This window comes from Falsihalocynthiibacter sp. S25ZX9, assembly GCF_041205405.1.
GTDB lineage: Bacteria > Pseudomonadota > Alphaproteobacteria > Rhodobacterales > Rhodobacteraceae > Falsihalocynthiibacter > Falsihalocynthiibacter arcticus.
In genome coordinates this window covers 1-115343 of record NZ_JBGFCD010000002.1, presented here as the reverse complement: position 1 = coordinate 115343, position 115343 = coordinate 1, and the positions used below count along the sequence as shown (strand labels likewise).

The following is a 115343-nucleotide window of genomic DNA, read 5'->3' as shown; positions in this document are numbered from 1 at the left end:
GGATTTTTTCGGGACGCAAGTGCAGGTTCGCGGGCAGGCAGCGCAGTGCGAGATGATCCCAACCATTCAGCCGTTTGAGCGCCAAAATTTCATGCGCCAATGCCCCGCAAGCAATCAGGAGCACACGACCCGTGGCCAAGACGTGTTCCCCCTCAGAGAGGGCTTCGTCGGTAAGGTTTGGGCTCCGCAATGTCATGGTGCGAGACGGACAGCGGTGCCGTAAAACACAACTTCGGACGCGCCATTTTGGATTGCGGAGGTTTGCATCCGAACGCCGACGATGGCGTCCGCTCCAAGGGCTTGCGCATCATCGATCATGCGGTCTTTTGCCTGTTCGCGCGCTCCCGCCAACAGTTGCGCGTATTCCTTAACTTCTCCGCCCACAATATTGCGCAAGGCCGCCGTTATGTCCGCTCCGACGTGTTTGGCCCGCACGGTTGAGCCCTTAACGAGGCCCAATATGCCTATAATCTCGCGGCCAGGAACAGTTTCGATGGTCAGAATAAGGGGGCTATTTTTCGATAGAGTCATAGTGGTCATCCTCCTTGTTCTTAACGCGATCTGAAATGACACGGTAAAGGACATAGATAACAAGCACGGTTGGAATGAGGAGCAACATCCCACCCGGCACCTGAAGGCTCACCAGCATCAAGCTTGCCACGTAAACGGTCGCCGCGGCGGCGGAAATTACAATGACGAGAAGAAGGATCAATTTATCTAAAGGCATAGGGTCTCCAATCCCATTTAATATGGGGTCGAATGTTCAAAAAAGAAAGCCCCGCGCGTGAAGTCACCGGCGGGGCTTTGGAAATTGGGCAGGGGGACGAAACCTTTAGCCAGCCGAAGCCCGATTGTGTTTGCGTGCGATGAAGGTCTTTGCGGTTTCCACGGCGACAGCAGCGTCACGGCAATAGGCGTCGGCGCCAATGGCTTTGCCGAATTCTTCATTCAGAGGCGCGCCGCCGACAAGAACAATGTAATCGTCGCGAATACCGCGTTCGATCATCGTGTCGATCACGACTTTCATATAGGGCATGGTCGTGGTCAAAAGTGCGGACATGCCAAGGATATCAGCGTCTTCGCGTTTGAGCGCGTCAAGATAATCTTCGACGGGATTGTTGATGCCCAGATCGACAACTTCAAAGCCTGCACCTTCCATCATCATGCCGACGAGGTTTTTGCCGATGTCGTGGATATCGCCTTTGACGGTTCCGATGACCATTTTGCCCATTTTTGGCGCACCAGTTTCGACGAGGAGGGGTTTAAGGATGGACATGCCACCCTTCATCGCGCCCGCCGCAAGGAGCACCTCTGGAACGAACAAAATACCGTCGCGGAAATCATGGCCCACAACTGTCATGCCCGCCACCAAAGCTTTAGTCAGAATATCGTAGGGCGTCCATTTTCGTTCCAGCAGGATGTGCACCGCTTCTTCGATTTCTTCCTTCATGCCGTCGTAAAGGTCGTCATGCATTTGAAGGACGAGTTCGTCGTCTGGAAGTTCGCTTAGGATGATGTCTGCGTCGTCAGCCATGGGTCTACCCTATTCATAGGGCGCGAAATCGCGCGGTGTCTGCCCATTGATGGGCCTGCTTTACGGTCGGAACTTGGCATTTTGCGACATGCTTGGCGCTTGTTCCGACGCATCAGATTGGTTTTACGGAAGTTTAGGTCCGTGAACGGCGTCGAATACGCTCGGGTTTCTCGGAATCGTCGCCTGTGCCGTCTTTTGGCGAAGAAAAACCACCGAGGCTTTTGGTGATGAATTCCAGCGAGGGGCGGGGGCCACGTTCGCGGGTTTCAAGGGCTTCGCGCATGGCACGCAAGTGATCCGGCGTCGTGCCACAGCAGCCGCCAATGATCGTCGCGCCCGAGTCTCGTGCGAGGCAGGCGTAGTCGCCCATCAATTCAGGCGTGCCGTCATAGTGAATGTGGCCATCGTGGAATTTTGGAATGCCTGCGTTGCCTTTGGATATGATTGGAGTGACGGGACCACGGGCGGAGAACCCTTGTACCGTGCGCAGAAGGTCCGACGCGCCGACACCACAGTTCGCACCGAAGGCCAGTGGCTGGTTTTCGATTTTCGCCACGATGTCCACCATATCAGACGAGGTCACCCCCATCATGGTGCGGCCTGCCGTGTCAAAACTCATGGTGCCGCACCATGGCATATCGGCCAGCTTAAAGGCTTCGGCCGCCGCGCGGTATTCTTCGGGGGCCGAGATGGTTTCAAGCCACAAAACATCTACGCCGCCTTCTTTGAGGGCTGCGGCTTGCTCGTGGAACATTTCCACCGCAAGCGCGTGGGTGAGGCTTCCCAGTGGCACCATGATCTCGCCCGTTGGCCCGACAGAACCCGCTACGATCACGGGGCGCCCCGCGGTATCGGCCACGTCACGCGCAAGATGGGCTGCTGCGATGTTGAGTTCGGCGACACGGTGTTGTGCGTTGTGCAATTTCAAACGGCTGGCGTTGCCGCCAAACGTATTGGTGAGAAACAGATCAGACCCTGCATCCACGGCCCCGCGATAAAGCGCTTTGATTTTCTCGGGTTCTTCCACGTTCCACATTTCGGGCGCATCCCCAGAAGTGAGTCCCATGTTAAACAGGTTGGTGCCCGTGGCCCCATCGGCCAAAATCCAGTCGCGCTCCGAGAGCATGCGTTGCAGTGCGTTGGTCATGGGATCTGCCTTTCAAAAACACGTATAGCCCCACATTAAGTGGGGGGCTTGCGGTCAAATGCCAGTTTTTACGCCAAGGTGCAAATTCATTATCGTCATAATGTTTGTGAAAGGGTTTCAAGTTGTCGTTTTTCGCCGTTGCTTGAAGTGGTGGTGAGCGAGGTCGCCAAATTGGCGGCAGGTTGTTGCGCGAGAATAGCGCGTGTCACGTCAAATGCACCAAGGGCGAGACCGAGGCGATTGGGGCCCGCCATGTAAAGCGTCTCCCAATGCGGAGCAAAACTGGACTTGAATTGCGTGAGGCCCGCGCCGCCGGACAGGGCTCCCAACTTCCCCCAAAACCAATGCGCCAACCGTGAGGCCAAAGGCGCGGGTTGCCATGGCACGGAGGCGAGGGAAAGGCGGGGGATATTCTCAATCGCAGCGGTCTTGATCGCCTCAGCTACCAACGCATGCATGGTTCCGTCGGGGATGCTGCTGGCATGGCGCATAAGGTCGAGCGTCCATTCTGCAGCCACCGTTGAAAAGCTCACAAACCCCACAAGACTGTCGTTTTTGTAGGCGAGAAAACAGCGCTGGGTCTGCACGTAGGCAGGATCATATATTCCCATGGTAAACCCACGTTCGCCGCCGTGGGTGTCGGACCATTCGCGCGCAACGCGCGTCATTTCGCCCAAAGTGAGATGAAGGTCTGCGTGATTAAACAGCGGCTTAAGGGAAATGCCTGCCTTTTGCGCTTTGCGTAATTTGCGGCGTAACTGGCTGTATTCTGGGGTCTGGAGGCAGAATTCGGAGGGCGTAAGCCATGCTTCACGGCTGACGGGGGTGACAGCCATGCCAAATTTGCGCGCCTCAAGCGCCATGCGGCCGCTGATTTTATACAAAAAGGGCAAGTGATTGTCAGCTTCGGCCATGTTCTTGAAGGACGCCAATAGGCTTTGCGGATGCGTCGCCACAAGAGGGTCGCCCAATGCGATGAGCGCCTGTCCCCGAGATGCCGTGAGAAAACACCCTGCCGAATTCGGCGCATGCAGCAATGCTTTGTCGCCTTGGCGTAAAAGATTGGCTTCGGCGCGCGGGGCACTATGGATCAAAGCCTCGAGGCGCGAGGGAAACCATGCGATTCCGCCAGTTTGAGGCAGCATCCTTTTGTTTGGCTTGTTGCGCTGAAGGAATGGGCCGCGTGCGAGGGTTATCGCCCCCAAAAGCGCAGGTAAAGCATAGTACAGCGTGCGATAGGCAAGGATCGCCCCAAGGAGGGGCTCTGCTGGTACAAAGGGCAGGAGCATGAGGAGCGTGACCTCAAAAGGGCCGACGCCCCCTGGTGTGCCCGACACCAATGCCACCCCAAAGGCAATAAGAAAGGCGGGATAGAGCTGACTGAAACCAAGCTCAAGCGCGGGCGGAAGCAGCGCGAAAAGCGCACCGGACGCTGCCAAAGTATCGGCCGCTGCAAGGCCTGTTATTGCGAAAATTGCAGAGACACTTGGCCAGTTTAGCCTATGCCCTCTAAAGGAAATATGAGGTTGTAAAAGGGAAGCGGTAACGAGCGCAATGAGCCCGAGGGGCGGGAGCAAAAGGAGCGGGACAAGATACCCAAAACTAAGGTCTGCAATTCCAACGGGCAGAGGGAAAAGGAGCGCGGCGAAGGACATAACAACCGCCAGTCCTGCCAAAAACGAGACAGCGACAGCCGCAGAAATCTGGGTCGCTTGAAGGAAACTGATTTCAGGGAGAAGGCGCCAGCGTGTCAAGGCACCGGTGAAAAGTCCAAACCCTGTGGTTTGCGAGACAGCGATCGCAGCGATTCCCGCACGTGAGGCGGTTTTATTGCCCACTTGTGTGCGTAAATGACGGTGAATGACCGCGTCATAACGCCCAACCGCCCAGAAGCTCGCTGCGGTAGCAACGGTTGCCATTCCCCACTGGACGCCTGAGACAGTTTGTACGGCCACCCAAATTTGCGAGACATCCAAGGCGACCATATTGTCGAGGAAAAGGGCAACGAAGCCAATCGCCAACGCAATGGGGGCGGCTTGTCTCGCAATTTGGTGTCGCATAAAGAGAGTGGCTAGATTTTTGCGGGCCATCTTAGGAGGTGGCTCAAACGACATGGAATCTATCTTTGCCGTAGTTCCATTCGACCCTCGATCAATCGAAGTGTTCACATTGTTCCCCATCGCCGCACCTTTTATCCACCGCTATTAGGTGTAAGGGAACTCTCTTAGGGGGGAGTTAACATATAGAATTGTAACAAAAAAAACGCGCCACCTAGGGATAGGGGCGCGTTTAATTTTACTCGATTAGAAAGCCTATTTGACTTCTTTCAACACTTGGGTTTGCGCCTCAACCAAGCAACTCGCCATTTTTTCGCGTACAGCGGCTTCGGTCGCAAGGTCGCCCAAATCACCAGTCACTTTGCGCACAACATCGTCATGGCCAGCTTCTTCGAAATCGGCTTTCACAACTTCGAGCGCATAAGTCGTTGCGTCATTGCCCGTTTTTCCAAGCAAGGCTGCGGCCCAAAGGCCAACGAGTTTGTTACGACGGGCGATGGCTTTGAACTGCATATCGGCGTCGTGAGCGAATTTGGCTTCAAAAGCGTTTTCGCGATCGTCAAATGTTGTCATGTTCTTTCCTCGGGCTTGTGTGCAAGGGTGTTAATTCGTTCCCCTAACATATGCCAACTCACGCGCAAAGCCGCAAGGGCGATGCGCAACCTTGCGGCAAAGCATCCCATGGCGTATAGGGCGCGAAGGGGCACAAGACTCACCTCACGTGCCAAACCGCAGCATCCGAAGATCGGAACCCGAATGGCACGTCGCACCAAGATTTACGAAGGCAAAGCAAAAACTCTGTATGAAGGCCCTGAGCCTGACACTTTAGTGCAGTATTTCAAGGATGATGCCACCGCTTTTAACGCCGAGAAGAAGGCTGTGATTGACGGAAAAGGTGTTCTGAATAACCGCCTGAGCGAATATTTTATGGTCGGTCTTGAGCAAATCGGCGTGCCGACTCACTTCCTCAAACGCCTCAATATGCGCGAGCAATTGATCCGTCGGGTCGAAATTATACCGCTCGAAGTTATTGTGCGCAATTTTGCTGCGGGCTCGTTTTCCAAGCGCATGGGAATCGAAGAGGGCACACCAATGCCGCGTCCGATTGTCGAGTTTTCCTACAAAGACGACTCACTTGGCGATCCATTGGTTCCCGAAGAATATGTCATCGCTTTCGGCTGGGCCTCCCAGCAGGAGCTTGATGACATTGTCGCGCTTGCATTGCGGGTAAACGACTTCCTATCGGGCGTTATGTACGGCGTTGGCATCAAGCTGGTTGATTTCAAAATCGAACTGGGCCGCGTTTATGACGGCGATTTCATGCGCCTTGTTGTGGCCGATGAAATTAGCCCTGATAGCTGTCGTTTGTGGGACATCGAGACAGGCCGTAAGCTCGACAAAGACGTCTTCCGCCAAGATCTCGGCGATTTGGCCGATGCCTATACCGAAGTGGCGACACGTTTGGGCGTTATGCCCTCCAATGTGACGCACCCTTCTGGTAAACCGACGTTGATTAATTAAGCCTCTTCGAAAAATAAGGAAAGTTCTGCCATGAAAGCCCGTGTACATGTGATGCTGAAAAACGGTGTTCTTGACCCCCAAGGCGCCGCCGTGCGTCATGCGCTTGGCACCCTCGGATTTGAGGGTGTGAATGATGTGCGTCAAGGCAAAGTGATTGAACTTGACCTTGCCGATGGCACGTCTGAGGCGACGATCACCGAGATGTGCGACAAGCTGCTCGCAAATACTGTGATCGAAAGCTACACGATCGAGATCGCCTAATGCGCGCCGCGGTCCTTCGGGAATACAACGCGGATCTGTCTTTGGAAGAGGTCGCCGATCCGGCCTGTCCCGAAGACGGCGTTGTGCTCGAAGTGATGGCCTGTGGCGTCTGCCGTTCGGATTGGCACGGGTGGGTCGGGGAGCATCCTCGCGTTAAACCGGGTCAAATTATGGGGCATGAATATTGCGGAACCGTTGTCGAAGCGGGGGCGCGTGCAAAATATGCCGTTGGGGACCGCCTCGTTGCGCCCTTTATTCTGGCCTGTGGTGCCTGTCCGTCTTGCCAGTCGGGACATCAAAATACCTGCCCAAATCAACGGCTTCCGGGGTTTATCGAACCCGGAGCCTTCGCACAATATATCGCCGTTCCTTTCGACCACAACTTAGCTATTTTGCCCGACACACTCTCTCCCACCGTCGCTGCGGGACTTGGGTGTCGCGTCACGACTGCGTGGCACGCGCTCACGGGGCGCGCCGCGGTACAGGCGGGCGAATGGGTTGCTGTGCATGGAACGGGGGGCGTTGGCCTCTCGGCGTTTCTGTTGGCTAAGGCCCTTGGTGCGCGGGTTGTTGTTGTTGATATCGTTGAGGAAAAACTCACCCACGCGCTCAGCCTCGGAGCGGACGCGGCCGTGAATGCCTCGGCGGGTGATACTGCCCTTGCTATCCGCGAGATTACAGGCGGCGGCGCGCATGTGAGCATCGAAGCCCTCGGCATCGAAGCGACCACAAACGCCAGTATCGAGTGTTTGCGGCCCTTGGGGCGGCACGTTCAAGTTGGAATGCCCGTGGGCCATACCGCCAAAATGCAGATCAATATGAACGCCGTTTATATGGGCAATCTCGCCCTATTCGGCACGCGTGGCATGCCATCGTGGCGCTATCCTAGCTTGTTGTCGCTTATCGAGAGTGGTGCCGTGGATATGACGCCTTTGGTTGCCCGTGAAATACCTCTATCCTCCGCGAGTGACGAGCTGCGCGCCTTTAACGGGCCAACCGCGCCCGGTGTGGCCGTCATTACTGATTTTACTGCCTAAAAAGGACCATCTGCCATGAAAGCTGCTGTCATTGTCTTCCCCGGTTCCAACTGTGATCGCGACCTTGCGGTGGCTTTACGCGAAAGCGGAGCCGATGTGGAAATGGTCTGGCACAAAGACACAACCCTGCCTTCTGGCCTCGATTTTGTCGGTGTTCCGGGCGGGTTTAGTTTTGGTGATTACCTGCGTTGTGGTGCGATTGCCGCGCAAAGCCCAATTTGCCGCTCTGTGGTGGATTTTGCCAATAAGGGCGGCCATGTTTTTGGCGTGTGTAACGGCTTTCAAATCCTTGCGGAAACCGGCCTGCTTCCGGGGGCACTGCTGCGTAACGCTGGCTTGAAATACATCTGCAAAACCGTGCCGCTTGTCGTTGAAAACGCCGACACGCTATTTACGCGCGGCTATGAGGCTGGCCAAGTGATCGACATCCCGATTGCCCACCATGACGGCAATTATACAGCTGACGCCCAGACCATTGAACGTCTTCAAGGTGAGGGGCGCGTGGCCTTTACCTATGGCAACAACCCCAATGGCTCCACAGCCGATATTGCGGGTGTGCTAAGTGAAAATAAACGGGTTTTGGGCATGATGCCGCACCCCGAGCGTGCTTTTGACACCAGCCATGTTGGTACCGACGGACAAGCGTTCTTTCGCTCAATTGTGAGCGAATTGGTTAGCGCATAGACGCAACGTCTTGAGCCTTCACGGCGCAGGGGGTATCGTTGGCCATGGCTAAAGATGCGCCCCATTCACCCGATCCTTTAAGTGCTGTCCCGTCGATGGGGGGGGACGTTGGGCTGAGCCGTAGCACAAGAAGCGGTGCAAGTTCTGGACTAAGATCTTCAGAAATCCCATTGAGGCGCGTTGCAAAAACGGGCTGGATGGCCCGTGGTTTGCTGATCCTTGCCATTGCCATCGGGGCGGGCATAATCTGGTCTACCAATACACTTTTGACCGAACGATATACCGAAACGACCCGCAGTCGTGCACAGGTGCGGCTCGCGCTTTATTCGGGCAATATTGTGGGCGAAATCAGACGCAGCGCCATTGTTCCGCGCCTGTTGGCACGTGACCCTGTCCTGACGGGCGCGTTGAATTCATCCGACTTTACGCAGTCAAGTCAGCAGCTTATCACATATGCCGAAGAGATCGGCATCGCGGGTTTGCAATTGTTGGATGAAAGCGGACGTGTGGTTGCAGCCACCGACCGCAATCTCCTTGGGGGAAATGCGCGCAACTCTGAAGCCTTTGTCGCAGCCGTTCGCACGGATGGCGCGATTTTTGGCGTGTCCCAAAATGAGACGGGCGCGTCAAAATTCACTTATTCCCAGAAGTTAGTCTCCAACGGCACCCTTATCGGGGTCATCGTTGTGGATGTGGATTTACGCCAGTTTGAGGCCTCCTGGAAAGGGACAACAGATGCGGTGATCGTAGCCAATTCCGAAGGAAATATCATCCTTTCAACCGAACCCCTTTGGCGTGGTTTGACCGAAAAAGAAGCCCTTAAAACCAAAAGTGCGCCGTCCGCGATCACCCGCGCTTTGAATGCAACTCGCGATTGGGCTGAGGTTGGTTGGGGCGATTTGCCCGTGGAAGCCTATCTTCAAGGTGAGGCCTTAATGCGCCAAGAAGTGCGGGTGCCGTTCCAAGGATGGAAACTCACCAGTTTCACCACATTTGCCTCGGTGCGTGACAAGGTGAACGGTGTTTTAGCCCTCGAAATTATGGGCGGGGCGATATTGATCGCGCTTGGCTTTTACTTCACCTCGCGGCGCGCGCGCCTAAGTTCCGTGTTTTTCCAGAACGAGTCGGCGGAACTTCGCCAGCTAAACCAGCGCCTTCAGCGCGAAATCGCCGAGCGTGAGAAGGTTGAAAAACATCTCGACATGGCCGAACAAACCCTAGCCCAAAGCTCTAAACTTGCCGCATTGGGCGAGATGTCGGCGGCGGTTTCGCATGAGTTAAATCAGCCCCTTGCCGCGATGAAAACCTACCTCGCGGGGGCCAAGCTTTTGCTCCTCAGAAAACGTCCAGAGGAGGCCCAAGCCAGCTTCCAGCGGATCGACGATTTGATCGAGCGTATGGGGGCGATTACCAAGCAACTCAAGAGCTATGCGCGCAAGGGCGGGGACACATTTCAGCCCTTTGATATAAGATCCGCGCTCTCTTCTGCCTTGTCGATGATGGAGCCACAACTCAAGCAACGGCACGTTCAAATTACCCGTACAATTCCACGCGATCCTGTGATTATTTTGGCCGACCAGATGCGTCTAGAGCAAGTCATTATTAACCTGTTTAGAAACGCCTTGGACGCGACGAAAACCGCCAAGAACCCACATATCGAAATCCTGTTAACCGTCGGCGAAACCGCCGTTTTATCGCTGCGGGATAATGGGCCAGGGATTGACGATCTTGACGCGTTGTTTGAGCCATTTTACACTACAAAAGCGCCGGGCGACGGTGTGGGCTTGGGGCTTGCTATCTCCAGCGGGATCGTAAACGATTTCGGGGGGCGGTTGACCGCTCGAAATGCCGCCAAAGGGGGGGCTGTATTTGAAGTGACGCTCCCCATATTAAATGATGAATACAAATCAGCCGAGTGAGGACTAAATGGCCAAAGCCATGAAGATTGCCATCGTTGACGATGAAAAAGACATGCGTCAATCGATTAGCCAGTGGTTGGCTCTGTCGGGTTTCGACACTGAAACGCATGCTAGTGCGACAGAGGCTCTTAAATCTGTTGGTGCCGATTATCCTGGAATTGTTGTTTCTGACATTCGGATGCCTGGGATGGATGGAATGGCGTTGTTGCGCAAGTTGATGAGTATCGACTCGGGCTTGCCGGTGATCCTGATTACGGGGCATGGCGATGTGCCTATGGCAGTGGAAGCGATGCGGATCGGGGCGTATGATTTCTTAGAGAAGCCTTTCAACCCTGATGTCATGACCGAAATGGCGAAAAAAGCGACACAGGCGCGTCGATTGACGCTTGATAGCCGTGCGCTGCGCCGCGAATTGGGCGACGGCGGAGCGGTGATGAAGAAACTCATCGGTGCTAGCCCCGAAATGGAGCGGCTGCGCGAAGATATCCTCGATCTTGGGCAAGCCGACGGCCACGTACTTATCGAGGGCGAAACGGGTACGGGTAAAACACTGGTGGCCCACGCGCTGCATGCTGTCGGATCCCGTGCTGGCAAGAAGTTTAAGTTAGTGTCCTGCGCCGCTTTTGAGGAAGAGGAACTGGCGCGGCGGTTGTTTGGCCCTATTGATGACGGCGGCAACCAACCGCTGGTCGAAGACGCGCGCGGCGGTACGTTGGTACTCGAAGATATCGAGGCTCTCAGCCAAGGGCTTCAGGCGCGTTTGCTGACGTTTATGAATGAACAGGGAACTCCCGCAGAAACGCGGATTATCGCGATTTGCAACTTGCAAGAGCAGGGGAAAACCTGTGAAGACGCCCTGCGGCCCGATCTGTTTTACCGCCTGTCTGCGTTGAAAATCACGTTGCCGCCATTGCGCCAGCGAGGTGAAGATATCTTGCTCCTATTCACCCGCCTGTCCGAACAATTCGCCGAAGAATATGGCTGTGACGCCCCGCAAGTGAGCGCACAAGAGGCCGCACAATTATTGCAATCGCCCTGGCCCGGAAATGTGCGCCAGTTGATTAACGTCGCTGAACGGGCGGTCCTGCAAAACCGTCGTGGTTCGGGCACCATTGCAAGCCTGTTGATGGCGGATAATGACGATGTGGCTCCGACGATGACCACCGATGGCAAGCCCCTCAAGGAATATGTGGAAGCGTTTGAGCGGATGCTGATCGACAATACAATGCGCCGCCACAAGGGTAGCATCGTGAACGTTATGGAAGAGCTTTGCCTTCCCCGTCGGACGCTAAATGAGAAAATGGCCAAATACACTTTGACCAGATCGGACTATATTTAAAACACGTCCCAAATGCGGCAGAATAAGCTTTGATGTCACGTCATTTACCGCCTTTGGGAAGGGGAATGAAGGGCGTGCACGCACAGGTTGTGTTGTGCGCATTTTCCCCATTGTCTTTTATCCCCAATACCAACTAGTATCGTTTTACGGCGGGCCGTCCAATGGGGACTGTACCGTACGGAGAGTTTCGCTGCGACCGGCGGGACGGGGCCATGGCTCTGACGACGGCGCAGACCGATTAGGCCGCAAGGCTGCAAATTTGCCCGTGAGGCCGCGAGCCGGCCCGGGCGCATGAACGGATGTTTATATCATTACTGATACAGAACATCGGAGCAGAAACGCGAATGAGATGCGACGGAAGACAGAGGCAAAGAGTTGAGGTTGGCATTGCCAGCCCCATAACTTTGCCATTTTCCCGTGACGCATCCTTCGCCCAAATCAGACACCCGGCACGACGCACCGCCCTTATCGGGGGGCGTGTTTTGCACGCGTGCAAAGAGTTCAAATGGCTAAGAAAATGCTTATCGACGCCACCCACGCAGAGGAAACTCGCGTTGTGGTGGTTGACGGAACCAAAGTTGAGGAATTTGACTTTGAGGCCGAAAATAGACGCCAGCTAGCTGGCAATATATATCTTGCAAAAGTAACGCGGGTTGAACCGTCGCTTCAGGCGGCGTTTATTGATTATGGCGGAAACCGCCATGGTTTCCTCGCTTTCTCCGAGATTCATCCGGATTACTATCAAATCCCCATAGCCGATCGCGAAGCGCTTTTGGCCGAGGAAGCTGCCTATGCTAAGTCGCTTCAGGAAGATGACGAGCAACCCGACCCAAAACGTCGCCGTCGTCGCCGGAGCGGAAAAGCCGCCGAAGCCAAATCGGGCGACGCAGTTGAGACTAAAGAAATCACAGAAGACACGCCGAAAAAAGAATCCGACGGGCCATCGAGCATGGACGTCGTCGATTTTGGCGAAGACGATGACAGCCACAACGCCGATGCGTTTGAAGGCAGCTCTCCGATGGAATTGGTGGCCGAAACACCGGTCGATACACCCGCGGCAGACGAACCCGAAGATGAAGATACTTCGCCAGCTGTGAAAACAGACGCCTCGGACGAGGATGACTCGGATGATGGTGACGACGACGACGCGCCTTTGCAAGCGACCGACAAAGACGACAGTATCGAGTCTGTTGCAGATGAAGATGTGCAAGACGAAGTGCGCGCTCCGCGTAAATTCCGTCCACGGAAATACAAAATTCAAGAAGTGATTAAAGTTCGCCAAATTCTTTTGGTTCAAGTCGTGAAAGAAGAACGTGGCAATAAAGGCGCTGCGCTTACAACATACTTGTCTTTAGCTGGTCGCTACTGCGTCTTGATGCCGAACACCGCACGCGGTGGTGGCATTTCTCGCAAAATCACAAATATCGCTGATCGCAAAAAACTCAAACAAATCGCGCAAGAGATCGACGTTCCAGAAGGGGCAGGGCTTATTGTCCGTACGGCTGGGGCCGAACGGACCAAGCCAGAAATCAAGCGTGACTATGAATACCTTCAACGTTTGTGGGAGCAAATTCGCTCTCTAACGCTTAAATCCATCGCCCCTGCCAAGATCTATGAAGAGGGTGATCTCGTCAAACGGACGATCCGCGACCTTTATAACAGCGAAATCGATGAGGTTTTGGTCGAAGGCGAAGCGGGCTATCGCGTGGCCAAGGACTTCATGAAAATGATCATGCCGTCCCATGCGAAAAACGTAAAACGCTACACCGATCCGTTGCCCTTGTTCGCGCGTTTCCAAGTCGAGACCTATCTCGCGGGAATGTTTAATCCGACAGTGCAGCTGAAATCGGGTGGGTACATCGTTATCGATGTGACCGAAGCACTTGTTGCTGTGGACGTGAACTCGGGTCGAGCTACAAAAGAAGGCTCAATCGAGGATACTGCCACCAAGACCAACCTTGAAGCCGCAGAAGAAGTGGCGCGTCAAGTACGTTTGCGCGATCTAGCCGGCTTGATCGTCATCGACTTCATTGACATGGAAGATCGCCGCAACAATGCAGCCGTTGAAAAACGGATGAAAGACAAATTGAAAACCGATCGCGCTCGTATTCAAGTCGGTCGGATTTCTGGTTTCGGCCTTATGGAAATGTCGCGCCAGCGCTTGCGTCCGGGGATGCTCGAAGCAACCACACAACCTTGTCACCATTGTCACGGCACGGGCCTGATCCGCTCCGATGACAACCTCGCGCTCGCGATTCTACGTCAGCTCGAGGAAGAGGGTGTCCGCCGTCGGGCGCGCGAAGTACTGCTCAAAGCGCCAGTGGGTATCATGAATTTCCTCGTGAATAATAAGCGCGAGCATATCGCGCAGATTGAAGCCCGGTATGGTTTGTCTGTGCGCATCGAAGCTGATCCTTTCCTTGTCAGCCCAGATTTCAGCATCGAACGTTTTAAAACTGCTACGCGCAATTTGCGTCCGGTTGAAACCGCTGTTGTCTCTGCAGATGCTTCGTTGATGGATGATTTAGACGAAGAGATTGAAGCGCTTGAAGTCGAAGATGAAGTCGTTGTGGCACCGGTCGTCGCGGAAGCTCCGAATGACGGACCAACGCTAAACGAAGACGGAACCCCCAAGAAACGCCGCCGCCGTCGTCGTCGTCGGAGAGGTGGAAATGGTAGCGATGCCTCCAATTCCGAAAGCAACAATCAAGCCCCGCAAGACGCAAGTTCGGAGGGCGAAAATGTAGCGCCGACTGTGGATGCAACCTCTGGCGCGGATTCGGTAACACCGTCGGTCAACTCTCAGGAGCAGGTGGCCGAGGTTAGCGAAGAGGCTTCAGGAAAGCGTCGCCGTGCCCCGCGTCGGAAGAAATCTGATGCGGTGGCTGAGGGAACGAATGAAACGGCTGTAGGCGACGTCGCAGCTTCGGAAACATCTCCAGAAGTTGAACCAGGCGGTTCACAAAGTGACTCAATTGATACGACCGTCAAAAAACCCGTGCGAAAACGTGCTCCGCGTAAAAAACCTGCGGTCGAAGCACTTGCCGATGCCAATCATACCGAAGAAGGCAGTGACAATGTTGCACCTGTGACCGAACCTCCTTCGGAAACAGTGCAAGAGGTTGAAAAACCCAAAACACCTCGCAAACGCGCGCCGCGAAAACCAAAAGTTGCGGCTGGCGAGGAGAGTGCTGCGGAAGTGGCGGAGGTGACTGACGTGCCTAAACCGCCGCGCAAGCGCGCGAAAGCGGTTCCGAAAGCTAAGAAAGATACGATTGTTGAAATCGTGTCCGAACCGGTAGTCGATGCAACAAGCGAGAGTGCTGTTCTTGCAGAAAACGTTCCAGCCAAACCTAAGAAATTGGGTTGGTGGTCAGCCGGTAAATAGTGGTGGCTTGAGACACGAAATGACGAAAAAGGCCCCTAGTGATCTAGGGGCCTTTTTCGTCTACGTTGTCGCCCGCTAGGAGTTGGTTTGCGTTACCAAGTGTCATTTTCGTATTTCAAGTTGATATTTATTAGAACAGCGTCAAGTTACCTTCACCGTTGTTCTCTGTGGACTCAAACGTATCCGCATCGTTCCCCTCAAGACGGCCAGTAAGGCTTGTGAGGCGAAGCGTTTCCCTCAATTGAATAGACGTAACATATTGTTCCGAGGTCCCATTGGTTGCATCTGATAGGAGGATCGACAGTTTGCTAAGGTCTTCAAGTTTCTGCTGCATCCGGTCCAAAGCCTGAAATTCTATGATTGGCACATCACACAAATCCGAAACCTGATCCATTGTTCTACCTAGCGCATGTTGAACTGAACTTGCGGATTCTGCGATTCCGGAAAGTTCAATAGCAACACGCCCCAGTAAGACACTCACATCGATATTTGCGTGTTCAAGGTCTTCGTTTGGTGTTTGGATCGTTGTGGTTTTCAAAGCTACAGTCGCCCTACAACGGCTTCTATGCATGCCCTCAGTTGGACTGGATCAAAAGGCTTTTTTAGGAAATTATTCATTCCCAATTGTTTACCTTTTTCAATGATTTCACGATCTGCACGTCCAGTAATCAGAATAAATCCGACACCTTTTGTTTTTGGTCCCTGACGTAATGCGTGTAAAAGGTGCAAACCATCCATGCCAGGCATATTATAATCAGAAATGACAAGATGAACTGGCGAACGTTCTAAGGCAACAAGGGCAGCTTGCCCGTCTGCAACACTACCAACATTTCTAACGCCAAACCCATCCAAAGCCTGAGTGAGAAGCCCTCGACTTGTGGACATGTCATCCACAACCATGACGCGTAATTGATCTCTTAAAGACATGGCTTTTTCCTTTACCAATATTGCTCGTTTGCGACAGTTTGTCGTTTTAAGTAGTTGGACGAGGGCTTCGTCTGTATATTGTCATGCCACGATTCTCGAAATCGGTGTTCGATGTTTCCGGAACGCGTTCAGAGTGCCCGACGAATAACCATCCCTCTGGCGCAAGCGCGTTTTGAAATCGTGGCCAAAGTTTGTTTTGAGTTTTGTCATCGAAGTAAATCACCGTATTTCGGCAAAAGATAATGTCAAAACTTCCGGATATTGGCCATTTTTCCAATAAATTCAGTTCCCGAAACGTGGTTAGAGATAGCAGATCTGGGTGTGCTTGGAATTTTCCCAGCTCTGTCGAACTCGGGTTGTCGAAGTACTTTTTTCGGAGTTCTTGTGGAATTGCACTCAACTGCCGTTCATCGAATGTGCCATTTTTTCCAACAATCAAAACTTTCGGATCGATATCTGAAGCCAAAATTTTAACATCAAGGCTTGAAGCTTGCGGAAGGATTTCGAGTAGCGTCATTCCAATGGAATAGGCCTCCATTCCCACAGAGCAGCCTGCAGACCAGATACGAATTCTGTTCCCAGCTTTGGCACGACGCGCTAGATCGGGAAAAACGTCGGTTTTCAAGTATTCAAAGTGATGATTTTCCCTAAAAAAACTCGAGATATTTGTTGTCAGCGCAGAAATCATGAGCCGCAACTCATTCTTTCCATCCGGAGATGAAACGAACTGGCAGTAGTCGTCAAAGTTTACGATATTGGTTTCGCGAAGACGTTTGACCAGCCGTGAAGATACAAGCGCGGATTTCGAAACTGGAAACACCAGCCCAGCTTCTTTGTGGGCCAGGGACGAAATAATCGCAAATTGGTCGGGAGTCATCCCGCCAACGTCGTCTGCAGCGCTGGGGTTAAGTGCGTTCATACGACCTCCAGCGGAGCTGAAAGTAATGCCGCACGCAAGTCTAGAACGCGTAGCATACGGTCGTCTACAATCGTCAACGCGCTTACGAAGTTTTGGTTTGCGTCAGCTGCCATGTCAGGAGGCGCTTGAAGTTCATCCGTCGTAACTGTGAGGATATCGGAAACCGCATCGACAAGGAGTCCAACGACTTCGTCCTCAGATTGTACGACGATAAACACATTTCGGGCCGAAGTTTCAGTCATGTTTTGACCAAGTCTCGCAGCTAAATCTATTATCGGAAGAACGGTTCCGCGCAGATTGATCACCCCGCGCACGAAGTGAGGCGAGTGTGGCAAAGGTGTTGCCCGTGTCCATCCTCTAATTTCTCGCACCGACATGATATCGACCGCATACTCCTGTTCACCAACTCGAAACGATAATAGTTCAAGTTCTGAAATAGTTTTTTCTGTTGCTGTATTTGTCATCTGATCTAACCTGCTAATTCGATTGGGGTTTCAGAGGGAACTGTACATCCTGATGCGCCCGAAACGATGTCAACGGGATCTAGAATGAGTGCAATTTGGCCATCGCCAAGAATGGTCGCCGCGGCAATTCCTGGGACGCGACCATATCCTTCTTGGAGGCCTTTGATCACGACTTGCCTTTGGTCCCTAATCTCATCGACGACTAAAGCCGCGCGGCTTCCATCTTCGTGGGCAATGAGGAGAACGATTGAACCCACGTAGTCAGCTTGCGGTTTGCGGTAGCCAAGTTCAGACCCCAAGTCGAGAAGGGGGACGAACCCATTTCGAACCCTAACGACCGAAGTGTGTGGCCCAAATGAGCTGATATCGCCTTCGCCAAGTGTGAGCGTTTCGTCAATTGTATTTAGAGGAATGACTAGCGTTTGACCGGCAACCTGAATGACCATTCCGTCCAAAACCGCCAACGTAAGGGGCAGGCTGATTGAAAAAGTGGTTCCAACGCCAGCAGTCGAAGTAATCGTAACGCGCCCACCCAGCGATTGTATGGCACTGCGCACAACGTCCATGCCAACTCCGCGACCGGAAAGGTTGGAAATCTGATCTGCCGTCGAGAAACCTGGGAGAAAGAGAATATTATCGATTTCACTATCGGTGAGTTGCGCGTCGTCGGCGACAAGCCCTTTGGCAATCGCCTTCTCGAGGACTTTGGGGCGATTTATGCCTCCTCCGTCGTCGCTGACATCGATGACCACGCGCCCAGAGCGATGGCGCGCCGAGAGTGAAATGACACCAACGCGGGGCTTCCCAGCGGCCAATCGATCTTGGGTGTTTTCAAGCCCGTGATCAACCGCATTTCGTATCATATGTGTTAAGGGGTCAGCCAGTCGTTCTATGACCGTTTTATCCACTTCGGTGCCTTCGCCAACAGTGTCTAAATGGACCTCTTTTTCTACGGCTGCCGAAGATTCGCGCACAATTCGTGCCATGCGCTGGAAAAGCGTTTTTACTGGCTGCGCGCGGATCATCATAACGCTGTCTTGAATATCCCGCGTGAGCTGTTGTAACTCGTCCAAACCTGTAAAAACGGGGGCATTCGAGGGAAGGCCAGCTTCGGCAACACTTTGCGATAGCATTGCTTGATTTATGACCAACTCACCAACTAGATTTACAAGACGATCCACACGTTCTAGGTCCACGCGCACGGTGGCACGGGGCTTGGTTGCAATTGCCGCGGTCTCCTCTTCTGGGCGGCGGGGCCCTTCTTGTGGCACAGGTTTGACATCTAGATTTGAAGGTGTGGAATCTACTACATCATCGGGGCTTTCAGCACTGGCAGGGGCTATTGGGCTCACCTGGACTGTGCTTGGAATCGGATCTTCAGCCTTAGAGGGTAACAGTTTGTCGACCTTGGTCTGTGAAGCATCTGTCGACTGGGAAACAATTTCAAGTTCAACGGGTAGGAGTTTTGTCGCTTCAATCGTGAGCTCGCAAATGTCTGCAACAAAATCAAAAGCTTCCAATATTTGCGCTTTGCTCTCATCAGTGACGAGAATAATGTTCCACGTTAGGTAATTTTCTTCCGCAGCAAGGTCTTCGAGGTCCGGGAGGTTGCTTTGATCCACGTTGATGGACATTTTCCCCATATTTCGAAGCGTTCGGAAAATGAAAATGGGCTCGTTACCAGTGGCGTAAAGCTCACTTGTTGGTGTGAACGAAATTTTATACGCGTTCAACGGGTCTTCGTCGGGTTGAGAAACAGTCTTTTCGTTGACGGTACCGTTGCAGTCTTCCGGAACCACGTCGACAGGCAAATCGGAGATGTCGGGAAAGGCAACATCCGGCTCGTCAAACGCGGGAAGATCCATGTCCAGTCCCGGCAAGTCCAGTGAGAATCCAACACCAGTTGCGACAAAATCTGCGGGATCCATTTCCTCTTCTTCTTCCTCTTCGCCACCAATAAGGTCTAGAAGAAGTTCGAGAACCTCGTTTATGGGCGTTTTGTCCGTCTCTGTCGCATCCCGCGAGGCGCGAACGATGTCACTTAGGAGGTCTGCGGCGCGAAAGAATACCTTTAGCGCATCACCCTCCGGGGCAAGTGTGCCTGATCTAACATGATCTAGAGTGGTTTCGTATCGGTGGGCAAATCGAACCAACTCATCCAAGCCAAAAGCGCCAGCGCCGCCTTTGATTGAATGGACCGCTCGGAAAACGACATTGATCGTTTCGCCGTCGCTAGAGCCGTCCTCCATGGACATAAGCCCGTCCTGCAGCGCTTCAAGGAGTTCTTCACACTCTTGAAAAAACGCGGTGCGGATTTCCGCCATTGGATCAATTTGTTCACTCATAAGAAAATCCTTATCCGGTGACCATTTGTAAGGCGCGTACCAGCTTTGACGGGTCAAAAGGTTTTACAATCCACCCCGTCGCACCCGATGCGCGAGCGCGCGCTTTTAATTCCGGTGCGCTCTCAGTTGTGAGAACCAATATCGGGATTGATCGGCGCTCTGGTATTTTGCGGACCGCATCGATAAAGCCAAAGCCATCCAAGCGGGGCATATTGATATCAGTGATAATAGCGTCAGGGGTGAAATCCTCGAGAACTTCAAGCCCATGTTGTCCATCCTCGGCTAGAGTCGGTTCAAAACCGGCTTGGCGCAGGGCCAAACTGATCATGTCGCGCATGGTTCGGCTGTCGTCTACGGCTAGGATATTTAGGCTCACTTGCTGTTCTCCTCAAAAGATTCGGGCGTAAGGCCGCAAAGGGCCAATTGATCCACACAGGCGTCGGTTGAATTCACGAGTTTTAATTCGTGCCCTGCACCGTGCCATTCGGAAGCTGCTGAAAGTAGAACTTGTTGGCAAAGGGTGCCAAGGTGGGTCACTTGAGAGGCATCGACATCAATGTCAGCGCCGCGAAGGGACCGCAATCGATTGGCCAATGGCTCAGCATCGCTGAGACCTAGGCGGCCTTGCAATTGAATGCGGGCGGTCATAGCGCCGCACCATGTGAATGAAGTTTCGAGTTCGCCACGTGAATCCCCTGTTGTTCCGGTCGATGAAAACAGGTGTAGGGGATGGGTTGTTAAAAATAGCTTACTTCAAGGGGAGTTTCATTTGCTCAAATTTGAGAGATGTTGCGCACAGCCAATTAATGCTGCGTAATCGTCTTCAATCGCGGTGATGGAAAAATTGTCGACAAATGTAGAGAACCGCCCCTTGTCTCGGAATGCGGTCGAAAAACCATAGTCCGCGAGATAGGGCACCATGGCGCGCGACACGCCGCCCACTAAATAGATACCGCCAAATGGCAAATGGATGAGGGCAAGATCGCCAACAACCGCACCCAAAATGCGACAGAATGTGGTAAGGGTCCGGACGGCCAGAGGGTCATCCTTTGCTACAATTGAAGCCATAATTTCGGCAGCGGATTTTATGGTTTTCTGAGCAATTTCAGCGCTATACCATGCATATATCCTCTCAAGTCCGCGCCCGGAAATAACTTCCTCCACGCCGGGAAATCCGTGGGAGCTTTGCACGTAACGACTGAGGCTCAAGTCCGCTTCGTCGCGCGCAGGCATGGTAATATGCCCACATTCGGATGGGGTTACGAGACGGCCACCGGCGGTGTCGTATACGGCGGCTGCGTTAAATCCGGTCCCGACTCCAATCACCAATTTGGCGGCATTCGGTCCGGCTTCTTTGCCTGTTGAAATCGGCGTAAGTTCGGAGGATTTGAGATGACCTAAGGCGTGACCCTGCGCTTGAAGGTCATTCAAAATTGAAACAATTTCCGCGCCCGTCGCTGCCGCCAATGAGTCTGGTTCTATCGTCCAGTTCAAATTCGTCATGGTGGCGACGCGATCTCGAACCGGACCCGCCACGGCAACACACACGCCCGAACAGTCCACATTGCCCTGTTCGGACACATATTGTTTTAGGATCGTGACAAGGTCAGGGTATTTGGCATTGCTAAAACGCTGGATTGAGGCCTCAAGAACCCGTGTCCCTTCACTTAGGGCGACGCGCGTATTTGTGCCGCCGATATCGGCCAACAAAGAATAGCGGTTCGAAGCTGTCGTATGTGTCATCGTATGGCCTTTTATCCTGCGAGTGGGGTTTATCAACCGCGCACGAATTTTCAGGGATATCTAAGTCATTTGGTGAAAAGAAAATACCCCTGTTATTCGCTCCCGGCTTTGCCTCATCCGCTTAACGCTGTGGGGCAGGGCCCGTTGAGCTCCCAACCATAAGTTCTGCCTCCCAAAGCTCTTGCACAGGTTGGGTACTGCCTGATGTAATCGATTGCAAGAGAATTTTGGCGCATTGGCTGCCCGCGTCCCTGACAGAGGACCGTGTGGCGGTAAAGGTTGGGATGCTGTCGCCATTGCGCAAATAGGACAAATCATCGTCATGGGTCACCACCGATACATCGCGTCCTATCAAAAGACCCGCACGCCCAATCGCCCGCCGAATTCCAATCGCCATCAGATAGGAGGACGCGATGATAGCGGTCGGAGGATTATCGTCTGCGAGGAGTTTCCTGCTGATATCATAGCCGAATTGTTCCGTCATCTCCGTGCTAAACATCAGGGAGGGGTCGGGTGCGATACCACGCTCCGAAATAGCCTCGACAAAGCCCGCGCGGCGGCGGGACGCAAAATCCATGGTTTCCAGCCCATTCAGTAAGGCGATGCGGCGGTGCCCTAAATCAAGCAGCAAATCGGTTGCCCGTTTAAAAGAGCGTGTATTGTTGATGTCGAGCCACGAATACCCCTTATCATTGCCCATCATGCGCCCATGCACCACAAATGGCAGGCCGATCTCCTGTAACAATGCAACGCGCGGATCGTCTTTTCTGGGGCCGTGTACGATGATCCCATCCACAGACCCACGCGCCGCCATCCGCCGATAGGCTTGCTCCTCATCATCGTCCTGAACAACAGATAACAGCATGTCATAGCCAGCATTTGAATAGGCGACCCCGGCCCCCGCGATGAAATCGCCAAAAATCGGGTTAACCATCTCGTGATTGTTGGACATGGGAATAACGTGTCCAATGGCCATTGCGCGCCCCGTTGCCAGACTTTGGGCGCGGGTATTAGGGCTGTAATGATGCTTGCGCGCCGCTGCCAGAACCTTAAGGCGCGTTTTCTCGCTCACCTCGGGATAGCCGTTTAGGGCGCGGCTCACCGTGGTTTGGCTGAGGCCAAGGATGTCAGAAAGAGATTTAAGGTTCATGGGTTTCTCAAAGCGCTTAGATTTAAGTTGGAAACGATAGACCTAAATTATTCCAAGGTCAAAGAAAACAAAAATCTTATAAAAATAGGGATATTTACCTGCATTGAAGTGGGATTTGTTCCCCGTTGACTTTTTGGAGAATCTGCGCAATTGTATTTTTTCCAAAGCGCTTTGGTTTTTACGATTCGACTTTTCATCCACTGTGGTCGTACCCTTCAAAAGCGCTTTGGAAAAAAAACAAAGCGCTCAGCGCTACTTGGGAGGAAGAAAATGAAACACAAATTGTTGACTGGTGCGGCCGTGATCGCACTCACCGCAGGGACGGCGCAGGCCGACCTTCTGTTTACACCGGGCGAGGGGGATTTTAACTGGGAGAGTTACGAAGCCCTTAAGTCCATGGATTTATCCGGTGAGACAGTGACCGTATTCGGCCCGTGGCTCGGCGAAGAAAAAGACCGTTTTGAATCCGCAGCAGCCTACTTTGAAGAGGCCACCGGCATCGACGTACAGTATTCTGGTTCCGACAGTTTTGAGCAACAAATTCTGATCGATACCGAAGCAGGTTCCCCGCCAAATATCGCAATTTTCCCACAGCCTGGCCTTGCGGCAAACCTCGCGGCCAAAGGCTTGCTTTCGCCACTTGAAAGCACAGATGCTGACTGGGTGCGCGAAAACTACGCGGCGGGGCAGTCTTGGGTTGATTTGGCAACCTATGCCGACAAAGACGGCAACGATCAGTTCTACGGCCTGTTTTATCGTGCCGACCTGAAATCGCTGGTTTGGTATGTGCCCGAGAATTTTGAGGATGCAGGTTACGAAATTCCGCAATCGATGGAAGAGTTGAAAGCGCTTTCCGAACAAATCGTTGCGGATGGCGGCACACCATGGTGTATCGGTCTGGGATCAGGGTCCGCGACCGGCTGGCCTGCAACCGACTGGGTTGAAGATATGCTTTTGCGCACATCGCCACCTTCCGTCTATGACCAATGGGTTGCCAACGAAATCCCGTTCAATGACCCCGCGATTATTGCCGCGATCGAAGAATTCGGCGCTTTCGCCCGCAACGACGCCTATGTTGCCGGTGGCGCAGGGACCGTGGCTTCCACGGACTTCCGCGATAGCCCCAAAGGTCTCTTTGAATCCCCCCCGCAATGCTATTTGCACCGTCAAGCCAGCTTCATTCCCGCGTTCTTCCCTGAAGGCACGGTTATGGGTGAAGATGCTGACTTCTTCTACTTCCCAGCCTATGCCAGCAAAGACCTCGGCAAGCCAGTTTTGGGAGCCGGAACCGTTGCGACAATCACGCAGGATTCCAAAGGGGCGCGCGCCTTTATGGACTACATTAAATCGCCCCTCGCTCACGAGATTTGGATGGCACAAGGTGGCTTCCTTACCCCGCACAATGGCGTGAATCCCGCTGTATACGAAAGCGATGCACAACGCAAAATGGGGGAAATCCTCTTGGGCGCAGATACCTTCCGCTTTGATGGGTCCGACCTGATGCCCGGTGCGATCGGCGCAGGTGTTTTCTGGACCGGCATGGTGGATTACACTGGTGGGAAATCCGCCGAAGATGTGGCCGCTGACATCCAAAACACTTGGGACGGCATTAAGTAAGCCTAACGCCCTCTTAGAAGGTCCCGCGTGAATGCGGGGCCTTCGCACCCCTGAATTCCCCCACTTTCTTTTATTGGCGAGGTCGCGATGGAACAGCTTTTCTGGGCCCTTTTTACCGTTGTAGCAGGCGTCTTTGGCTGTGTGGCCTATTACTTCTTCTCCAACTTTTTACTCGACTGGAAGTACCCCGCACGCGGTGTGAACGCGGGCCGCAATATCAACCGTGCTTCCGCCATTCGCCCTTGGCTCTTCCTGTTTCCCGCCATCGCTTTGTTGGCAACGTATCTGGTCTATCCGGTTGTGATGTCGATCTGGCTTTCGCTGCATGATGCCAACGGCGAGGAATTTACTGGCGCTGATAATTACAAATGGCTACTGGTCGATACAAAATTCGCGGAATCCATGCAAAACAACATGTTATGGTTGGTTGTCGTGCCCGCTGCAGCCACGTTCTTTGGCCTTATTGCCGCCGCCCTTACAGACCGCATCCGTTGGGGGAATTTCGCTAAATCCCTTATTTTTATGCCCATGGCGATCTCATTTGTCGGGGCCTCGGTGATCTGGAAATTCGTCTATGATTACCGTGGCGAAGGCCAAGAACAAATCGGCCTGCTCAACGCAATCGTAACCTATTTTGGTGGCGCGCCACAGGCTTGGATCACCCTGCCGTTTTGGAACTCTTTCTTCTTGATGGCCATTTTGGTGTGGATCCAAACGGGCTTCGCCATGGTCATCCTTTCGGCCGCCCTGCGCGGGATTTCCGAAGAAACCATCGAGGCAGCAATTCTGGATGGTGCCAGCCCGTTGCAGATATTTTGGAAGATCAAAGTCCCTCAAATCTGGGGCACAATCGCCGTGGTCTGGACCACAATCACCATACTTGTACTCAAGGTTTTCGACATCGTTCTCGCCATGACAAACGGCCAATGGGGCACACAAGTCCTAGCGAATTTGATGTTCGATTGGATGTTTAGGGGCCTCGATAATGGCCGCGCCAGTACGGTGGCACTCGTGATCATGATCTTGGTAACCCCGATTATGATTTGGAATATACGCAATGCACGTCGGGAGATTTCATAGTGGATAATATTGCTGGTGTGAAATCGCGACTGACGTGGGTCGTGAATCTTTCGGTTTTGGTGCTCGTCGTTCTCTGGACAATTCCGACTTTTGGTTTGCTGGTAAGCTCCTTTCGGGACCGTGATCAAATCTCGACATCCGGTTGGTGGACGTCGCTATCGGCGGGAGAGCGCAATCTAACGCTGCGCGGTGCTGACCCAGATACGGCCGTTGAGGACGGCGACGGATGGCTTATCTCGGGCAGTCTTTTTCCAGAACCCGCCGTCGTCACCGCCTTCGGGATCAACGCAAATCGCCCGACTGAATTCGCTCCCGGCGACGTCGCGGAACGGCAAGGGGCCTTCATTCGGGTTGACGCCGGCGGGGCCTATCAAATCACGTCGCTTGAAAAACCAACAGGCTCGCGGGGAACCCGCATTTTTGTAACCTCTCTTGAGCAACCCAAGTTTACTTTAGACAATTATCGTAACGTTTTGTTTTCAGAGGGAATAGGCCGTAGCTTTATCAACACGTTTACCGTGACAATCCCCGCAACGATCATCCCAATCCTCATTGCGGCATTTGCGGCTTATGCCCTTGCATGGATGGAGTTTCCGGGGCGATCGCTCTTGATTGCAACGGTCGTTGGACTGCTGGTGGTACCGCTTCAAATGGCTCTGATCCCGCTGCTCAAGCTGCACAATGAGATCGGAATTGGCAAAGATTATCTCGGTATTTGGCTGGCTCATACGGGCTTTGGCCTCCCCATGGCGATCTATCTTTTACGTAATTATATCGCGGGGTTACCGCGAGAAATCATCGAAAGTGCCCGCGTTGATGGCGCCACGGACTTCGATATTTTTCGAAAAATCGTCTTGCCTCTGTCCTTTCCAGCCCTCGCAAGTTTCGCGATTTTCCAATTCCTATGGGTGTGGAACGATTTGCTTGTGGCGACGGTTTTTCTTGGCAACAACGAAGATCAATTGGTGATGACGGGACGTCTGCGCGAACTTTTGGGCAGTCGAGGGGGGGATTGGGAAATCCTTGCCGCCTCGGCCTTTGTCTCCATTGCGGTACCGCTCGGCGTCTTTTTCGGGCTTCAAAAATACCTCGTCCGTGGGTTGCTCTCGGGCTCGGTCAAAGGTGGATAACATGAGCAAAGTTGAGAATATGATTCCGTCAGAAACAAATCCAGACTGGTGGCGCGGAGCCGTCATCTATCAAATATACCCGCGTAGTTTTCAAGACAGTACCGGCGACGGCATCGGAGATTTGCCCGGCATTGCCAATAGGTTAGACTATATTTCTAACCTCGGGGTCGATGCTATCTGGATTTCGCCGTTTTTCACCTCACCGATGAAGGATTTCGGATATGATGTGAGCGATTATTGCGATGTCGATGCGATGTTTGGCACGTTGAGCGATTTTGATACACTGGTTTCCAAGGCGCATTCTCTTGGTTTGAAAGTCATGATTGACCTTGTCCTTTCGCATACATCAGACCAGCACGATTGGTTCAAGGAAAGTCGGCAATCTACTGATAACCAAAAAGAAAACTGGTACGTTTGGGCCGACCCTAAGCCGGATGGAACACCTCCAAACAACTGGTTGTCAATCTTCGGTGGACCCGCTTGGACGTGGGACGCGCGGCGTTGCCAGTATTATTTGCACAACTTTTTAACCAGCCAGCCTGACCTCAATTTCCATGAACCTGCGGTTCAGGAAGCCTTGTTGGATGTGGCGCGGTTTTGGCTTAAGCGCGGGGTAGACGGGTTTCGCCTTGATACCATCAATTTCTACTTTGCAGACAAAGAGTTACGTGACAATCCTGCGTTGCCAAAGGAAGCGCGGAACGATTCAATTGCGCCTTCGGTGAACCCTTATAATCATCAGGAGCATATCTACTCCAAAAATCAGCCGGAAAACATTGATTTCCTTCGTAAATTTCGCGCAGTGATGGTGCCATACGGGGCCGCCGCAGTTGGCGAAGTGGGCGATGCGCAGCGTGGTCTTGAAATCATGGGGCAATATACGGCTGGCGACGACTTGATGCAGATGTGCTATGCCTTTGAATTCCTTTCACAAACGCCGCTGACTGCGACACGGGTTGCCGAGGTTTTGAATGAGGTCGAACGGGTCGCTTCGGATGGATGGGCATGCTGGGCCTTTTCCAATCATGATGTCGCACGCCATGCCAGTCGCTGGAATTTGTCGGAAGGGGCGAAACGCCTGTTTCCCATCCTTATCAGTAGTTTGCGGGGATCAGTTTGCCTGTATCAAGGCGAAGAACTGGGTTTGGAAGAGGCGGACGTTGCCTTTGAAGACTTGCAAGATCCCTATGGAATCCAATTTTGGCCAGAATTTAAAGGGCGCGATGGATGTCGTACCCCCATGGTTTGGGAGCCATCGAATGCAAATGCGGGATTTAGTACGCATAAGCCGTGGCTACCGGTTCCTGCGGAGCATCTTCATTTGAACGCCTCCGCCCAAGCGCTTGATCCAGCATCACTTTTCCATCACTACAAGTCCGTTTTGGCCTTCCGCTCTAAGCTTTCCGCTTTGAAAGTTGGAACGCTTACCGATCTCGAAGCGAACGGCGACATTTTGACATTCAAAAGGTCTAGCAACGATATGGAACTCTTGTGTTATTTCAATATGGGCCAGGGTGCACACAAGATCGTTGCCCCCTCAACGGGCTGGCAATTTATCGGGCAGGAAATCGGCCTCGCGCAGGATGTAAATCTCGCGCCATGGCAAGGTGCAATCTTGCGCCGCACGCACACATAGGAGGGGATAATGGCAGATCTCAAATTAACGAACATTGTCAAATCCTACGGCAATACGAATGTCCTTAAGGATATCAACCTGACCATTAAAACCGGTGAATTAATTGTATTTGTTGGCCCGTCGGGATGCGGAAAATCAACGCTTTTACGCATGGTTGCGGGGCTTGAGCGCATCACATCGGGGTCACTCGAAATCGACGGAACTGTCGTGAATGATGTGCCGCCAGCGGAACGTGGGATTGCCATGGTGTTTCAATCCTATGCGCTTTATCCGCATATGACGGTACGCGATAACATGGCTTTTGCCCTCGGCATTGCCAAGATGCCAAAGGCGGAAATTAACATCGCCGTAAATAGGGCCGCCGAGAAGCTCCAGCTGACCGACTATTTGGATCGGTTGCCAAAAGCACTCTCTGGCGGGCAGCGGCAACGGGTGGCGATTGGACGGGCGATTGTGCGCGATCCAAAGGTATATTTGTTTGACGAGCCGCTCTCAAACCTTGATGCGGCCCTGCGGGTGGCGACACGGATTGAGATTGCCCAACTCAAAGAGGCGATGCCCGATAGCACGATGATTTATGTGACCCATGATCAGGTGGAAGCTATGACATTGGCGACGCGGATTGTGGTTTTGGCCAACAAGGGCATTTCGCAAGTTGGTACGCCACTTGAGTTGTATGAGCGGCCCGAGAACGAATTCGTGGCGCAGTTTATCGGCTCGCCCGCGATGAATTTGATTGCGGGCGAAATCGTCGGGACGGGGGCGCAGACCACGATTGCCTTGAGTGATGACACACGGGCGGTGTCCAATGTGCCAACACGCCCTGAAGATATGGGCAAGAAGGTTAATGTCGGGGTGCGTCCGGAGGACCTTGTGCCGGCCGAGGACATTCCAGTTTATAAGGGGTCGGTTGCCATCACTGAAGCGCTTGGCGAGGTCACATTGCTGTATTTCCATAAGGATGGCCGTGACGAAACCTTCGTCGCTAAATTGCCCGGAATTCAGCAGGTTTCAAAGGGAGCAGTCGTCGCATTAACCGCACCGCCCGAGAAAATTCATGTCTTCCACGAGGGACGTTCATTGCTTTATCGGGACTAGGGCATCTTGTGTTACCGTAGTCGCTGTGGAAACCTCGGTTTTTTCCCGTGGAGATTCCCAATGACCACCCCCAAAAACGAATTGATTGCCGCTCTGCGCGGTGACGAAACTTGCCTTGGATTGTGGGTCGGTTCCGCGAGTGCAACCGTGGCCGAAGTCGCGGCGCAGGCTGGGTTTGATTGGGTGGTTCTGGACGGGGAACACGGCCCAAATGACATAACATCCTTGCGAGACCAATTGCGGGTTCTTCAAGGGCATGTCCCCGTCGCCGTGCGAGTTGTCACTGGCGCGGATTGGATGATTAAACAGGTATTGGATCTGGGGTTTCAGACGGTTTTGGTGCCAATGGTGGAAACCGGTGCCCAAGCGCAGGAGTTGGCGCAAGCTATGCGCTATGCGCCGCAGGGGCGGAGGGGCGTTGGCGCCATGGTGGCCCGTGTGAGTGGCTATGGCGCGGATACGACCTATATGGCGAATGCGAACCAGGAGGTTGCGTTGATGGTGCAGGTTGAATCCGCCCGCGCGATTGAGAATATCGATGCGATTGCGAATACTGAAGGCGTTGATGCCGTATTTATTGGCCCCGCTGATTTGGCGACGGATATGGGACATGTCGGGGGATATGGCCCTGAGGCGATGCACCCAGACGTTATGGCGGCAATGACCCACGCCGCCGCGCGCATTCGGGCCGCGGGCAAGCCCGTTGGAATTTTCGCAGGGAACACGGACCAAATTGCCCCTTTCGCCGCTCTTGGTGCGCGCTTTATCGCGGTCGGAAGCGACGTGATTTTGATGCGCGAGGCCTTTGCAAGTCGGGCGACGCTGGCCCGCGCGTCCCTTGGGAAATAGACCATCGACACGAAACCGCGCTTTAGGGGTTTCTAAATGTCCGGTTCCATGCGATATGGCCTCGTCAAACGAAGCATCCAAGGAGAATCCCCATGGAAATTCGCGAGGCTCTTACCTTCGACGATGTCCTACTAGTTCCGGCCGCCTCATCGGTGTTGCCGTCCACCGCTGATACCTCAACGTTTGTGACGAAATCTATTCGTCTTAACATCCCGTTGCTGAGCTCTGCGATGGATACGGTCACCGAGGATCGCATGGCGATTGCGATGGCCCAGGCCGGCGGGATGGGTGTTATCCACCGCAATCTTGATGTTGAGGAGCAAGCGCGCCAAGTGCGCCGTGTAAAACGCTTCGAGAGCGGCATTGTTTTCAATCCCATCACCCTGCGCGCCGAGCAAACGCTGGCCGATGCCAAGGCGCTCATGGAACGCTACAGGATTTCTGGATTTCCGGTTGTGGACGGTTCCGGACGGGTTGTTGGCATTGTGACCAATCGCGATATGCGGTTTGCAACTGACGATAAAACGCCTGTTTCGGCAATGATGACGGGTACGGATCTAGCCATCTTGCGTGAACCTGCTGACCTCGCAGAGGCGCGTTCCTTGATGCAGGCCCGCCGGATCGAAAAACTCCTTGTGACGGATAGCGACGGTAAATTGACCGGTTTGCTGACCCTCAAAGACTCCGAGCAAGCCGTTTTGAACCCAGACGCCACCAAAGACGATCTTGGACGGCTGCGGGTTGCTGCGGCGACAACAACGGGCGACGCAGGATTTGAACGCACGATGGCGCTGATTGATGCTGGAGTGGATATTGTGGTGATCGACACGGCCCACGGCCACTCTGAGGGTGTTGCGCGCGCTGTTGAGCGTGCGCGGGCCGTTTCAAACGACATTCAGATCATTGCGGGCAACGTGGCCACAGCCGAGGCAACGAGGGCCTTGATCGGAGCAGGGGCGAATGCCGTCAAGGTTGGGATTGGACCCGGTTCGATTTGCACAACGCGCATGGTTGCCGGTGTGGGCGTTCCACAACTTACTGCCGTGATGGATTGTGCGCGCGGCGCGGCCGAAAGTGGCGTGCCTGTGATTGCAGACGGTGGCATCAAATTTTCGGGCGATTTCGCCAAAGCGATCGCCGCAGGCGCAAGCTGTGCCATGGTCGGCAGCATGATCGCAGGAACCGATGAAAGCCCCGGCGAAGTCATTCTCTACCAAGGCCGTAGCTTTAAATCCTACCGTGGTATGGGCAGCCTTGGCGCCATGGCGCGTGGTTCTGCGGATCGGTACTTCCAAAAAGACGCAGCCAGCGACAAACTCGTGCCCGAAGGCATTGAGGGACAGGTGCCGTATAAGGGCACGGCCAGCAATGTCATCCACCAATTGGTCGGCGGGCTTCGCGCGGCAATGGGGTATACTGGCAATGCAACGGTCGAAGAAATGCGGCGCAATTGTACGTTTGTGAAAATCACAGGGGCGGGCCTCAAAGAGAGCCACGTCCACGATGTACAAATCACCCGCGAAAGTCCGAATTACCGCATCGGATAAAGGGGAGGGTGCCTGTGCGCCCTTCAAAACATACGCCCAAAAGGGGCCGCCTAAAAGGATACCAAAATGACACCTGGTGCACGCGTCGCTTCTGCGATTGAGATTTTGGATGCCGTTTTGGCGGGGGACCCTGCGGAAAAACAACTGACGACTTGGGCGCGCTCAAATCGCTATGCGGGGTCTAAGGATCGCGTGGCAGTGCGCGATCTTGTGTTTGAAGCCTTGCGTTGCAAACAGTCATTTTCCGTCTGGGGCGGGGAGCAAACTGGCCGCGCAATTCTAACGGGGCTATTTCGTGCGCAAGGCCTTGATCCGCAGGATGTATTTACCGGCGAAGGTTACGCGCCCAAACCCCTCTCCGAGGAGGAATTGGCCGAAGGTCACGCGCCACAGGATCACGATGCACTCGACGTTCCCGAATGGCTCGCGCCTCAATTGCAAGCGGATTTAGGCGAAGACTTCGCACCTGTCCTGACGCTGCTTCAATCCCGCGCCCCTGTGTTTTTGCGGGTGAATTTGCAAGCGACCACACGCGACGCAGCGATTGCGGCTTTGGCCGCTGAAGAGATCGTGGCAAAGGCGCACGACTTGTCCCCCTCTGCCTTGCTGGTGACGAAAAATCCACGTCGTGTACAGAATTCCAAGGTTTTCGCAGAGGGCTATGTTGAACTTCAAGACGCGGCTTCGCAATTCGTCACAGACCAAATTCCCCTCAAAAACGGCGCACGTATATTGGACTATTGTGCTGGGGGCGGTGGAAAATCCCTCGCCCTTGCGGCGCGGATGCCCAAGGGCGCGGTCTCCCTCTTTGCCCATGATATCTCCCATCTTCGTATGCGCGATATCCCCGTTCGGGCTGAGCGCGCAGGGGTTGAGGTCACGGTTCTGGAAACTGTCGAGGTTGCGCAAAACGCCCCCTACGACGTTGTCGTGTGCGACGTGCCCTGCTCGGGGTCTGGCGCGTGGCGGCGTGCGCCAGAGGGCAAATGGGCACTCACGCAGGAACGCCTTGATGAATTGACGAGTATTCAAGCGGAAATCCTTGCTAAAACAAAAGAGTACGTTGCTAAAGGCGGTGTCCTCGCGTTTTTGACATGCTCTCTGTTACGCGCCGAGAATGAGGCCCAGGTCGAGGCGTTTTTGGTGGCGAATTCCGATTGGAGATGTATGTCCCAAGAGCGGTTGACCCCCTTGGCTGGCGGAGATGGGTTCTTTGTTGCTATCTTGAAAAGGGCCTGAACGGGGGCGCAATTTCGCAATAACGCAATTTTTTTGTGGTGATTGTTCACAAATTTGTATGGGGCAGCCATTTATTAATGCAAGCTTAACCAATCGTGCTTGATGCTGCATCAAGTCGAATCGAATTTGGGAGTTCCTTGTGTCAGAGAATGCGCTGTCGCCCGCCACAGCACAAAAATCGGCGTCCCTTCTGTCGATGCGAATGGTTCCGATTCTTATTGGATCTGGTGTGCTCGTGGTGTTGGGGTTTGTTGTTCCTGCACCTAAACTCGGGATCGCCTTTCTTGCTGCGGGTTTGACTTTGGCATTTATGGCGTTGCTGCTGCATGCGAATACAATGCGCTCCGCACGCCGGCGTGCCAGAAGCGTAAAAGCCGTGGCGAAAGTTGTCCGCAACGAACCCTCGCCAAGCTTTCTTACTGGCCCAGACGGGGAGATTGAGTATCAAAATATAGCGGCGAATGAACGGTTTAGCTTCTGTACAGGCAGATCCCTCGCAAGCTGTTTTGGCGATCTGTTTGCAAACCCATCGTCGGTCGTCTTTCGCCTGCAAAATAAAGCGCTCGCCCTTGGCTCAGCGCGCGATGATATCGTGACGCGACGGGGGCATGTCCGTATTTCCGTACATCTATCTGGGCCGGATTTCTATGTGTGGCGCTTGGACGAACTCGCTGACCAATCTGGCTCGAGAGGCGGCGCCGAAGGTATGAGTTTACCTATGCTAACGGCGAGCAGGTCAGGAACCGTATTATTTATGAACGAATCCTTTCGTCGACTGGTGGGGGAGCGTGTAAAAACTTTGGATCGAATTTTCAATTCTTTGCCAGTTCGAAGCGGTATGGAAAACGAAATTACCACCCGAGAGGGCCCAATGCGGGCTGTTGTTGCGGAGCTTGAAAGCACCGGAGGTCGTAGAGAGATTTATATCTTGCCGCGTAACCAATCGAATGACCTCGTGACAGGAGATTGGCCGTTTTTCGACGATATCCCTGTTCCCTTGATGAAAATTACGTCGGATGGCTTGGTTGTGGCGGCGAATAAAAAGTCGCGAGATTTATTGGCAAGTGACATTCCTGAGCGCACCCCTCTTTCTGATCTTATGGAGGGTTTGGGGCGCTCAATCGTCGATTGGTTGTCGGAAGCCGCACAGGGGCGGGGAATGAACAATACGGAGTTTCTAAAAGCCAGAAATCCCGACAAAGAGGTTTTCCTTCAAGTGACATTAAGTCGTGTGATTCAAGACGGTGTTCCCCTTCTTGTGGCAGTTCTCAATGATGCGACGGAACTCAAAACACTTGAGGCACAGTTTGTGCAAAGCCAAAAGATGCAGGCGATTGGACAGCTCGCAGGCGGAGTAGCACATGATTTCAACAATCTCCTCACCGCGATTTCAGGACACTGCGACCTGTTGCTGCTGCGACATGACCAAGGAGATTCCGATTTCGCTGATCTGGTTCAAATCAACCAGAATGCCAATCGAGCAGCATCGTTGGTTGGGCAGCTTTTGGCATTTTCGCGCAAACAAAATCTAAGTCCAGAGACGATCGATCTGAGTGACACGCTTTCTGACCTTGCGCATCTTTTAAACCGCCTTGTAGGAGAGAAGGTCGTTTTATCTGTAACACATGATCCAGATCTTCAAACAATTCGTGCGGACAAAAGACAGCTTGAGCAGGTGCTTATGAACCTTGTTGTAAACGCGCGAGACGCGATGCCTGATGGTGGTGAAATTCGTGTTGAGACGCAAAGTCGCACGCTACGCGTCCCCCTTGAGAGAGATCGGGCCGTTGTTCCACCAGGAGATTATGTCATCGTTCGTGTTAGCGATGAAGGGGTCGGAATACCCGCCGATAGGTTGCCTAAAATTTTTGAACCCTTCTTCACAACGAAACGAACGGGAGAAGGGACGGGGCTTGGGCTTTCCACAGCCTACGGGATTGTGAAACAGTCGGGTGGGTTTATTTTTGTAGATAGCGTGGTTGGAAGCGGAACCTCGTTCACACTCTACTTCCCAGCATTTGACGGTCCCGTCGAGCAGCCAGTTGCCCCAATAATAAGGGATCAAAGCTATGTATCCAAAACGGGTGAAGGCGTTGTGCTCCTTGTTGAGGACGAAGCCCCCGTTCGAGCGTTTGCCTCAAGGGCGTTGCGTCTTCGAGGCTACACTGTGCTCGAAGCTGAAGATGCGGAATCGGCTCTGAAAACCTTGGAGGACAAAGAATTAACTGTTGATATCTTTGTGACCGATGTGATTATGCCTGGTATGGACGGTCCGAGTTGGGTGAAAATTGCGCTAAAAGACCGCCCAGGTGTTAAAGTCGTTTTTGTTTCAGGGTATTCTGAGGAGGATTTTTCCGACAATCAACGGCAAATACCCAATTCAGTGTTCCTTCCCAAACCTTTTTCGCTAAACGATTTGACGTCGACGGTTCAAAATCAACTCATTTAACGCCTTGCAACCTCCCAAACAGCAAACTCTTCTGCTCGCTTTCTTCGTAGCCTCTCCTCCATTTCGGAGGAGAGTACCGCACTGCCTTCTGGAGATTGATTCGTACGCGCGAGCGAGATACTGATGTTTAGACGGGCTTCAAGGAATTCAATTAGTTTGTCCAATTGCTCATATTGGAATAGATGCGTCACACCAATCGGCCCGTTATGGCGGGAAACAAAAATGGCCTGCGATCCAACGTTCGAATGGGCTGGTTTTCTATTTTTCAAGTAGCCTTCGACAAAGGTGTCAAAACTAATTCCGGCGGAACTATTGGGGCTACCGGCTAAATCTGGGCGGCTACGGTACCGATACCAACTCCCAAGCCAGTCAATCGGATTGCGAACAACCGCGACGGTTTCAATCTCTACATCAAAATTTTCAAGTATAAACGGCTTGATATACGTATTAAATCGGACGAGTGGCATGTGTTTGAACATCGGCGGGTTGGTGATTCTCATATCCGCAATTGGCCCTAACGCCACTTCTATCGCAGAAGTTCCCGTCTTGGGGACTGCCAAGAAAACAAGTTTTTGTTTCCAGAAAACAAGCATTTAGACCCATCCTTTTCTCTCATTCTTTCTCGTAAACTACTCCTTAAGAAATTAAATAAATAGTGGTTCCAGTAAATTTGTATTGAAATGTTCTCACTTTGATCTCATAAGAGAACAAGAGGCGAACATTGTTGATGATTGCTGCCCGTGACGGGGTGTGAAATAAGGGACTGGAAAACATGGCAACGGCAGAGCTTTCAAAAATGAGCGATAAAAAATCTCAAGACAAGCAAAAGGCGCTGGATGCAGCGCTCGCGCAAATCGAGCGTCAATTTGGCAAGGGCGCAATTATGAAATTAGGCGCTGGGGCAATTGCAGAAATCGAGGCGTCTTCTACAGGATCCCTTGGTCTGGATATTGCCCTTGGCATTGGCGGTTTGCCAATGGGGCGGATCATTGAAATTTACGGTCCAGAGAGTTCCGGGAAGACGACACTGACATTGCATTGCGTGGCGGAACGGCAAAAAACCGGAGGGGTCTGTGCTTTTGTCGATGCAGAGCATGCACTTGATCCAGTCTATGCAAAGCGTTTGGGGGTCGATATTGATGAGTTGCTGATATCTCAACCTGATACCGGTGAACAAGCCCTTGAAATTGTTGACACTCTGGTGCGTTCTGGCGCGGTTAGTATGGTCGTAGTAGATTCCGTTGCCGCGTTAACACCCAAATCCGAGCTTGAAGGCGACATGGGGGATAGTTCGGTTGGTGTTCAAGCCCGCCTCATGAGTCAAGCGATGCGAAAATTAACGGGATCGATTTCGCGCAGCAATTGCATGGTCATTTTCATTAATCAGATACGTATGAAAATTGGCGTTATGTTTGGCAGCCCTGAGACGACTTCTGGCGGTAACGCGCTCAAATTCTATAGCTCAGTGCGTTTGGATATTCGCCGGACTGGATCCGTGAAAGACCGCGATGAAATTGTTGGCAATTCGACCCGCGTGAAAGTCGTGAAGAACAAGGTGGCACCGCCCTTTAAGCAAGTTGAGTTTGATATCATGTTTGGTGAGGGGATTTCCAAGACAGGTGAGTTGCTAGATCTTGGTGTCGCAGCGGGTGTCGTCGACAAGTCTGGCTCATGGTTTAGCTACGGCGACGAGCGTGTCGGTCAAGGCCGCGAAAACGCCAAGGCATTCCTTGCCGATAATCCTGTGATTGCCCTTGAAATCGAAGATAAAATTCGAGCGGCTCACGGTTTGGATTTCGGTGAAAAGAAGACCAATGACAGTGAAGATATTCTCGAAGCCTAAATCGTCTAAAAATTGAAGTAAAAGGCCCGCTGAACGTTCAGTGGGCCTTTCTTCGTATGGACAGGGCGCGGGTGCACAGTTAAACCAAGGAAACCATGAAAAATCTGTCTGAAAGAGCGTGCCATGCCGAGCTTAAATGATATCCGATCCACTTATCTCGATTATTTCAAGGGCAACGGTCACGCGGTTGTTGACAGCTCGTCCTTGGTTCCGCGCAATGATCCCACGCTTATGTTTACAAATGCGGGTATGGTTCAATTTAAGAATGTGTTCACAGGCGTTGAAAAACGCGACTACTCCCGCGCCACCTCGAGCCAAAAATGTGTGCGCGCTGGCGGCAAACATAATGACCTCGACAATGTTGGTTATACTGCGCGCCATCACACGTTTTTTGAAATGCTCGGGAACTTTAGTTTCGGCGATTATTTCAAGGAAGAAGCCATTCCCTTCGCGTGGGATTTGCTGACCAAAGAGTTCGGGATCGACAAGGATAAACTCCTCGTTACGGTTTATCACACGGATGATGAGGCCGCGAATATTTGGAAGAAATATGCGGGCCTGTTGGATGATCGCATTATCCGCATCCCGACGGACGATAACTTTTGGTCGATGGGCGCCACAGGCCCTTGTGGACCGTGTACGGAAATTTTCTACGATCACGGCGATCACATTTGGGGTGGCCCTCCCGGTTCACCAGAAGAAGACGGCGATCGTTTTATTGAAATTTGGAACATCGTTTTCATGCAGTTCGAGCAGCAGGAAAACGGCGACCGTTTGAACTTGCCCAAACCTTCGATTGATACGGGTATGGGGCTTGAACGGATTGCAGCCTTGCTTCAGGGCAGCCACGATAATTACGATACAGATTTGTTCAAAACGCTTATCGAAGCTTCGGCAAGTGTGACGGGGCAGGCGCCCTATGGTGATAAGAACGTGCACCACCGCGTCATTGCTGACCACCTTCGCTCAACGTCCTTTTTGATTGCTGAGGGTGTTATGCCGAGCAACGAAGGGCGCGGGTATGTGTTGCGACGCATCATGCGTCGGGCGATGCGCCACGCGCATCTTCTGGGGGCTAAAGATCCGGTTATGCACCAGCTCGTTCCGGCTTTGGTGAGCCAAATGGGCGGCGCGTACCCTGAATTGTCGCAAGGCCAAGCGATGATCGAAGAGACCTTGAAGCTTGAGGAACAACGGTTCCGGCAAACGCTTGATCGCGGACTAAAGCTCTTGGACAATGAGATTTCAGGGCTTGCAGAAGGGGAAGACCTTTCCGGTGAATCCGCCTTTAAATTGTATGATACCTATGGATTTCCGCTCGATCTGACTCAGGATGCTTTGCGGGAAAAAGGCCGCTCGGTTGCCATCGAGGGCTTTGAAAAGGCCATGGAAAACCAGAAAACAATGGCCCGCGCCGCTTGGTCGGGGTCGGGCGAAACCGCAGACGCTGCGATTTGGTTCGAACTTGCGGATGCCCATGGCAGCACCGAGTTCTTGGGCTATGACACCGAGGTCGCTGAGGGGCAAATCCTCGCGATCGTTTCTGAAGGAGCCGCACAAAATGCGGCATCCAAAGGGGGCAAAGTTCAGGTTGTGGTGAACCAAACACCGTTTTACGCGGAAAGTGGTGGCCAAATTGGCGATACGGGGCTTTTGAAAACGGGCACTGGCGCGGCCAAGATCACCGACACGCGTAAAATTGGCAGCTTGTTTGTTCATTCCGCAACCGTTTCTGAGGGCGAGATTTCCACAGGGCAAGGGGCGGAACTTCAGGTTGACCACGCGCGCCGTGCGTCCATTCGGGCCAATCACTCTGCGACACACCTGCTGCACGAAGCCCTTCGCGCGCGTCTTGGTGACCACGTGGCGCAGCGTGGATCGTTAAATGCAGATGATCGTTTGCGGTTTGATTTCAGCCACGGCAAAGCGCTTGAGGCCGAAGATCTTGAACAGGTGAGTGCCGAGGTAAATGCCTATATCCGTCAAAACACGCCTGTGGACACACGGATTATGACGCCAGATGATGCGCGCGCCCTTGGCGCTCAGGCGCTGTTTGGCGAGAAATATGGCGATGAAGTCCGCGTTGTTTCGATGGGCGTTGCCGCAGGATCCAAAAAGGGACTTTCGGGAAATACCTATTCTCTTGAGCTTTGTGGCGGGACACATGTGAAGCGTACGGGCGATATCGGTGCGTTTATCTTGCTGTCTGACGGGGCGTCTTCGTCGGGTGTGCGTCGGATTGAAGCTCTTACGGGCGAGGGTGCGTTGGCCCACATTCGCGAGCAAACTCAGCATCTTGGCGCTCTGACGGGGATGCTCAAGGCGCAACCAGCACAGGTCCCTGACCGTGTGAAAGCTTTGATGGACGAGCGCAAATCCTTGCAAAACGAAGTGGCGCAATTGCGTCGCGAGTTGGCGATGGCAGGTGCGGGCGAGGCCGCAGAAGCGCGGGACGTTAACGGCGTTGCTTTCCTTGCGCAGGTTCTGTCAGGCGTCAGCGGCAAAGACCTGCCCGATTTGGTTGCGCAGTACAAAGCGCAGATTGGATCGGGTGTGGTTTTGTTGATCGCGGATGTGGATGGCAAAGCGGCGGTCGCCGCGGGCGTTACCGATGATTTGACAGACAAGATTTCCGCCGTGAATTTGGTACAGGCTGCCGTGGCGCATCTCGGCGGTAAGGGGGGCGGTGGGCGCCCCGCGATGGCACAGGGCGGCGGCAGCGATGTTTCGCAGTCGGACGCAGCAATTAAAGCGGCAGAAGCCGTAATTGGAGGATAAAATGGGTGCTCTTTGGATCGCACATGTGAAGGTAACGGATGACGTTGCTTACGGTAAATATGCGGCTCTTGCAGGGCCTGCGATTGCGGACCACGGCGGGCATTTTATTGCGCGCGGCGGGGCTTATGAACAGCTTGAGGGCAATGATCGCTCGCGCAATGTAGTGGCGAAATTTCCAAGCCTGCAAGCCGCGCATGATTGCTATCATTCCGCAGCCTATCAAGAAGCGCTGAGCCATGCACGCAATGCAAGCGAGCGCGATTTGGTGATCGTAGAAACCACCGAGTAACCTAAAAACGCAAAAGCCGCGCATTAAGCGCGGCTCATGTGAAATTATCACGCGCGCAAACAGATGTTTGCGCGCGTTTTTGTTTGGCTTAATTCGTGCGCGCGTGACGCTTGCGCTCGTGGGGGTCAAGGTGGCGTTTGCGCATACGGACGGAGCTAGGTGTAACTTCAACCAGTTCGTCGTTGTCGATATAGGCAATCGCTTCTTCCAAAGACATGCGCACAGGCGTGGTCAAACGCACCGCTTCGTCGGTTCCGCTGGCACGAACGTTTGAAAGTTTTTTCCCTTTGAGCGGGTTCACTTCCAGATCGTTTTCACGGGTGTGCTCGCCGATAATCATACCGACATAGACTTCTTCCTGAGAGCCGATGAAGAATTTTCCGCGATCTTCGAGGTTGTAAAGCGCGTAGGGAACAGACGATCCGTTTTCCATCGAAATCAACACACCAGCACGACGACCTGGGATGGCGCCTTTGTGCGGTGCCCAGCTGTGGAACACGCGGTTCATAACGCCAGTACCACGAGTATCCGTGAGGAATTCGCCGTGGTAACCGATCAGGCCACGCGCAGGAACAAGCGCAATAATGCGTGTTTTCCCGTTTGTTTGGCGCATGTCGGTCATTTCACCCTTACGCACGCCCGTGATTTTTTCAATCACAGCACCGGAGTATTCGTCGTCCACGTCGATTGTGACTTCTTCGATGGGCTCATTACGAACGCCGTCGATGTCATTGAACAAAACCTGTGGGCGCGAGATTGAAAGCTCAAAGCCTTCGCGACGCATGTTCTCGATGAGGACACCCATTTGCAATTCGCCACGACCGGCGACTTCGAAAGCGTCGCCGCCTGGAGTGTCGGTTACTTTAATCGCAACATTGCTTTCGGCTTCTTTCATCAGACGGTCGCGAATGACGCGGGACTGAACTTTTTTACCATCGCGACCAGCAAGCGGGCTGTCGTTGATGCCAAAGGTTACAGTGATCGTTGGGGGATCAATCGGCTGGGCAGGGATCGCAACCGTAACGGACGCATCACACAATGTATCGGCCACGGTGGCTTTGCTCATGCCTGCGATGGAAACGATGTCGCCTGCGACAGCTTCGTCGATGGGCTGTTGGCCAAGGCCACGGAACGCAAGGATCTTGGTTGCGCGGAATTGTTCGATTTTTGTGCCATCGCCGGAAAGCGCAACAATTGCGTCGCCGGTTTTAAGCGTACCTGTTTCCACGCGGCCCGTAAGAATACGGCCAAGGAAAGGGTCGGCACCCAATGTTGTTGCCAGCATCGAGAAGGCGAGGCCTGCATTGGCTTGTTGTGCGGGAGCTTCGACATGCTCAACGATTTTGTCGAACAGAGCGGAAAGGTCTTTGCGCGGACCGTCGAGGGATTTGTCACACCAGCCGGCACGGCCAGAGGCATACAAATGCGGGAAATCGAGTTGCGCGTCGGTCGCATCAAGCGAGCCAAACAGGTCGAAAACTTCGTCAAGGGCGCGGTCAGGTTCGCCATCGGGCTTGTCGACTTTGTTCACAACAACGATTGGCTTAAGGCCAAGAGCGAGCGCTTTGGAGAGAACGAATTTCGTTTGTGGCATAGGGCCTTCAGCCGCATCCACAAGCAAAACAACGCCGTCAACCATTGACAGAATGCGCTCAACTTCGCCGCCGAAATCGGCGTGGCCAGGGGTGTCAACGATGTTGATCCGTGTGCCGCGCCATTCAACAGAGGTTGCTTTGGCAAGGATGGTGATCCCGCGTTCGCGCTCAAGGTCGTTGGAATCCATCGCGCGTTCAGACGTCGCTTGGTTTTCGCGGTAAGTACCGGATTGTTTTAGAAGCTCGTCCACCAAAGTGGTCTTGCCGTGGTCAACGTGTGCGATAATCGCGATATTGCGAAGTTCCATTGGAGCCTGCCTTTAAAGATGAGTTGCGCGCGACGTAACCCGCCTTGCGTCAAAAGGCCACCCCTAAAGCGAAAGGTGGCAAAATACGCGGCGGATTATTGCGAAATAATGATGTGGAACGAGTACCCCCGCGCAAGCGGGGGCGCAAGTGCAATAAAGCTGGAAGCCTAAAGGGCGGCTTGCAGGTTCGCGTCAACTTTCTCAAGGAAGCCCATTGTTGTGAGCCAGCTTTGGTTTGGTCCGACAAGCAGGGCGAGATCTTTGGTCATGTGGCCGCTTTCAACGGTGTCTATGACCACTTTCTCAAGCGTTTCCGCGAAGGCCATCAGCTGTGCATTGTCATCGAGCTTGGCGCGGTGTTTCAAACCACCCGTCCATGCGTAGATCGACGCGATGGAATTGGTTGATGTTGCTTCGCCCTTTTCGTGCTGACGGAAGTGACGTGTCACTGTGCCGTGGGCCGCTTCTGCTTCGACGATTTTGCCATCAGGCGTCATTAACTTGCTAGCCATTAGGCCGAGCGAGCCAAAGCCTTGCGCCACGGTGTCGGACTGCACGTCGCCGTCATAGTTCTTACAAGCCCAAACAAAACCGCCGTTCCATTTCATCGCACAGGCGACCATGTCGTCGATCAAACGGTGCTCGTAGTAAATGCCTGCTTTTTTGAAATCCGCTTCGAATTCTTCCTCATAGACCTGTTGGAATAGGTCGAGGAAGCGCCCGTCATAGGCCTTGAGGATGGTGTTTTTCGTCGAGAGATACACGGGCCAACCCAGTTGCAGACCATAGTTGAGCGATGCGCGGGCGAAATCTATGATTGAGGAGTCAAGATTGTACATGCCCATGGCCACACCCGCGGCAGGCGCGTCATAAACGTCGCGTTCAATAACAGTGCCGTCGTCGCCGACGAATTTCATCGTCAGTTTACCTTTGCCCGGAAAGCGGAAATCGGTGGCTTTGTACTGATCGCCAAATGCGTGACGGCCAATGACGATGGGCTTTGTCCAGCCGGGAACAAGGCGCGGCACGTTTTTGCAAATGATCGGTTGGCGAAACACAACGCCACCCAGAATGTTGCGGATCGTGCCGTTGGGGGAGCGCCACATTTCCTTCAGGCCAAATTCCTCAACCCGCGCTTCGTCGGGGGTGATGGTCGCGCATTTGACGCCAACGCCATATTTCTTGATCGCTTCGGCAGAGTCGATCGTGATTTGGTCATTGGTGTCGTCCCGCGACATGATGCCCAAATCATAGTATTTGAGATCAATATCGAGGTAGGGCAGGATCAACTTGTCTTTGATGAATTGCCAAATTATGCGGGTCATTTCGTCGCCGTCGAGTTCGACAACGGGGTTTTCCACCTTGATTTTGGTCATGGGAGGCCTCTTGGTTAGGTGAGTCGGATTTGTGCCGCTTGTAGCTCAAATTTGGGGAAAGTCAAAGTGTGTATACTATTGTATACATATTTCAAAAACAAACGGCGACCCTAGCTTTGAAAACCATTAAGTCGCTATCCTAGTCTTGAGTGACGAAGAAGTGTTCAACGCGGGCGCGGATATAAGTCCAAACCGTCGGCGCGCCGCGCGCGACTTTTGTGCCAACGCGTGTGTCGATTTGATCCAAAGTGACGTTATATTCGCGCCATGAACCGCCACCGGATGCCATATTCAGCGCCAGCGGTTGCACACGGTCGATGGATTTCCCAAAGATTGCGTCGGGTGTTTCGGCGGCTTCAAATTCATCCCACAACGCGCGGAATTCAAGCGCCTGAGCGGGGGGTAAGAGGCCGAAAATTCGATCTGCGGCCAACTTCTCCTTGGCCTCTTGCTCGGCGGCATCAAAATCCCCGTGAATGGGGGTGTCGCCCGCATCAATTTCGACCAGATCATGCAGAAGTAGCATTTTGATGACGCGATCGATGCGCACTTCTGGGGCTGCGTGACCCGCAAGGACCATAGCATAAAGGGCGACGTGCCAACTGTGTTCACCAGAATTCTCAGGTCGGGAATCGTCGTGGATCGGTGTCGCCCGCAGGATATTTTTCAGGCGATCGGCTTCTTCGAGAAAAGCGAACTGTTGGGCAAGAGACGAGGAGTGCTTCATCAGGAACTAGGCCTTTCTTGCCCCTTTGGCAAAATCCGAAAGGGATTCGGTCAAAAACGCTCGCCCACGCCGTTCCGCAAGGCGGATGCGGATCGACGTTAGGAAGGTTTCTTCAAGCGTCGCTGAGCTTTCACTCAGAACTTTCGCCACTTCCCTATAGTATTCGTTTTGACCCATCCTGTCGCCCGCATCAAGTGCGTCACGGGCGAGTTCGTCTGCGAGATCATCAAGAACACCCATGATTAACGGGTGTTCTCAGTTAAACGACGGCGCACATATGTATCCACGTGGCCGATCATCGTGTCCATATGCGGCTCTTCAAAGAAGTGGCCAGACCCTTCAAGTTCGGTATGTGTAATTGTGATGCCTTTTTGCTCGTGCAACTTGTCCACAAGCGCGCGTGTATCCGCAGGCGGTGCGACGCGGTCGGCGGTGCCGTTGATAATTAGGCCAGACGCGGGGCAGGGTGCAAGAAAGCTGAAGTCATACATATTCGCGGGGGGCGACGCGGAAATAAAGCCTGTAATCTCGGGGCGACGCATCAAAAGCTGCATACCAATCCACGCACCAAAGCTAAAGCCAGCAACCCAGCAATGTTTGGCGTTCGGGTTCATTGATTGTAAATAATCCAACGCACTTGCGGCATCTGACAACTCGCCGATCCCTTGATCATACTCGCCTTGGCTGCGGCCCACGCCGCGAAAATTGAACCGCAACACGGTAAAGCCCATTTTATAAAAGGCGTAGTGCATGTTGTAGACAACTTTGTTGTTCATCGTGCCGCCAAACTGCGGATGCGGATGCAAAATGATTGCAATCGGCGCATCCTTTGGTCTTTGCGGGTGGTAACGGCCTTCGAGGCGGCCTTCGGGGCCGGGAAAAATTACTTCGGGCATGAGGGGTCCCTGTCTCTTTCTATTGCGTTTGATCTAAATTGCTCTGGCAATCTTGACGGAAAGCCTCAGGTAATTTAGAACAATTCTAACTATGGGGTCGATAGCGACCAAACGATCTTGTCTGACCTAAGGTGCGTACTGCCTTTCGTCAATGAAATACCGATTTTTGAGGCCAATCCGAGGCGAAGATATCGGAAATTGTTTGAAAAAGGGCGCTGTAACCCGAATTACGGCTAGGAGAGACCAATGAAATTGAGCACAAAAGGGCGTTACGCCATGGTTGCCCTCACGGACTTGGCGTTGCAACCTGAAGGGAAGCCGACGTCACTGGGCGAGATTTCGCGTCGCCAAGACATTTCCCTCCCTTATTTGGAGCAGCTTTTCGTGCGTTTGCGCCGCGCGGAGCTTGTGGTTTCGGTGCGCGGTCCTGGGGGCGGGTATCGTTTGGCGCGCAGTGCTGACGCCATTCGCGTGTCCGAGATTTTTGGTGCGGTGGATGAAACGGTATCTGCGATGCATAAAGGGGCGGGAGCCAGTGGTGGCGCGTCTGGTAGTCGTGCGCAAAGCCTGACCAACCGGCTGTGGGAAGGTTTGAGCGCCAACGTCTATGTGTTTTTACACCAAACACGTCTTTCTGATGTGATTGAGAATGGGGTGATCCCCTGTCCGGCGGTTCCGAACCTTCTTGAAGTCGTTGACGACGAGTAGGCGAGAAAATGCGGCACCTCAGAGTATATTTGGATTGGAATGCAACCGCGCCCCTCAGGCAAGAGGCGCGTGACGCGATGATTGCGGCGATGGATGTGGTCGGAAATCCGTCGAGCGTGCACTCAGAAGGGCGCGTGGCCAAGGCATTGGTCGAGCGCGCCCGCGCACAGGTGGCGGACCTCGCAGGCTGTGATCCGCAGGATATTGCCTTCACAAGTTCGGCGACCGAAGCCGCTCAAATGTGGTTTGCGGGAAAATCAGACCTAACGGGCGCAGAAATTGAACACGATGCGGTGATTGCACAAATTGAAGCCTGCGCGGGTTCTGAAATTATTCCTGTGGACCCCGATGGTCAGATTATTTGGGACAAAAACGCGCCGCTGAGCACCTTGCAAGTCGCCAATTCCGAGACGGGTGTTTTGCAATCTGTGGTCAAGCGGCGCCCCATCGGGATGGTCGATGCAACACAGGTGATCGGTAAGGTTCCGTTTGACTTTTCAGAGGCTTATGCGCAGGCGGCCATTTGTTCTGGGCATAAGTTCGGGGGGCCGAAGGGGGCCGCGGCTTTGATTTTGGGCAAGGGTGTCGAGATCGAAAACGCGCTTGGCGGAGGTCAAGAAATGGGCCGCCGTTCGGGTACCGAGAATGTGATCGGACTCGCCGGATTTGGGGCGGCTGCACAGGCCGCAAAACGGGATTTGGACGCTGGAATTTGGGCGGAAATTGACAAACTTAGAAACATTCTAGAAAAAGCACTGGCAGAATCTGTGAAAGAGACTATTTTTGTCGGGAATAGGAGCGCGCGGCTTCCGAATACAAGTTGTTTCCTCACACCCGGTTGGAAGGGGGAAACGCAAGTGATGCAGATGGATCTTGCTGGGTTTGCCGTTTCGGCTGGCTCGGCGTGTTCGTCGGGAAAAGTCCGTGCGAGCCGAGTTCTTCGTGCGATGGGATTTAGCGATCAAGAGGCCTCGTGTGCTTTGCGCGTTTCCATCGGACCGAGCACAACCGAGGATCAAGTGCTGCGTTTTGCAGAAGCTTGGACCGCAGCATACAAACGCCACGCGGCGCGCAGATAAGGCCCTTTTGGGTGGAAATTCGCCTTCGGGCATAAGAAGTTAGGAGGTCCATTTTGGATCAGGTTAAAGTCAAAGACGGTGTAGAAGTTGAGACCGTTGACGCGGTAAATTCGTTAGCGGGCACATATAAACACGGCTGGAACACTGAAATTGAGATGGAATACGCGCCTAAAGGCGTGAACCCTGATATTGTGAAGTTGATTTCCAGCAAGAACGATGAACCAGAATGGATGACCGAGTGGCGCCTTAACGCGTTTGCGCGTTGGGAAAATCTGACAGAGCCGAAATGGGCGATGGTCAACTATCACGACATCGATTTCCAAGATATCTACTATTACGCGCGTCCAAAAAGCATGGAAGAAAAGCCAAAGTCATTGGATGATGTTGATCCTAAGCTTCTGGAAACATACAAGAAGCTGGGTATACCCCTGAAAGAGCAAGCGCTTCTTGCCGGTGTTGAAGCGCCTGAAGGCGAGCGTAAAGTTGCCGTTGATGCGGTGTTTGACTCGGTGTCCTTGGGCACAACTTTTCAGAAAGACCTTGAAAAAGTCGGTGTAATTTTCTGCTCGATTTCCGAAGCGATCAAAAAATATCCTGATTTGGTAAAGAAGTATTTGGGATCGGTTGTGCCGGTTTCGGACAACTTCTATGCGACGCTTAATAGCGCCGTTTTCTCGGACGGTTCGTTCGTTTACGTGCCTCCCGGCGTGCGCTGCCCGATGGAATTGTCCACATATTTCCGGATTAATGCCGAGAATACCGGCCAGTTTGAGCGCACATTGATTATTGCCGACAAAGGCAGCTATGTGAGCTATTTGGAAGGTTGCACCGCCCCCAAACGCGATGTCGCACAGCTTCACGCGGCCGTCGTTGAAATCATCATCGAAGAAGACGCCGAAGTTAAGTATTCCACGGTCCAAAACTGGTATCCAGGCGATGAAAACGGCGTTGGCGGTATTTACAACTTCGTAACGAAACGTGCGGATTGCCGCGGCGATCGTGCGAAAATTATGTGGACACAGGTTGAAACTGGTTCTGCGGTAACGTGGAAATACCCATCCTGCATTCTGCGCGGCAACGAGAGCCAAGGCGAGTTTTACTCCATCGCGATTGCCAACAACTATCAGCAAGCTGATACGGGCACGAAAATGGTGCACCTCGGACGCGATACGAAATCACGGATCGTTTCTAAGGGCATTTCGGCAGGTAGGGCGCAAAATACCTATCGCGGTCTTGTGTCGATGCATCCTAAGGCGAAAAACAGCCGGAATTTCACCCAATGTGACAGCCTGTTGATTGGCGACAAATGCGGGGCGCACACGGTTCCGTATATTGAAGTCAAAAACAACTCGAGCCGCGTTGAACACGAGGCGACCACCAGCAAAGTTGACGACGATCAACTCTTTTATTGTCGCCAACGGGGCATCGGCGAAGAAGACGCGGTTGCGCTTGTGGTCAACGGGTTCTGTAAAGATGTGCTTCAGGCCCTCCCGATGGAATTTGCGATGGAAGCACAGGCTTTGGTTGCGATCTCGCTTGAAGGCTCGGTTGGATGACCCTCGTATTTCGGCGCCATTCTTTTGGCGCCGTCGCTCCTAATTTAAACACTGCAATTTTGGCAGATTGAAGACTGATCCTTCGGTTTTCCGCCATCTCCTGCAATACTTGAAATGAGAATAAAATGTTAGAAATCAAAAACCTGCACGTCAAGCTTGAAGAAGAAGATAAGCAAATCCTTAAGGGTGTGAATCTCTCGATTGGCAAAGGTGAAGTCCACGCGATTATGGGGCCCAACGGCTCGGGGAAATCGACCACTTCCTATGTTTTGGCGGGTCGCGACGGCTATGTTGTGACTGAAGGCTCGATTGAAGTTGAAGGCAAGGATATGCTCGAACTTGATCCCGAAGAACGCGCCGCAGCGGGTGTTTTCCTTGCGTTTCAATATCCAGTGGAAATTCCGGGCGTAGGGAACATGACCTTCCTGCGCACAGCCGTGAACTCACAACGCAAAGCGCGCGGCGAAGAAGAACTGACCGCTGGGGAGTTCCTAAAAGAAGTTCGCATTCAAGCAAAAGCCCTCAAGATCGACGCAGAGATGCTGAAACGTCCCGTCAACGTTGGCTTCTCTGGTGGCGAGAAAAAGCGTAACGAAATTCTGCAAATGGCGATGTTGGCGCCTAAGCTTTGCGTCCTCGACGAGACAGATTCTGGCCTTGATGTTGATGCGATGAAACTTGTGGCCGAGGGTGTAAACGCCCTTCGCGACGGCGAGCGCAGCTTCCTTGTGATCACGCACTATCAACGCCTTCTGGACCACATTATCCCTGACGTGGTTCACATCATGTCCAATGGTCGTATCATCAAATCTGGCGGGCCCGAATTGGCGCTTGAAGTTGAAAACAACGGTTACGCCGATCTTCTTGAGGAGGCCGAATAATGGCATTGGCCGCAGTAGAAGAAAACGCCTTGGAGGCTCATCTGTCCGGCTTGTCGGACGTGCTTCATGGCTTTAGCAAAAGCGCGCGTGAAGCGGCTGTGGCGCGAGTGCGTTCCACAGGACTTCCTGTACGTCGGGACGAATATTGGAAATACACTCGGCCCGATGCGTTTGTGAGCGCTGAAGTCGCGCCTACAGGTCGCTTGAACCGCGATCCAAGCCCGTTTGCTTCGTTAACCCCCCTCACACTTGTGTTCACGGACGGTATTTTTGATGCCGAGGCTAGCGACGATTTGGCGGGCGAAAACCTGACCATCGATCTTCTCTCCGCAAATACTGATATCCATTGGGCAGACGGGATTTACGGCGCGCTTGAGACTGCAGGCCAGACGCCGGTTGCGCGTCCTTTGGCGGCGCTTAATACGGCGATTGCAACCCAAGGCGCGCTTATTCGTGCCACTGGAATTGTCACGCGTCCCGTACAAATCAGCTATACTGCGAATGATGCAGAGGCCGTTTTGCACCATGTTATCAAGGTCGACGCTGGCGCAAGCCTGACGCTTTTGGAGACAGGAACAGCAGGGACGCGCAGCAATATCGTCACTGAAGTTGAAATTGGCGAAGACGCAGCATTCGATCATATCCGTCTTCAAGGGCGTGACCATGAGCGCACCTTGTTGAGCCATATCTTCGTGCGGATGGCTGCAAAATCCAGCCTCAAAAGCTTCACCCTGTCTGCCAACGGTACGATGACGCGCAATGAATGCATCATCGAAATCATCGGCGACGAAGCCTCCGCACATGTGGGCGGAGCGGCAATGGGCGACGGCGCTGATTTCCACCAAGATGACACGATTTTCATTACCCATGATGCAGTAAATTGCGAGAGCCGTCAGGTTTTCAAAAAGGTGCTGCGCAACGGTGCGACGGGTGTTTTTCAAGGCAAGATCCTTGTGAAGGCCGGGGCACAGAAAACGGACGGCTATCAGATCAGCAAAGCGCTTTTGTTGGATGATGACGCACAGTTCTATGCCAAGCCAGAGCTTGAAATCTACGCGGATGATGTGGCCTGTTCGCACGGCTCCACAACGGGTGCGATTGACGACGAAGCTCTGTTTTACTTGCGGTCGCGTGGTATTCCATCCCGTCAGGCGCAGGAACTTCTGGTCTTGGCATTCTTGGCCGAAGCCTTGGAAGAAATCGCGCATGTTGGCGCGCGTGAAGTCGTGCAAGAGCAGCTAGAGCTCTGGCTGCGCAATCTGGAAGGCTAGCTGTGTCGCTGACCCGCGATATGATCGGCAGCTATCGTGCGCCGTCGCGCGCCTTTGCGCGGCAGTTGCGCGAAGGCGTCAGTGAATCGCGGGTTTTGGCGTATTTGATGATTGCTGTTGTGGTGATTTTCATTGCGCAACTGCCGCGATTGGCGCGCGAAACCTATCTTGATCCGTCGATTGAATTTGATGCGCGCGTTGGCGCGGCGATCCTTGGCTGGTTGTTTTTCATGCCGCTAGCTCTTTATGCTATCAGTTTTGTCGTCGTAATTTTGCAAAAGCTCATCCGCATGCAGGCCCATGGTTTCACCACCCGCATGGCGCTTTTTTGGGCGTTGCTAGTGTCGACTCCCGTGTGGCTGTTGCAAGGCTTGGTGGCTGGCCTTATTGGTAACGGTCCTGCGTTAACATCGGTTAATATAGTGTTAGCGGTTGTTTTTTTCGGAATGTTTGGTTTTTGTCTGCGGGCTGCAGCAACCTATTTAGGAGCGCTGGAAACGTGACCCGCATAGATATTCAAAACCTGCTCCTCCTGTTAGCGACCAAGCCTCGCGTGGGAATGCGGGTCGTCCTTGATCTCGGAATTCAGGGCAGGGTGCTTGTCCAACTGGCGGCACTCGTGTCTGTTTTGACTGGCATTATGGGCTTTGTTGTCACCCTTATTGCACCCGTTGCAGAAGGCGTGGTCGCGCCCACTCCCATTGGGTATGTCATTGTTGCGGCTTCCAATATCGTGCTGTCCACGATCCTGTTTTATTGGGCGGGACGAACCGTGGAGGGGACAGGCACGTTGCAAGATATAGCAATGGCAATGATCGCCCATCAAGGTTTTATGATGCTGCTGCCGCTCATTATTGCCCTCGCCTCGACCATCAGCCCAACTCTAAGCGGCATGACGCTTCTCATTGGTCTTCCATATCTCCTTTATCTTATGGCGGGCTTCCTCGCAGAAGCCCATAAATTGCGCAGCACTGGTATGGCGTTCCTATTGATTGTCGGTGTCCTTTTTGTTTTGTCGCTTGTTCTCATTTTCTTCGTTTCCCTGTTTGGGATCGTGCCGGCTTAAGGTTTGGACTTCACTATGTATGATATCGAAAAAATTCGTTCCGACTTCCCAATTCTTTCGCGGGAGGTGAATGGTAAACCGTTGGTTTACCTCGACAACGGCGCTTCGGCCCAAAAGCCGCAAGTGGTTATCGACACAATTGCAAACGCCTATTCGCATGAATATTCCAATGTTCACCGTGGTTTACACTATCTTTCTAATCTCGCGACCGACAAATATGAAGCCGTGCGTGGCAAAGTCGCACAGTTTTTGAATGCGCCGTCTGAGGACCACATCGTGTTCACCTCAGGCACGACCGAGGCCATCAATATGGTCTCTTATGCCTGGGCCGCGCCGCGTATGGAGGCGGGTGACGAGATCATTTTGTCGATCATGGAGCACCACGCCAACATCGTCCCGTGGCATTTTCTGCGCGAGCGGTTGGGGGTCAAACTCGTTTGGGTGGAAACCGATGAGACGGGTGACCTAGACCCTCAGGCTGTCCTTGATGCCATTACACCCCGCACAAAACTTATCGCAGTCACGCAGGTTTCCAATGTTTTGGGGACAGTTGTGGACGTCAAAGCGATCACCAAAGGTGCCCATGAAAAAGGCGTTCCTGTGCTCGTCGATGGCTCGCAAGGGGCCGTGCATGCGCCAGTTGATGTCCAAGATATCGGCTGTGATTTCTATGCAATTACTGGCCACAAGCTATATGGCCCGTCGGGTTGTGGAGCGATTTATATTCGCCCCGAACGTATGGCTGAAATGCGCCCCTTCCTTGGCGGCGGCGATATGATCCGCGAGGTTTCGCGCGACTGTGTGAGTTACAACGATCCACCTATGAAGTTCGAGGCTGGGACCCCTGCGATTGTGTCAATCATTGGGTTTGGCGCGGCTCTGGACTATCTCATGGACATTGGCATGGACAATATTGCCGCGCACGAAGCCAAACTTCGCGATTATGCGAATCTAAAGTTTGACGGGCTTAACTGGCTGACAATCCAAGGAAATTCCGCGTCCAAGGCGGCAATTTTCTCGATGACACTCGCGGGCGCGGCACATGCACATGACGTCTCGACGGTTCTTGATAAAAAAGGCGTTGCTGTGCGCGCTGGCCACCATTGTGCCCAACCACTTATGGCCTTTCTCGGCGTGACTGCCACCGCGCGCGCAAGTTTTGGTATGTACAACACCGTCGAAGAAGTTGACGCCCTTATCGATGCGCTCGAACTTTGCCACGACCTTTTGGGCTAAAAGATTGACGGTTCAGAGAGCTGGTTTTCCGAAATTCACTCAATCGAAAAAGCCGGAGATTTTCGATTGCAGGGCGCGCATCAATGGCCTATGTAAACGCAAGGCGCACCCGTAGCTCAGCTGGATAGAGCGCTGCCCTCCGAAGGCAGAGGCCACTGGTTCGAATCCAGTCGGGTGCACCATATAAATAAGGGGTTTATTGCTCTTTTCGCAACCCCAAAAACTGATAGTTACGTTTAAGCTTTAACGTTTCGTTATTTCTTATTCTCCACAGCACCCAATGCAGACACCATAAAATCGCTCGAATGGTGGCCGTAAACCTTCCGTATCGTCTCGGCGCTGGTGGCAAAGTATCCGGCGCAGTCCCAAACGGTCGCGCCATTGTGTAGCGCCTAGGTTATCGACGTATGTTTCAACATGTGAGGCATCACGTGATAGACCAACCCAGATTGGCTAGGCGAAGTATGGAGCCAGATCGAGGGCGTACAGCATTGAGGGCGGTACAATTAGGCAGATTGTTGAAGTCATGGCCGATGAAAGCTTTGGTGGTGTGGTTTTTTTGTGGTCCATACATAAGATCATCGTGCTGTTAACTTGTTCGGCGTCGAATGCCCTACACTAAATCTGATGGAACTTGAGGCGTGGTTGCGATGCACACTGCATCACGCCGAAACGCGTCTGTGTCCCGTCGCCATTCATAGGCAAGCATTGTTCGAACGGGTCCGGAAATAAACTGGGGCAAGTGCAGGTTGTTGGGCGTGGGTTGCCCTTCGGTGGACGCGATCAAAAAAACTACAGAGCTTCCAACGCAAGCAAAGGCCACACCGATTTTATTGCGGATATCGATTTGGAGTTCCGCAATGTTTTCCAGTACGATGGATGGTTTATAGCATCTGTGCTTAGGAATAGATGCTGACGCCCGCTAACTCGTGAGGAGAAAGCAGGCGTCAGTATTATTTTGACTAGCCCAAGACTGTTTTCACAGCCCGCGCCGTTGCCGCAACAACGGTGTCGGCTTCTTCGCGGCTAAGGCAGAACGGCGGTGCGAACCCTAGGATATCGCCTTGGGGCATCGCGCGCGCAATCACCTTGTCTTGTGCCAACAAGGTTGCCGATATTTGCGGACCGATTTTATCAGCCGCATCAAAGTACGTGCGGCTGTCCTTGTCTTTCACAAACTCGACCGCACAGAGCATTCCTTCGCCGCGCACGTCGCCGACATTGGCATGCCCAGACAAGGCTTCTTGCATCGACTTTTTCAAGTATGCGCCGATGGTGCCCGCGTTTTCGATCAGGTTCAGGTCATCAATCAGCTTGAGGTTTGCCACACCCGCAGCAGCCCCAATCGGGTGCGCAGAATAGGTCCAACCGTGTCCGATTGCGCCGTTCTCATCCGTGCCTTGCTCCAGAACTTTCCACACTTTGTCAGAGATGATGGAGCCAGAGAGGGGGGCGTAAGCCGAAGTCAGGCCTTTAGCGATGGTGATAATATCGGATTCCATCCCGTAGTGATCCGAGCCAAACATGGTCCCTAAACGGCCAAATCCAGTGACCACTTCATCGGCTACAAGCAGAATGTCATGCTTGCGCAAAACGGCTTGGATCGCGGCCCAATAGCCTTCTGGTGGTGGAACAATGCCACCGGTTCCCAGTATCGGCTCGCCAATGAAGGCTGCAATGGTATCCGCACCTTCACGTTCAATCTGTGCCTCCAATGCGGCCACGCAATGAGCCACAAACTCGGCTTCGCTTTGATCGAGATTGTCGCGGCGGAAGTAATACGGTGCTTCAGTGTGGATGACCTGCGACATGGGCAAATCGAATTTCTTGTGGAACAGGTCCAACCCTGTCAGCGATCCGGTCACAAGGCCCGATCCGTGGTAGCCGCGCCAGCGCGAGATGATCTTTTTCTTCTCGGGACGTCCAAGGATGTTGTTGTAATACCAGATCAATTTGACGTTGGTTTCGTTCGCGTCCGAGCCGCCCAAGCCGAAATAAACCTTGGACATATTCGAAGGGGCGCGATCAAGGATCATTTTGGAAAGCGTGATCGAAGCTTCGGTGCCATGGCCCACGTAGGAGTGGTAATAGGCCAACTCGCGCGCCTGATCCGCAATGGCTTCGGCGATTTCCTGACGGCCATAGCCGACGTTCACACAGTAAAGCCCCGCAAACGCGTCGAGCATTTTGTTGCCGTCACGGTCTTCGATATAAACGCCTGAGGCGGTCTTGATCACGCGTGTCGGTGTTTCGCCGCGCGCGTGTTGTGCAAGATGTGTGGAGGGGTGAAAAAAGTTTTCCCGATCCCATTTCCCCAGTGTATCATTCGTCAGCATTTTAGTTTCTCCTCACGCCCAATTTCGGCATATGTATTTGATTTCGGTGAATTCTTCCATCCCCAATCGGGCGCCTTCGCGGCCCAATCCGGATTGTTTGGTGCCCCCAAACGGGATCGGGGCTCCTGTGACTTGGGTGCGGTTGACCGCCACCATGCCAAATTGTAATGCGCGGCTGACGCGATAAATACGCCGCGGATCGTCGCTGTGCAGGTATGCAACCAGCCCGTATTCGGTATCATTGGCGCGGGCCACCACCTCGTCTTCGGTCTCAAACGGCAAGATCGCGGCAACGGGGCCAAAGGTTTCCTCGCGCAGGATCAACGCATCGGCAGGCACATCCACCAGCACTGTTGGCTCGTAAAACAGCGGCCCTAAGACGTGGCGTTTGCCACCGCAAGCCAGCTTTGCACCTTTGGCGAGCGCATCGGCGACGTGTTCCTCTTGCTTCTGTACGGCCTTTTCGTTCATCAAAGGGCCAATGTCACAGTCATCCATGCCGATGCCAATGGTCATCGCTTTCGTCGCTGCGGTAAATCCTTCGCAAAATTCCGCATAGACGGACCGTTCAACATAGATACGGTTGGCGCCGAGGCAATCCTGTCCCGAGGTTGAGAATTTGGCCTTGATCGTCTCCTCCACAGCCGTTTTCATATCGGCTCCTTTGAACACGATGACGGGCGCGTGGCCGCCCAGTTCCATCACCAGTTTTTTCACCGTGTCGGCGGATTGCCGGTACAGCAATCGTCCAATTTCGGTGGAGCCAGTAAAGGACAGCGCGCGCACGCGGGTGTCTTTTGTCCAAGGCTCCACAACCGTGGCCGCTTGGCCCGTTACGACGTTAAAAACGCCCGCCGGTATGCCCGCACGTTCGGCAAGTTCGGCCAAGGCCAGCGCGGAAAATGGCGTCTCACCAGAGGGGTGCGCTACAACGGTACAACCAACGGCCATGGCCGCTGCCGCCTTGCGAGTCAGCATGGCACAGGGGAAATTCCACGGCGTGATCAGGGCTGCGACGCCAACGGGTTCCAGCCAAACTTCGACTTCGGCCCCTTGCAGGTGGCTGGTTACGCCCTCGATATTGGGGCGCTTGGCCTCTTCTGCATAGAACTCGATAAAGGAAGCGCCATAGTTGATTTCGCCACGGGCTTCGGACAAGGGTTTGCCTTGCTCCAGAACGATAATGCGCGCGAGGTCCTCTTTGTGCTCGATCAACAGATCAAACCAACGACGCAAAATTACTGAACGCTCTTGGGGTAACAGGCCCGACCACTGAGGAAACGCCTGCTGCGCGGCATCCACGGCACGCGCGGAATCATCCCCACTCAGCGAGGCAACGTCCCCTAGAAACGCTCCACTGGAGGGATCGGTTACGCAAAAGGTCTCGCCGGACTCCGCCGCGCACCATTTTCCATTGATATACGAAAAGCTGCGGACAAGCGCTTTGTCCTTAATTTCTGAGCGAGCGGAAAGGGCAGTTTTGGTCACGGGCGTTCCTCCTTCTGTTTCGCCACAAGCATGCAGGTTTGCCACAGAAGAAGTGACCAAAGTTTGAAGGGGCTACAGTTGAATTCTCTGCCAGTCGGACGCTATTCTTGCGAAAATAGCGCGGCCAAGGGGGGGATGCCCGTTCCCTTGACCGGTTTGGTTACAAAATAGGTGAAATACTGTGACAATCCGATGCGCGATTCCAGCATGGCATCAATCAACCGTTGATAGGAGTCGATGTCGCGCGTCACGATCTGAAGCAGGTAGTCGTGCCCACCTCCGAGCGCCCAACAGCCGACAACTTCGTCATGGGTCTGGACCGCCGATTCAAAAGCCTGAAAGCTGGCAGCCGTGTGGTCCGCGATCTGTGCCGCCACAAAAACCGTCACATGCGGCCCGAGTTTTTTAAGGTTGATCTGGGCGCGGTAGCCATCAATTAACCCCGCCTTTTCCAGCTTTCTTAGGCGGTCCCAACAGGGAGTCGGTGACAGGCCGATGCGTTCAGCCAAAGCCGCTTTGGTGATCCGCCCCTCTTGCGACAGTATCCGCAAGATTTCCAGATCGCGTTGATCAAGCTGCACGAGTATTCTCCGCTTTAGGTACACTGACATCCACGCCAATGACGGCCACGCAGTCGCCAGATTTAACCAATCCGGGAAAGTGCCGGCTGATCAGGATGCCGCCACGGCCTGCGCGATATTGCGTGGGCGCTATCCCCGTGCGGTCGACGGGCCAAACACGGGCCACGACATCGCCCTTGCAAACGATTTCGCCGAGATCGACAACAGGTTCGTGCATTCCGTCGGCCTCGCTAAAGATGAAGCAATCCCCATCGGGCACGTCGAGTTTTATGGTCGGGGCGATCTCCATCTCTCCTTGCAAAATACCATAATAGGTAAGGATGTTGCGCAGACCTTTTTTAGCAATTGCATTGGATTTGGCCGAGGAAGATCCGCCGCCGCCAAGCTCGGTCGAGACCAAAACTTTGCCCATATCTTCGACTGCCGTGTCATACATTCCCGCGTTGTCGATCTCCAAAAGCTGGACCGAATAGGGCGCGTTAAAGGCGTCCATTGCGGCAAAACAGGCGGCTTCATTTGCCTTGTCGTCCTGAATATGGGCGGCGGCAAAGGGCACAAAATCGAGGGTTCTTCCCCCCGAATGGAAATCAACCGCGACATCCGCAAGGGGTAGCAATGTGCGCTGAAAGTAATCGGCGATCTTTTCTGTCGGGGTGCCGTTGGGCCGCCCTGGAAAGGAGCGGTTCATGTTGCCCTTATCGATGGGCGAGGTGCGGGTACCCGCGCGAAAGGCAGGAAAATTGAATGCAGGCACAATGATAATCCGACCGGAAACTTGCGCGGCGGTAAGCGTGACCGCCAATTCCAGCAAAGCAATCGGTCCCTCGTATTCATCGCCGTGATTTGCCCCCGTCAACAAGGCGGTTGGACCTCTGCCATTTTGGATCACCGAAATCGGGATCATGATCGACCCCCACGCGCTGTCATCGCGGCTATAGGGGAGGCGCAGAAAGCCATGGTGGACGCCATCAGCATCCAATGGAATGGTCGCCGAGATTGGGTTTTTGATCATGGCCTAGTCCTTCACCAACATTTTGCGCGGTACATTCGACAGGCATTCAGGGCCATTCGCGCCGATGCGGATACTCTCGGTGATTTCAAAGCCCCAATCGTCCATCCACAGGCCCGTCATGAAGTGAAACGTCATGTTTTCCTCCAGAACCGTCTTGTCTCCGGGGCGCAACGACATGGTGCGTTCGCCCCAATCAGGCGGGTAGGAAAGGCCTATGGGATAGCCTGTGCGGTTGTCTTTCACGATGCCATACTTCTTAAGAACGGTGAAAAAGGCCAGCGCAATATCCTCGCAAGTGTTGCCCGCGCGCGCTTTCTCAAGTCCAGCATCCATCCCCTCAAGCACGGCTTTTTCCGCGTCCAGAAATATCTGAGTTGGCTTTCCTAGAAACACGGTGCGCGACAGCGGGCAGTGATAACGATGTGCCACGCCTGCGATCTCAAAAAACGTGCCTTCGCCGCTTTTCATCGGTGCGTCATCCCACGTCAGGTGTGGCGCGGCGGCGTCTGGTCCGGACGGCAGTAGGGGCACAATCGCCGGATAGTCGCCGCCAAACCCCGCAACCTCGTCATACCGCAAGGCCGCATCATAGATATCCGCGACGAGATCACATTTGCGCAACCCCGGTTCCACCTTGTCGAAAATCCGTTGATGCATCTTTTCAACGATCTTGCCCGCTTGCCGCATATACCCCAACTCGGCCTCTGATTTCACGGCGCGTTGCCAGTTGACTAAAGCGTTGGCATCCACAAATTGCGCGTTGGGCATATGGGTTTGCAGCGCGCCATAGGCTGCGGCGGTGAAATAGTAGTTGTCCATCTCAACCCCGACACGCCCCTTGGCCAAGCCGCGATCCGCAAGTTGCGCCGACAGGTAATCCATCGGGTGGCGCTCGGTCGATTGCACGTAGTGATCGGGATAGCCGATGATGTTTTCAGGTGCCATAAAACAGGTTCGCAACGCACCTTTACCATCCTGTCCGCGACCGAACCAAATCGGGTCGCCACTCAGGGGGACAACCACGCATTGGTGGACATAAAACGACCAGCCGTCATAGCCCGTCAGCCAGTTCATATTGGAGGGGTCGGTCACTATCAGAAGGTCCAAGTTGCGCTGACCCATCTCGGCGCGTGTCTTGCGAATGCGCTGCTGGAATTCGTCCTGCGAGAAGTAGAGTTTTGGGGGTGTCATAATATAACTCCTTGAAAAATCAGCTTTGAATTGTCGTTCCGGCATCTGCTGCACCGGCGCGATCATAAGCAAGCGTGGCAATTGCTGTGTCCTGAACACCGGTGCCGGTCAGGTCGACAATCGTGATGTCAGAGGCCGATTGGCGGCCTGCTTTCTGGCCTGCGATAATCTCGCCCAATTCAGGGTAGCGGTTGGGATTTGTGACAGTGCCTGCGGCAATCGCGGGCCGCAACTCGCCTTGTTTGATCGACTGCGAGAGGCGGTCACAGATAAACAACGTCGCGGCGGGGATCACGTCGGGCGCCAGTTCGGTTTTGTAATCCGCGTCGGCGCCAACGGCGGTGATATGCTGGCCTGCGCGCAGCATGTCGGCGTGGATTAGGGGCGTGCCCGACGGCGTGGTAGTAACCACGATATCGGCGGCCGCCATCACATCGGCGATGCTCCCGACGGTGACTTCAATTCCCAAACGAGCGGCGCAATCTCGGGCACATGCGGCCGCTTTCTCAGCGTCACGGCCCCAAATAATCGCCCGCTCAATCCCGCGTACCAATGTTAGCGCTTCCAGTTGCAGGCGGGCCTGCGTGCCACTGCCCAGAATGCCCGCAACTTTGCTGTCCGCGCGCGACAGATGTTTGGCCGCAACCGCGCCCGCCGCCGCCGTGCGCACATCCGTCAGATAGCCGTTGTCCAGCAAAACCGCTTTGACAATGCCCGTGGTGGCGTCAAACAACACCATCAAGCCGTTCAAGCTGGGCAGACCCAATTTAGGGTTGTCGAAAAAACCCGGACTCATCTTGATCGCAAAGCTGTCGATCCCGGGCACATAGGCGGTTTTCACATCGACTTCGCCGTTATGTTCCGGCACGTGAAAGCTCAGGATCGGGGGCATCACCACGTCTTTGGTTGCCAACAGATGAAACGCCTGTTCGATACAACTTACCGCATTCGCATCCAAAGAAATTGCGCGGCGTAGATCGGCTTCAGTCAGAATTTTTATATCAGGCATCGGGGCCTCCTGTGTTTTGCGGCTCGGCAGAGATATCCACGTCCTCGCCATCAATCAGACGTTTATGCAGCGCCATATCAATGTTTTGGCCGCTGAGCAGGGAAACGCAGGTGCCTGGATTGGCAATTTTTCCCGCCAGAAGTGCTGCGATGCCCACACTGCCGGAGCCTTCGATGACCTGTCGTTCCTCCCAATAGGCATGGCGGATTGCCGCCGCGATTTCGGCCTCTGACACCAGCACCACATCGTCCACCAGATCGCGGGTCATCGCGAAAGTATAGGCATTTTCCAGCCCGATACCGCCGCCAAGGGAGTCCGCAAGCGTTGGTTTTTCTTCAACAAATATCGGCTTTCCCGCCTTGAGGCATTCATACATCGCCGCGCCGTGTTCCATCGAGATACCGACGACACGGATGGCCGGATTGACCGCCTTCATCACCATCGCCATGCCCGAAATCAACCCGCCACCCGAAAGCGGCACAAGCACAGTTTGCAGATCGGGTGCCTGTTCCAGCATTTCCAGCGCCACGGTGCTTTGTCCTGCTATAATATCGAGATGGTCAAAGGGCGGCAGCATGGTCATGCCCTCAGCGACCAACCGGTCCACTTCGACTTGCGCATCGTCCTGACTGCGCCCGACAATGCGAACTTCGGCGCCGTGGGATTTGATGCCATCCACCTTGTTTTGCGGCACCAGTTCCGACATGCAAATGATACAGCGCACCCCAGCCTGCGCCGCCGCATAGGCCAATCCGCGTCCGTGATTGCCCGTGGATACGCCCACGATGCCCGCGTCTTTTTGAGCCTGCGTAAGCGACCGCACGGCATTGGTGGCGCCACGCAGTTTGAAGCTGCCGGTGATTTGGGTTTGCTCTAGCTTGAGCGAAATATCCGCTGCGCAAAGCGCACTGAGCGAAGGGGAGGCGACCAGCGGCGTCTGCCTAATGCCGCTCGCGATCCGTTGGCGTGCAGCAAAACTGTCTTGGAGCGTGATGTGCGATGTCATTATTCATACTTCCGTTTCGGTCTTAATGTTGGAAAAGGCGGCCATATCCGACCACGGGTTTTGTCGATCCGATTTCACGCAAACAGCGCCAGATCATCGCCTGATTGGAGGTTACAACGGGCTTGCCGATGCGCGCCTCAATCCGCGCGATACAGACAGCGGCCCGTAGGCCCGTGCAGGACAAAAATAGCGCGTCGGCATCGGGATCCATCGCAGCACACGCGGCCTCGATGATAGTGTCCTCCGATAGACGTGCAATCTCGCGGTCGTCGTCTACGCCCAGACAATTGGCGCGCACCACCTCTGGGCCGTGGGACGAAAAATACGCAACCACCGCGTCCGAGATATGCGCGGAGTAGGGCGTCAGGACGCTGATTTTGCGTGCCCCTAGAGCCTTGAACGCGTCGAGCGCTGCGGAACTTGGCGTGACAAATGGTGTGTCTGGCTTGCCCGCATTCAGATATTCCCCAACGGCGTCATTGCCCAAAACCACCGAGGCGGCGGTGCAGCCATAGGCGATGACATCCATTTTTTCATCGGGCAGGATTTGGGCCGCGGCCTCGGTCAGTCGCGGACCCGTGGCGAGCAGATTTTCCCTTGTGCCGGGGTTTTGGTAATCGATGCGATTAGCATAAACTCCGATGTCCGCGGGATCACATATCCGCGAAAAATCAAGTTCAGTGGTGTGATCTGTCGCCAGAACTACGAGCGCAATCCGCTTTTTGACGGGGCGTGCATCCATTTCAATTGGGACGGCTGACACCGTTGAGGTCACATTCATTGGCATTTTATTTTCCTAAACAACCATAACAGGGCAGGCCGCAAGCCCCGTGACTTTGTGGGAGACACTGCCCAGCAGATACCCTTCGAATGAGCCAAGTCCACGGCTCCCGATCACGATTAAATCGTTCTGGTGCTCTTGGGCAAAGCTGACAATGACGCGCGCGGTCGGACCGGATTTCACAAAAGCTCTGACGTCGGTGTACCCAGCTTCAGCCGCAATCGCTTTGCCATTTTCAGCGACCTCTTTTGCGTGGCCGCGCATGATTTCATCCAGGTTGCCGGTTTGATCGGCGCCTACCATCGAAATCGACGCCTCAAGCATCGAATGGTGGCGATAGACGGTCAGGAGTGTGAGCGAACACTCCCCACAAATTGCGCGTAATTCCAACGCCTTGCGCAGGGCAGTTTGGGCTCCTTGCGAGCCGTCAAAGGGGACAAGGATTGATTTAAACATCTTAAACTCCTTGTTATTTTGAAAACGCGAGGTCGCGCAGGAACAGAGCGATCTGAGGGAAGTAGATTAGGGCAACCGCAACACTCAGCAGCATGAAAATAAACGGCGGCGTGCCGCGAATGACTTCGATATAGGGACGCTTAAATACAGCCATCGCCGTAAATATATCGCACCCAAACGGTGGGGTCGCCGAGCCAATGGCCACCTGCAACGTGATGATTGTGCCCACGAGGACAGGGTCAAGGCCAACCGATTTCACCACGGGTGCAAAGATCGGCACCAGAATAAGGATCACCACAATGGGATCGACAAACATACAGCCGATGAAAAAGGCAATCGAGATCACAAACAACACGCCAATCGGGCCCATGTCGGAAATGCCAACCGCGCTGAGAATTTCCTGTGGAACCTGCGCGAACGAGATCACCCAAGAGAACGCCGCCCCAGCCCCAACGAGGATAAAGACAACCGCAGTGATCAGCCCTGTTGATTTCGCGGTTTGATACACGTCGTCCAGTGACATGGAGCGGAAAATAACGACCTCAAGGATCAACGCGTAGAGCACACAAGCCGCTGCCGCCTCGGTCGGGCTAAAGATCCCGCCATAAATTCCGCCTACGATGATAATTGGAAAACCCATCGGCCATAAGGCAAGCCGCAACGTGCGCGCGCGCTGACGCCAAGTTGCCTTTGGCTCGGTCGGGACATTGTTGCGGATCGCGTAAATGTAGCTGTAGATCGAAAACATAACGAGGATCAGCAGGCCCGGCCCAATGCCCGCAATAAACAGCTCGGCAATGGAGGTATTTGACACCACGCCGTAAATAATCATCCCGATCGAGGGCGGGATAAGAAACGCGATGTCGCTCGCATTCACGATCAAAGCTAGCACGAAACTGTCCTTGTAACCAGCTTCTAACATACGGGGCCGTAGGGGCGAGCCAATGGCCACGACGGTCGCCTGAGTTGATCCTGAAACCGCGCCAAACATGGTACAGGCGGCGGCTGTCGAGATTGCCAGCCCACCGCGGATGTGGCCAACAAAGGCCATAACGACATCAATCAGACGCCCTGCCGATTGGCCGCGGGTCATGATGTCTGCCGCAAAAATAAACATCGGTACGGCAATTAACGACGCGGGGCGGATACCGGCCAGCATTTGCTGCACCATGGTTTCCATCTGCCCAAAGCCGTCAAACATCATCAGAAACCCGATGAACGCGCCAATAATCAGCGGGATCATCATCGGGAAACCCAACAACAAAAGCACGATCATGACGCTGAAAATAGTCGCGGCCATCTGGCGGTCTCCTCAGATTTCGATTTCTTCGTCGTCATATCCCTCGAGCACATAGGTCGAGAGGTAGATGTCTTTTGACGTGAGATTTTTGATTGCAGTCAGCAGATATTGGGTGCCGGTCATGAAAAAACCCACGGGCGCCCAGACCAGAATGACCCAGACCGGAATTTGCAACGAGGGAAGAATCCGCCCGCGCGAGGCCTGAGTGCCGATATATTTGACGGCGTAATAGCATAGCAGATACATAAACAACGCCGTCACCAACGAGATAATCACCATCAGAATTTTGCGCATGCGCGGTGGCAATGCATCATAGATTGCGGACATTCGGATGTGGCGACCATGGCGCGCCGCATAGCTGATGCCCGCGAAAGTAATGAGGATAATCAGTATCCGGTTCAGCTCTTCGGAGAAAAAGATCGAGTTTCCAAGCAGGAACCGCCCGACCACATTGGCGATTGTATTGGCCGCCATAAGCAGCACGCCGGTTGCAAGGAGGAAGGACTCGGTGCGGCTGATTGCACTGTCAATCACCCCTAAAAATCCGGGCAAACTGGACTCGTGCATTGCGCGTTTTGGTTGATTGCTCATCATGCTACCCCTGATTGCATGTGCGTTACTGAGCGAGAGGACCCTCGCTCAGTAACATCTTGTCCGTGACGCGTCTTAGTTCGCAGTCGCGGCCAAATCGTCTTTTAGCTGCTGCAGGATTTTCGCACCGCTATCACCGGTCATTTCGATGAAGGCCGCTTCGACTTGCACGGCAGCCTCTTTAAAGCAGCTGCGCTCGTCTTCGGTCAAAACCGTGACGACCATTTCCGGCTTGGCTTCCATAATTTTAGCCAGTTCGATATCGGCAGCTTGCGCTTGATAGACCACAGTGTGATCATAAGCAGCGGATGCGGCACTCTGCACGACCAACTGATCGTCTGCACTCAGACCGTCATAGAAGTCTTTGTTCGCCATAACGGCCGTGGTGAAATTATTGTGGCCAGCATAGGTGATGTAGTCAGTAACTTCAAAAATCTTGGTAGAATACAGGAAGAATGTTGGGTTTTCTTGGCCCTGAATGATGTTGGTTTGCAAACCGCCATAGACTTCACCCCAAGGCAGGGGGGTTGGCGTCGCGCCAAAGGCTTTGTAGCTTTCAACCAGCAAGGGGTTGGTCATGACTCGGAACTTAACTTCGTTTAGATCGGCGCAGGTATTGACTGGTTCCTTGGTCGTCATGGCAACTTCGCCTTCGGGGAACATATTCAATAACTCAAGCCCTTGATCGGCATAAAGCGGCTTGAACATGCCGTTGATCGCTTCGCTCTCGCGGTAAAAACGCGCCAAATGCTCTTGGTCGGTTGGCAACAGATACGGAACAAAGAAAACTTGGGCTTCGGGGATCAAAGAGCCGGTAAAACCAGGTGATTGGTCCACGAATTGCAGAATTCCATCCTGTGTTTGCTCCATGATATCGGCCGATTCACCAAGCGTACCATAAGGGAACAATTGGACCTCATGATCCGAATTCGCTTCGATCTCGTCCTTGAATTTTTGTGCGTAAACGCCCTGCACGTCGGCCATCGACTCTTCAAAGGCATAGCGCCAAGTTTCGGCCAAAACACCGCTGGGTGCGGCAAGAGTCAAGCTTGCTGCAACGCAGGCCTTTAGTGTGAATTTTGCGGATTGGGTCATCGTAATCTCCTAAACCTCAGTGACATCAGATTTTCATCTGTGTCAGACTTGAGGTAGATTGTCCTGCAAGTCAATTTCTTTATTGTTGCAGGACAATTCTAGTAGGTTAGGGGCGGCAGGGCTGCATGGGGGCGGGCAAGCATTCCGGCTAAAAGATTTAACGCCTGTTTGAAGCGCTCATGGTCCTGTATACTGCCCAAGGACACCCGCACAGCATTTTGCGACGCGGTCTTTGGGGTCAGGAAAGGCGTATCTGGGGCGACAGAAATACTTAGTTCCCGCGCATAGGCGACGAAGCTATCGGTCGTCCATCCTTCGGGAAGTTTCAGCCAAATATGAAGTCCAGAAGCGTGTCCGCTCCATTGCATCCCGTGCAGCGCTTGCTTTGCAATCTCATAGCGTTTGCAAAGTTCGGCACGCTGCCACATCGCCAATTCCAGAGCCGTTCCATCAAGCACCCAGCGGCTTGCCAACTCACACATCAAGGGCGTGGCCATCCAGCCAAACACAACAATACGGCTCGTTAGGGCCGGAAGCAGATGATCCGGCGCAACAAGATAGCCCGCGCGCAGGCCGGAAATGGTGCATTTTGTAAAGGACGTCAGATAGATGGAACGCTCTGGTGCGAGGGCCGTCACAGGAGTTGGGCGGTCTTTTACAAGGGGGCCAAAGGTATCGTTTTCGATGATGTACAGGCCAAATTTTCGCGCCACCTCCACAAGCGCGCGGCGCCGCTCTTCTGGTACCATCACGGCTGTTGGATTTGCCAGTGAAGGAAACAAAAACAGTATCTTAGCTTCTTTTTCCCGACAATATTCTTCAAGCGCATCAGGGCGAATTCCGAATTCATCGGTCTGAATGCCGACCAAATTTAGACCAAGATAAGAGCATCCTGAAACTAGCATGTGATGGGTAATATCGTCCGCCAGCACCGTGTCCCCGGGGCGAGTTAAGGCAGACAACGCAGCAGACATGCCATGACTGACGCCGTTGGTCATAATGATTCTATCGGGCGATGTGTCTACGCCACAAATTGACAACCATTTCACGCCGGTTTCCCGATGGGCATCGTGCCCGACGTTTGGGCGGCAGGATAAAAATATCGAGGGATCCAACTCGTCTGGGAGTCGGATCAAGGCTTTTTGGAAGCGATCAACATGCAGCTTGCTGAACATTGGGCGCGATATTGAAAGGTCAAATCCATTGCGCCCTTCGGACTTAAGTTTGAAGGGTTGGTCTTGGGTCACATTGGGATCAAGAACATAACTGCCACGTCCCACATGCCCGTCAATCAGGTTTTGCCGCCGCAAAGTTTCATACGCCTTGCTAACCGTGTGAACACTAAGACCAAGCCGTTCTGCCATCTTGCGATGGGTCGGCAACTGCTGGCCTTTTTGCAATTTACCGTCAGAGATCGCATGTGCTATTGCCGAGGCAAGGCCAGTATGCAGCGGATGTTGGAGAGTCGCGGGGTTGGGATACCATATTGTCATGCGACAATCCTAAGGTGATTTCATTGACGATACAATCCCCCGTAATTCTGCTCAAACTTCGTGATATTTGATACCAGCCTCGTAAAGTGCAGGACCGCCATTCACCATGCCATTACCTCAACAATCTTGTCGGTTGCGATGGGCCCTATGCGCCGCAAGGATTGGATCAAGTGACTGTGGGCCGCCTAAGTACTTCAATAAAATGGCGAACAATGATTGCGGGGTGACCAAAGGCCTTAACCATAACATCGCTTCCTGACCATTTTTATGTTTTTTGAACAATAAAATGAGGTGTTGTTAGGTTCCTGTCGCTGAAATGGCTAAAAATTTCGACGCACGCAGCCTCTTAACTTGGAAAGATTTTTGCCATTTCCCGATCAAAATGTGCCCAAGTCATCGTTGCTTTGTTGCCCGCGTAGCCATTATAGAACGATTTTCCCGTTGATGTTGGGAGCCCTGCCCAGATTTTAGCCATATTATGCATAAAATCATGGCGCTCTATTTCGCCCTCGCTAAAGGCGTTGAGGCCTGCTTCTACGAGGAGTACATCCGCCAGTTGATCTTGGACCTCAGCCGAAAATACTGCACGCTCATTCACTCCCAAAAAATCGACCAGACGTTGGAGAGTTGCTGGAATAAACTGATACCGGCCAATCGCGTGATTTTGGTTTGGTGTTTGTTCGATCCAGTCGAAAATTTCCGCAAGCGTCATGTCTGTCGGCTTTTTTGCAGGCCGAAGCCGAGCGCCGTGTTGAATGGCATCGTAACCTTTTTTGCCAGCTTCCGCTTGGCCGATGACATGGCGTATTCCTGTGGCTTGAAGGGCGTATTTGCTGAGTTGAACCTCTCGCTCGATCTTGTTTTCTTTGACAGAGTAGGGGGCAAATAAACTGGTGGCCCGACGTCCGGCGAAAAGGCTGGCCGTACTGAGCGGTTCATCGAGGCCGGAAGTTAAGCTACTTAGTTCAAAAAGAGAACCACTGCTTTGGGGCAGGGTGGAAACCCGAAATAGGGAGGCCCTTTCGGCAAAAACAGAGGAGGCGAAGGCCGTTATAAACAACAGCAAGGCGCCAATGGCTAGGGATCGTTTCACGAACATTAAAACCTCAATTTAGAAGCTGGTATCTGGCTAACCCTAGAGCCAATGTGTTGATATTTTGTTGCCGAGATTTTCAATGCGGGGTTTTGGCGCGGCCCATGCGAGAAGTTTGTCTCACGCACGTTTTCTTTTCTGCCAGTACTCGCTATGGTTCCTTAAATTCCTTTCTTCGTTAAAAACGAGGAGCAAAACTGGAAGACCATAGCGATGAAACAAGTCCGCAAGGCCACGACCGATGAAGCCCTTATTAAGCAGTTTTTGGAAAATGGAGGAAATGTCAGTGTGGGGAAAACAAAGCCCTTGCCCAGTGAGCTTGGGATCAGCAACAACAGTTGGAACGTCAAGCTGACCAAAGAACAAAAGGCTGCGAAGCGCGGAAAATAAGCTAGTTTCTCGCCGCGTTGTTTGGCGTTCAAGGAAAAGTCACATGATAGTCTATGGAATTAACACCTGCACAGATAGCCAGAAGGCCATCAAAGCCTTGGAAGCTGCGGGCAAAGAGGTAAGTTTTCGCGATATCCGCGCGACTCCCTTGAGCGAAGCAGAATGGGCCGAATTAGTCGGCGAGTTCGGTGATCGTTTGTTGGATAAAAAGTCAACGGAATGGCGCGGCCTGAGTGATTGGTTGAAACATTCCGAAGCGGAAGATCAATTGGCTGCCAAACCCAAATTGATGATCAGCCCCGTTATCCGCGATGGCGAAACCTATTATCTGGGCTGGGATCAGGCCGTGCAAGACGCGTTACTTTGACGGGGCCGCCCATCAAGTTACGTTTTTTGCCCTGCCGCATCCACAATAAACGCGACGATGTTCTCTTGAATGTCGACCTCTTGCGCGTTGATTGCCTGATCTAATGCCTGAAAAAGGCGCCGGTTTGCGTTCAATTGGTCGATCAGCGACAGAATAATCGGCAGGGCTTCGTCATTGACCTCCATATCATCGTTGAGGTCGGCAATGAGTTGCAGACGCGCGAGATCAAGGTCGTCAAAGAGGGGGCCGCTTTGCCCCGTGGCGGGGGCCACCCACGCTTCTTGAACGCAAATCCGGAGTCGCGTGACACTCAATCCTTGGACTTTTGCCAGAACTTCCGCTTCGGTCATCATTTCGTTTCTCCCTTCCAGCCGTCCCGCGCGCCATATCCCCCTGATGTTCGCAGGTCCTCCATGGCACTCACGAGGCTTTCGCTGATCTCGTCTGGCAGGACAATCTTGAGCGTCACCAATTGATCGCCGATTTTACCTTTGCCAGACGGGGCCCCGCGCTCCTTGATGCGCATAACGCGCCCGCTGCTTGAACCAGCAGGAATGCGCAATTTTACGCGGCCCTTTACCGTCGGAACTTCCACTGATGCGCCCAAAACCGCCTCGTCAATCGAGATGGGAAGGTCGAGAAGAATATCATCTCCGTCGCGGGTGAAAATGACGTCGGGTGCTACAGATATTTCAATCAGAGCGTCCCCTGCAGGGCCGCCGTTGATCCCGGGTTGACCGCGCCCCGCAAGGCGCAGGGTTTGCCCTTCTTTGATGCCAGCGGGGATCGAAACTTCAAGTTTACTACCGTTAGGTGGCGTCAATTGTTGTTTGGCACCCGTGATTGCATCGCGAAAACTAATGGTCAGGTGAAAGCGCAAATCGCCCCCGCGCATCGGCATATTTGCCCCTTGTCTGGCGCCGTATCTTGGGTCGCCCCCAAAGGCACGCGAGAAAATATCGCCAAAACCGTCGAAGTTCCCCTCGGGTTCATAGCGGTGCCGCGGGCCTTTTGACGAGAAATCCTTATAGAAGCTTCTGTCCGGTTTTTCGGCACCAGAGGCGTCGATTTCCCCCGCATCAAACCGGCGCTTTTTTTCCTTGTCCGTGAGGAAGGTATAGGCGGCGGAAATCGCTTTGAACCTGTCCTGACTGGCGGCATCTCCCACGTTGATATCGGGGTGCAGCTTTTTGGCTAGGGCGCGAAAGGCCTTCTTGATTTCCGCATCGGTTGCCGTGGCTTTGACGCCAAGCTCTGCATAGGGGTCTTGAATTGTTTTTGACACGTTGTGAGCCTTATTCGTAATTTTGCGCAATGAGATCAGGCAAATAAGCCGCCTCAAGCCGCTTTCACGTTGCCGCCTAGAGATAGGACGCGGCAACTTTCATATACAAAAAAGCTTATACACAAATTTATCAAGGGTCTATGCGCTTTTTGGAACCCAAACCCCGAACAAAAGCGGCAAACTTACGCCAATGCGCGCGTAATCATTACCCCACTCCACGCCGAAAACCCCGTCAGAACGCCGCCCCATATCATATCGACAGCCACCTGTTGCAGCGACCAATCCCGTAAGGTCGCGTAATTGGTGAATTCATAGGTGCCATAGGCCAAAAGCCCCAAGGCAACCCCACCAATCAGCGCCGCCGTCGGGTCTCCTGCTCGCAGGGCAGGGACTGAAACAAACCACAGCAACCCAACGATATACCCCATATAAAACACAAGGGCGGGACCCACCCGAAATGGGTCGGCGAAGAGATGGGCAATGTGGCGCTCAAAAACCGGTTTTATCAGTAGGCGCAGACCAATGGCGTCGAGCGCGAAAAATATTACCGCTGTTGAGAGGTAAAGGATAGTGATTTTCATGCGTTTGCATCCTTTAAAAAGGGGCGCACCATCCGCAAGCCTAGACCTGCGATACCGACGGAGGCGAGGGAGATGACGACCCAGTTTGGGCCAGACAGGTTTGCGACAACGACCCCGATCAGGGCCCAAATAACGGCGACGGGATAGCCCCATTCGCGCGGACGGGCCGCCTGCACGGAGGCAGCAACGGCCAACACGCCAGCGAGGCACAGGATTGCGGCGGTTTGTGCGGAAAGGAGGCCATATCCACCAAGCAAGACGCCAATCGCCACGCCCGTCGCCGCCGTGAGCCAGCCCGCATAAAGCGCAACGGGTCGTCCTTTTAGCCAAGGATCATTTGGGCCCGCGCGTAGCATGGCAAGGATCGCAGTTACGGCCATTGCAATGATCATCACCGTGGCCCAAAGGGGCGAAACATTGGCGACAGCAATCCAAAACGTCCCAATAACGAGGCTTACAGCCAGCCACGGCCGCATCGGGTGCCAGTCTTGCGAGTCCGGCGCGCGCCAGACACCGTAAGCTGCGCCAGCAATCAGCCAGAGGTAAATCACCCCCCAAATCGAAAACGCATAGCCCGAAGGCTGAACAGGTGGGTCGATTTGCGGGATCGGAAATTGTGCGGGGGTGAAGCCGTTGAACCCGATTGTCGCCAAGGGGGACAGGGCAAAGGTCAGCGTGGCACCTAAGACCAAAGCGGCAAGGGTTTTGGACTGTTTCAGGGTCATTGGGTCAACCGTCGGGTCAGGGGCAAAGCGGCCCAATAGGGCAGGGCGCTCAGCAGTTTCAGGACATAGGTAAAACGGCCCGGAAAGTGGATTTCAAAGCGGCCTGTGTTGAGCCCGTCAATGATCGCACAGGCCGCGACTTCCGGTGTTACGATGGCGGGCATGGTGAACGTGTTGCGCTGGGTGAGGCGCGTTTCGACAAAACCGGGACTGATGAGGCGCACGTCAAAACTTCCCGCAAGTTCCGCCCGCAAGGATTCCGCCAGATTGATCACGGCCGCCTTTGTTGCAGAATAAATCTGACCCTGTGGCAAACCGATATAGCCCGCGACAGATCCGCAAAGCGCCAGTTGCCCCCCTGCGCGCAACAGTCTTGGCGCGATTTGGGCAATATGAAAACTCCCCGTCAGATTGACGGTAACGATTTGCGCCGCGCGCTCAGGCGAGAGGTCAGAAATCTTCCCCGGATCATAAAGAGCAGCCAAATGGATCACACGGTCCAAGGGCGTAAACGTGGCGATCTCCCTGGCCGCTTTCTCCAAGCTCGCCCGATCCCCAACGTCCAGCGGCACGATCACGTGGTCTGTTCCAAGGCTTGCCGCCAACTCCTGCAACTTGTCCTCTGATCGCGCTGAAAGGATCAACCTTGCGCCGCGCCGCGCCCATTCACGGGCCAAGGCCGCGCCAATACCGTCGCTCGCTCCAATAATCCAAATCGTTTCGGGCTTAGGCATGCGCTAACTCCACTTGAACGACATCGGTTTGCCCGACGGCAAAGGACGCCGCGCAAATGCCGAGGTAGAATTGCCAATTGCGCAGGAACCCGTCATCAAAGCCCAGCTTGCGAATGCGCTCCGATTTCTGGTTCAAACGGTCATTCCATACGGCGCAGGTCCGCGCGTAATCGGCCCCAAAGTTATAAACGTCCTTTACGACCAACCCCGCCTGCCGCGCCTGTTGCGCGATGTTGGCGTTAGACAACAACATCCCTCCCGGAAACGTATAGTGCCGGATATAGTCAGAGCCACGTTGGTAGGTGTCGAAATAGCTGTCATCCACGGTTATAGCTTGAACCATGGCACTACCGTTCTCGGCCAATCGGGCCTTGAGGGTCGCGAAATAGGTTGGCCAATATTTTTGCCCCACCGCTTCAATCATCTCAATCGACACGATGCTGTCAAACGTCCCTTGACTGGCGCGATAGTCTTGCAAGAGGATGTCCGCCCGCCCGTCAAGGCGCGCATCCGCGTAGCCTTTTTGGCTCGGAGAGATCGTCAGCCCCGTGACATGGCGTCCGCTTTCGGCCGCCCGTTCGGCAAATCCACCCCAGCCACAGCCGATTTCCAGCACGCGCTCGCCTTGCCCCAGACGTTCAAGAATACGGTCATATTTGCGGTTTTGCCCACGGGTTAAATCCGTGTCGCCCTCCGAAAAAAGTGCGGAGGAATAGGTCATGCTTTCATCCAGCCAAAGCTGGTAAAATTCATTGCCAACATCATAATGGGCGCGGATATTGCGTGCCGCCCCTCCACGCGTATTGGCCCGCATCAAACGATCCACCACGCGAAACTTCAGGCTGTTCCAAAAGCCCGCATAGGCGTAACCGCTGAACTGTTCCATATTGAGCAGGGCGATACGGGTTAGGTTTTCGACAGAAGGCGTATCCCACAGACCTGCCACATAGGTCTCGCCCAGTCCAATATCGCCGCGCCACGCAAGGGCGGGCACCACTGACCAGTCGTGGATTTGCATCTCGGCTGCAGGGGTGCCCGCGCCAAAATCGTAAACTTCGCCCTCTGGTGTACGCAGGCGCAAACTGCCCGTGGTGATGCGGGCGCAGGTGTCCAAAAAATCGTGTTTCACACGCTTACTAAGAAAAAGCATCAGGTTACCTCGGTAGTGGGGGGAGCGGGACGGGTGCGATATTTTGCGCCTTTAAGTTTTAAACGCAGGGCTTGCCAGTGGATCAAGATCATTGTGCGCAGGGCGCCAAGCGGGCGGCGCAGACTGGCGTTGATGAGGCGTGCATTAGTCATCGGCACGCGTGGCCCCGCCAGACAGGCGACGACACCCTCATCTCCGTTACGATGCAAAATGCGTATTGAAATTTTCTCTGCGCGGATATCAAAACTGAATTCATAGGTGCCCGCGACCTCTTGAAAGGGGGACACATGTAGGGCTTTCGGCGTGGTAACCCGTGTGTCAGCGGTGATGGGGGATAGGTCGGATTGGTGGCACAAATAGGAGTGACGGTCGCCAAACGGCGTCGAGACTTCGGCAATCGCGGCGATCATATCCTTGCCCTCCAGAGCTAACCAAAAGCTGACAGGGTTGAAAATATAGCCCAAGACTCGTGGCTGTGTTAACAAGAGAATTCGCAAATGCGGGCGGGTCAATCCATGTGTCGCCAAGATCTCGCGCACCCATTTCGCGCCGGTCCCTGCCTTAAGTGGGCCGCCGTGATCCTGATCGTACACCGACATGAGGTTGAACCGATTGCGCGAGAACAATGCCGGCTTTTCCTGCGCGCCCTCCGCATCAATGAGCACATAATCGACGGTATACTTGAAACGATGCGAGATAGCTCCGCGACGGGTATGGGTGGTGACCCCTTTGATATACTCGGTACCTGTGGTCATGCGTATTGCCCAACCATTTTGCGCGCAATACGGGCGGCACTGGCGAAACCATCCTCGTGGAACCCGTGGCGCGTGTAGGCGCCCGCGAACCACGTGTTATTGTCGCCCTGAATTGCGTTGAGTTGGCGTTGCGCCACCAAGGCGGGACCGTCAAACACTGGATGACGAAAGGTTTTTTGATCATAGATCAAATGGTCGGGCACGGGATCAATCGGGTTTAGCGAGACAAACAGCGGGTCACTTTCGGGGATGTTCTGAAGGCGGTTCATCCAATAGGTGACGCCAATGCGGGGCTCGGGTTGTGTTGTGTCAGCCTTGTAAACCCAACTCGACCATGCGGCTTTGCGGGTGGGCATTTGCGCGGTGTCGCGGTGCAGGATCATTTCATTATCCTGAAACTGGATCGCAGAAAGCGCTGCGCGTTCTTGGGGTGTTGGCTGTTCAAGCAGGCGCAGGGTTTGGTCGGAATGACAGGCAAAGATGACCTGATCAAACGGCGCATGTGGTCCTGCGGCGCTGTTGATAATAACCTGTCCCCCTTCTCGGCGCACGCTTTGCACAGGGGTTTTGGTACGTATGGCAACCCCGCGACCACGCAAATAGTGTTCAAGACGACGGACGTATTCGATACTTCCTCCGTCCACTGTCCACCATTGGTGTTGGCCAGAGGTACTCAAAAGCGCGTGGTTGCGAAAAAACTGTACCAAAGTGCGCGCGGGAAAACCGCGAATATCGGAGGGCGAGGTCGACCAGATCGCACCACAGAGCGGCATCAGATAGAAGTTTTGAAACCATGGCCCAAGGTTAAGCCCATCCATCAAATCGCCAATTGTGGTGCTGTCGTCCTTTGCCAGCGCCTCGGCCTTGGCGTTAAATCGCAAAATATCGCGCACCATGCGAGCAAATCCAGGACGCAGCAGGTTTTGCTTCTGGGCTACGAGCGCGCGCAGATCGCGCAGCCCGTATTCGATGTTTCCGCCATTGATCGACGCGCCAAAACTCATGTCGCTTTTGATAACGGGCACGTCCAAGTCCTGAAACATCCGCGTCAGATGGGGGTAGTTGGCGTAGTTGAACACAATGAACCCCGTGTCCACGGGCTGATCGCCATTTTTTCCCGCCATTACTGTACGCGCGTGGCCGCCCAACTTAGGGGCAGCCTCAAACAGGGTGACCGCATGATGCGGCGACGATAGATAAGCGGCCGCGAGTCCCGATATGCCACCGCCAATAATGGCAATGCGCAGGGGACGGATTTTTGGGGCATCAAATGACATGTTCTCTCCGAGCAACTTATTGAACTGTATACGTGTGAGAATTTTTTTGGATCAAAAATGATCTAATTTTCATTTTGCTTCGTAATGTGGTTATGTTGATAGAAACGATTCATAAAAAACCCGCAACGCGGAGTGAAAATGCCGCGCAGCGAAAGGTCATGAAACTGGTGACACAAACGCCTGTCGACGTCTCTGAGCCAGTCTCTGAGCAAACCGTGTGGATGATCGCGATCCGCGATACACGCGATCGCGACGCGTTTGCGCGGTTGTTTGACCATTTTGCGCCGCGTCTTAAAGGGTTCATCGTCCGGTCGGGAACCTCGTCGAGTATGGCGGAAGAGATCGTGCAGGACGTGATGTTGACGGTTTGGCGCAAGGCCGACATGTTCGACCCGCATCGCGCACAGGTGTCTGCGTGGATTTATCAGATTGCCCGCAATCGACAAATTGACGTGATCCGCAAAGAGCGGCGTCCGTTGCCCGAAGAACTCGGCGAAGATCCCGGGTCAGAGCCAGACGCGAGCCAGATTTTGGCCGTCGATCAAGAAACCCAGCGTATCCGGCAAGCCCTTACGAAGCTCAAGCCCGATCAACGTGACATCATCCAAAAAGCCTATATGGGCGAGCTGACCCATCAGGAGATCAGCGCTCAAACCGGCCTGCCGCTTGGCACCATTAAATCGCGTATCCGACTTGGTCTGGAACGCCTACGGCACGAATTGAAGGAACTACGTTAAGATGACCTCAATCCACCATCATACCCCCGACGCCATGCTGAACGCTTACGCGTCCGGCAACTTACCACATCCGTTTGCAATGGTCGTAGCGGCGCATGTGTCGATATGCCTCGAGTGTCGCGCGGCGCTTGAGGCGCATCAGACTGTTGGCGGAGCGCTTCTCGAAACCACCGACGTTGCCGATGTGTCGAGCAGCCTAAAAGCGGATATCATGGCGCAGCTTGACGCGCCCGCTCCCGTGGAACCTACCTACACGCGTAGTGGCGTTTATCCGGGGCCTGTGATGGCCGCGCTCAAAGGCAAACCACCACGCTGGAAATCCTTGGGGCTTGGGGTGCGGCAATGCATCTTGTCTGCGGATAAAGAAGGCTCAACGCGGCTCCTTTATATCCCTTCAGGGCGGGCCGTTCCCGATCACAGCCATAGCGGCATGGAGCTGACTTTGGTTTTGCAGGGGAGCTTTAGCGACGAGACGGGGCAGTTTGGCGTGGGCGATCTTGAAATTGCTGACAGCGATCTTGAACACACGCCCATCGCGGGGGCTGGTGCGCCCTGTATCTGTCTTGCAGCCACGGACGCACCCTTACGGTTCACGTCGTTTGTGCCACGCTTGCTCCAGCCGCTTTTCCGCATTTAGCGCGAAAACTATATTGCTGTTAGGGAAAAATCCATCAGGCAATCTGGTGGATTTTTTTATTAAAACAATAGCTTGCGGCGTTAATTTCATGTGAAGTTTAAAAGTGATCCAGTTCCGACTTCCCTCCGTATCCATAATACTAATGCAAATTAACACAGGACGATTTAAGTCCAGTATATGGAGAGACAGAATGAAAACGACATTGAAAGCCACAGTCACCGCCCTTGCTCTTAGCCTTGCAGCAGGCACTGCGAATGCCGCTAATATTGTTGAGATTGCCGCTGGAGATGAGCGTTTCACGACCCTTGTGGCCGCCGTTCAAGCGGCTGGACTTGCGGAAACGCTCTCGGGTCCTGGCCCCTTCACAGTTTACGCGCCGGTGAATGATGCTTTTGCCGCCTTGCCCGAAGGCACAGTTGAAACATTGTTGATGCCCGAGAACAAAGGCCAGCTCACAAACGTGCTGCTTTACCACGTGGATGACCGCAAATTGACCGCCAATATGATTCCCATGGGTTCGACTTATTTCGCACCAATTTTGGACAGTGAGCGCCTGTGTATCACTGCGGGAAGTGACGGCGTTATGATCGCGGATGGAACTGGCGAAATGGCTAATGTTATCATCGCGGATATCATGGCCGACAATGGTGTGATCCATGTGGTTGACAAAGTGTTGCTGCCCGGCACGCGTCCAGCCTGCAACTAAAACAAACCCCGTGGTGCGCGTCTTAAAAAGAACGCGCGCCACGTATCTTTTTGCGGTAGGTAAACCTATGAGACTCGGCGATGAAATCACAGTGAACGATCGTTTTCAGACAGGGTATACCTATGCCCTGTCAGCGCCAGTTGGGGCGGAATTTGCCGATGATTTCAACCCTGTCTATACCCCGCAGAAAATGCTTGAAATGGGGGTTTTTGAGGGGCGCTACCTGAATGATTGCACCCAAGAGTTTCCCGCGGCGTGGTTTGAAAACGCCAAGATCAGCTCAAAACCGGACCCCGCTTTGAATTATTTTGGGATCAAAAGCCGACAACCGCTTTCTGTTTGGCAGGAAAAGGGTTGGATTTATGGCCCTGATCCTCGCGGTTGGTTTCAATGGTATTGTCGGTATTTCCTTGGCCGACGTGTTGAGGACATTGATCGCATTCAAATCAAACGATGGCGTGGATTTGCACGCCATGCAGGCCAAATTCGCGCCAACTGTTACCCCGGAGATATTTTTTGTCGCCCTCGGCAACGGCAAGCATTATTGCAGTGGTCCTATGATCCGCTACTCTGATCGCTCTGGGATCGTAATTGTTTGATATCGCGTATTTTCAGGGTTTATACCCAACGTAATCCTCTCAATATGATCCTTAGCTAGAGTCATCTAGGTTCCGGGCCGTGAATCAAATGCTCGCGAGACTTTCAAAATTAGTGTAAGAGATAGCACATGAATATGTGAAACGGGCATACCCGTCTGTGAGGTAAATTCACGGCAAGCGACCTCTAATTCAATTTGGAGGGATTTTAAAAATGACCAATATTATTAAATTAGACGGCACAGAAAAGATTTTTGCATCAGACGTGATCGAAGCCCTTGCTGGGTCCTTGCGCGGCAGCGTCTTTTCCCAAGGTGCCGTAGAGTTCGACGAGAGCCGCACGTTATGGAATGCGATGGTCGACCGCCAACCCGGTCTTGTTATTCGGGCGATGGGGGCGAGCGACGTGCGCGCTGCCGTCAATTTTGCGCGTGAAAACAACCTGTTGCTCGCCATTCGTTCCGGTGGGCATCAGATTGCCGGACATGCCGTAGCCGAGGGCGCGTTGCTTTTGGATCTGTCGCATATGCAAAGTGTCCACGTGGATCCGTTCGCAAAAACGGCCCGTGTGGAACCGGGGGCTTTGTTGTCTGACGTCGATAAGGAAACCCAATCACATGCCTTGGCCCTGCCTACGGGTATCAACTCCACGACAGGGATTGCGGGGCTTACTCTTGGTGGTGGATTTGGCTGGATCACGCGCAAATTCGGGATGACCATCGACAGTCTTCTGTCCGTTGATATCGTCACCGCGGATGGCAGTTTTTTGACGGCGAGCGCGGATCAAAACGCTGATTTGTTTTGGGCGGTCCGTGGGGGTGGCGGTAACTTTGGCGTTGTTACTTCCTTTGAATTCCGCCTGCATGAAGTGGGGCCTTCCGTACTGGCAGGTCTGATCGTGCATCCACTTGAAGATGCGCCGTCCTTGCTGCGCGCCTATAACGCAATCGCGGGTTCCGCGCCTGACGAGTTGACAGTCTGGGTTGTTATGCGCAAAGCGCCCCCTCTGCCGTTTCTCCCTGAAGACTGGCACGGCAAACCGGTGCTTGTCTTTGCAGCCTGTTATATTGGGGATGAAGCCGATGGTGGCGAGTCCCTCAAGCAATTGCGTGGGTTGGGAAATCCGATTGCGGATGTGATCGGCGAGGCACCCTTCGTGGGGTGGCAAACCGCGTTTGATCCTTTGCTCGCACCCGGCATGAGAAACTACTGGAAGAGCCATGATTTCAATGAGCTTTCTAGCGACGCCGTGTCGGTGCTTCTAAAGGCCATCGAAACATTGCCCGATCCAAACAGCGAAGTTTTCATTGCGCATGTCGGCGGTGCCATGGCGCGGGTTGCCGAAGACGCCACGGCCTATCCTCAACGATCCGCGCATTTTATCATGAACGTTCATACCCGATGGGGGGATGAGTCTGGTGATGCCACCTGTATCGGATGGGCGCGGAAATTATTCGACGACACGGCGCAATACTCGACCGGAAGTGTCTATGTGAACTTCATGCCCGATGATGAGGTGGGGCGAGTAACGGGGGCTTACGGGAGCAACATGGAGCGATTGGGCCATGTGAAGGCCAAGTATGACCCAAAAAACCTGTTCCGCCTCAATCACAACATCAAACCCACTTCCGCATCCCGCGCGGCTGAATGAGGGTAAAATTCCATAAAATACGCACCAGCATAAAGGATTGATGATGACGGATACTCCAGAAGAAAGCCTCGATCCTGCGAATTGGGCGGATATGCATAAAACGGCGTCGCGGATGATTGACGACGCCGTTGCCCATGTTGAGGGGGTGCGGGAGCGTCCGGTTTGGCAGCAAATGCCGCAATCGGTGCGCGATGGTTTCCTCACGCCTGTGCCCATGGAACCCACGCCATTGGACGCGGTTTATGACGAGGTTCTGTCAACGGTTTTCCCCTATGCGATGGGGAATATTCACCCACGGTTTTGGGGCTGGTACATGGGATCGAGCAATTTTACAGGCGCGCTGGCTGATTTTCTGGCGGCCATTGAGGGGTCCAACCTTGGCGGAGGGGATACAGCGGCAGCCCAAGTTGACCGGCAAGTCGTGAACTGGCTCAAGGAATTGATGGATTTTCCAGCGTCGGCGAGTGGGACATTGACCAGTGGCGGGTCGATGGCAAACATGGTGTGCCTGACGGTTGCGCGCAACAAAATGGCGGGCGTCGATGTGCGCGAGGAAGGGATCACGGCCCTGCCCAAACCGCTGCGATTTTACACCTCAGATCAGGTCCATAGCGCTAGCCAGAAGGCGTTGGAAGCCCTCGGCCTTGGTCGACGCGCCCTGCGGGTGATCCCTTCGGACGCCAACTTTCGGATGAGCATACCCGCGTTGGAACAGGCCATCCAAGAGGATCGTGCTGCGGGGTGCGTACCCGCCTGTGTGATTGCCACGGCGGGCACCACAAACACCGGTGCCATCGACGATATGCAGGCCATCGCAGCGCTGTGTAAGCGGGAAGGGATATGGTTCCACGTGGATGGTTGCATTGGCGCTTTGATCAAAATCGCCCCCGTTAATCGCACGATGGTGGACGGGATTGAAGACGCGGATTCCTTGGCCCTTGATCCGCACAAATGGCTACATACGCCGTTTGAAGCGGGGTGTGCTTTGGTCAAAGACGCGCAGTTGCATTTCGATACGTTTGAGTTGCACGGCGAGTATCTAGAGGAAAAACCGCGCGGTATCGCGTCGGGCGGATTCCTCGCGGATTATTGTTTCGAGTTGTCGCGCGGCTTTAAGGCGTTGAAAATATGGATGTCGCTAAAAGAACATGGGGTGGAGAAATTTGGCCGTCTAATTGATCAGAATATTGCGCAAGCCGCCTATTTGACGGACCTCATCCACACGGACTCGCATTTGGAACTCATGGCACCGACGTCGATCAATATCGTCTGTTTTCGATATCGTAATGCGGCGGGCTCGGATGAGGACCTCAAGGCGCTGAACACCGAAATCATGCTCCGCCTGCAAGAAAGCGGGCTGGCGGTGCCGTCCGACACCACGGTGGGCGGACGGCATTGTTTGCGTGTGGCGATCAACAATCATCGCACCAAACGACAGGACCTTGATTTGTTGGTGCGAGAGGTCGTTAAGTTAGGACAGGAGCTTGAGTTGCCTGCGCCTTAGTCGCTTCCGCGCGCGCCCCATGTGTCCGAAAGGCGATAGCCTTCGGGCCAAGGATCAGTGGGGTCGAGCATATGTTGGTGGATGCCCGTAATCCATGCTTGGCCCGAAATTTCGGGCACAACGGCAGGGCGGGAACCGACCGTGGTTTCGCTGACGATGCGGCCCGAAAAAGTTGAGCCAATGACCGACACCGCCGTTAATGTGTCGTCCAATCCCATCTCGCCACGGGCGTGCAAAACTGCCATCCGCGCCGAAAGGGCTGTGCCCGTTGGCGAACGATCGACCTTGCCCGGTTGAATGGCAACGGCGGCACCTGCGCGTAATTCGTTTCCGTCGCGTGTCACGGGACCCGCAAAAAGGCAGAATGAAAAATGCGTCCAGTCGGGATTGTCGGGATGGTGAAACGCCAGCTTTTCATTGGCCGCATTGGTGATGCGCACGCCAAGGCGGGCGATCTCATGCGCTTCTTCGGCAACCAGTGACAGGCCCATCGCTTCAGCGTCGACAATCACAAAACTATCGCCGCCATAGGCCGTATCGACCCGCAATGTACCAAGGCCATCGACCTCCAGTTCAACGTCCAGATCGGCCGCAAAGCTGGGCAGGTTTTGCACGGAAATCTTCTCAGCCTTGCCGTTTTTACATGTCGCGCGCACTTTCACCAACCCACCGGGCGCTTCAAGCACTAGTTCTGTCACGGGTTCAATCATCGGGATAATGCCGCTTTCCAAAAGCACGGTCGAAACGCAGATCGAATTCGATCCTGACATCGGGGGCGTGTCTTCGGGCTCCATGATGATAAAGGCCGCATCGGCGAGCGGGTTCTTCGGCGGTACCAATAGATTTACATGGCGAAATACGCCGCCGCGTGGTTCGTTCAGCACAAAATTGCGTAGGGTTTGGTCCTTGGCGATCCAACGGCTTTGCTCCCAGAGCGTCTCACCGCGGGGCGGGGTCACGCCGCCCACAATCACGTCGCCAACTTCGCCTTCGGCATGGGCCGAAATCACATGGATGGTTTTTGAACTGCGCATTTTAGGGACCTTAAGGTTGAGGCGTGAGCCAGTCAGGGAGGGTGTTGGGCGCTTGGCCCGTGCAGGCGGCGCGGGCGCAATCGGCGAGCGAGCCAAACCGCACTTCGCGCCCACAAAGCCCCGGCGCGTAATGCGCGTATTTACCAGAATTGGTCATCAAGGTTTTGGCGCTTGGGGGGAATACGGGTTCGGAAATCGAACACCAGCAAATATCCGGCACGACTTGCACGCCTGCGGCCTCAAGGATGGCCAATGTGCCGTCCGCGCGGGCTTGGGTGAGGGTGTCGCGGCCCAAAGTGACAATAACATCGGTTTCGTTGTGACGATGTTTCCCCTCAAGAAGTTTCGCCAAAGCGTGGCATTCAGATAGCGAGAAATGGGGGCTGCCAAAGGCCACGAGATCGATTTGGGCGGGGCCGGGATTGAACTGTTGCCAAATCCGCGCAAGGTCAGGGAGGCCCGCGTACACGGTTTCGGCGTTAGGGGAGATCATCGTGGCCTCTGGCGTTATGCCCGCCACATGCATCATCGGCGCGGCGGAGGTGGTGCCAAACGCAGCGCACATTGCTTTGAGATCATCCTCATTCGGGGTCAGGTTTTTCAACCCTGTCAAAACGGGGATACATTCAGGGGCCAAATGTCCCGCAAGATATCCCAGCATCGGCCAAAGAGAGTCATCGTGCTGCTCGGGGAGGGTTATTTCGATGATCCGAAGGGCTGCGCGGTGTTCATCAAGGTAGGCACCGGACAAGGGGGCGCGACCCGTAAGGGCGATGCAAAGATCAAAGAAATCGGGGTGTTTCACTGTGCGCGCGGCCAAAACTGTATTGGCATAGACCACGGCGTTAGATTCCGCCCATGCGATCATTTCCCCAGCTTTGGGGGTGGTGTCGAGCAAGTAGGGTGCGCAAGTGAAACTGGGGCGTGCGCCCATTTTCACATAGGCATCGGCAAGGCGGCTTGCGGGCAGGCCAAAGTCGGGAGGGGTGCCCTGCGTACGCCAATTGGCATGATCCACAGAGATGGCATTCATCGTGGTTGGCACCCGTACTTGTGCGCCCATATTGGCCACTTTTTCCGCGAACACCAGATTGGCGGGGCTGGCGTAAATACAGCCGTCGATGTGCACTTGGGTCACGTCGATCAAACTTGTGGCCCCTTGCAGGGCTGCCATGGTGACGATGGTTTGCATGGCCATTTTGGGCGCTTCGCCGTCGGCACCTGCAAGCATGGCGCGGTCGCCGTCTGAGAGGTCAAGCGCGACGTCGGCCAAGGGGGACAGCGGGATTGTCAGGTTTGGCGCGGTGATTTCGGTTGGCGAGATTTGCGCGGTGGCGGCTTGGGACAGGGCTGCGAAATCTGCCGCGTCCAATTGTGCGACGGGGACGTTCATGTCAAATAGCTGCTGTGCGATCAACGCGCCGAGGGTCAAAACATCCTCATGGTCGCGGAAAATAAACGCGGCAGGGGCGTGGCCGTTTTGGATCAATTCAAGCACCACGCCAGAGCCTGTGCAAGATCCGCGACTGGTGGGCATCAGCACGATTTTCCCCGCGAGGGATTGGCGGTGCCATGGATGATGTGCGTCGATGACGACGCCTGTGGAAGCATCAACGCCGCCCCAAAAACTAAGGCCTTCTTCGGACGCCAAAACGGGTCCGTTTGCTTGTCCGACAAGGATGCTGCGTGTCATAAGTGCTTTCTATTTAACCACAAAACCATGCGCGAAGGGGTCGCGTTCATCGTCTATGAATATTGTATTAATGCCCGTTACGCGGGCCCATCCGGCAATCGAAGGGATGATCGCAGGCTTATCCGCAACCGTTGCCGCCGCCTCGACGCGCCCCTTAAAGAGCGAGCCGATGATGCTCTCGTGGATGAAATCATCGCCGACAGAGAGTTTGCCTTTTGCCGCTAGTTGCGCCATCCGCGCGGAGGTACCTGTGCCGCAGGGCGAACGGTCGATCGCTTTGTCGCCATAGAAAACCGCGTTGCGTGCGCTGGCCTCTGGATGCTGTGCCGTGCCCGTCCAAAGGATATGCGATAGGCCGCAAATCGAGGGTTTTTCTGGATGGGTGAAGTCGTATTTTTCATTCAATGCGGCGCGAAGTTTTTGGCTAAAGCCCACCAACTCACCTGCGGAAAAATCAGCCATATCGCCGAAGTTTTTCTGCGGATCGACGATGGCGTAAAAATTACCACCATAGGAAACGTCAACAACCACTTCGCCTAAGCCTGCGACGTTGGCCGTAAGCCCTTCGGAATGCAGGAAACTCGCGACATTGGTGAGGCGCACTTCCTCGATAAAACGCCCGTCCTGAACATAGGTCACATCGACCCGACCGGCAGGGGTATCCAGCCGCAAAACGCCCGCCGTTTCGGGGCGGATCAAACCGTTTTCCAGCGCGATTGTGACGGTGCCGATGGTGCCGTGGCCGCACATTGGCAAACAGCCAGAGGTCTCGATAAACAACACCCCGACGTCACAATCCTCGCGTGTGGGCGGATAGAGGATCGCGCCCGACATTTGGTCGTGGCCGCGTGGCTCAAACATCAAACCCGTGCGGATCCAGTCGTATTCAGCCAAGAAATGCGCGCGTTTTTCCAGCATCGTGTCGCCGCGCAATTGCGGCGCGCCACCGGTTACAAGGCGCACGGGGTTGCCACAGGTGTGGCCGTCAATGCAGGGGAAGGTAAATTGGGTCATGCGATGCCTCTAAAAACGCGCAGGAGAGAACGGGGATAGGTCCATCGCGGGGGCTTTGCCAACCAACAAATCCGCGATGATTTCAGCAGTGCCCGCCGATTGGGTCAATCCAAGATGCCCGTGGCCAAAAGCACAAATCACATCAGGGCGTCCAGGCAGGGGGCCGAGAGCCGGAAGAGTGTCGGGGAGCGATGGACGGAAGCCCATCCACTGTGTGCCACCCGTGGTTTTTAACGCAGGCATGAATTGTTTGGCTTTGGTCAGGAGCGCTTCTGCCCGCTTATAATTTGGTGGAAGTTTCAATCCGCCCAGCTCAACCGCTCCGCCAACACGGATGCCGGTTGTCAGCTTGGAAATTACAAAACCATGGCCGCCGAACGTCACGTGGCACCGCAGATCGACCGCGTCTGGGGGCAGCGTGGTGTTATAGCCGCGCTCGGTTTCAAGCGGGATTTTGACACCAGCCGTCCGCGCAAGGTGGTGCGAGAACGCGCCCGCCGCAAGGACGATTTTGCCGGTCATTTTTCCGACACTGGTCTGCACACCGCCGTCAACCAAACTCGTGGCTTCGGCGATTACAATTTCGCCGCCCTTGGCACGGAACTGCTCGGCAAGCGCGAGGGTGTATAGCTTGGGGTCGGAAATCGAGTACCATTCCGGCGTGAATGTTGCATGGGTGAACCGCGCATGAAGACCCGGTTGGACCTCAGCGATTTCGTCGCCTATGAGGTGACGGAAGGGGATGTCGGCGTCTTCACGGACCTTCCAGCCCGGCAGGCTGGCTTCAAACTCGGACCGCCCCTCATAAACCAGCAATTGCCCGTCGTGGTGCAGCATATCCATCAAACCGTTGTCGCGCAAAAATGGTTTGAGCGCGCGTTTTGAAATCGCGTTCAATTCCGTCAAAGCAACCGTTGATGCGCGCACTTCTGCGGGCCAACTCGCGCGCCAAAATCTGTACATCCATGGTGCGATTTTCAACGCGTATTGAGGCGGGATCGACAGGGGGCCTAACGGATCGAGTAGCCATTTCGGAGCTTTGCGCATAACTTTTGGTGAAGCCAGCGGCAGGATTTCGGGAAAGGCAAACGCGCCAGCATTGCCCGCAGAGGCCCCCGCAGAGGGGCCTTCACGATCAATCACACGGACAGTAAGACCCCGCGCTTGAGCTGCCAAAGCAATCGAGAGTCCGACGACTCCGGCGCCAACCACCACGACATCTTGGGTGCTCATTAGCGTACGCTCGAAAGAAACTTTTGCGTTTCCGCATGCTGTGGCGCGTCGAAGAACTGTTTGGAAGGCGCGATCTCGGCCATAACTCCTTGATGAAAAAAGGCGACCCGATCCGAAACATCGCGGGCAAAACCCATTTCATGCGTCACGCAAATCATCGTCATACCCTCGTCTGCAAGCAGTTTCAGCGTGTCCAACACCTCTCCCACCAATTGCGGATCAAGCGCGGATGTCACCTCATCAAATAACATATATGCAGGCGACATAGCTAGAGCGCGCGCAATCGCCATACGTTGCTGTTGGCCACCGGAAAGCCGTCCGGGATAGACCAACAATTTCTCGGCCAAGCCAACATGCGTGAGGTGTTTGACGGCGATTTCTTCGGCTTGTTCGCGCGACATTCCCAACACTTTGCGCGGGGCCAAAGTTACGTTTTCCAACACGGTGAGGTGGGGGAAAGAGTTGAACTGCTGGAACACAATGCCGATTTTGCGGCGCAGTTTGTTAAGGTCAGTGGACTTTGCATGCACCTCAATCCCATCCACAAGGATGCTGCCGTGGCTGATCTGTTCCAAACCGTTGATACAGGTCAGGAGCGTCGATTTTCCCGAACCAGAGCCGCCGATAACCGACACAACTTCTCCTTTTTGAACCGTCAGGTCGATGCCCTTGAGCACTTCCAATGGACCAAAGGATTTACGAACGTCTTTAATCTCAATCATTCTCACGCCACCTTTTTTCGAGTTGGCTTCCAAGCCGAGCGATGGGGAAGCTTAGGGCAAAGTATATAACTCCTGTGACCATCAGGATGAACATAGGTTCTTGGAGGCGGGTCACAAGGATCTGGCTGGCGCGCAGCAGTTCGATGATGCCCAGCCAGAGGACCAATGAGCTGTCTTTCAACACGCCAAGTGTAAGGCCGATCCAACTTGGAAGGGCCACCCTAAGCGCCATTGGGAACACGATTTGCGTCATGTCTTGGCCCCACGACAGGCCCAACGAGCGCGCCGCGCGACGTGTGACCATCGGAACCGCATCAATCGCGCCGCGCACAATCTCGGTGCAATAGGCCGATGTATAGAGCGCCAAAACGACACAAGACGTTGCGAAGGGCGGCATATTTAGGCCCGCGATCGCTTGGAACGCATTCGCCAAAACCAACTGGATCAGCAACGGTACAGAGCGAAATATATCCAGCACAAAGATGATCGGCAGGGCGGCCCACGTACTTATATGGGCGCGAAGGACGCCAAAGAACAGCCCCATAAGTGTGCCGCCCGTTACAGCAAAGGCCGTGACCGCCAGTGTCATTCCCGCGCCTTTAGCGAGGAACATCAGGTCGTTAAGGTTTAAACCGGTATCAAACATGGTACTCTCCTTAATACCGGAACATGCGCCATGCGATCAGCCGTGCGCCAATCGTCACCGCTTTTGCAATGAAGTAGTAGAACACCGCCGCAAGGGTAAAAATCTCAAACGTGCGAAAGCTTCTCACGTTGATATCTTGGGTTACGCCAGCAAGGTCGGTGTTCATTCCTACGGTCACGCCCAATGAGGTCATCAGGATCGCCCAAACCATTTGGTTGGTGGTGGGCAAGAAAGCGATGCGGAACATTTGCGGCATCACAATCAGGCGGAAGGCCTGAAGGGGGCGCATCCCGAGGGAACGTGCCGACCGCGTTTGGGTGTCTGGAATGGCGCGTAGGGCACCGCGAAATGTTTCGGCCAAATAACCCGCATTATTGAAGGTAATCCCAGCCAAAAGCGCCACGAAGGGGCTGAGGTGGATGCCAAAACTTCCCAATCCGAAATGCGCCATGTAAATCTGGAAAAGGGCAGGCGTGTTGCGTGCCACCTCGACCCAAACTGTTGCAGGCGCATAGATCAGTTTGGATTTTGAATTGCGCGCAACGGCGAGGATGACGGCCAAAAGGATACCCATGACCATCGACAAAAGGGCGATCTGAAGTGTGACTAAAGCCCCGTCAAATAATTGCGGAAGCTTTTGCAGCGCCTGACGCCATTGGAATGTATAGTTAAACATCGCGACCCTTTGTGTGGGAGCTTGCGGGAAAGCAAGGGGGCCCGAAGGCCCCCCGCCGATTTAACGGTAAACGTTAGGAACAGTTAGTTCAGGTGCGTCGCCGCCAACCCATTTGCCATACAGCTCTTGATACCGTCCTGTGCGGACTTGTTGGTTAATAAAGAGATCAAGATAGTTTAGCAGGCCGTACTCGTTACGCAGTGCGATAAGACCAACGTAATCAATGGCATAAGGCGCGTCGCCTTTGATTGTTAGGCCTGGGTATTTGCCCGAAGCAACGATGGAACCAGCCACAGTTGAAGTCACAACAGTCGCGTCAATTTGACCTTGCGAAAGGGCAAGGAACACGTCTGCTTGGGATTGGTATGGACGGAAGCTACCTTCGCCCCATTCTTTGACGTTGTCCTCAAGCGCGATGCCTTCGAATGTGCCGCCAACGGAACCAACAGTTTTGCCTTTCAAGCCGTCAAAATCTTCAACACCAGCATCTTCGCGGGTCAAAACAACGTTTGTGAAGGCGAAATAGGGGATCGTGAAGCCAGCGGTTCTTGCGCGCTCAAGCGTGTCAGAAGTGGAGGCAACCCCAACATCAACACGGCCCGAAACCAAGGCTGGAATACGGTCAGGGAAGGGTGTTTCAACGATTTCAGCTTCTACGCCGAGTGCAGCTGCAAGGTCATTGCAATAGTCGACGTCAAAGCCGATTGGGTTGTTGTCCGCATCGCGTGAACCCATTGGTGGGAAATCCAACACCACGGCACAGCGCAGCGTGCCAGATGCCATGATATCGTCCAATTTGTCCGCGTTTGCCGGTGAAGTAAGTGCCGTTGCAGTCAGCAGGCTTCCAATAATCAACGAAGTTTTCATTTGTCGTTCTCCCGTGGTGGCATTGTTTTTTGATTCGTCTGTGAGGCGACTATGGTTGTGCATTTTACTTGAATCAACTAAAAATATTATTTGTATTTAATTAGTATACTTAACGGGCGCGACTTGTCGGTAAAGTCCGTAGAGCGCCCTGTTTAAGGGGCGAATCGACCTCGTTTGCGCAAATGAAATGCGAACTCTTCGACAGGAATGAGAAAGTGACGGGGGAGGTGACTTGCTATGATTATCCTCTATGTATACAAATTATATACAATTGGCGACCCGCCTTTGTCTGAAATATCCGCGACGCCATCTAATGAAAGTAAGGAATACCAAAATGACCGACGCAACGACCCTCACCGCCCAAGAGTTGAGCGGATTGATCGAAGAGATATTCCTCAACGTGGGGTTCTCGGTCACACAGGCGGGCCCCTTGGCGCGCGTGATTTTGGCGGGAGAACAGGATGCGTGTAAATCACATGGCATCTATCGGATTGAGGGCTGTTTGCGTACGTTAAAGCAAGGAAAAGTGGACCCCCAAGCGACGCCGAAATTGCAACAGGATGCCTCCGCAATTGTACGGGTCGACGCCAAGGGTGGCTTTGCCAATGCAGCGTTCGAGTTGGGCGCGCCCGTGCTGGCGGAACGCGCCCATAGTTTGGGGTTAGCGGCGCTTGTGATCAACGATTGCACCCATTTTTCCGCGCTTTGGCCAGAGGTTGAGGCGCTCACCGATCTTGGCCTTGCCGCGATTGCGATGTGCCCAAGTTACGCGACAGTTGCGCCAACGGGCGGCACAAAACCTTTGCTCGGCACCAATCCGCTGGGCTTTGGTTGGCCCCGCAAAGGCGCGCACCCCTATGTGTTTGATTTCGCCACCAGCGTCGCGGCGCGCGGCGAAGTTGAGTTGCACCGTATCGCGGGGAAACCGCTTCCCGAGGGCTGGGCGATGGATGAAAACGGCACGCCCACAACCGATGCCACTCTGGCTTTAGAAGGGGCGATGCTGCCCTTTGGCGGCCACAAAGGGTCGGCCATTTCCACCATGATCGAATTGCTCGCGGGGGTGATGATCGGCGATATGACCAGCCCCGAAGCCTTGGAGTTTCTGGGAGCCACCAATATCGCGCCGCGCCACGGCGAACTGATCATTGCCTTTAGCCCCGAAAAATTTGCCGCAGGCCGCGGGGGCGCGAGCTTGGATCGAGCGGAAACCCTGTTTGATGCGATCCTTGGTCAGGGGGCGCGCTTGCCGTCGCAACGCCGCTTTGCAGCGCGGTCCGAGTCTCAGGCTAATGGCATTCGCTTGACGGCCGAAGAGGTGGCTTTGTTGGAACGCCTGCGCAAAGATGGGTTGAAGGCCGTCTCTTAAATCCTTTTCCATAAACGAAAAAAGGCCCGCGAGGCTCTGCGGGCCTTTTTGATTTGAATGGGGCGCTGTAGCTTAAAGAACAGCGCCTGCAAGTTTGGACCAATCGGCATACCACGCGCGGAACAGCTTGAGTTGGGCTTCGACAAAACCGCGTTGGCTGTCCGAAAGCGCGTCGCTCTCATTGAAATGCAGCGTGTATTCCGCGTCTCCGTTCAAAACCATCATATGTTTGAAGAACAACACCAAGTCGGCACCTTCGTCAAATTTTGACAAGACGTTGAGCGCGGTTTCCAACTCTGTGGCGCGTTGGCGCGACAGGGCATTGCCCTTGGCTGCATCTTGGCTAAGGGCGACCAAATTCAAGACTTCGGCGGGGAGGACGTTGCCGATGCCAGTAATCGCGCCAGTCGCGCCGCAATTCACGAAACCATGCACAACTGCGGTGTCGACACCGATCATCAGGCTCACGTCGTCGTTGCCGCTGGTGATATATTCCGCCGCATAGGACAGATCATCATGGCCGCCGAACTCTTTGAAACCAATCAGGTTTTTGTGATCCTTGCGCAGTTCAAAGAACAGGTCCGCGCGGGTGGCAAAGCCATAGTGGGGGCTGTTGTAGATCACGGCGGGGAGGTCGGGGGCCGCGGCCAAGATGTCTTTGAAATGTGCTTTTTGTGCCGTCATAGAACCGCCACGCGACAGCACGCGGGGGATAACCATCAGGCCTTGGGCGCCGACTTTTTGCGCGTGGGCCGCATGGGCAACCGCCAGTTTCGTGTTCACAGCGCCCGTGCCGACGATCAAGGGAACACCCGCTTTAACGAGGCGCTCAACGCCTTCCATCCGCTGTGCATCCGTCAAAAGCGGCCAGTCACCCATCGAGCCACAATACACCACCGCCGACATGCCCGCCGCGAACAGTTCTTGTCCCTTTCGGACCAAAGCGTCGAAATCCGGGGTGCGGTCGGGGGTGCAGGGCGTCATCAGGGCCGGAATGGTTCCGGAAAAAATGGGGCTGGTCATTGTGATCTCCTAAAGTGTCGTGCGCGTGCGGGATTAGATTTAAAGGCGCAGCGCATAGAGTTTGATTCTATATCTTGAGCGCGATAATACGTGTTGGATTTTATTTGTCGACAAGTTTTGTTCTAGAGTCGAACAATCGTCATTACTCTTGCTCCAACGAGCGGGTTCCAATATCCTTCTTGTGTACAAAAAGGATTCATCATGACAAAGTCAGACGCCATCAAGAAACCCGACCGAAAACGCGGGTCTGGAGTGAAGCATGTGTACGATGTTTTGCGCGATGAAATCATCGATTTGGTCTTGGAACCGGGCAGTCCAATTGACGAAATCCAACTGGCGGAACGCTTTGCGATGTCGCGCACGCCGATCCGAGAAGCACTGGTCCGCTTGTCCGTGGAGGGGTTGGTGACCACGTTGCCAAATCGCTCGACCGTGGTGTCCAATATAAATTTCCTCAAGCTGCACACGTTTTTTGATGCGCTTACGTTGATGTACCGCATGACCACGCGGTTGGCTGCAGAGTACCACACGCCAGAGGATTTAGAGATTATCCGCGCGCATCAGGCCGAGTTTGAGCGCGCCGTTAAGGACCAAGACGCTTTGGCGATGATAGCAACAAATCGCGAGTTCCATGCGGCCATCGCGGTGGCGGGGCAGAACGTGTATTACGAAGGGCTTTTCCTGCGGCTATTGGATGAGGGGCGGCGGATATTGCGGCTGTATTACTCGTCTTATCAGGATCAACTTCCGCCACAATTTGTCAGCGAGCACGAGGGCATGATCGACGCGATTGCGGCAGGCGACGTTGAGCGGGCCGACGAAGTCGCACATGCGCATGCGGACCAAATCGTCGCTCAAATTCAAAGGCTTATCTCAAACGATCGCCGTGTAAAAATCACCCTTTAGGATGAGGGAGGCGCGCTCAATGCTCCTCCCTCATCTGGTCTACTTCTTCTAGTGTTTTCCCAAGCACCGTAAGGAGCATCTCCACGTCCTCGGCGTCTATCGTTAGGGGGGGGCGTATCTTGAGAATATTGTCAAATGGCCCCTCGCAACCGATTAGAATACGGTGCGCGCGCAGGTGGTTTTTGACATATTCGGCAATCTGAGTAGCGGGAGCGCGACTCTCGGGATCCCACACCAAATCAACGCCGATAAACAGACCATAGCCGCGCACATCGCCAATCACGTCGTGGCGTTTTTGTAGCGTTGCCAACCCGTCAAACAGCCGCGCGCCCATCACGCGCGCATTCTCCATCAGGCCCTCATCGTCAACGATATCAAGGACTTCTTTGCCCATGCGACAGGACAGCGTTGAGCCGCCGAAGGTCGAGAAATACTCCGGCCCCTTGGCAAAAGCCTCGGCAATTTGGCGGGTGGTGACGACCACGCCGAGGGGGTGGCCATTGCCAATCGGCTTGCCCAAGACCACAATGTCGGGCACCGCGTTTTGTTGTTCAAAACCAAAGTAATAGTCGCCCAAGCGCCCTAGGCCTGTCTGTACTTCGTCGGCGATACACACACCACCAGCCGCGCGAACCCGTTGATAGACCGCCGATAAATAGCCTTTGGGCGGGATGATTTGGCCGCCAACGCTGGGGAAGGTTTCGGCAATGAAGCCCGCCAGTTTCCCGCCGCGTTTTTCGATGGCTGCAAGGGCGTCGCCCACAAGGGCGGCAAATTTCTCGGCTCGATCTGGATCGTCGCGGCGATAGCTTCCGCGATAGTCGTCGGCGACCTCGACCAATTGCACCCAATCGGGCTGGCCCACGCCGCCCTTGGCGTTAAATTTATAGGCCGAGATGTCGATCGCACCGGTGGTATTGCCGTGGTAGCCGTGATCGGGCGTTATCATGTCTTTGCCACCCGTTTTGGCGCGGGCAAGGCGCAGGGCGAGTTCGTTGGCTTCGGACCCAGAGTTGACAAAGAAACAAACCGACAGGCTTTTTGGCATCTTCGAGACGATCTTTTGCGCAAAATCGGTCTGGGCGGGATGCAAGTAGCGCGTGTTTGAATTCATCCGTTTGAGTTGGTCCGCCGCGACGGCCTGAATGCGGGGATGGGCGTGGCCCACATGCGGCACGTTGTTATACGCGTCCAAATAGGGGCGGCCCCATTCGTCAAACAGGTGATGCTTCCAGCCGCGCACCAGCATCACCGGATCAGCATAGCTTAGACGCAGGTTGCGACCAAAGAGGCGGTCGCGCTCAGCTTTTACCGCATCTTTGTCGGTGGGGGTGAAGGCCACTTTGGCGTCAGGTAAATTCATCAAAGCGGCTGGATTGGGACAGATTGCCCCCCACAGATACATCTCGTCCGGGTCCGCAACGCCTGGCCAATCTTCGCCCATGCCATCCGTCGAAAGGGCCAGTTGGAAATGCACATGCGGTGCCCAGCCGCCAGATTGCGTCACATCGCCAAGACGGGCAAAAGCCTCGCCCTTCGCAAGGGTTTGGCCGACCTGCAAAGTCTCAAGAACTTCGGGATTAAGGTGGCCATAAAGCGTGAAGAACGCGTCGCCATTTGGGGTCTCGTGGCGCAGAATAACGACGCCGCCATAGTCTAGATGAGCGGTGCGATTTTCGACCACATGCACTGTGGCTTTCATCGGTGCATGCAGGGTGGTTTGGGCAGGAGCAAAGGCATCAATCGCCAAATGCACCGAACGCCGATTTGAGGCTTTCCATGGTCCACGGCGAAACGCGGGGGCGGTATAAATCAGGCGCGGTTCGTTATAATAGCCAAGCCAAATGCGACCGTTATCCTCATATTCCTGCCCAACCAAGGCGGCTTCAGCCAACGGAAGGTCAAACGGATTTTGCGGCCATGTGGAGTGTTCGACCGAAAGCGTACCCATCGGGGCCCGCGCCAAATCTTCGCCCATAATGGGGGCAAAATTCCCGCGCTCTTGATCAAGCCATGCCTGAACGCGCGGCGCAGCATCCGTGATCGGCAAACCGCAGGCCGCGCGCAGACGTTTGCTGATCAATTCTTCGTTCACCGCGCCTGCTTCCAGAAAATCCCACGCGGGTTTTTGGGAAATGACAACATAGGGATCATGCGGGTTTTCGAGCGCCATTTGGGTTGAGTTCACCACGCTTACGGCAAGACGCATGCGCAACAGGGGCCAGATCAGATCGACCTCTGCAGGGGTGAGCGGGTAGGCGGCGTGATAGCCCGCAACTAGTGCGGCCAAGGCCTGTTCGGGGTCCGCTTGGCCCAACACCATATAGGCGCCCGCAATCGCGAGGTCGCAAATGCGCGGGCTGGCGCAGATGTCGCCAAGGTCAATCAATCCCGTCACATGGGGGGGCTTCGTTAGGGTGCCGCCGACGATGACGTTATAGTCGTTCACGTCGTTGTGGATGGCGACGTGGGGCAGGGATTTTAGCGCCGGTTTGATGGTGGAAAATGCGGCCAGAATGTCACTGATGAGTGCGCGGCGTTTGGGCGCGGTGATCCCCTCAAGATGGTCCGAGATCCAATCGCCTTGGGTCAAATTCCATTTGAAATCACGCGCAAGTGCTGGGTGTTTGAAATCGGCCAGCGCGCGGTCCATTGCCCCAATTGCATGGCCCAAATCGCGCAATAATGCGACGGACTGCGGGCGGAAATTGGCATAGGTCCGCCCCTCGGCTTTGCGCAACACCCAAACAAGACGCTTGGCGCCTGCCTCGTCTGGAACCGAGGCGAAAAACTCCCCCGATTGGGTTGTTATCACATCGGGAACGGGGACGTCTGGTGCATTATGCGCGATGTGATTGAACGCGCGGCATTGGAGATCGATGAAGTCGACGGGGCAGCCAATGCGCATGACTTTGAGCACGTAATCTTGTGCTCCGGTCGCCAGAAAGTTGAGGTCCAACTCGCCGTCAAGCGGGGTTACGGTGGCGTGTATGCCCCAAATATCTCGCAATACGCTTTGCCAATGATGTGTCATATTGTGCCCGTTCGCTCTCAAGGTGTTATTTTTTGCGACGAATCGAAAAGCCGCGCGGCTCCGATTGAATCCCTCTCAATTAGGGGGAAACTTGTTGGAAAATCAAAGAACAAATCTTGAACGACCACGGTGCGCAGTGGATGTTTGCGCCTCTTGGGTGGAATTTTGTGCCATTTCATGGGGGATAAAAATGCCGATCTGCACTCGTCTAGGGTTATTATACGAGACGTTTTCGATCTGAGTTTTCGCGCTAAAGGTTCGGCTTTTGAGGCTATAGTAAAAAAATTATTGTTGACAAAAATCTTTATGCTAATAGCCTCGCCGGACTAACAAAATTCCTTGGGGGGAGGTCGGTTTGTGAAGGCTGAAAGGCGCAAGGACGCAAATGAACTCGGAGCGCGTATGCGTCGCCAGCGGCAACGTCTTTCGATGACGTTGCAGCAACTCGGGGCCGCGTCCGGTGTTTCCGTTGGATATATCAGCCAGTTGGAACGCGGAAACGCGACACCAACCCTTGGTACGCTTTCCCAGATTGCCGCAGCCCTCAACGTTGACCTCGACTATTTCATCCGCAAGCCGCAAGTCGCAGATAGCTTGACGCGCGCAGGCAGTCGTCCACGCTTTGCCACGGCCGGGTCCTCTATTGAATACGAACAGATTGGAGCGGATTTTCCAGGCCACGAGTTGACATCCTTTGTGATGAATGTTCCCGCAGGATATGAATCCGAACTTGTGAAACACCTCGGCGAAGAGATCATTTATATTCTGGAGGGCGAGATTTCGCAGATGGTCGGTGGGCGCGAGTACATCATGTCGACCGGTGATAGTTTGCATTATCTTGGGGAGAAACCGCACAGTTGGTCCAACCGCACCCAAGAGCCCGCACGGATTCTTTGGGTGGGACGAATGCACTATAAAAAGTCCGACCAAATTCCACAAATGGTCCCTGATATCACAGAGGACCTTACCAATTCTGACCCCGAAAAAACGATAGCATAGGGGCTGAAATGCGGCTGGAAAACCATGCCGCCAAAAACACTAAAAACGACAACCAAAGGGAGATACAACCAAATGACTCTTAAGTATAAAATCGCCACTGGGCTGCTTATGGCCACGATGGGCACCGCGGCTTCTGCGCAGTCGCTTGTCTATTGCTCAGAGGGTTCCCCCGAGGGGTTTGACCCAGCGCTTTTCACAGCGGGCACAACGTTTGATGCGTCCAGCCACCCCCTCTATAACCGCCTGACAGAGTTCAAAGTCGGTACCACCGAAACAATCCCTGGACTTGCCGAAAGCTGGGACGTTTCTGAAGATGGGAAAACGGTCACTTTCAACTTGCGTAAAGGTGTGAAGTTTCACAGCAACGACCAGTTCACCCCCACACGCGATTTCAACGCCGACGACGTGATCTTTACGTTCGATCGTCAGGGCAACGAAGAAAACCCATACAATACTGTTTCCGGCGGGACATGGGAATACTACGGCGGCATGTCGATGCCAGACTTGATTGAAAGCATCGAAAAAGTTGATGATTACACAGTTGTATTCAACCTCACGCGTCCAGAAGCGCCGATCATTGCCAATATGGCGATGGATTTTGCGTCGATCGTTTCCAAAGAATATGCGGATGCGATGTTGGAAGCTGGCACGCCAGAAATGTTGAACCAAGCGCCAATAGGTACGGGTCCGTTCTCGTTCCAAGCCTACCAAAAAGATGCGGTTATCCGCTATCTGCGCAACGACGATTATTGGGGTGACAATGCCAAAGTTGAATCGCTGATCTTTGCGATCACACCTGATGCTTCTGTGCGTTACCAAAAAGTTCAGGCGGGCGAATGCCATGTTATGGCCTATCCAAATCCCGCTGATGTTCAGGCGATGAAAGACGACAGCGGTGTTGTCGTTATGGAGCAAGAAGGTCTTAACGTGGGCTATCTCGCGTATAACACTATGGTTGCGCCCTTTGATAATGCCAATGTTCGCAAGGCGTTGAACATGGCGGTCGACAAACAGGCAATCATTGATGTTGTGTTCCAAGGGTCTGGCCAAATTGCCAAAAACCCGATCCCGCCAACAATGTGGTCCTATAACGACGCAATTGAAGACGATAATTATGATCCTGAAGCGGCCAAAGCGATGTTGGAAGCCGAAGGTGTTACTGATCTGAAAATGAAGATCTGGGCGATGCCTGTTCAGCGTCCCTACAACCCCAATGCACGCCGCATGGCGGAACTTATGCAGGAAGACTACTCCAAGATCGGCGTCGATGTTGAGATTGTGTCTTACGAATGGGGTGAATACCTTGAACGCTCAAAAGCCGAAGACCGTGATGGTGCCGTGCTCTTGGGTTGGACGGGCGACAACGGTGATCCCGATAACTTCCTTGCTGTTTTGCTCGGATGTGACGGTGTTGGCCAATCAAACCGTGCACAATGGTGTAACGAAGAGTTTGATGCGTTGATTCAGCAAGCGAAAGTTTTGCCAACACAGGCCGAACGTGCCAAGCTTTATGAAGAAGCACAGGTCATTTTCAAGGATCAAGCACCTTGGTCAACAATCGCGCACTCGGTCGTCTTTATGACTATGCGTCCAGAAGTTGAAGGCTATGTTGTTCACCCACTTGGTGGCCATATCTTCAACCAAGTTGGCTTGTCGAACTAAGCTCTCTAAGCCCTTGGGGTGGCACATAAATGTGCCGCCCCTGCCACTCACACACCGTCCCTCTCATTTACCGTCGGAGCATCCCTTTTTGTCACACCCTCTGAACGATCGCCTATCCGCCTATGCCACTGTCGCCGCCGAGCTTGGTGTTGATGCCATCGCGCTGGTTCCTGGCCCAAATTTCACCCGTGTGGTTGAGCACAGTTTTATGAGCCACGAGCGGCCATTTGTACTTGTTGTTCCCGCAAACGGACCCGCCGCCGCGCTTGTGCCAAATCTTGAACTGGGCAGTTGGGAGCTTGTTGGTTTTGATGGCGCGGTCTTTGATTGGCGCGATCAAACGGGATATGACGAAGCTTTTGCCGGCCTGATGGCCCATCTCAACATTTCGTCGCTCGCGGTAGAAGGGCAGGTCATGCGCGTCTTTGTGCATCACGCGTTGAAAAAGGCGCAGCCCGATCTGAAAATCCTCGATGGGGAGCGCGAAATCTCCGCGCTACGGATGCTCAAAACACCAGCCGATATCGCCACCCTTCAGGAAGCCATCGACATTTCGGAACGCGCCTTGCATCGCACGCTTGCATCCGTAAAGCTTGGCCAGACCGAAAAACAAATCGAACAAACCCTCGTTCAAAACCTGTTTGCCGAAGGGGCTGATGATCTCTCGTTTGCCCCGATTGTTGCCGCTGGCGATGGCTCTGCGCGCCCGCACGCCAAGGCGCGCCATGATTATCACGTCAAAGCGGGCGACGCGTTATTGCTCGATTTTGGCGCTCGAAAAAACGGCTTTGCCGCCGATATTACCCGCACCGTTTTCCTTGATCACGTGACCGAGGAGGGGCGTGCCGTTTATGACACCGTGTTGCGCGCCAACCTTGCTGGCCTCGCAATCTCACGCGCAGGCGTCACCGCGCATGAGATTGATGATGTGGTCACCAGCGTGCTCGAAGCCTCGCCCTATGGCGATCGCATCCGCACAAAAACCGGCCACGGGCTTGGTCGCGAAGTGCACGAAGCCCCTTATATTATGCGCGGCAATCACGTGGCACTGCCCGCAGGGACCGTCTATACCAACGAACCCGGTCTGTATGAGATCGACAATTTCGGTGTGCGCATCGAAGATGACATTCTGATCACAGAAGACGGATACCAACTCCTCACCCATTTCCCCAAAGAACTCATGGTGTTGTCATGTTGAACTACGTTCTAAGCAGACTACTGACATTCATACCAACGTTCATCGGCGTTACGCTGATTTCCTTCGGCTTTATCCGTGCCTTACCGGGCGATCCTATTGTGGTTATGGCGGGCGAACGCGGCATATCCGACGAGCGTTATGCGGAACTTTCTGCGCAATTTGGCTATGATCGGCCCATCTATGAGCAGTTTTGGGACTACCTCGTTGGGGTGCTTCACGGCGATCTAGGCACTTCGTTTGTGACCAAAAAGCCGGTGTGGGACGAGTTCTTCTCGCTCTTCCCCGCCACCCTCGAACTCTCGCTTTGTGCGATGATATTTGCCATGGCTTTGGGATTGCCCGCAGGCGTGATTGCCGCCGTAAATCGTGGCAAATTCTTTGACCGTGCGCTGATGTCCACCGCTTTGGTCGGGTATTCCATGCCGATTTTCTGGTGGGCGCTTTTGTTGATCATCGTCTTCTCGGGTATGCTGCAATGGACCCCCGTTTCGGGCCGTATCGACCTGATCTATTACTTTCCCAACCCGACGGGCTTCATGTTTATCGACAGCCTTGCCTCGGGCCAGAAGGGCGCATTCATCTCCGCCGTCCGACATTTGATCTTGCCGACAATCGTGTTGGGAACCATCCCGCTGGCCGTCATCGCGCGCCAAACGCGCTCGGCGATGCTCGAAGTCTTGGGTGAAGATTATATCCGCACCGCCCGCGCCAAAGGCATGTCCCCTGGACGGATCAACGGCATTCACGCGTTGCGTAATGCGTTGATCCCTGTCGTCACTGTCATCGGCCTGTCCGTCGGTACTCTTCTTGCGGGCGCGATCCTTACGGAAACGATTTTTAGCTGGCCGGGAATTGGCAAATGGATGGTCGACAGCATTTTCCGCCGCGACTACCCCGTTGTTCAGGGCGGCCTGTTGTTGATCGCCGTTATGGTCATGATCGTGAACCTCACCGTTGACATGCTCTATGGCATCATCAACCCCAAGATCAGGAAACGCTGATGGACGACGCCCTCTCTGTTGAGCCAGAAACTGCCGTGGAACGCCCCGGTCAGTTACGCGAATTCTGGTTCTATTTCCGCGAAAATCGAGGCGCCGTGATTGGCCTCTATATCTTTGCGGTCTTCGCGTTTCTCGCCTTGTTTGGCCCATGGGTCGCGCCCCATGACGCCACCGAGCAGTTCCGTGCCGCGACCTTACAGCCACCCGTCTGGCAAGACGGCGGCACATGGGAATTCATTCTTGGCACCGATCCTTTGGGCCGCGACATGCTCTCGCGTCTCATTGTTGGTGCTCGCTATTCGTTCTTTGTTGGCGTCGTCGTGGTGAGTATTGCCGCGTCGGGTGGCATCCTGATGGGCCTTATTGCGGGGTTTGCCCCCAAATGGCTCGACAGCATCATCATGCGGATTATGGACGTTATCCTTGCGTTTCCATCGTTACTTTTGGCGCTGGTCCTTGTTGCTATTCTCGGCCCATCCTTGACCAACGCGATGATCGCCATCGCTATTGTTCTGCAGCCACATTACGTGCGCCTGACCCGCGCAAGTGTGCTGTCAGAGCGTCAAAAAGACTATGTAACCTCGGCGCGCGTCGTCGGGGCTGGGTATTTCCGGCTGATGTTTGTCACAGTCCTGCCCAATTGCCTCGCGCCGATTATCGTCCAAGCGGCGCTGTCCTTTTCGACTGCTATTCTTGACGCGGCGGCGCTTGGGTTCCTTGGGATGGGCGCACAGCCGCCAACCCCAGAATGGGGCACCATGTTGGCCGAAGCGCGGGAGTTTATTCTGCGGGCATGGTGGGTTGTGACCTTCCCGGGTCTTGCGATCCTTGTCACGGTTTTGGCCATCAATCTGATGGGCGACGGTCTACGTGATGCGCTCGATCCTAAACTGAAGCGGAGCTAGACCATGGCCCTTTTGCACATCCGAAATCTGAGCGTGTCTTTCGCCACAACTTCAGGTCAATTCAAAGCCGTTGAAGCCGTGGATCAAGACGTCGCTACCGGTGAAATCCTCGCCATCGTGGGCGAAAGTGGCTCGGGAAAATCAGTGTCGATGTTGGCCGTGATGGGCCTGTTGCCTTGGACGGCCACGGTGACCGCAGACGAGATATCCTTCGACGGCCATGACCTGCTGACAATGGATCAACGGGCGCGGCGCAAGATCGTCGGCAACGACCTCGCGATGATCTTTCAGGAGCCGATGTCCTCGCTCAACCCGTGTTTTACAGTGGGCTGGCAGATCAAAGAAAGTTTGCGCGTCCACCTCAAGCTTGATCGAAAAGCCCGTCATGCGCGGGCTGTGGAGTTGTTCGAGCAGGTGGGTATTCCTGATCCCGAGCGTCGCCTTTCTGCCTACCCACATCAACTGTCGGGCGGCATGAATCAGCGGGTGATGATCGCGATGGCCATTGCTTGCAAACCCAAGCTTCTGATTGCGGATGAGCCAACAACTGCGCTCGATGTGACCATTCAAGCGCAAATTCTCGACCTGCTTGCCTCCTTGCGCGACGAGACGGGAATGGGCCTTGTACTGATCACCCACGACATGGGCGTGGTTGCGGAAACGGCGGAGCGAGTGAGCGTGCAATATGCGGGCCAAAAGATCGAAGAACAGCCTGTGCAACCGCTGTTTGATACGCCACATCACCCTTATACGGCGGCTTTGCTCGATGCCTTGCCGGAACGCGCCACTGAAAAACGTCTGCCCACAATTCCGGGCGTTGTTCCGGGGCAATTTGATCGCCCCTCTGGCTGTCTTTTCTCACCACGCTGTAAGTTCGCGAACGCGAAATGTAAGGCCGAGGCACCGAAGCCCCTTGGCCTTGATCTGGGCTACGCGCGGTGTTTCTACCCTCTCAACTCTGAAGAAAGGGCTGTATCATGACGACCCCTGTATTGATCGCCAGCGCCCTTGAACGCCACTATGAAGTCAGCAGCGGCATGTTTCGCAAACCCAGCATTCTAAAGGCCGTTGGGGGTGTCGATTTTGAACTTTACGCGGGGAAAACACTGGCCATTGTCGGCGAAAGTGGTTGCGGGAAATCCACCCTCGCGCGCCTCGTTACGATGATCGAAGAACCCACCGCAGGAAATCTGACCCTTGATGGCAACCCGATGCTACCTGAGGATTGGGCGGACCTGCGAAAATCGGTGCAAATTGTGTTTCAGGATCCTTACGGTTCGCTGAATCCACGCCAGCGCATTGGCGCAATTCTCGAAGAACCATTGAAGATCAACAATAAAACCATGTCCCCTGCAGAGCGCGAAGCCAAGGGGCGTGAAATGTTGAGGTTGGTCGGCCTAAGACCCGAACATTACGACCGCTATCCGCATATGTTCTCGGGTGGCCAACGCCAGCGCATCGCGATCGCGCGCGCGCTTATGCTTGATCCAAAAGTGCTGGTGCTTGATGAACCCGTGTCCGCCCTTGATCTCTCGATCCAGAGCTCGATTTTGAACCTGTTGATGGACCTACAGGAACGCCTGCAGCTGGCCTATATGTTCATCAGTCACGACTTGGGCGTGGTGCGTCATGTTGCCGACGAAGTTATCGTGATGTACCTTGGTCGCGCGGTGGAAAAGGGCAGCAAAGAAACACTGTTCTCAAACCCTCAACATCCCTACACTGTTGCCCTGATGTCGGCCGCCCCTCAGGCCAATCCGTCCAAGGCAAAGAAGCGGATCAAACTCATGGGGGAGTTGCCGTCGCCGCTCAATGTACCAGACGGTTGCCCCTTTGCGCCGCGGTGTTGGAAGGTGCAGGATCGGTGCCGTTCCGAGCGGCCGGAGCTTGGCGGTGATGCGCATTCCTCGGCGTGTTTCTTTCCGGAACCCTAAGGCGGGCCTCGACAACAACCTGTTTTTATCCCGTGCCCTAATCCTCCGAATTGCGAGGGCCTTAAGACGAGGCCGCGCGTTGCCAAAATCAAAGTTGCTAAAAGCACAAGTTGGCTGTTGACCTTACCCTTACTGGAACCCTCATTACTACGCCAAAGAAGCGAATCAAGGAGACTGAAATGGCGGACGAAAATATTGTGACCTTATCCATCGAGGGGATGAGCTGTGCGTCGTGTGTCGGTCGGGTTGAAAAATCCCTGAAGGCGGTTTCTGGTGTGTCATCGGCCGCTGTTAATCTTGCAAATGAGACGGCGCAGGTGCAGTTTTCGTCTCCCGCTGACCTTTCGGTTTTGACGCAAGCCTTGGAGGGCGCGGGCTATCCTGCAGTGACGGCAGAAGTAACTTTGGAGGTCGAAAGCATGACCTGCGCCTCTTGCGTGGGCCGTGTCGAACGGGGGTTAAAAGCAGCGACAGGTGTTTTGGATGCCTCGGTGAATTTAGCCATGGAAACGGCAACGCTGCGATATATCGTTGGGGCAACAACGCCCGCCGATTTGGCGCGCGTGGCAACCGGTTTGGGGTATCCGGCCAAAGTTAAAGCGGGGGTGGATACGGAGAAAGCAGATCGTAAAGCCGCCGAAATTTCGCGTCTTGGGCGGTTGACGTTGATTGCCGCGCTGCTTGCTTTACCGGTTTTCATCCTCGAAATGGGCAGCCATGTCATTCCGGGAATGCATATGTGGGTCGAGCGCACAATCGGCCTGCAAACCAGCCGCATTGTGCAATTTCTCCTAACGACTGCTGTTCTGCTTGGGCCGGGATTACAGTTCTATACCAAAGGCTTCCCGCTGCTTCTTAAGGGGAAGCCGGACATGAATTCTCTGGTGGCCTTGGGCACCTCGGCGGCCTACGGGTTTTCACTGGTTTCGACATTTGCCCCAAAATTACTGCCGCAAGGGACTGCGAATGTATACTTCGAAGCGGCCGCTGTTATCGTTGTTTTGATCCTGCTCGGACGCTGGCTTGAGGCCCGCGCCAAGGGGCGCACAGGCGAAGCAATCCGCAAGCTTGTCGGGTTGCAAGCCAAAGAAGCGCGGGTGGAACGCAATGGCGAGGTCGTTGAGTTGCCCATTGACGAGATCGCCGTAGGCGACGTCATCCATCTGCGACCCGGTGAAAAGATCGCGGTCGACGGCGAGGTTTTGAGCGGCACGTCCTATGTGGATGAAAGCATGATCACTGGCGAACCCGTGCCCGTGGAAAAATCCGAAGGCGCAATGGTCGTCGGAGCGACGGTCAATGGGGCAGGGGCTTTGACCTTTCGCGCGACGAAAGTTGGCGCCGATACCATGCTTGCGCAGATCATCGCGATGGTCGAACGAGCGCAGGGAGCCAAACTGCCGATCCAAGGCGCGGTCGATAAAATTACCGCATGGTTCGTGCCTGCTGTGATCGCGGCGGCGGCCGTCACGATCGCGGTCTGGTTGATCTTTGGTCCGTCGCCTGCGTTGAGTTACGCAATTGTCGCGGGGGTCGCGGTTTTGATCATCGCCTGTCCCTGTGCGATGGGATTGGCGACGCCAACGTCCATTATGGTGGGCACGGGGCGCGCCGCTGAAATGGGCGTGTTGTTTCGCAAAGGCGATGCGTTGCAATCCTTGCAAGAGGTCAAAGTTGTGGCGCTTGATAAGACGGGAACATTGACGGCGGGACGCCCTGAATTGACCGATTTGGTGATTGCAGCCTCGTTTGTAGAGTCCGAAGTTTTGCGCCTTGTGGCCGCTGTGGAAACCCAGTCTGAACATCCTATCGCCGCGGCCATCGTGCGGGCTGCGACCACGCGCAAGTTGGACATTCCTACCGTAGACACGTTTGCCTCGATTACCGGTTTTGGGGTCAGTGCGAGCGTGGAAGGCCACAACATTCTGGTCGGGGCGGATCGCCTCATGCGGCGTGACGGGATCGACATGGGCGATTTCGCCGATACCGGCGCGGCGCTTGGAAAAAAAGGGCGCACGCCGCTTTATGCCGCTATTGACGGACGGATTGCCGCCGTCATCGGTGTGTCAGATCCGATCAAGCCCACCACTCCCGCCGCCATTGCCGCGCTGCACGACTTGGGCCTGACTGTGGCGATGATTACGGGCGACAACCAAGGCACGGCCGACGTGATTGCCCGCGAGTTGGGAATTGATATCGTCGTGGCCGAAGTCTTGCCCGAGGGCAAAGTCGATGCGCTTAAAGCCTTGCAAAAACAGGGGAAACTGGCCTTTGTGGGCGACGGAATTAACGACGCACCCGCCTTGGCCCAAGCGGATGTGGGGATCGCGATTGGCACAGGCACGGATGTGGCCATTGAAACGGCGGATGTGGTTTTGATGTCTGGAGAGCTAACGGGTGTGGTCAACGCGTTTGATATTTCGGGGCGGGTGATGCGCAATATTCGCCAGAACCTGTTTTGGGCGTTCGGCTATAATACTTTGCTCATCCCTGTGGCCGCAGGGGCCTTGTACCCAGCGTTTGGTGTGATGCTTTCGCCTGTATTGGCGGCGGGTGCTATGGCGTTCTCAAGCGTTTTTGTGCTAAGCAATGCGTTGCGGTTGCGGTGGGTGAAGCCTGCGGTGGCAACAACCACACCCCCGCAAGAATCCGCGCTTGCCCCCCGCAAAACTACTCAAGCGGCGTGATCTGGAGGATCTTATGAACCTGAATATCGGCGATGTTACTAAACACACAGGCCTGCCTGCGAAAACCATCCGTTACTATGAGGATATCGGTCTTGTGCGGCCTTTGCGCGACACCAATAATTATCGGGTTTTTCGCGAGACAGACCTGCATAAACTGACCTTTTTGGGGCGCGCGCGGGCGTTGGGATTTACCATCGGCGAGTGTCGCACGCTCTTGGCGCTTTATGAGGACTCGGGCCGCGCGAGTGCCGATGTAAAGGCGATTGCGCAACAGCATTTGCAGGAGATTGAGGCTAAGATTACCGACCTTCAGGCGATGCATGCCACCTTGACGCATTTGTCAAAGGAATGCGCGGGGGACCACCGCCCTGATTGCCCGATTTTGGAAGGGTTGAGTGGTCCGGCGTTGAATTAAACGCCATCTGGAAATTCGTGCGTTTTGGGCTGTGCATGTTCGTTTTTTACGCAAGATCCGTGAACCATTTGTGGTTTACGGATTTGATATCTTCGATATGGATTAAAATGCGAGACAGGTGTTTCGTGATGGCCTCGGCGGCTGCATCCGCATCACTTTCGGAAATGGCTTTAAATATTTCGACATGTTCTTTTAGGACAAATTCTTGCGACGAGGAGTCGAGAGTGAGCATGCGAACGCGATCCATATGCGCTTTATTCTCAAGGATGAGGTCCCAAACATATCCAACACCGGCAAGATTGCATATTTCGCGGTGAAATTGGTCATCCAGCAAGTGAAATAGCTCGCGATCCTGCGCATCATAGGCGGCCCGTTGTTTTTTTATCAGGTTTGACAGGACGTTTATCCCCACGTCGGTGCATTTCTCGCACGCGGTTCTACAGGTGTGTATTTCCAATGCCGTGCGAATAAACCTTGCGCGCAAAACGGCTTTTTCTGAAATTAAACTGACTTTCGTGCTGCTCTGCGGGCGGATAGAGAGGAAGCCGAGCTTTGCCAAACGTTTGAACGCTTCGCGCACGGGTTGACGTGACACGCCCATTTTCTGTGCGACGTCCGTTTCGGAAATCTTCGTGCATGGGGCGAGTTTAAGCGTCAAAATTTGATGCTGTAATGCGTCGAAAACTTGGTCGGCGACCGTAGGAACGCTCGTCGGGCGAATTTGCGTCAGGGGAAGGCCATCGTCAATCTGCCGCTCTGAGTCATCCATGTCCTTAGCCTTCCGGTGGGTATGTACTTGGTTTCATCTTACAGGATCAGGCTTCGGGTGCAACTTGGATATTAGTTGACTAACTGATTCTGCCAAACTAGGTTATTAGTTGACTACTCGATTCTCATCGATGCAGTCTTGAGGGCGGTAAGTTCGTGTGACGCGATTTTGCAAAAGAATATTGGGGAGAGTTTTCATGGGTTTATTGGACAGTAATCGTTTGTTCCCGCTTGAGCCTTCCGTGCGAAAAATTGCACGAGATCTTTATGATACCGTCCGTGATTTGCCAATCATTAGTCCGCATGGTCACACCGACCCCCGCTGGTACGCCGAAAACGTAGCCTTCGCCGATCCCGCCCAATTGTTTGTGACGCGCGATCATTACGTGTTTCGGATGCTGCATTCTCAGGGCATTGCCCTTGAGGATTTAGGCGTCCCAACCGAGGATGGTGGCGCTATCGAGCAGGATTCCCGCAAGATCTGGCGCCGGTTTGCCGAAAACTATCATCTGTTTCGCGGCACGCCGTCGCGCCTCTGGGTCGACCACGCATTTCAAGAGGTTTTCGGTGTTACTCAGCGCCTGTCGGCGTCTACGGCGGATGGTATTTACGATCACATCGCTGAATGCCTCACGCAGGATGCGTTTCGGCCACGGGCTTTGTTTGAGCGCTTCAATATCGAGGCGATTTCGACCACAGAAAGCGCGATTGACGATCTGCGCTGGCACAAGATGATCAAGGACAGCGGCTGGCAGGGCAAGGTCGTGACGTCCTATCGTCCCGACGCGGTGATTGATCCAGACTTCGAAGGCTTTGCGCAGAATGTCCAAATCATGGGCGAGATGGCGGGCGAGGACACGACAACATGGACGGGCTACCTTGCGGCGCATCGCAATCGTCGCGACTATTTTAAAAGTTTCGGGGCCACGTCGACCGATCATGGTCATCCGTCCGCGCGCACAGAAGATTTCCCACCGGATCAAGCTGCCGCCCTTTTTGACAAGGCGCTCAGAGGCGTTTGTACCCCAGAAGAAGCCGATGCGTTTCGCGGGCATATGTTGACCGAGATGGCGCGGATGAGCCTTGACGACGGGCTGGTTATGCAAATTCATCCAGGCTCCCTGCGCAACCATTCCAGCCAAGTCATGGCACAGTTTGGACGCGACAAGGGCTTTGATATTCCAAAACGCACCGATTATGTCACCGCGCTGCAACCGCTTCTAAACGCCGTTGGTGGCAACCCAGATTTGACGGTGATCGTGTTTACCTTGGACGAGACCTCGTTCTCGCGCGAACTTGCACCCCTTGCTGGCGTCTATCCCGCGTTGAAACTTGGGCCGCCGTGGTGGTTCCTTGATAGCTACGAAGGCATGATGCGTTTCCGCCAAACGGCGACGGAAACGGCTGGTTTTTACAACACAGTCGGGTTCAACGACGACACCCGCGCCTTTTGTTCTATCCCCGCACGCCACGATGTGGCGCGGCGAGTGGATTGCGCGTTTCTCGCCACGTTGGTCGCTAGTGGGCGGCTCGACGCGGACGAGGCACCAGAGGTTGCTTACGACCTCACATATCGGCTTGTAAAACAAGCTTATCGGCTCTGAGAGCCATTTCCAGGGAGGAAAACAATGACTTACACAAAAACACTCGGGGCAGTGCTCTTGGCAAGTGTCGCGATGGCTTCGGCTGCGACGGCTTGTGAAATCACATTCCGTTCATCAGACACGCATCCTGACGGCTATCCTACAGTTGCCGCCGTAAATGCGATGGGCACCATGCTCGAAGAACGCTCTGATGGGCGGCTTTGCATTGAAGTGTTCCACTCGGCGCAATTGGGCGAAGAAAAGGACACGATTGAGCAGACACAGTTCGGCGTGATCGACATGAACCGCGTTTCGCTTGGGCCGTTCAACAACATCATTGAAGAAACGCAAGTGCCTTCACTGCCTTACATTTTCCGCTCGGTCGCGCATATGAACAAAGTGATGGATGGTCCAGTTGGACAGCAAATCCTCGACGCATTCTCTGCGCATGATCTTGTCGGACTCGCGTTTTACGATGGCGGTTCGCGCAGCTTTTACAACTCCGAAAAACCCATCAACTCGATGGAAGATCTGGCGGGTATGAAATTCCGCGTCATGCAATCGGACATGTTCGTAGACATGGTTTCCGCCTTGGGTGCAAACGCGACACCCATGCCATACGGCGAAGTTTACTCTTCAATCCAAACGGGTGTGATCGACGGCGCCGAGAACAACTGGCCATCCTACGACAGCTCGGGTCACTTTGAAGTTGCGAAATATTACACCCTTGACCAGCACCTGATCGTGCCTGAAGTTTTGGTCATGGCGAAGTCGTCATTCGACATACTTACCAGCGAAGATCAAGCACTTGTCCGTCAAGCGGCCCGTGATTCCGTCCCCGTCATGCGCGAACTTTGGATCGCCCGCGAGAAGGAATCCGAGGCGCGTGTGCGTGAAGCTGGTGTTGAGATCATCACCGACATTGACAAGACACCCTTCATCGCTGCGATGGGCCCAGTCTATGAAAAATACGTAACGTCTCCGACTCTTCAAAAGATGGTTGCTGATATTCAAGCCACTGAATAACGCTCCAGCGACCCGCGTTTTTTGCGCGGGTCGCATCCAAAACCATCGGGAATAAACGCGTGCAAAATTTAATGAAAACCGTTGCCATAACCACGGGCATCATCGCCCGTTTGGCGCTTTGGGTGGCTGGAATCGGTCTGGTGTTGATGACGGCATTGATCGCCGCTCAGGTCTTCTGGCGCTATATCTTAAACGATAGCATTATCTGGACCGAACCTGCGTCGGTGATGATAATGGGGTGGTTTATCTTTCTTGGTGCGGCCGTGGGCATTCGCGAGGGCTATCATTTGTCCTTTGATGTGATGCTTTACATGGTGTCGGAAAAGACCAAACTTTTCCTCTATTCCCTCTCGGATATTGTGGTTTCTGGCTTTGGCATCGGCATGATCTGGTTCGGCTGGCAATTGGCAGAAAAGACGGCTGGCAATAAGCTGCCCAGCCTTGGAATTTCGGGGGCCTTTGATTTTGCACCCATCGTTGCGGGGGGGGCTCTTGTTACCCTGTTCTCGTTTGAACGTGTTGCGCGCCGCGCAGCCGGATTACCGACCGCCCGTTTTGGCGACGACGCCGTGGAGCAATAATAATGGAACTTTACGTCCTTTTTGGAACTTTCGTCTTTTTGCTTTTGATTGGCACGCCCGTGGCCTTTTGTCTGGGGGTTTCCAGTTTTGCCACCGTCGCCTATCTGGGCTTGCCGCCAGTGGTGGTTTTTCAACGCCTGAATTCGGGTGTGTCTGTTTTTGCTTTGATGGCCATTCCCTTCTTTATTTTCGCGGGAGATCTGATGGTGCGGGGCGATATCGCGCGGCGGCTTGTTGCCTTGGCGGGCGCTTTTGTCGGCCATTTTCGTGGCGGGCTGGGGCAGGTCAATGTGCTGTCCTCGGTGATGTTTGGCGGTGTGTCCGGCTCGGCGGCGGCGGATGCTTCCGCGGTGGGCGGCCTGATGGTGCCCCAGATGAAAGAACGCGGATATGACGTTGATTATGCAGTGAATATCACGGTTGTAAGCTCGATCATCGCGCTGCTTTTGCCACCGTCACACAATATGATTATCTACTCCATCGCCGCCGGTGGAAAGATATCCATTGCGGATTTGTTTACCGCTGGGATCATTCCGGGCTTTTTACTGGCGTCTGTGCTGATGATCGCCGCGTGGTGGGTCGCCGTGCGCAAGGGGTATCCCGTGCAACCGTTCGAGGGTTTCCGCATGATCGGGACATTGTTTGTCTCGGCGGCTCCGGGGCTTATCCTTGTGGCGATCATTTTCGGCGGGGTACGGTCGGGTATCTTCACAGCCTCTGAATCCTCAAATGTCGCCGTGGTTTATGCGCTGCTTGTGACTTTCTTTGTCTATCGCAGCCTAAGTTGGCATGACTTTGTCGAGGCAACATTCGCCGCCGTGCGCACCACCGCAATGGTGCTGATGGTGATCGGATGCGCGGCCTCTTTTGGCTGGCTATTGGCCTATACCAAGGTGCCCGCGTCTATGGTGGCGCTGTTGCAGGATTTCTCGGACAATCCGATTGTCATTCTGTTGATGTTGAACCTCATCCTACTGCTTCTCGGCACGTTTATGGACATGTCGCCGCTGATCGTGATCACCACGCCGATTTTCCTGCCTGTGGCCACGGCCTTTGGCGTTGATCCTGTACATTTTGGCGTCATCCTGATTTTGAACCTCGGTATCGGGCTGTGTACGCCCCCCGTCGGAGCGGTTTTGTTCGTTGGTTGCGCGGTGGGGAGAATTCCGATCTGGGATGCCGTGCGCACGATTTGGCCCTTCTATGGCGCCGCTTTTGGCACTCTGATGCTTGTCACTTACATTCCGGCGTTGTCGCTTTGGCTGCCGTCCCTCTTTCACTAAAGGATACTTATGACATACCCTGTTGTTCCCACGGACCTCGGCGTTACCCGCCAAGTTCTGGCGGAAAATCCAGATATTATGGTGGTCGCCTTCCGCTTTAAACATGGAGCCGAAGGTAAATTGCACAATCACCCGCATGTTCAATCGACCTATGTGGAAGCGGGGCGTTTTGCTTTTACAATTGACGGCGTGGAACATGATCTGGGGCCGGGCGACAGCCTTGTGATCCCGTCAAACGCCCAACATGGCTGCCTGTGCCAAGAAGCAGGTACCCTCATCGATACCTTTACGCCGCGCCGCGACGATTTTCTCTAAAACGAAAGATTTCCACATGCTCAAGACACAAACCCGCTACGCCATTGATCCTGCAACGGCCAAAACCTTGGACACAGACCAATTGCGCGAACATTTCCACGTTGGTGACCTGTTTGCCGATGGCGAAATCAACCTTGTTTACAGCCACTATGACCGTCTGATCCTCGGCTCGGCCGTTCCAAACGGGGGCACCCTCACACTGGATCATGTCGCAGAAACCGGCACAGCGTCGTTTCTAGATCGGCGCGAATTGGGGGTTCTAAATATTGGCGAAACGGGCGAAATAACCGTGGATGGCGAAACCTATGTGATTGAGAATGGCGAAGTTCTCTATGTTGGTATGGGGGCAGGGGTCGTTGAATTTGGCGGTAATGGTCGGTTCTACGTTCTCTCGGCGCCTGCGCATAAAACCTACCCGACCAAGCTGATCAAACTCGCGGATGCACGTCGGGTTGAGTTGGGCGCACGGGAAACCGCCAATGAGCGTGTTATCATTCAGCTTTTGCATCCTGAAGTCTGTCAGAGCTGCCAGTTGTTGATGGGCTATACGCAGTTCGCCGAAGGGTCGGTATGGAACACGATGCCGTCGCACACACATGACCGCCGGATGGAAGCCTATCTCTATTTCGAACTTCCTAAGGAAAGCCGGGTGTTCCACATGATGGGCGAACCGTCCCAGACACGCCACATCATTATGGCCAACGAAGAAGCCGTAATCAGCCCCCCGTGGTCGATCCATTCGGGCGCAGGTACCGCGTCTTATACATTCTGTTGGGCGATGGCGGGCGACAATGTTGACTTCACCGATATGGACATGGTTGCCATGGCGGATCTGCGGTGAGGTAGTATCTCGCTCTTTAAGCCAAATGAGTTGTTGGAGGGGAGCGGGCGTAAGGTTGCCCGCTCCTTGACTATTGAGATAACGGCACAGCCCCTGTGACGCCCATCCACCAAATCAACCCATTTGTTGTGAAAAACGACAACATAACGGTAACAATGAACGCCGTTGCGCAAACCTGCTCCGCTCCATATTTGGCCCCGAGTATCGGATAGATCGACAGCATCGGCACCGCTGCGAACAAGACGGCAGTCAATACGAATTCCTGCGCAAGCCCCGGCCACAACGACAGAACCGCAAATACCAGCGCCGGATGAAGCACGAGTTTGCCAACGCTGATCGCCGTCGTGCGCCGCCAAAAGGGGCTGGGGTTGAATCGAGCGACGATCCCGCCAACGACGAACAGGGCGATGACAGGCGCAACGGACGCAAGCATCTGAATTGTTTTGATTAAGGGCTCTGGGAGGGGCAGGCCGATGCCACGAACCGTCAATGCTGCGATGATCGAAAGAACGAGTGGATTACGGATAAAGCTTCGAAAGGCGCGGTTGGCGGCAGCGGAGAGCGTTGTGCTCCCCTCCAACGCGACATCGGCCGAAATCATCGCCAGAGGAATAATAACTGCGTTTTCAACGATCATAATCCAGGCCAGCACGGGCAAAGCCGTCTGCGGAAAAACCATACTGGCGATAGCAAAGCCGATGAACCCGCTGTTGGAATTAGCTATTCCCAGACCGTGCACCCACGCTTCGGGCGCTCCCTGTTGAAAGATCCGGCGCATAAGTCCATAGCCAATAAACAGCGCAGCCAAAGATGCGAAGAGGTATCCAAGGATAACGCCCCAATTCAGGGCCTCAGCAGAGCCCGATGCGGTCAAGGCGCTAAAAATCAGGGCCGGTAGACAGACTCTGACAGTGAACTGACTCAGCGCATTGATCGTATCAGGGGGCGAATACCCAACACGAACGGTCACATAGCCCAGTAAAATGATTAAATAGATTGGGAGAGTAACCGCGAGGATCGCCAACATCGTTAACTGCCCATATTCTGCTGGTAGCCAATCACAACAGCACCCAGGACCATGTCCACAACACGACCTCGAACGCCTCTCTGGCCCTCTTCGGTGAACAGTTGGTTGCCGAATGACGCAGCGAACGTCGCTTTGTTGGAAACGTTGTAGAAACTCGCGGAGTTGGTCATCCAGTGCAGTTCTAGCGGATCGACGTCATCGCGCAGCACACCGGCAGCTTTGCCACGCTCGCAAACGTCGGCCAGCTTGTCGATGATGGCCCTGTTCAGGGTCGGAATGATTTTGGATTTCTGAACGTGTTGCGCGTTGTGAATATTCTCGATCATTACCAGCCGGATAAATTGCGGATTGCTCACATGTGTATCGAATGTCGCTTCGGTCAATCTGCGCAGAGCCAAGACTGGCTCCAGATCGGCAACATTTAGCGCCTGTTCAGTTTCGCGCAACGAAGAATAAACGTGTTCGAGGACGCTCTTGTAGAGCCCCTCCTTATCATCAAAGTAATAGTAGATCATGCGCTTGGAGGCCTCGGTACGGCGCGCAATCTCGTCAATGCGGGCACCAGTAAGTCCGTGCGCTGCAAATTCTTCTGTTGCGACCCTAAGAATGTCGGCCTTTACCGCATCGGGGTTTTGTTTCCAGTTGCTTTTGCGCTTGTTTGGAGCTGGATCTTTTAAATGGTCCATTTAATCCTCATTTCGGCTTACCTGTTTGCCAAGGCTAGCACGTATTTAACCAAACAGTACATTGCTGTCGCGTTGCGGCCGAACAGAGGAGAGCTTCGGCAGGTCTTAAACACCTCGGGAGGACGGAAATGTCGCGTAAACGTCTTGGCGCAGCCGTTGCGCTTGGATGGCCTGCAACCGCTGCATACAGAAGAATTTTTTGGGCGGCTCTTTCGTCACGCAAATTATGCGCAGCGGCATTCCGGGTGACGCCGTCACTTCATCATGATCAGTGCACGGGTCTCGGTCAACGTCTTCATGCTGATTTTCGGTCTCACCGGTATTTGCGTCTTCACAAAAATCGCAGAAATGCCCCGCGGGCTTTTAGTCCTGCTGGTCATGCTGTTCGCCATCGTTTTGGATACTGGGCCTTGGCGTTCTTGGTTATTTCATGAAGCATTTCAGCTACCCACTGCGTCCCGTAATCCTTGGTGTCATCCTCTCGCGACTGTTGGATGACATCCGCATTGGTGATGGTCATCAGTTTCGCAACGGCAGAGAGTTTGCAGCATGGCTGGGCGTTGGCATGACCTCGCTTGTCCGGCAGCCCAAGACACCCCGCCGAATGTCCTAGGCGCAATTGCCCGCTAACTGTAAGGGACTTGGCTTGCGGAACTCATCATCGTTTGGCAGGCGATGCTTGCATCGCTGAGAGAAGAGCGGGAACACATGATTGCTTCTGGAAAATGCACAAATCAGACTAAAAATATCGCGGTGCGCCGCCCTTCGCTGACCACCATCAACTCTCAGGTGTTGCTCCCTTGAGGCGCTTTTGAGTATTGACTATTGGCCACTTCTGCCGACTTGATGAGGCATTATGGACCTGTCACGGTTTGATGCCGCTCCTTTGATAGCATTTACTGCAACAAAGGAGACTGAGCATGGGACTGAAACGAACAGACGAATTTAGGGAAGATGCGGTGCGGATCGCACTGACCAGTGGGCTTACCCGCAAGCAAG

General features: G+C 54.1%; 109 protein-coding genes, 1 tRNA gene and 1 pseudogene (1 of these 111 running past the window's edge). 54 read left to right on the top strand and 57 right to left on the bottom strand.

All coding sequences use genetic code 11. The annotated features are described in order from the left end of the window. The 7 genes from AB9F29_RS02630 to AB9F29_RS02600 form a co-directional block, all read right to left on the bottom strand. Positions 1-196, bottom strand: partial view of a DUF1638 domain-containing protein gene (locus AB9F29_RS02630; protein WP_369754482.1) — the start only. It extends 446 nt beyond the left edge of the window; 196 of the gene's 642 nt are visible here — the first part of the coding sequence; its start codon is at positions 194-196; its stop codon lies beyond the left edge, outside the window. Continuing rightward, positions 193-531 carry a YbjQ family protein gene (locus AB9F29_RS02625; protein WP_369754481.1) on the bottom strand — a complete coding sequence of 113 codons (339 nt, stop codon included), beginning with the start codon at positions 529-531 and terminating at the stop codon, positions 193-195. The genes AB9F29_RS02630 and AB9F29_RS02625 overlap by 4 nt, the downstream gene beginning before the upstream one ends. After that, the gene (locus tag AB9F29_RS02620; protein WP_369754480.1) at positions 512-727 is read right to left on the bottom strand and encodes a hypothetical protein; all 216 of its coding nucleotides are present in this window, start codon (positions 725-727) and stop codon (positions 512-514) included. The genes AB9F29_RS02625 and AB9F29_RS02620 overlap by 20 nt, the downstream gene beginning before the upstream one ends. 105 nt (positions 728-832) lie before the next feature. Further along, positions 833-1534: a B12-binding domain-containing protein gene (locus AB9F29_RS02615; RefSeq protein WP_335584447.1), complete on the bottom strand. Its 702-nt coding sequence runs from the start codon at positions 1532-1534 to the stop codon at positions 833-835. Positions 1535-1667: 133 nt separating this feature from the next. Then, positions 1668-2681 (bottom strand): betaine--homocysteine S-methyltransferase, encoded by a 1014-nt coding sequence (gene bmt, locus AB9F29_RS02610; protein WP_335584448.1) that lies wholly within the window; start codon positions 2679-2681, stop codon positions 1668-1670. A 95-nt stretch (positions 2682-2776) separates the two neighbouring features. Then, positions 2777-4795, bottom strand: a complete 2019-nt coding sequence (locus AB9F29_RS02605) for a bifunctional lysylphosphatidylglycerol flippase/synthetase MprF (RefSeq protein WP_369754479.1) — start codon at positions 4793-4795, stop codon at positions 2777-2779. Positions 4796-4993: 198 nt separating this feature from the next. Next, positions 4994-5311 (bottom strand): DUF1476 domain-containing protein, encoded by a 318-nt coding sequence (locus AB9F29_RS02600; RefSeq protein ID WP_369754478.1) that lies wholly within the window; start codon positions 5309-5311, stop codon positions 4994-4996. Positions 5312-5494: 183 nt separating this feature from the next. Between AB9F29_RS02600 and purC the strand changes: the two genes are divergently transcribed. The 7 genes from purC to AB9F29_RS02565 all read left to right on the top strand — a co-directional run bounded on the left by purC (position 5495) and on the right by AB9F29_RS02565 (position 14887). Then, on the top strand, positions 5495-6259 hold the full coding sequence (gene purC / locus AB9F29_RS02595) for a phosphoribosylaminoimidazolesuccinocarboxamide synthase (protein WP_039003191.1): 765 nt from the start codon (positions 5495-5497) through the stop codon (positions 6257-6259). A 30-nt stretch (positions 6260-6289) separates the two neighbouring features. Beyond that, entirely contained in the window at positions 6290-6520 is a 231-nt protein-coding gene (gene purS, locus AB9F29_RS02590; RefSeq protein WP_039003192.1) for a phosphoribosylformylglycinamidine synthase subunit PurS, read from the top strand. Next, positions 6520-7557: a zinc-dependent alcohol dehydrogenase family protein gene (locus AB9F29_RS02585; RefSeq protein WP_369754477.1), complete on the top strand. Its 1038-nt coding sequence runs from the start codon at positions 6520-6522 to the stop codon at positions 7555-7557. Before purS ends, AB9F29_RS02585 begins: the two co-directional genes overlap by 1 nt. A gap of 15 nt (positions 7558-7572) precedes the next feature. Continuing rightward, entirely contained in the window at positions 7573-8241 is a 669-nt protein-coding gene (gene purQ / locus AB9F29_RS02580) for a phosphoribosylformylglycinamidine synthase subunit PurQ (protein ID WP_369754476.1), read from the top strand. Positions 8242-8438: 197 nt separating this feature from the next. Further along, positions 8439-10160 carry an ATP-binding protein gene (locus AB9F29_RS02575; RefSeq protein WP_369754691.1) on the top strand — a complete coding sequence of 574 codons (1722 nt, stop codon included), beginning with the start codon at positions 8439-8441 and terminating at the stop codon, positions 10158-10160. 7 nt (positions 10161-10167) lie between these two features. Further along, the gene (locus AB9F29_RS02570) at positions 10168-11499 is read left to right on the top strand and encodes a sigma-54 dependent transcriptional regulator (RefSeq protein ID WP_039003195.1); all 1332 of its coding nucleotides are present in this window, start codon (positions 10168-10170) and stop codon (positions 11497-11499) included. 505 nt (positions 11500-12004) lie between these two features. Beyond that, positions 12005-14887: an Rne/Rng family ribonuclease gene (locus AB9F29_RS02565; RefSeq protein WP_369754475.1), complete on the top strand. Its 2883-nt coding sequence runs from the start codon at positions 12005-12007 to the stop codon at positions 14885-14887. A 130-nt stretch (positions 14888-15017) separates the two neighbouring features. On the opposite strand, the gene AB9F29_RS02560 is transcribed toward AB9F29_RS02565, so the two are convergent. The 9 genes from AB9F29_RS02560 to AB9F29_RS02520 form a co-directional block, all read right to left on the bottom strand. Next, a complete protein-coding gene (locus AB9F29_RS02560) occupies positions 15018-15425 on the bottom strand; it encodes a hypothetical protein (RefSeq protein ID WP_369754474.1) in 408 nt (135 codons plus the stop codon). Between the two features lie 2 nt (positions 15426-15427). After that, positions 15428-15814 carry a response regulator gene (locus AB9F29_RS02555; RefSeq protein ID WP_039000835.1) on the bottom strand — a complete coding sequence of 129 codons (387 nt, stop codon included), beginning with the start codon at positions 15812-15814 and terminating at the stop codon, positions 15428-15430. Positions 15815-15860: 46 nt separating this feature from the next. Beyond that, positions 15861-16733, bottom strand: a complete 873-nt coding sequence (locus AB9F29_RS02550) for a protein-glutamate O-methyltransferase (RefSeq protein WP_335584454.1) — start codon at positions 16731-16733, stop codon at positions 15861-15863. After that, complete coding sequence (locus AB9F29_RS02545; RefSeq protein WP_039000833.1) at positions 16730-17197, bottom strand: chemotaxis protein CheW; 468 nt, start codon at positions 17195-17197, stop codon at positions 16730-16732. The genes AB9F29_RS02550 and AB9F29_RS02545 overlap by 4 nt, the downstream gene beginning before the upstream one ends. A gap of 5 nt (positions 17198-17202) precedes the next feature. Beyond that, positions 17203-19542: a chemotaxis protein CheA gene (locus tag AB9F29_RS02540; protein WP_335584455.1), complete on the bottom strand. Its 2340-nt coding sequence runs from the start codon at positions 19540-19542 to the stop codon at positions 17203-17205. A gap of 10 nt (positions 19543-19552) precedes the next feature. Next, positions 19553-19918: a response regulator gene (locus AB9F29_RS02535; RefSeq protein ID WP_039000832.1), complete on the bottom strand. Its 366-nt coding sequence runs from the start codon at positions 19916-19918 to the stop codon at positions 19553-19555. Further along, positions 19915-20190, bottom strand: coding sequence for an STAS domain-containing protein (locus AB9F29_RS02530; protein WP_335584456.1), 276 nt, complete (start codon positions 20188-20190; stop codon positions 19915-19917). The genes AB9F29_RS02535 and AB9F29_RS02530 overlap by 4 nt, the downstream gene beginning before the upstream one ends. Positions 20191-20307: 117 nt before the next feature. Next, entirely contained in the window at positions 20308-21285 is a 978-nt protein-coding gene (locus AB9F29_RS02525; protein ID WP_369754473.1) for an ROK family protein, read from the bottom strand. A 121-nt stretch (positions 21286-21406) separates the two neighbouring features. Continuing rightward, positions 21407-22435, bottom strand: a complete 1029-nt coding sequence (locus tag AB9F29_RS02520) for a substrate-binding domain-containing protein (RefSeq protein ID WP_369754472.1) — start codon at positions 22433-22435, stop codon at positions 21407-21409. Positions 22436-22705: 270 nt separating this feature from the next. Between AB9F29_RS02520 and AB9F29_RS02515 the strand changes: the two genes are divergently transcribed. The 9 genes from AB9F29_RS02515 to AB9F29_RS02475 all read left to right on the top strand — a co-directional run bounded on the left by AB9F29_RS02515 (position 22706) and on the right by AB9F29_RS02475 (position 35080). Beyond that, positions 22706-24052, top strand: coding sequence for an extracellular solute-binding protein (locus AB9F29_RS02515; protein ID WP_039000827.1), 1347 nt, complete (start codon positions 22706-22708; stop codon positions 24050-24052). Positions 24053-24139: 87 nt separating this feature from the next. After that, on the top strand, positions 24140-25132 hold the full coding sequence (locus AB9F29_RS02510) for a sugar ABC transporter permease (protein WP_335584460.1): 993 nt from the start codon (positions 24140-24142) through the stop codon (positions 25130-25132). Next, complete coding sequence (locus AB9F29_RS02505; protein WP_335584461.1) at positions 25132-26262, top strand: ABC transporter permease subunit; 1131 nt, start codon at positions 25132-25134, stop codon at positions 26260-26262. Before AB9F29_RS02510 ends, AB9F29_RS02505 begins: the two co-directional genes overlap by 1 nt. A gap of 1 nt (position 26263) precedes the next feature. Then, on the top strand, positions 26264-27898 hold the full coding sequence (locus AB9F29_RS02500; protein WP_369754471.1) for an alpha-amylase family glycosyl hydrolase: 1635 nt from the start codon (positions 26264-26266) through the stop codon (positions 27896-27898). 9 nt (positions 27899-27907) lie between these two features. Continuing rightward, complete coding sequence (locus tag AB9F29_RS02495; protein WP_335584463.1) at positions 27908-28996, top strand: sn-glycerol-3-phosphate ABC transporter ATP-binding protein UgpC; 1089 nt, start codon at positions 27908-27910, stop codon at positions 28994-28996. A 60-nt stretch (positions 28997-29056) separates the two neighbouring features. Beyond that, positions 29057-29845 (top strand): HpcH/HpaI aldolase/citrate lyase family protein, encoded by a 789-nt coding sequence (locus AB9F29_RS02490; RefSeq protein WP_369754470.1) that lies wholly within the window; start codon positions 29057-29059, stop codon positions 29843-29845. A 92-nt stretch (positions 29846-29937) separates the two neighbouring features. Beyond that, positions 29938-31392, top strand: coding sequence for an IMP dehydrogenase (gene guaB, locus AB9F29_RS02485; RefSeq protein ID WP_369754469.1), 1455 nt, complete (start codon positions 29938-29940; stop codon positions 31390-31392). A gap of 66 nt (positions 31393-31458) precedes the next feature. Then, positions 31459-32631: an RsmB/NOP family class I SAM-dependent RNA methyltransferase gene (locus AB9F29_RS02480; RefSeq protein WP_369754468.1), complete on the top strand. Its 1173-nt coding sequence runs from the start codon at positions 31459-31461 to the stop codon at positions 32629-32631. Between the two features lie 196 nt (positions 32632-32827). Then, positions 32828-35080 (top strand): ATP-binding protein, encoded by a 2253-nt coding sequence (locus tag AB9F29_RS02475; RefSeq protein ID WP_369754690.1) that lies wholly within the window; start codon positions 32828-32830, stop codon positions 35078-35080. Here AB9F29_RS02475 and AB9F29_RS02470 read toward each other — a convergent pair. Further along, complete coding sequence (locus AB9F29_RS02470) at positions 35077-35673, bottom strand: gamma-glutamyl kinase (protein WP_335584467.1); 597 nt, start codon at positions 35671-35673, stop codon at positions 35077-35079. The genes AB9F29_RS02475 and AB9F29_RS02470 overlap by 4 nt on opposite strands. A 179-nt stretch (positions 35674-35852) precedes the next feature. Between AB9F29_RS02470 and recA the strand changes: the two genes are divergently transcribed. The 3 genes from recA to AB9F29_RS02455 all read left to right on the top strand — a co-directional run bounded on the left by recA (position 35853) and on the right by AB9F29_RS02455 (position 39990). Then, entirely contained in the window at positions 35853-36923 is a 1071-nt protein-coding gene (recA, locus tag AB9F29_RS02465) for a recombinase RecA (RefSeq protein WP_335584468.1), read from the top strand. A 123-nt stretch (positions 36924-37046) separates the two neighbouring features. Then, complete coding sequence (alaS, locus tag AB9F29_RS02460) at positions 37047-39701, top strand: alanine--tRNA ligase (protein WP_369754467.1); 2655 nt, start codon at positions 37047-37049, stop codon at positions 39699-39701. Between the two features lies 1 nt (position 39702). Beyond that, entirely contained in the window at positions 39703-39990 is a 288-nt protein-coding gene (locus AB9F29_RS02455; protein WP_335584470.1) for a DUF1330 domain-containing protein, read from the top strand. Positions 39991-40078: 88 nt separating this feature from the next. On the opposite strand, the gene typA is transcribed toward AB9F29_RS02455, so the two are convergent. The 5 genes from typA to AB9F29_RS02430 form a co-directional block, all read right to left on the bottom strand. Next, positions 40079-41893 (bottom strand): translational GTPase TypA, encoded by a 1815-nt coding sequence (gene typA / locus AB9F29_RS02450; protein ID WP_039000814.1) that lies wholly within the window; start codon positions 41891-41893, stop codon positions 40079-40081. 167 nt (positions 41894-42060) lie between these two features. After that, positions 42061-43269 (bottom strand): NADP-dependent isocitrate dehydrogenase, encoded by a 1209-nt coding sequence (locus AB9F29_RS02445; RefSeq protein WP_369754466.1) that lies wholly within the window; start codon positions 43267-43269, stop codon positions 42061-42063. A gap of 139 nt (positions 43270-43408) precedes the next feature. Further along, entirely contained in the window at positions 43409-43996 is a 588-nt protein-coding gene (locus tag AB9F29_RS02440) for an HD family hydrolase (protein ID WP_369754465.1), read from the bottom strand. A gap of 6 nt (positions 43997-44002) precedes the next feature. Continuing rightward, positions 44003-44236, bottom strand: a complete 234-nt coding sequence (locus AB9F29_RS02435) for a hypothetical protein (protein WP_039000810.1) — start codon at positions 44234-44236, stop codon at positions 44003-44005. Between the two features lie 2 nt (positions 44237-44238). Next, complete coding sequence (locus AB9F29_RS02430; RefSeq protein ID WP_039000809.1) at positions 44239-44892, bottom strand: alpha/beta hydrolase; 654 nt, start codon at positions 44890-44892, stop codon at positions 44239-44241. 246 nt (positions 44893-45138) lie between these two features. On the opposite strand from AB9F29_RS02430, the gene AB9F29_RS02425 reads away from it, so the two are divergent. The 9 genes from AB9F29_RS02425 (at position 45139) to AB9F29_RS02385 (ending at position 52871) form a co-directional block, all read left to right on the top strand. Continuing rightward, positions 45139-45600 carry an Rrf2 family transcriptional regulator gene (locus AB9F29_RS02425; RefSeq protein WP_039000808.1) on the top strand — a complete coding sequence of 154 codons (462 nt, stop codon included), beginning with the start codon at positions 45139-45141 and terminating at the stop codon, positions 45598-45600. Between the two features lie 8 nt (positions 45601-45608). Next, positions 45609-46679 (top strand): cysteine desulfurase family protein, encoded by a 1071-nt coding sequence (locus AB9F29_RS02420; RefSeq protein ID WP_369754464.1) that lies wholly within the window; start codon positions 45609-45611, stop codon positions 46677-46679. Between the two features lie 50 nt (positions 46680-46729). Then, the gene (sufB, locus tag AB9F29_RS02415) at positions 46730-48235 is read left to right on the top strand and encodes a Fe-S cluster assembly protein SufB (protein ID WP_039000806.1); all 1506 of its coding nucleotides are present in this window, start codon (positions 46730-46732) and stop codon (positions 48233-48235) included. Between the two features lie 125 nt (positions 48236-48360). Beyond that, a complete protein-coding gene (sufC, locus tag AB9F29_RS02410) occupies positions 48361-49116 on the top strand; it encodes a Fe-S cluster assembly ATPase SufC (RefSeq protein ID WP_369754463.1) in 756 nt (251 codons plus the stop codon). After that, a complete protein-coding gene (sufD, locus tag AB9F29_RS02405; protein WP_369754462.1) occupies positions 49116-50387 on the top strand; it encodes a Fe-S cluster assembly protein SufD in 1272 nt (423 codons plus the stop codon). The genes sufC and sufD overlap by 1 nt, the downstream gene beginning before the upstream one ends. Before the next feature lie 2 nt (positions 50388-50389). After that, positions 50390-50890: a YIP1 family protein gene (locus tag AB9F29_RS02400; protein ID WP_335584478.1), complete on the top strand. Its 501-nt coding sequence runs from the start codon at positions 50390-50392 to the stop codon at positions 50888-50890. After that, positions 50887-51453, top strand: coding sequence for a YIP1 family protein (locus tag AB9F29_RS02395; protein WP_039000802.1), 567 nt, complete (start codon positions 50887-50889; stop codon positions 51451-51453). The genes AB9F29_RS02400 and AB9F29_RS02395 overlap by 4 nt, the downstream gene beginning before the upstream one ends. A 15-nt stretch (positions 51454-51468) precedes the next feature. Next, positions 51469-52689, top strand: a complete 1221-nt coding sequence (locus AB9F29_RS02390) for a cysteine desulfurase (RefSeq protein WP_369754461.1) — start codon at positions 51469-51471, stop codon at positions 52687-52689. A gap of 105 nt (positions 52690-52794) precedes the next feature. Then, positions 52795-52871: transfer RNA gene (locus tag AB9F29_RS02385), tRNA-Arg, on the top strand. A 780-nt stretch (positions 52872-53651) separates the two neighbouring features. Here AB9F29_RS02385 and AB9F29_RS02380 read toward each other — a convergent pair. From AB9F29_RS02380 to AB9F29_RS02315, 14 genes are all read right to left on the bottom strand, one after another. Beyond that, a complete protein-coding gene (locus AB9F29_RS02380; RefSeq protein WP_369754460.1) occupies positions 53652-55025 on the bottom strand; it encodes an aspartate aminotransferase family protein in 1374 nt (457 codons plus the stop codon). 12 nt (positions 55026-55037) lie between these two features. After that, positions 55038-56513, bottom strand: coding sequence for an NAD-dependent succinate-semialdehyde dehydrogenase (locus AB9F29_RS02375; protein ID WP_369754459.1), 1476 nt, complete (start codon positions 56511-56513; stop codon positions 55038-55040). 101 nt (positions 56514-56614) lie between these two features. Then, positions 56615-57094, bottom strand: coding sequence for an Lrp/AsnC family transcriptional regulator (locus tag AB9F29_RS02370; RefSeq protein WP_369754458.1), 480 nt, complete (start codon positions 57092-57094; stop codon positions 56615-56617). Continuing rightward, entirely contained in the window at positions 57084-58106 is a 1023-nt protein-coding gene (gene doeB, locus AB9F29_RS02365; protein ID WP_369754457.1) for a N(2)-acetyl-L-2,4-diaminobutanoate deacetylase DoeB, read from the bottom strand. Before doeB ends, AB9F29_RS02370 begins: the two co-directional genes overlap by 11 nt. 3 nt (positions 58107-58109) lie before the next feature. Beyond that, entirely contained in the window at positions 58110-59297 is a 1188-nt protein-coding gene (doeA, locus tag AB9F29_RS02360; RefSeq protein ID WP_369754456.1) for an ectoine hydrolase DoeA, read from the bottom strand. A gap of 19 nt (positions 59298-59316) precedes the next feature. Next, positions 59317-60306 carry a cyclodeaminase gene (locus tag AB9F29_RS02355; protein ID WP_369754455.1) on the bottom strand — a complete coding sequence of 330 codons (990 nt, stop codon included), beginning with the start codon at positions 60304-60306 and terminating at the stop codon, positions 59317-59319. After that, positions 60299-61312 carry a hydroxyectoine utilization dehydratase EutB gene (gene eutB / locus AB9F29_RS02350; protein WP_369754454.1) on the bottom strand — a complete coding sequence of 338 codons (1014 nt, stop codon included), beginning with the start codon at positions 61310-61312 and terminating at the stop codon, positions 60299-60301. Before eutB ends, AB9F29_RS02355 begins: the two co-directional genes overlap by 8 nt. 22 nt (positions 61313-61334) lie before the next feature. Continuing rightward, positions 61335-62099, bottom strand: a complete 765-nt coding sequence (eutA, locus tag AB9F29_RS02345; protein ID WP_369754453.1) for an ectoine utilization protein EutA — start codon at positions 62097-62099, stop codon at positions 61335-61337. A 9-nt stretch (positions 62100-62108) separates the two neighbouring features. Continuing rightward, positions 62109-62549, bottom strand: coding sequence for a universal stress protein (locus AB9F29_RS02340; protein WP_369754452.1), 441 nt, complete (start codon positions 62547-62549; stop codon positions 62109-62111). Between the two features lie 13 nt (positions 62550-62562). Beyond that, complete coding sequence (locus AB9F29_RS02335) at positions 62563-63849, bottom strand: TRAP transporter large permease (RefSeq protein WP_039000786.1); 1287 nt, start codon at positions 63847-63849, stop codon at positions 62563-62565. A 12-nt stretch (positions 63850-63861) separates the two neighbouring features. Next, on the bottom strand, positions 63862-64443 hold the full coding sequence (locus AB9F29_RS02330) for a TRAP transporter small permease (protein ID WP_335584490.1): 582 nt from the start codon (positions 64441-64443) through the stop codon (positions 63862-63864). Between the two features lie 72 nt (positions 64444-64515). After that, on the bottom strand, positions 64516-65535 hold the full coding sequence (dctP, locus tag AB9F29_RS02325) for a TRAP transporter substrate-binding protein DctP (RefSeq protein ID WP_335584491.1): 1020 nt from the start codon (positions 65533-65535) through the stop codon (positions 64516-64518). A gap of 98 nt (positions 65536-65633) precedes the next feature. After that, complete coding sequence (locus AB9F29_RS02320; RefSeq protein WP_335584492.1) at positions 65634-67028, bottom strand: PLP-dependent aminotransferase family protein; 1395 nt, start codon at positions 67026-67028, stop codon at positions 65634-65636. Between the two features lie 346 nt (positions 67029-67374). Continuing rightward, positions 67375-68127, bottom strand: a complete 753-nt coding sequence (locus AB9F29_RS02315; RefSeq protein ID WP_369754451.1) for a hypothetical protein — start codon at positions 68125-68127, stop codon at positions 67375-67377. A gap of 207 nt (positions 68128-68334) precedes the next feature. Between AB9F29_RS02315 and AB9F29_RS02310 the strand changes: the two genes are divergently transcribed. Beyond that, entirely contained in the window at positions 68335-68511 is a 177-nt protein-coding gene (locus AB9F29_RS02310; protein ID WP_039000781.1) for a hypothetical protein, read from the top strand. 43 nt (positions 68512-68554) lie between these two features. Then, complete coding sequence (locus AB9F29_RS02305; protein ID WP_039000779.1) at positions 68555-68878, top strand: arsenate reductase family protein; 324 nt, start codon at positions 68555-68557, stop codon at positions 68876-68878. Between the two features lie 17 nt (positions 68879-68895). Here the strand turns inward: AB9F29_RS02305 and AB9F29_RS02300 are convergent, their stop codons facing one another. The 8 genes from AB9F29_RS02300 to AB9F29_RS02265 all read right to left on the bottom strand — a co-directional run bounded on the left by AB9F29_RS02300 (position 68896) and on the right by AB9F29_RS02265 (position 75385). Further along, the gene (locus tag AB9F29_RS02300) at positions 68896-69231 is read right to left on the bottom strand and encodes a hypothetical protein (protein WP_369754450.1); all 336 of its coding nucleotides are present in this window, start codon (positions 69229-69231) and stop codon (positions 68896-68898) included. Next, positions 69228-70163: a DnaJ C-terminal domain-containing protein gene (locus tag AB9F29_RS02295; protein WP_369754449.1), complete on the bottom strand. Its 936-nt coding sequence runs from the start codon at positions 70161-70163 to the stop codon at positions 69228-69230. Before AB9F29_RS02295 ends, AB9F29_RS02300 begins: the two co-directional genes overlap by 4 nt. 182 nt (positions 70164-70345) lie before the next feature. Beyond that, the gene (locus tag AB9F29_RS02290; RefSeq protein WP_335584498.1) at positions 70346-70744 is read right to left on the bottom strand and encodes a DUF2177 family protein; all 399 of its coding nucleotides are present in this window, start codon (positions 70742-70744) and stop codon (positions 70346-70348) included. Beyond that, positions 70741-71469: a TspO/MBR family protein gene (locus AB9F29_RS02285; RefSeq protein WP_369754448.1), complete on the bottom strand. Its 729-nt coding sequence runs from the start codon at positions 71467-71469 to the stop codon at positions 70741-70743. The genes AB9F29_RS02290 and AB9F29_RS02285 overlap by 4 nt, the downstream gene beginning before the upstream one ends. Then, positions 71466-72203, bottom strand: coding sequence for an SDR family NAD(P)-dependent oxidoreductase (locus AB9F29_RS02280; RefSeq protein WP_369754447.1), 738 nt, complete (start codon positions 72201-72203; stop codon positions 71466-71468). Before AB9F29_RS02280 ends, AB9F29_RS02285 begins: the two co-directional genes overlap by 4 nt. Further along, positions 72196-73353: a class I SAM-dependent methyltransferase gene (locus AB9F29_RS02275; RefSeq protein ID WP_369754446.1), complete on the bottom strand. Its 1158-nt coding sequence runs from the start codon at positions 73351-73353 to the stop codon at positions 72196-72198. The genes AB9F29_RS02280 and AB9F29_RS02275 overlap by 8 nt, the downstream gene beginning before the upstream one ends. Next, the gene (locus AB9F29_RS02270) at positions 73353-74108 is read right to left on the bottom strand and encodes a DUF1365 domain-containing protein (protein ID WP_369754445.1); all 756 of its coding nucleotides are present in this window, start codon (positions 74106-74108) and stop codon (positions 73353-73355) included. The genes AB9F29_RS02275 and AB9F29_RS02270 overlap by 1 nt, the downstream gene beginning before the upstream one ends. Continuing rightward, positions 74105-75385, bottom strand: a complete 1281-nt coding sequence (locus AB9F29_RS02265) for an NAD(P)/FAD-dependent oxidoreductase (RefSeq protein ID WP_369754444.1) — start codon at positions 75383-75385, stop codon at positions 74105-74107. The genes AB9F29_RS02270 and AB9F29_RS02265 overlap by 4 nt, the downstream gene beginning before the upstream one ends. Before the next feature lie 158 nt (positions 75386-75543). Between AB9F29_RS02265 and AB9F29_RS02260 the strand changes: the two genes are divergently transcribed. From AB9F29_RS02260 to AB9F29_RS02235, 6 genes are all read left to right on the top strand, one after another. Continuing rightward, complete coding sequence (locus tag AB9F29_RS02260) at positions 75544-76122, top strand: sigma-70 family RNA polymerase sigma factor (RefSeq protein ID WP_052274650.1); 579 nt, start codon at positions 75544-75546, stop codon at positions 76120-76122. A 1-nt stretch (position 76123) separates the two neighbouring features. After that, positions 76124-76759, top strand: coding sequence for a ChrR family anti-sigma-E factor (locus tag AB9F29_RS02255; protein WP_335584504.1), 636 nt, complete (start codon positions 76124-76126; stop codon positions 76757-76759). A 190-nt stretch (positions 76760-76949) separates the two neighbouring features. Beyond that, positions 76950-77465 carry a fasciclin domain-containing protein gene (locus AB9F29_RS02250; protein WP_039000770.1) on the top strand — a complete coding sequence of 172 codons (516 nt, stop codon included), beginning with the start codon at positions 76950-76952 and terminating at the stop codon, positions 77463-77465. Between the two features lie 67 nt (positions 77466-77532). Next, entirely contained in the window at positions 77533-78039 is a 507-nt protein-coding gene (locus AB9F29_RS02245; protein ID WP_335584506.1) for a hypothetical protein, read from the top strand. 236 nt (positions 78040-78275) lie between these two features. Continuing rightward, positions 78276-79712, top strand: a complete 1437-nt coding sequence (locus tag AB9F29_RS02240; RefSeq protein WP_369754443.1) for an FAD-binding oxidoreductase — start codon at positions 78276-78278, stop codon at positions 79710-79712. A 43-nt stretch (positions 79713-79755) separates the two neighbouring features. Continuing rightward, entirely contained in the window at positions 79756-81216 is a 1461-nt protein-coding gene (locus AB9F29_RS02235) for an aspartate aminotransferase family protein (protein WP_369754442.1), read from the top strand. On the opposite strand, the gene AB9F29_RS02230 is transcribed toward AB9F29_RS02235, so the two are convergent. The 8 genes from AB9F29_RS02230 to AB9F29_RS02195 are packed head-to-tail and all read right to left on the bottom strand — an operon-like array spanning position 81213 to position 89101. Then, positions 81213-82250: a proline racemase family protein gene (locus tag AB9F29_RS02230; protein ID WP_369754441.1), complete on the bottom strand. Its 1038-nt coding sequence runs from the start codon at positions 82248-82250 to the stop codon at positions 81213-81215. The two genes, AB9F29_RS02235 and AB9F29_RS02230, sit on opposite strands and share 4 nt — an antisense overlap. A 10-nt stretch (positions 82251-82260) precedes the next feature. Next, positions 82261-83943, bottom strand: a complete 1683-nt coding sequence (locus AB9F29_RS02225; RefSeq protein ID WP_369754440.1) for an aconitase X — start codon at positions 83941-83943, stop codon at positions 82261-82263. Positions 83944-83952: 9 nt separating this feature from the next. Further along, positions 83953-84957 carry a 4-hydroxyproline epimerase gene (locus tag AB9F29_RS02220; protein ID WP_369754439.1) on the bottom strand — a complete coding sequence of 335 codons (1005 nt, stop codon included), beginning with the start codon at positions 84955-84957 and terminating at the stop codon, positions 83953-83955. 9 nt (positions 84958-84966) lie between these two features. Continuing rightward, positions 84967-86190, bottom strand: a complete 1224-nt coding sequence (locus AB9F29_RS02215; protein WP_369754438.1) for an NAD(P)/FAD-dependent oxidoreductase — start codon at positions 86188-86190, stop codon at positions 84967-84969. Next, entirely contained in the window at positions 86190-86912 is a 723-nt protein-coding gene (locus AB9F29_RS02210) for an amino acid ABC transporter ATP-binding protein (RefSeq protein ID WP_369754437.1), read from the bottom strand. Before AB9F29_RS02210 ends, AB9F29_RS02215 begins: the two co-directional genes overlap by 1 nt. After that, positions 86905-87558, bottom strand: coding sequence for an amino acid ABC transporter permease (locus AB9F29_RS02205; RefSeq protein WP_039000904.1), 654 nt, complete (start codon positions 87556-87558; stop codon positions 86905-86907). The genes AB9F29_RS02210 and AB9F29_RS02205 overlap by 8 nt, the downstream gene beginning before the upstream one ends. A gap of 10 nt (positions 87559-87568) precedes the next feature. After that, entirely contained in the window at positions 87569-88234 is a 666-nt protein-coding gene (locus tag AB9F29_RS02200; protein ID WP_039000903.1) for an amino acid ABC transporter permease, read from the bottom strand. A gap of 60 nt (positions 88235-88294) precedes the next feature. Further along, complete coding sequence (locus AB9F29_RS02195) at positions 88295-89101, bottom strand: transporter substrate-binding domain-containing protein (RefSeq protein ID WP_335584514.1); 807 nt, start codon at positions 89099-89101, stop codon at positions 88295-88297. Positions 89102-89435: 334 nt separating this feature from the next. Between AB9F29_RS02195 and AB9F29_RS02190 the strand changes: the two genes are divergently transcribed. Next, the gene (locus AB9F29_RS02190; RefSeq protein WP_369754436.1) at positions 89436-90470 is read left to right on the top strand and encodes an Ldh family oxidoreductase; all 1035 of its coding nucleotides are present in this window, start codon (positions 89436-89438) and stop codon (positions 90468-90470) included. A gap of 72 nt (positions 90471-90542) precedes the next feature. On the opposite strand, the gene AB9F29_RS02185 is transcribed toward AB9F29_RS02190, so the two are convergent. Next, the gene (locus AB9F29_RS02185) at positions 90543-91493 is read right to left on the bottom strand and encodes a dihydrodipicolinate synthase family protein (protein WP_369754435.1); all 951 of its coding nucleotides are present in this window, start codon (positions 91491-91493) and stop codon (positions 90543-90545) included. A gap of 201 nt (positions 91494-91694) precedes the next feature. Here AB9F29_RS02185 and AB9F29_RS02180 point away from each other — a divergent pair, with 201 nt between their 5' ends. Next, positions 91695-92399, top strand: a complete 705-nt coding sequence (locus AB9F29_RS02180) for a GntR family transcriptional regulator (protein WP_335584517.1) — start codon at positions 91695-91697, stop codon at positions 92397-92399. Positions 92400-92415: 16 nt separating this feature from the next. Here AB9F29_RS02180 and AB9F29_RS02175 read toward each other — a convergent pair whose 3' ends face one another. After that, positions 92416-95454 (bottom strand): aminotransferase class III-fold pyridoxal phosphate-dependent enzyme, encoded by a 3039-nt coding sequence (locus tag AB9F29_RS02175; RefSeq protein WP_369754434.1) that lies wholly within the window; start codon positions 95452-95454, stop codon positions 92416-92418. A 336-nt stretch (positions 95455-95790) separates the two neighbouring features. Here AB9F29_RS02175 and AB9F29_RS02170 point away from each other — a divergent pair, with 336 nt between their 5' ends. The 9 genes from AB9F29_RS02170 to cueR all read left to right on the top strand — a co-directional run bounded on the left by AB9F29_RS02170 (position 95791) and on the right by cueR (position 106234). Then, on the top strand, positions 95791-96432 hold the full coding sequence (locus tag AB9F29_RS02170) for an XRE family transcriptional regulator (RefSeq protein ID WP_335584519.1): 642 nt from the start codon (positions 95791-95793) through the stop codon (positions 96430-96432). Between the two features lie 72 nt (positions 96433-96504). Continuing rightward, positions 96505-98094 carry an ABC transporter substrate-binding protein gene (locus AB9F29_RS02165; RefSeq protein ID WP_369754433.1) on the top strand — a complete coding sequence of 530 codons (1590 nt, stop codon included), beginning with the start codon at positions 96505-96507 and terminating at the stop codon, positions 98092-98094. Between the two features lie 88 nt (positions 98095-98182). Then, on the top strand, positions 98183-99292 hold the full coding sequence (locus tag AB9F29_RS02160; protein ID WP_369754432.1) for a M24 family metallopeptidase: 1110 nt from the start codon (positions 98183-98185) through the stop codon (positions 99290-99292). After that, complete coding sequence (locus AB9F29_RS02155; RefSeq protein ID WP_039000892.1) at positions 99286-100293, top strand: ABC transporter permease subunit; 1008 nt, start codon at positions 99286-99288, stop codon at positions 100291-100293. The genes AB9F29_RS02160 and AB9F29_RS02155 overlap by 7 nt, the downstream gene beginning before the upstream one ends. Further along, a complete protein-coding gene (locus AB9F29_RS02150) occupies positions 100293-101198 on the top strand; it encodes an ABC transporter permease subunit (protein ID WP_039000890.1) in 906 nt (301 codons plus the stop codon). Before AB9F29_RS02155 ends, AB9F29_RS02150 begins: the two co-directional genes overlap by 1 nt. Positions 101199-101201: 3 nt before the next feature. Further along, on the top strand, positions 101202-102179 hold the full coding sequence (locus AB9F29_RS02145; RefSeq protein WP_039000889.1) for an ABC transporter ATP-binding protein: 978 nt from the start codon (positions 101202-101204) through the stop codon (positions 102177-102179). Continuing rightward, the gene (locus AB9F29_RS02140) at positions 102176-103132 is read left to right on the top strand and encodes an ABC transporter ATP-binding protein (RefSeq protein WP_369754431.1); all 957 of its coding nucleotides are present in this window, start codon (positions 102176-102178) and stop codon (positions 103130-103132) included. The genes AB9F29_RS02145 and AB9F29_RS02140 overlap by 4 nt, the downstream gene beginning before the upstream one ends. Positions 103133-103311: 179 nt before the next feature. Then, positions 103312-105819 carry a heavy metal translocating P-type ATPase gene (locus AB9F29_RS02135; protein ID WP_369754430.1) on the top strand — a complete coding sequence of 836 codons (2508 nt, stop codon included), beginning with the start codon at positions 103312-103314 and terminating at the stop codon, positions 105817-105819. 19 nt (positions 105820-105838) lie between these two features. After that, positions 105839-106234 (top strand): Cu(I)-responsive transcriptional regulator, encoded by a 396-nt coding sequence (cueR, locus tag AB9F29_RS02130; protein WP_335584548.1) that lies wholly within the window; start codon positions 105839-105841, stop codon positions 106232-106234. A 46-nt stretch (positions 106235-106280) separates the two neighbouring features. Here the strand turns inward: cueR and AB9F29_RS02125 are convergent, their stop codons facing one another. Beyond that, positions 106281-107003, bottom strand: coding sequence for a GntR family transcriptional regulator (locus AB9F29_RS02125; RefSeq protein ID WP_369754429.1), 723 nt, complete (start codon positions 107001-107003; stop codon positions 106281-106283). 196 nt (positions 107004-107199) lie between these two features. Between AB9F29_RS02125 and uxaC the strand changes: the two genes are divergently transcribed. Genes uxaC through kduI form a run of 6 tightly spaced genes read left to right on the top strand, consistent with a single transcriptional unit; the run spans position 107200 to position 112631 of the window. Next, positions 107200-108606, top strand: coding sequence for a glucuronate isomerase (uxaC, locus tag AB9F29_RS02120; protein WP_369754428.1), 1407 nt, complete (start codon positions 107200-107202; stop codon positions 108604-108606). Between the two features lie 24 nt (positions 108607-108630). Further along, entirely contained in the window at positions 108631-109611 is a 981-nt protein-coding gene (locus AB9F29_RS02115) for a TRAP transporter substrate-binding protein (protein ID WP_335584528.1), read from the top strand. Positions 109612-109670: 59 nt separating this feature from the next. Next, complete coding sequence (locus AB9F29_RS02110; RefSeq protein WP_335584529.1) at positions 109671-110192, top strand: TRAP transporter small permease; 522 nt, start codon at positions 109671-109673, stop codon at positions 110190-110192. Positions 110193-110194: 2 nt separating this feature from the next. Then, positions 110195-111475 (top strand): TRAP transporter large permease, encoded by a 1281-nt coding sequence (locus tag AB9F29_RS02105; RefSeq protein WP_335584530.1) that lies wholly within the window; start codon positions 110195-110197, stop codon positions 111473-111475. A 9-nt stretch (positions 111476-111484) separates the two neighbouring features. Further along, a complete protein-coding gene (locus tag AB9F29_RS02100; protein WP_369754427.1) occupies positions 111485-111790 on the top strand; it encodes a cupin domain-containing protein in 306 nt (101 codons plus the stop codon). A gap of 16 nt (positions 111791-111806) precedes the next feature. Beyond that, positions 111807-112631, top strand: a complete 825-nt coding sequence (kduI, locus tag AB9F29_RS02095) for a 5-dehydro-4-deoxy-D-glucuronate isomerase (RefSeq protein WP_369754426.1) — start codon at positions 111807-111809, stop codon at positions 112629-112631. 70 nt (positions 112632-112701) lie between these two features. Here the strand turns inward: kduI and AB9F29_RS02090 are convergent, their stop codons facing one another. Then, positions 112702-113658: an AEC family transporter gene (locus AB9F29_RS02090; RefSeq protein WP_369754425.1), complete on the bottom strand. Its 957-nt coding sequence runs from the start codon at positions 113656-113658 to the stop codon at positions 112702-112704. A gap of 2 nt (positions 113659-113660) precedes the next feature. Beyond that, entirely contained in the window at positions 113661-114344 is a 684-nt protein-coding gene (locus tag AB9F29_RS02085; protein WP_369754424.1) for a TetR/AcrR family transcriptional regulator, read from the bottom strand. Between the two features lie 505 nt (positions 114345-114849). On the opposite strand from AB9F29_RS02085, the pseudogene AB9F29_RS02080 reads away from it, so the two are divergent. Beyond that, positions 114850-114954, top strand: a pseudogene (locus tag AB9F29_RS02080) (IS110 family transposase); the annotation flags it as partial. Between the last annotated feature and the right edge of the window lie 389 nt (positions 114955-115343).

What these genes read in the sequence shown, in the direction of transcription:
- AB9F29_RS02625 (WP_369754481.1), bottom strand. Translation starts at nt 531, where the DNA reads ATGACTCTATCGAAAAATAGCCCCCTTATTCTGACCATCGAAACTGTT.
- AB9F29_RS02620 (WP_369754480.1), bottom strand. Translation starts at nt 727, where the DNA reads ATGCCTTTAGATAAATTGATCCTTCTTCTCGTCATTGTAATTTCCGCC.
- AB9F29_RS02615 (WP_335584447.1), bottom strand. Translation starts at nt 1,534, where the DNA reads ATGGCTGACGACGCAGACATCATCCTAAGCGAACTTCCAGACGACGAA.
- bmt (WP_335584448.1), bottom strand. Translation starts at nt 2,681, where the DNA reads ATGACCAACGCACTGCAACGCATGCTCTCGGAGCGCGACTGGATTTTG.
- AB9F29_RS02605 (WP_369754479.1), bottom strand. Translation starts at nt 4,795, where the DNA reads ATGTCGTTTGAGCCACCTCCTAAGATGGCCCGCAAAAATCTAGCCACT.
- AB9F29_RS02600 (WP_369754478.1), bottom strand. Translation starts at nt 5,311, where the DNA reads ATGACAACATTTGACGATCGCGAAAACGCTTTTGAAGCCAAATTCGCT.
- purC (WP_039003191.1), top strand. Translation starts at nt 5,495, where the DNA reads ATGGCACGTCGCACCAAGATTTACGAAGGCAAAGCAAAAACTCTGTAT.
- purS (WP_039003192.1), top strand. Translation starts at nt 6,290, where the DNA reads ATGAAAGCCCGTGTACATGTGATGCTGAAAAACGGTGTTCTTGACCCC.
- AB9F29_RS02585 (WP_369754477.1), top strand. Translation starts at nt 6,520, where the DNA reads ATGCGCGCCGCGGTCCTTCGGGAATACAACGCGGATCTGTCTTTGGAA.
- purQ (WP_369754476.1), top strand. Translation starts at nt 7,573, where the DNA reads ATGAAAGCTGCTGTCATTGTCTTCCCCGGTTCCAACTGTGATCGCGAC.
- AB9F29_RS02575 (WP_369754691.1), top strand. Translation starts at nt 8,439, where the DNA reads ATGGCCCGTGGTTTGCTGATCCTTGCCATTGCCATCGGGGCGGGCATA.
- AB9F29_RS02570 (WP_039003195.1), top strand. Translation starts at nt 10,168, where the DNA reads ATGGCCAAAGCCATGAAGATTGCCATCGTTGACGATGAAAAAGACATG.
- AB9F29_RS02565 (WP_369754475.1), top strand. Translation starts at nt 12,005, where the DNA reads ATGGCTAAGAAAATGCTTATCGACGCCACCCACGCAGAGGAAACTCGC.
- AB9F29_RS02555 (WP_039000835.1), bottom strand. Translation starts at nt 15,814, where the DNA reads ATGTCTTTAAGAGATCAATTACGCGTCATGGTTGTGGATGACATGTCC.
- AB9F29_RS02550 (WP_335584454.1), bottom strand. Translation starts at nt 16,733, where the DNA reads ATGAACGCACTTAACCCCAGCGCTGCAGACGACGTTGGCGGGATGACT.
- AB9F29_RS02545 (WP_039000833.1), bottom strand. Translation starts at nt 17,197, where the DNA reads ATGACAAATACAGCAACAGAAAAAACTATTTCAGAACTTGAACTATTA.
- AB9F29_RS02540 (WP_335584455.1), bottom strand. Translation starts at nt 19,542, where the DNA reads ATGAGTGAACAAATTGATCCAATGGCGGAAATCCGCACCGCGTTTTTT.
- AB9F29_RS02530 (WP_335584456.1), bottom strand. Translation starts at nt 20,190, where the DNA reads ATGACCGCCCGCATTCAATTGCAAGGCCGCCTAGGTCTCAGCGATGCT.
- AB9F29_RS02525 (WP_369754473.1), bottom strand. Translation starts at nt 21,285, where the DNA reads ATGACACATACGACAGCTTCGAACCGCTATTCTTTGTTGGCCGATATC.
- AB9F29_RS02520 (WP_369754472.1), bottom strand. Translation starts at nt 22,435, where the DNA reads ATGAACCTTAAATCTCTTTCTGACATCCTTGGCCTCAGCCAAACCACG.
- AB9F29_RS02515 (WP_039000827.1), top strand. Translation starts at nt 22,706, where the DNA reads ATGAAACACAAATTGTTGACTGGTGCGGCCGTGATCGCACTCACCGCA.
- AB9F29_RS02510 (WP_335584460.1), top strand. Translation starts at nt 24,140, where the DNA reads ATGGAACAGCTTTTCTGGGCCCTTTTTACCGTTGTAGCAGGCGTCTTT.
- AB9F29_RS02500 (WP_369754471.1), top strand. Translation starts at nt 26,264, where the DNA reads ATGAGCAAAGTTGAGAATATGATTCCGTCAGAAACAAATCCAGACTGG.
- AB9F29_RS02495 (WP_335584463.1), top strand. Translation starts at nt 27,908, where the DNA reads ATGGCAGATCTCAAATTAACGAACATTGTCAAATCCTACGGCAATACG.
- AB9F29_RS02490 (WP_369754470.1), top strand. Translation starts at nt 29,057, where the DNA reads ATGACCACCCCCAAAAACGAATTGATTGCCGCTCTGCGCGGTGACGAA.
- guaB (WP_369754469.1), top strand. Translation starts at nt 29,938, where the DNA reads ATGGAAATTCGCGAGGCTCTTACCTTCGACGATGTCCTACTAGTTCCG.
- AB9F29_RS02480 (WP_369754468.1), top strand. Translation starts at nt 31,459, where the DNA reads ATGACACCTGGTGCACGCGTCGCTTCTGCGATTGAGATTTTGGATGCC.
- AB9F29_RS02475 (WP_369754690.1), top strand. Translation starts at nt 32,828, where the DNA reads ATGCGAATGGTTCCGATTCTTATTGGATCTGGTGTGCTCGTGGTGTTG.
- AB9F29_RS02470 (WP_335584467.1), bottom strand. Translation starts at nt 35,673, where the DNA reads ATGCTTGTTTTCTGGAAACAAAAACTTGTTTTCTTGGCAGTCCCCAAG.
- recA (WP_335584468.1), top strand. Translation starts at nt 35,853, where the DNA reads ATGGCAACGGCAGAGCTTTCAAAAATGAGCGATAAAAAATCTCAAGAC.
- alaS (WP_369754467.1), top strand. Translation starts at nt 37,047, where the DNA reads ATGCCGAGCTTAAATGATATCCGATCCACTTATCTCGATTATTTCAAG.
- AB9F29_RS02455 (WP_335584470.1), top strand. Translation starts at nt 39,703, where the DNA reads ATGGGTGCTCTTTGGATCGCACATGTGAAGGTAACGGATGACGTTGCT.
- typA (WP_039000814.1), bottom strand. Translation starts at nt 41,893, where the DNA reads ATGGAACTTCGCAATATCGCGATTATCGCACACGTTGACCACGGCAAG.
- AB9F29_RS02445 (WP_369754466.1), bottom strand. Translation starts at nt 43,269, where the DNA reads ATGACCAAAATCAAGGTGGAAAACCCCGTTGTCGAACTCGACGGCGAC.
- AB9F29_RS02440 (WP_369754465.1), bottom strand. Translation starts at nt 43,996, where the DNA reads ATGAAGCACTCCTCGTCTCTTGCCCAACAGTTCGCTTTTCTCGAAGAA.
- AB9F29_RS02435 (WP_039000810.1), bottom strand. Translation starts at nt 44,236, where the DNA reads ATGGGTGTTCTTGATGATCTCGCAGACGAACTCGCCCGTGACGCACTT.
- AB9F29_RS02430 (WP_039000809.1), bottom strand. Translation starts at nt 44,892, where the DNA reads ATGCCCGAAGTAATTTTTCCCGGCCCCGAAGGCCGCCTCGAAGGCCGT.
- AB9F29_RS02425 (WP_039000808.1), top strand. Translation starts at nt 45,139, where the DNA reads ATGAAATTGAGCACAAAAGGGCGTTACGCCATGGTTGCCCTCACGGAC.
- AB9F29_RS02420 (WP_369754464.1), top strand. Translation starts at nt 45,609, where the DNA reads ATGCGGCACCTCAGAGTATATTTGGATTGGAATGCAACCGCGCCCCTC.
- sufC (WP_369754463.1), top strand. Translation starts at nt 48,361, where the DNA reads ATGTTAGAAATCAAAAACCTGCACGTCAAGCTTGAAGAAGAAGATAAG.
- sufD (WP_369754462.1), top strand. Translation starts at nt 49,116, where the DNA reads ATGGCATTGGCCGCAGTAGAAGAAAACGCCTTGGAGGCTCATCTGTCC.
- AB9F29_RS02390 (WP_369754461.1), top strand. Translation starts at nt 51,469, where the DNA reads ATGTATGATATCGAAAAAATTCGTTCCGACTTCCCAATTCTTTCGCGG.
- AB9F29_RS02380 (WP_369754460.1), bottom strand. Translation starts at nt 55,025, where the DNA reads ATGCTGACGAATGATACACTGGGGAAATGGGATCGGGAAAACTTTTTT.
- doeB (WP_369754457.1), bottom strand. Translation starts at nt 58,106, where the DNA reads ATGATCAAAAACCCAATCTCGGCGACCATTCCATTGGATGCTGATGGC.
- doeA (WP_369754456.1), bottom strand. Translation starts at nt 59,297, where the DNA reads ATGACACCCCCAAAACTCTACTTCTCGCAGGACGAATTCCAGCAGCGC.
- AB9F29_RS02355 (WP_369754455.1), bottom strand. Translation starts at nt 60,306, where the DNA reads ATGCCTGATATAAAAATTCTGACTGAAGCCGATCTACGCCGCGCAATT.
- eutB (WP_369754454.1), bottom strand. Translation starts at nt 61,312, where the DNA reads ATGACATCGCACATCACGCTCCAAGACAGTTTTGCTGCACGCCAACGG.
- eutA (WP_369754453.1), bottom strand. Translation starts at nt 62,099, where the DNA reads ATGCCAATGAATGTGACCTCAACGGTGTCAGCCGTCCCAATTGAAATG.
- AB9F29_RS02340 (WP_369754452.1), bottom strand. Translation starts at nt 62,549, where the DNA reads ATGTTTAAATCAATCCTTGTCCCCTTTGACGGCTCGCAAGGAGCCCAA.
- AB9F29_RS02335 (WP_039000786.1), bottom strand. Translation starts at nt 63,849, where the DNA reads ATGGCCGCGACTATTTTCAGCGTCATGATCGTGCTTTTGTTGTTGGGT.
- AB9F29_RS02330 (WP_335584490.1), bottom strand. Translation starts at nt 64,443, where the DNA reads ATGATGAGCAATCAACCAAAACGCGCAATGCACGAGTCCAGTTTGCCC.
- dctP (WP_335584491.1), bottom strand. Translation starts at nt 65,535, where the DNA reads ATGACCCAATCCGCAAAATTCACACTAAAGGCCTGCGTTGCAGCAAGC.
- AB9F29_RS02320 (WP_335584492.1), bottom strand. Translation starts at nt 67,028, where the DNA reads ATGACAATATGGTATCCCAACCCCGCGACTCTCCAACATCCGCTGCAT.
- AB9F29_RS02315 (WP_369754451.1), bottom strand. Translation starts at nt 68,127, where the DNA reads ATGTTCGTGAAACGATCCCTAGCCATTGGCGCCTTGCTGTTGTTTATA.
- AB9F29_RS02310 (WP_039000781.1), top strand. Translation starts at nt 68,335, where the DNA reads ATGAAACAAGTCCGCAAGGCCACGACCGATGAAGCCCTTATTAAGCAG.
- AB9F29_RS02305 (WP_039000779.1), top strand. Translation starts at nt 68,555, where the DNA reads ATGATAGTCTATGGAATTAACACCTGCACAGATAGCCAGAAGGCCATC.
- AB9F29_RS02300 (WP_369754450.1), bottom strand. Translation starts at nt 69,231, where the DNA reads ATGATGACCGAAGCGGAAGTTCTGGCAAAAGTCCAAGGATTGAGTGTC.
- AB9F29_RS02290 (WP_335584498.1), bottom strand. Translation starts at nt 70,744, where the DNA reads ATGAAAATCACTATCCTTTACCTCTCAACAGCGGTAATATTTTTCGCG.
- AB9F29_RS02285 (WP_369754448.1), bottom strand. Translation starts at nt 71,469, where the DNA reads ATGACCCTGAAACAGTCCAAAACCCTTGCCGCTTTGGTCTTAGGTGCC.
- AB9F29_RS02280 (WP_369754447.1), bottom strand. Translation starts at nt 72,203, where the DNA reads ATGCCTAAGCCCGAAACGATTTGGATTATTGGAGCGAGCGACGGTATT.
- AB9F29_RS02275 (WP_369754446.1), bottom strand. Translation starts at nt 73,353, where the DNA reads ATGCTTTTTCTTAGTAAGCGTGTGAAACACGATTTTTTGGACACCTGC.
- AB9F29_RS02270 (WP_369754445.1), bottom strand. Translation starts at nt 74,108, where the DNA reads ATGACCACAGGTACCGAGTATATCAAAGGGGTCACCACCCATACCCGT.
- AB9F29_RS02265 (WP_369754444.1), bottom strand. Translation starts at nt 75,385, where the DNA reads ATGTCATTTGATGCCCCAAAAATCCGTCCCCTGCGCATTGCCATTATT.
- AB9F29_RS02260 (WP_052274650.1), top strand. Translation starts at nt 75,544, where the DNA reads ATGAAACTGGTGACACAAACGCCTGTCGACGTCTCTGAGCCAGTCTCT.
- AB9F29_RS02255 (WP_335584504.1), top strand. Translation starts at nt 76,124, where the DNA reads ATGACCTCAATCCACCATCATACCCCCGACGCCATGCTGAACGCTTAC.
- AB9F29_RS02250 (WP_039000770.1), top strand. Translation starts at nt 76,950, where the DNA reads ATGAAAACGACATTGAAAGCCACAGTCACCGCCCTTGCTCTTAGCCTT.
- AB9F29_RS02245 (WP_335584506.1), top strand. Translation starts at nt 77,533, where the DNA reads ATGAGACTCGGCGATGAAATCACAGTGAACGATCGTTTTCAGACAGGG.
- AB9F29_RS02240 (WP_369754443.1), top strand. Translation starts at nt 78,276, where the DNA reads ATGACCAATATTATTAAATTAGACGGCACAGAAAAGATTTTTGCATCA.
- AB9F29_RS02235 (WP_369754442.1), top strand. Translation starts at nt 79,756, where the DNA reads ATGACGGATACTCCAGAAGAAAGCCTCGATCCTGCGAATTGGGCGGAT.
- AB9F29_RS02230 (WP_369754441.1), bottom strand. Translation starts at nt 82,250, where the DNA reads ATGCGCAGTTCAAAAACCATCCATGTGATTTCGGCCCATGCCGAAGGC.
- AB9F29_RS02225 (WP_369754440.1), bottom strand. Translation starts at nt 83,943, where the DNA reads ATGACACGCAGCATCCTTGTCGGACAAGCAAACGGACCCGTTTTGGCG.
- AB9F29_RS02220 (WP_369754439.1), bottom strand. Translation starts at nt 84,957, where the DNA reads ATGACCCAATTTACCTTCCCCTGCATTGACGGCCACACCTGTGGCAAC.
- AB9F29_RS02215 (WP_369754438.1), bottom strand. Translation starts at nt 86,190, where the DNA reads ATGAGCACCCAAGATGTCGTGGTGGTTGGCGCCGGAGTCGTCGGACTC.
- AB9F29_RS02210 (WP_369754437.1), bottom strand. Translation starts at nt 86,912, where the DNA reads ATGATTGAGATTAAAGACGTTCGTAAATCCTTTGGTCCATTGGAAGTG.
- AB9F29_RS02205 (WP_039000904.1), bottom strand. Translation starts at nt 87,558, where the DNA reads ATGTTTGATACCGGTTTAAACCTTAACGACCTGATGTTCCTCGCTAAA.
- AB9F29_RS02200 (WP_039000903.1), bottom strand. Translation starts at nt 88,234, where the DNA reads ATGTTTAACTATACATTCCAATGGCGTCAGGCGCTGCAAAAGCTTCCG.
- AB9F29_RS02195 (WP_335584514.1), bottom strand. Translation starts at nt 89,101, where the DNA reads ATGAAAACTTCGTTGATTATTGGAAGCCTGCTGACTGCAACGGCACTT.
- AB9F29_RS02190 (WP_369754436.1), top strand. Translation starts at nt 89,436, where the DNA reads ATGACCGACGCAACGACCCTCACCGCCCAAGAGTTGAGCGGATTGATC.
- AB9F29_RS02185 (WP_369754435.1), bottom strand. Translation starts at nt 91,493, where the DNA reads ATGACCAGCCCCATTTTTTCCGGAACCATTCCGGCCCTGATGACGCCC.
- AB9F29_RS02180 (WP_335584517.1), top strand. Translation starts at nt 91,695, where the DNA reads ATGACAAAGTCAGACGCCATCAAGAAACCCGACCGAAAACGCGGGTCT.
- AB9F29_RS02165 (WP_369754433.1), top strand. Translation starts at nt 96,505, where the DNA reads ATGACTCTTAAGTATAAAATCGCCACTGGGCTGCTTATGGCCACGATG.
- AB9F29_RS02155 (WP_039000892.1), top strand. Translation starts at nt 99,286, where the DNA reads ATGTTGAACTACGTTCTAAGCAGACTACTGACATTCATACCAACGTTC.
- AB9F29_RS02150 (WP_039000890.1), top strand. Translation starts at nt 100,293, where the DNA reads ATGGACGACGCCCTCTCTGTTGAGCCAGAAACTGCCGTGGAACGCCCC.
- AB9F29_RS02145 (WP_039000889.1), top strand. Translation starts at nt 101,202, where the DNA reads ATGGCCCTTTTGCACATCCGAAATCTGAGCGTGTCTTTCGCCACAACT.
- AB9F29_RS02140 (WP_369754431.1), top strand. Translation starts at nt 102,176, where the DNA reads ATGACGACCCCTGTATTGATCGCCAGCGCCCTTGAACGCCACTATGAA.
- AB9F29_RS02135 (WP_369754430.1), top strand. Translation starts at nt 103,312, where the DNA reads ATGGCGGACGAAAATATTGTGACCTTATCCATCGAGGGGATGAGCTGT.
- AB9F29_RS02125 (WP_369754429.1), bottom strand. Translation starts at nt 107,003, where the DNA reads ATGGATGACTCAGAGCGGCAGATTGACGATGGCCTTCCCCTGACGCAA.
- uxaC (WP_369754428.1), top strand. Translation starts at nt 107,200, where the DNA reads ATGGGTTTATTGGACAGTAATCGTTTGTTCCCGCTTGAGCCTTCCGTG.
- AB9F29_RS02115 (WP_335584528.1), top strand. Translation starts at nt 108,631, where the DNA reads ATGACTTACACAAAAACACTCGGGGCAGTGCTCTTGGCAAGTGTCGCG.
- AB9F29_RS02105 (WP_335584530.1), top strand. Translation starts at nt 110,195, where the DNA reads ATGGAACTTTACGTCCTTTTTGGAACTTTCGTCTTTTTGCTTTTGATT.
- AB9F29_RS02100 (WP_369754427.1), top strand. Translation starts at nt 111,485, where the DNA reads ATGACATACCCTGTTGTTCCCACGGACCTCGGCGTTACCCGCCAAGTT.
- kduI (WP_369754426.1), top strand. Translation starts at nt 111,807, where the DNA reads ATGCTCAAGACACAAACCCGCTACGCCATTGATCCTGCAACGGCCAAA.
- AB9F29_RS02090 (WP_369754425.1), bottom strand. Translation starts at nt 113,658, where the DNA reads ATGTTGGCGATCCTCGCGGTTACTCTCCCAATCTATTTAATCATTTTA.
- AB9F29_RS02085 (WP_369754424.1), bottom strand. Translation starts at nt 114,344, where the DNA reads ATGGACCATTTAAAAGATCCAGCTCCAAACAAGCGCAAAAGCAACTGG.